Genomic DNA, 115,343 nt, shown 5'->3' on the forward strand with positions numbered 1-115,343 from the left:
TAGTGACATCAGCGACTATAGATGCAGCATATAATTCCAGTAATCAATCTGGAAAGTGGATTGATTTAGATGTTCCTAAATACCCTGAATAAGTGGGTTCTTCAGAGAATTTCACGGGCAATTATGCTTTGCTAATTAGAGGCAGCTAGATTTAATCGAAATTTACAAAAATACAATTCTAGATTGAATGGGAGAGCTTGTAATGTCAATAAAATCAGGTCAGCGAATTAATTCAGAAGCGTCACGATCTTGGCTGGCACTTTTCCTGCTTTGCTTACCAACTGCAGTGCTCGCTCTTGATATGAGTGCGCTATATTTGGCTCTAGCTCACATCGCTGCCTCTCTTGACACCACATCAGTAGAAGAGTTATGGATTCTAGACATCTACCCCCTTATGATTGCTGGATTCTTGATGCCGATGGGAGGAATGAGTGATCGCTGGGGAAATCGCCGCGTCTTGTTAATCGGTTCTGCTGTTTTCGCAGTACTTTCGACAATAGCCACCATGGCACCGACGGCTTTTACGTTGATTATCATAAGGGCAGCACTTGGGGTTGCTGGGGCAGCACTTATGCCCGCTACCCTCGGATTGATAAGTGAACTATTCCAAAATCCGCAACAGCGGAGACAAGCGATTTCGATATGGACTTCTGCATTCATGGCAGGATTCGCTCTTGGGCCGGTAATTGGTGGAGCTTTACTAGAGTTTTTTGGGTGGGGGGCGATTTTTTTCTTGGCTGTTCCTGTCATGCTCCCTCTGCTAATGGCTGGTCCGATAGTTTTCCCGAAAGGTTTCAAGCCTGAAGGTCAAAAACAATACGATTGGATTAGTAGCATACTTTTTCTTGCGGCTATACTTCCCCTTGTTTATGGGCTTAAAGAACTTGTCAGCGCTGAAACAAAGCTAAGCGCTGTGTTGGTATTATCTTGGGGATTCCTCGTCGGAGGAGTGTTCATTGTGCGGCAACTTAAAGTTAGCAATCCTCTCTTGGATTTCAACATGATTCTATCCAATTCTGGACTAGCAACTGCCTTGACGATACTCTTATTGGGGCCCGCCATTGTCGGCGGCTTAACACTTTTTGTGCCTCAATACCTTCAGCTTACTTATGGATTAAGTCCTGTTGCTGCGGGCGCGTCAATCGCACCGGCATCTCTTGGGCTAATTATCGGAGCACTTATATCTCCCGCTCTTTCAAGAAAAATGAGAAGTAGTGGAGCAGTTATTGGAACGGGTTTTCTCGTGATGTCAGTAGGTCTCGTTACGATAGCGTTTGGAGTTCAATTAGGTCCAATGTGGGTGGTAGCTGGCATTGTCGTAGTGTATTTGGGATCTGGTCCTTTCGATGCACTCGGTACTGACATTGTGATTTCCTCGGCCCCTGAAGGCAAAAGTGCTTCAGCTGGTGCGGCGGCAGAGACAGCAACTGAACTCGGAGTGGGACTGGGCATAGCTTTTTTTGGTACGCTAGGAACAGCTGTTTACCAGCGAATTTTGACAGGCGATCTTATTGGTGGCGATATTAATAGTTATGCTGTAGAACATGCTTCGAGTTCGTTTTCGATCGCCATAGCAGAAGCCTCCTCATTGGGGGGAACTGAAGGTGCATATCTCCGAGAACAAGCAAGTGAAGCATTCGCGTCGGGCTTTGCTGCAGTGGCCGGTTCTACCGTAATACTTGCCATATTTTTATCTATACTATCTTTTGTTTTTCTTCGAAAAACTGCTTGAAGCAGTTTGGGATAAGCGATTGGATGCCGCCGCGTTAAGAACCTGTGCGCGATTTTCAAAAACTGGTTGATTATACATAACTCTCCGTCCTAGCTGGACTGGGCGACATGAGAAAAGGTTATTGTTGGTCACAGTGGTTTCCCGCTTGCATGAGCGGTTTCTAGCAGGCTTACACTACAGTTTGGCAAACAAAGAAGTCTATGTATGTGGGAAGAGGCAAAGTGTGGAACTTGCCTCTATCCCGACTGAAATAAAAGCTTTGTAAAATAGAAGTAAATATCAAGTCGGCGGTTACCATTTAAGCAACCGTTGGGCAAACCTCTCCAACCAGTGTGCTATCTCAGCATCATGGAAATAAAGGAATACCGTGAGGCTGAGGATAGCAAGACCGAGTATTACCAGAACAAAAATATTATTCATAGAATAATCGCCCATTTTCATCTGGTTAAATTATAGCAAAATGTAAATTTTAGTTAAGTTATCTTCAATCGGTTATTTTTCGAAATGCCACTAATTCTGGCATTGCACCAGAAATACAGTGAGCCGATTCAGAACCTGCTTTTGGGTTTACCCGAAATGTCCGGCTTCCGCCTATTTTTTCCGGCTTACATCGGTAATTATTGATTTTGGTCAAATTTACTGGGTTAGATAAGTGTCACATTGTCATTTAATTTATGACATCGAGATTTGGAATACTTCAGTAAAAACTAAGGAGTTTCAAATGGCAGCATCAACTTTCTTTATCCCGCCAGTGAATAAAATCGGCATGGGGTGCATGGCTGAAGCCGTTGAGTTAATGAAAGATTATGGTTACAGACAGGCTTTGATTGTCACTGATCGCGTGTTAAACGAGATTGGTGTTGTTGGGCAAGTTCAGGCTTTGCTGGCGGATGTTGGGATAAAAAGTGCCATTTATGATGGCACAAACCCAAACCCAACGACGGTGAATGTTGAAGAAGGTTTAACTATTTTGCGCCAGCATCATTGTGACTGTGTGATCTCCTTGGGTGGTGGTTCACCGCATGATTGCGCAAAAGGTATTGCGCTGGTGGCTGCCAATGGCGGGGATATTCGTGATTATGAAGGCGTTGACCGTTCAGCCAAGCCACAGCTTCCTTTGATTGCCATCAATACTACGGCGGGAACGGCTTCTGAAATGACACGCTTCTGTATTATTACGGATATTGAACGTCATATCAAAATGGCCATTGTGGATAAAAATGTGACGCCTATTTTGTCAGTCAATGACTCTGCTTTGATGGCCGGGATGCCAAAAGGATTGACTGCTGCAACAGGGATGGATGCACTGACTCATGCTATCGAGGCTTATGTTTCCACGGCGGCAAACCCGATTACTGATGCCTGTGCGCTGAAAGCCGTAACCATGATTAGCCATTATTTACGCCGTGCGGTTGAAGATGGCAATGATATGGAAGCGCGTGAGAATATGGCTTACGCCCAGTTCCTGGCCGGGATGGCATTCAATAACGCATCGTTGGGGTATGTCCATGCGATGGCACACCAGTTAGGCGGATTCTATGATTTGCCACACGGTGTCTGCAATGCGGTGTTACTGCCACATGTACAGCGGTTCAATGCAAAAGTTGCTGCTGCGCGCCTGAAAGAGATCGCGGCGGCGATGGGCGTTGAGGTGGGAACCTTAAATGATGTGCAAGGGGCTGAAGCCTGTATTCAGGCAATCAGTAAATTGGCAAAAGATGTCAATATTCCGGCTGGGTTGTCTGAATTGAAGGTCAAAGAGGAAGATTTACCAATATTAGCGACCAATGCGTTGAAAGATGCCTGTGGATTCACCAATCCGATTCAGGCATCGCATGAAGAAATCGTTGCTATCTTTGAAGAGGCAATGTAACTCTTGATATAGTAATAGCATATTTTCAAAAGGGTACAGATAGGCTCCTCTTTTTTATATTAGCGGTGAGCTTATTCTGTACACTTAATGATAATAGTATTTTCTGCTATCCCTATTCTGTTTTATGTCATCTGCATGATTGTCTGGTGACAGGTTATTCGGTTGCAGATTGCCCGCTGCAATTAGCAACCGAAACCCCCACACAACACTCTTCTTGCAAGAAGTTGATCAAATTTTCCAAGTGCTGATATTCAGGTATACACACGATAGTACGGCTGTGCTTATCTTGACGAATTAACCCAACTCTCACCATGCGGCTGAGATGATGTGATAGCGTGGAAGCCGGAATACCTAAGGCTTTCTGAATTTCCCCGACAGAAACCCCTTGATGACCTGCCTTAATTAAAAACCGAAATATCGATAATCGATGAATATTCCCCAACTCAGCCAGGCTTGCAGCGACTTCTTCATGTTTCATATGTCTTTCTCAGCAAAAAATATCTATATTTCCAGAAATATTAAAATACTCTTGACAGGAATTGCAATGGCAATCTAATATCCCTCTATATTTCCATATTACTAGAATTATAGATTATTGGAGGATTGATATGTCTTCTCAACTACAAGAAACCTTTAATATGTTTATTTTCCTCGCCGTAGAGTTATCAGCTTTGTTTATTGGCATTAGCTTACTGGTAGGTATTCTCCAGCGACACATACCTCTATCCAAAGTAGAAGCCTTACTGAGTGCTAACCGGAAAAGAGGTTATTTTCTGGCGGCCGCCCTCGGAGCTATCACGCCTTTTTGCAGTTGTTCGACTATCCCCATGTTGAAAGGACTAATTCGTGCCAGAGCCGGTTTTGGTCCAATGATGGTATTTTTATTTTCTTCCCCTCTATTGAACCCCATCATTGTTGTTTTGCTGGTCGTTACTTTTGGCTCAACGTTGACCGCAATTTATGTCCTGTCGGCTCTTTTAGTCTCACTGGGTGCCGGATGGTTACTGCAAGTTTTGGGATTTGAGCGTTATATACGTCGCGAAAAAGTGCCTAATTGTGGAACCGTTGAGAGTTGTTGTGACTCTAATCCAGCTATGTCAAACAATTGTGAATTAACAACAACTACCAGTTGTTCGACTAATCAAAAAACTTCACAACCGACAAGTTGTTGCGATAGCCAATCCGCCAACGTTGACCGTCCAACAAGCAGGTATAACGGTCTGTGGCAGGAAGTGTGGTCAGATTTTAAGGGGGTACTGCCTTATTTACTGATCGGTATTGCGATCGGCAGTGTGATCTATGGCTATGTACCAACGAACCTGCTCGAGCGATATGCCGGTTCAGATAATCCTTTGGCTATTCCGCTTGCTGCTGTTATTGGTGTCCCACTCTATATTCGCGCTGAAGCCTTGATACCGCTTGCTGCGGCCTTGATGGCGAAAGGGGTCAGCGCCGGGGCGATTCTGGCGTTAATTATTGGCAGTGCGGGTGCCAGCCTGACTGAACTAATTTTATTGCGTTCCCTGTTTACAACTAAGCTCTTAGTGGCCTTTGTCACTGTTATTTTTGTTATGGCAATAATCGCAGGTTACGCGGCTTTCCTGTTTTTCTAAATGCTGCTCAATACCGCGTTATGTTTGGTCTAAGGCAGTGGATTTTATTAGAGTTGGAGTAATAAAGTGATGAAAATCAAAACACAAAAATCGGCTCAGCGAATTGAAGAGATACAGCATTACTACGGTAAAACGCTTTCAAATAAGGACGATTTACTCACCAATATTTGTACTGTAGATGAGGCACCTTCTGCTGAGATTAAAGCCATACTAAAAACAGTCCATCCCGATGTGCAGCAACGCTTTTATGGTTGTGGTACTCCTTTTCCACCTTTACTGTCTGGCTTAACGGTATTGGATTTAGGCTGTGGTAGCGGGCGAGATTGTTTCATTTTATCTAAACTGGTCGGACGGGAAGGGCGCGTTATTGGCGTGGATACTACGTTTGAGCAAATTGAATTTGCCAAAAATTATCTCGATTATCACCGAGAAGCCTATAGCTATAGCGAAAGTAATGTACAGTTTATTCAGGGCAATATTGAGTCCTTAGATCGACTCAAGCTACCGTCAAATAGTGTTGATGTCATCGTTTCCAATTGTGTCATTAACTTAGCTACGGCAAAGTCTGATGTACTTGCGGGAATGTATCAGTTACTCAAACCTGGAGGAGAAATTTACTTTGCCGATATTTTCTCTGATCGCAGGTTGTCACAAGAGTTGAAAAATGATCCATTGTTGGTTGGGGAATGTATTGGTGATGCCTTGTATTATGGCGATTTCGTACAGGCAGCACGTGAGGCGGGTTTTCGGGATATCCGTATTGCTGAGAGCAGATTAAAGGCTATTGGTAACCAATCGATCGAAGAAAAATTGGCGGGCGCGAAGCTGTATTCAATGACGCTCCGATTATTTAAGATTGATCTGGAAGATAGCTGTGAAGATTATGGTCAAGTCGCCATATATCAAGGGAATCTCCTTAGTTCTCCTGTTCGTTTTCTTCTTGATAAAGACCATATATTTGATACAGGAAAAGCGGTGCCGGTGTGCCGAAATACGGCCGATATCATTCGCAAAAGCCGGTATCATCGCTTGTTTAGTGTGATTGGTGAAGGGCATATACATTATGGAACTTTTAATTGTAAAACAGCCGTAAATCATTTTATGGTTCCGGCTGGAGCGACGACGACGGGGGAATCAGGTGGTTGTCGTTGCTAAAAGAGCGTTGCAGCCCGCAAGATGAGGGCTGCTTGTTATTTGCTCTATGTCATGGGGTAATAAATGTATCTTTAAGTTTCACGTTGAGTGCCGTTCCCGTAATTGTTGAATGATACGACTTAAATCGAGGTCTTGATCTTGCAATAAGACCAGCAGGTGATAGATCAAGTCCGCAGCTTCGTTGGTCAACTCTTTCCGGTCATTGACTGTTGCAGCTAACGCAGTTTCTACACCTTCTTCGCCCACTTTTTGGGCAATACGTTTTGTTCCACTGGCATATAAGCGGGCGGTATAGGAACTGTCCGGCGAGGCATTTTTCCGGCTTGCCAGTAATTGTTCCAATTCATAGAGAAACCCCCACTCAGTTTGTGCAGGGGCAAAACAGCTATCGGTACCTTTATGGCAGGTCGGGCCAATCGGCTCCACTAAGGCCAGCAACGTATCGTTATCACAGTCGGGATAGAGGCCGACCAGATTCAGAAAGTGGCCTGAGCTTTCGCCTTTTGTCCATAACCGCTGTTGAGTGCGGGAGAAAAAGGTCACTTTGCCGGAATTGAGCGTGATATTCAGTGCTTCCTGATCCATGTAACCCAGCATTAACACGCTGCCGGAGGTCGCATGTTGGACGATAACAGGCATCAGGTTAGCCACTTTTTCCCAATCCAGTTGCTCAATTTCTTGAGGGGTTAATTTTTGTGCTGTTAACATTTTCTCACCTCGACACCCTGTGTAGCCAGATATTGTTTGAGCTCACTGATATTAATGATCTGTTTGTGGAATACAGAGGCTGCCAAGGCACCATCAACATTGGCAACCTGAAAAGCGTCCAAGAAATGTTCTGGTGCCCCGGCTCCGCCAGACGCAATCAGTGGTACAGAACAGATATCACGCACTAGTTTCAGTTGAGTCAAATCATAACCATTACGCACACCATCCTGATTCATCATATTTAGGACGATCTCACCCGCGCCGCGTTGCTGGACTTCTTTGATCCACTCCAGTGTTTGCCAATGAGTTGCAGTTGTACGTTTTTCATCCCCGGTAAATTGGTAAACCTGATAACTGTTGGTGCTTTTATCAAACCACGTATCAACACCGACGACGACACATTGGACACCGTAGTGATCCGCCAGACGGTTAATTAAATCGGGATCCGCCAAGGCCGGAGAGTTGATGGAAATTTTATCTGCCCCGAAGGCTAAAATTTGTCCGGCTTCTTCGGCCGTTTTAATCCCACCCGCCACGCAGAAAGGGATATTGATAACTTCTGCCACTTTTGCCACCCAACTTTTATCGACGACGCGGCCGTCGGAAGAGGCAGTAATATCATAGAACACTAACTCATCCGCACCTTCTTGGGCATAGCGCTGCGCGAGAGGAACGATATCACCAATAATTTCGTGGTGACGGAATTGTACGCCTTTGACCACTTGCCCATCACGGACATCCAGACAGGGGATTATGCGTTTTGCCAACATTGGATGGCCTCCGTCAGGGTAAATTTTCCTTCCAGTAATGCCCGCCCGACAATAACACCAGCTACACCGGATGCCGGCAGGGGAGAGATATCGGCAAGGCTGCCAATACCGCCGGAGGCCTGAAATTGGATTTGCGGATAGCGTTGGCTGATTTCCCGATAGAGGGCAATATTTGTGCCGCTTAATGTGCCATCACGGGAAATATCGGTACATAAAACATGTTTTAGTCCAACGGGGAGGTATTGTTCGATGATATCTTCAAGGGTAGCGCGGCTGTTTTCCTGCCAACCGCTTATCGCGACGTGTTTCACCCCATCTGCATTGATGCGGACGTCCAGTGCCAGCACAATGGCCTCTGCCCCGTAACGCTGAAACCCTTGTTTGACTAATTCCGGCTGGGTAATTGCCGCAGAACCAATAACAACCCGGCTGGCACCTGCTGCAAGCAAGGCTGTTATATCTGCTTCTGAACGAATTCCTCCGCCGATCTGAACGGGAATAGTCACGCTTGCCAGTAGCGCTTGCAGAAGGGCAATTTGGCGTTTGGCCGGATCTTTTGCCCCGGTCAAATCCACTAAATGCAGTAACTTAGCGCCTGCCTGCTCATATTGCTGCAAGCGAGCAAGTGGCGAACGGCCATAATCCCGCTGCTGGGCATAATCGCCTTGATGCAAACGCACCACATTGCCATCAATTAAATCTAATGCAGGGATAATCATGCGCTTACATCTCCAGAAAGTTTTTGAGTAATTGTGCACCTGCGGCACCTGAGCGCTCAGGGTGGAATTGCACACCAAAGAAATTGCCCTTTGCGATAGCACTGCTAAATGGATGGCCATACTCTGTTTGGGCAATCGTGTATTCACCCACCGGCAGCGCATAACTATGGACGAAATAGAAACGGGAATTGTCTGCAATATGGCGAAACAGGGGATTGCCTGCCTGCGCTTTCACTTGATTCCAGCCCATATGAGGCAATGGCAGACCCGCGGTCACCATCTTTTCGACAGGCGCGTCAATGAATTTCAGTAGTGGGATGTTATCCCCTTCCGCACTGACACGCGCCAGTAATTGCATACCGAGGCAAATACCCAATACAGGTTGTGTCAGAGAATGAATCAGGGGAATTAATTGCCGTTGTTCGAGCTGTTTCATTGCGGCGGTCGCCGTACCTACGCCCGGTAGAAAGAGTTTATCGGCGGCTTGCACAACCTCCGCGTCCAAACTCACGGTGGGTTCATAGCCTAACCGACGGATGGCATAAGTCACAGAAGCAAGGTTGGCGCAGCCTGTATCTAAAATAACAACGTTCATCATGACTTCCTTTATGCCTTTATAAAACACCTTTGGAACTCGGTAAGGTATCGCCTTCAACGCGAATGGCTTGGCGCAATATCCGGCCAAAGACTTTAAACAGGCTTTCTGCCCGATGGTGATCGTTTTTGCCTTTGGTTTTCAGGTGTAAAGTGCATCCCATGGTGTAAGAGAGCGAACGGAAAAAGTGTTCGATCATCTCAGTACTTAAATCGCCAACACGCTGATGTTTGAATTCAGCTTTATATTCGAGATGTGGACGACCGGAAATATCCAGAGCACAGCGGGCAAGGCATTCATCCATTGGCAGCATAAAGCCAAACCGGGCAATCCCGCGTTTATCCCCCAAGGCCTGTTTTAAGGCTTCCCCCAGCGCGAGCCCGGTATCTTCAACGGTGTGATGATCGTCAATATGGAGGTCACCCTTGACTTGTATATTCATGCGGAAGCCACCGTGAGTCGCGATTTGATCCAGCATATGGTCGAAGAAACCGACACCCGTATTGATGCGACTTTCTCCTTCACGATCCAGCCAGATTTCAATATCAATTGTGGTTTCTTTGGTTTTTCGTTCAACGTGAGCATGGCGATCGTTACGGGTCAACTTCTTGCGGATCAATTGGGCACAAATGGCTAGCCATCCCCGTGATTCGGGTTGGTAGCGAATGCCCTTGATCCCCATGTTTTGGGCTAATTGCAGATCGGTTTCCCGATCACCGATGACGTAGCTGTTTTCCGTATCGATAATATTTTCTGCCAGATATTTTTGTACCAATCCCAGTTTGGGCTTACGGCAGTGGCAGTTATCTTCTGGTTTGTGTGGGCAGATCAGCACTTCTTCAAAATGAATACCCTGTGAGGTGAAAACTTGCATCATCAAGGCATGGGGTGGCTCAAAATCCGCTTGTGGAAAACTGGGCGTACCTAACCCGTCCTGATTCGTGATCATCACGAATTTATAGCCGGCTTGTTGCAGGGCGAGCAAGGCTGGGATAACACCTGCCTCAAACGCCAATTTATCAAGGCGATCAACTTGATAATCACTGGGCGGCTCGGTGACCAATGTGCCATCGCGGTCAATAAAAAGCATTTTCTGGCTCATGGGTTCTCAGTTTCCTTGGTTTGCTGCGGTTGGTCGGTAAGTGCGCTAATGGCACGCACCAACTGTTCACATTCACTCCGGCTGCCGATGGTAATACGCAGGCAATTCTCTAATCCCGGCTGTTTACGCTGATCACGCAGGATAATCCCTTGTTGCCATAGCGTCTTAAATACCAGCTCTGCATGGGTAAATTTCACCAAAATATAGTTGGTTTCACTTGGAAACACCTTTTTAACCCACGTCAATTGGCTGAGTGCTTGTTGGAGATAAGCCCGATTGCGGGCGTTTTCTGCCACCCGGTTTCGCATGGTTTGAATACCCATTGCCGTGAGCGCTTGTGCTGCGATATCCGCAACTGGTGTCGCCAGTGGATAAGGCGCAATCACTTTCAGCATCAGCGTGATGATATCGGCAGAAGCCAGCGTAAATCCACAACGTAATCCAGCCAAAGCAAAAGCTTTCGAGAGGGTTCGCAAAATCACTAAGTGAGGATAGTCTGACAGCCAACGGGTGGTATCATGGGTCGCGGCATGTTGTGGGCAAAATTCGATATAGGCTTCATCAATGGCAACAATGGCGCGGTTGCGGGCCAATTCAAGGATCTGGCGTAATGCCGCCGGATCAATGAGGTTACCGGTCGGGTTGTTGGGACTACAGATATAGATCAGCTTGACGCGATCTAGATTATTTTTGATGGCGGTGATATCGGGTTGCCAGTCGGCGCTGACGGGGATTTTTTTCTGCTCTACGCCAAAGGTTTCGGCACTCACGCCGTACATCCCATAGGTGGGTGGGCAAAACAGCACAGCGTCGCGTCCCGGCTCGCAAAAAACGCGGATCAGTAATTCGATAGATTCATCAGCGCCACGGCTGACAAGGACTTGCTCTGGTTGCAGGCCCGCGTAATCGGCATAACGTTGAATGACGGTGGCGGGTTGGCATTCAGGATAGCGATTGAGCGTGTTTTCGCTGAGTTGGAAATCGGGTGCGATGGGGTATTCATTCGCATTTAACCAAACATCACCACAACCGCCCAGACGGCGGGCAGACAAATAAGGGACTAATTTGCGAACGTTTTCTCTTGCCAATAAATTGATATCAAAAACCGTACTCATGATTGTTCCTTGTTCAAAGCAGTCATACGTAACGTGACGGCATTTTTATGCGCGATAAGTTGTTCTGCCTGTGCCAGTGTTTCGATAGTGGGTGCGAGGTTTTTTAATCCTTGGGGAGTGAGCCGCTGGACGGTCATTCTTTTCAGGAAATCAGCCAGACCGAGGCTGGAATAGGTTGAAGTATAGCCATAGGTAGGCAGAACGTGATTGGTGCCGGAAGCGTAATCACCGGCGGATTCAGGCGACCAGTCACCGAGAAAAATGGAACCGGCGCTGGTAATCTGCTCGACCAGTTGTTCAGGCTGACGAGTTTGAATGATCAAATGCTCCGGGCCATATTGATTGCTGATTGCCACACACTGGGCGAGATCTTCGGTGACAATAATCCGGCTGGCTTGCAGGGCTTGAATTGCGATGGGCTGGCGTGGCAAAACGGCGAGCTGGGTTTCAATTTCACGGATCACTTTTCCGGCCAGATTTTCATCAGGAGTGACCAATATTACTTGGGAATCAGGGCCGTGCTCTGCTTGTGAAAGTAAGTCTGCTGCCGTAAATGCGGGATTGGCTCCACTGTCAGCGATCACCAGCACTTCGGATGGGCCTGCGGGCATATCGATCGCGGCGCCGTTGATCTGTTGGCTTACCTGACGTTTGGCTTCGGTCACCCACGCATTGCCGGGGCCAAAAATTTTGTCTACTTTGGGAACGGATTCTGTCCCGAATGCCATTGCGGCAATGGCTTGAGCCCCGCCGATTTGAAATATCTCGCTGATCCCACAGAGTTGGGCGGCATAGAGTATTTCATCAGCAATCGGGGGAGGAGAACACAGGATGACTTTACGGCAACCTGCAATATTGGCGGGTGTACCCAGCATTAATACTGTGGAAGGCAGGGGAGCAGAGCCGCTGGGGATATAAAGCCCAACGGAATCGATTGGGCGCGTAATCTGTTGGCAACGAACGCCTGGCACTGTTTCAATATCAACCTCTGCGGGTTTTTGCGCCTCGTGGAATCGGCGGATATTGTTCATGGCCAGTTGCATGGCCTGTTTGATTTCTGGACTTAGGCGGGCGACCGCTGCGTTGACTTTATCGGCAGAGAGCTGGATGGTTTCAACGGTCGTTTTGTCGAAGCGTTGGCAGAACTCCTGTAATGCTTGATCACCCCCTGTTTTTACGGTTTCCAGAATCTGTTTAACCGTTGCGGCAATATCGCCGGATGCGGCGATAGCCGGACGTGTCAGTAATATTTTTTGTTGTTCCGGCGTACATGCTTGCCAGCGAATGAGAGTGTTAAAATTAGGGTTCATCAACGGTCACTCCATCATTTTTTCAATGGGCAGAACCAGAATGGAACTGGCACCTAATACCTTGAGTTTTTCCATGGTTTCCCAGAACAGCGTCTCACTACTGACCATGTGCATGGCGACGCGGTTTTGTGCCCCCGCCAGTGGCAAGATAGTGGGGCGTTCTGCGCCCGGCAGCAGGGATATAATCTCTTCCAGTTTGTCGCTGGGAGCATGTAGCATGATGTATTTGGATTCCCGCGCCTGAATAACGCCTTGGATGCGGAGCATCAATTTGTCAATAAGCTGTTGCTTGGCTTCCGGCATTTCGCCATCGCGTTGGATCAAACAGGCCTTTGAGCGATAAATCACTTCAACTTCCCGCAAGCCATTGGCTTCCAACGTGGCGCCGGTTGAAACTAAATCACAGATAGCGTCTGCAAGCCCAGCACGGGGAGCAACTTCAACTGAACCATTGAGAAGACAAGATTTGAAGTGGATGCCTTTTTGATCGAAATAACGTTTCAATAAATGCGGATATGAGGTTGCGATGCGGGAATCTTGCAGGCATTCCACGCCGGTATAATCGCAATCTAAAGGCGTTGCCAGGGAAAGCCGGCAATCACCAAAATCGAGGCGGCGCAATGTCAGATAGCGAGGATCTTCTCCCTGTGCCCGACGGGTCAGTAATTCTTCCTCAAGGACGTTTTCCCCAATAATGCCCAGATCGACCACACCATCCATCACAAGGCCCGGAATATCATCGTCGCGGACACGCAGAATATCGATAGGCATATTTTCAGCAAATGCGATCAGGCGCTGTTGCTGTAAATTAATTTTGATACCGCAACGGGCCAGTAACGTTCTGGAGTCATCACTCAGACGGCCTGATTTTTGAATAGCGATGCGTAAGCGTGTCTTATCTAGCATGTTGTGTTTTACCTTATCTTAAGATTTAGTCAGTAACTCATTCGTAGAAATCAGAAACAAAAAACCCTCGGAAAATCTTCCGAGGGTTTTTTATCGTATTCATGCCACCGGAAGACGGGTTAAATGTCTTCCAGCACACAGCAGCCTGAAAGACTAGTCAGGATGATGGTGATGATGATGGTTAAATTGAATACGGTTCATATGCGCGTTCTCTATCTGTATTTCAGGCTGTTTTATACAAGGATGTATGTACTGAATAATGACTATACGTAACTTTATAATAAACGATATATTTATGACTAAGGATTGGCTGCTTGTTGTTTAACCTATACTATTTTGTGTATAAAAAGCAAACTCTTTTTTAAAAAAAGATGTTTATTTTATATTAATGTATTGTTTTTAAGTCGCATCGTGCTTAAGGGGATCATGGTGAAAAAAGTTTCCATTATTGGACTGGGTTGGTTAGGAATGCCATTGGCACAAGTATTACAACGCGGAGGAATGCAGGTTGTTGGCAGTAAAACAACATCCGATGGTGTTGAAGCGGCTTGTCTGTGCGGGGTGGATTGTTACCTATTGAACCTGGTGCCTCAGATTATTTGCGATGCAGATGATCTTGATCAACTGATGTTGGTTGATGTGCTGGTTTTGGCATTGCCTGTGAGTGGGGTTGCTGGGGGTGGGAAGGAATATGTCAAAGCAGTGCAACTACTTGTTGACACCGCACTTTCGTATTCGGTTCCGCGGATTATTTTTACCAGTTCGACTTCAGTTTATGGTTCGTCTGTTGGCTGTCTCAATGAAGATGATCCACTGTACCCCGATACTGAATCGGCCAAGGCGCTGGTTGAGTTGGAAAACTGGCTGCATCAACTGCCCAATACGTCGGTCGATGTATTACGTTTGGCTGGCTTGGTCGGTAATGGGCGTCATGCGGGGCGTTTTCTCGCAGGAAAAAAGGCGCTTAAGGGGGGAGAAAGTGCGGTTAATTTAGTCCATCAAGATGATGTCATTTCGGCCATTAAATTGCTTATTCAACAACCGGAAGGGGGGCATCTTTTTAATTTGTGTGCACCAATCCATCCGAAAAAAGCGGCGTTTTATCCGTCAGCCAGTCACCAGCTTGATCTGACCCCGCCAGAATTTTTGCTGTCAGAAAGCGCAGAAATTGAAAGTAAGCTGAAAATTGACGGCAAAGACGGCAAAGTAGTGGATGGCAGTCGTATCTGTCGGGAACTGGGATTTGAGTATCAGTTCCCCGATCCCGGCAGAATGCCAATGAGTTAATAAACTCACAAGTCAAAGGCTCAATTGATTTCTATCATAACAATTTTTTGGAAAGCCGGTCTTTCGGTCAATAATTGATACCAGCGCTCCAGGTTTGGCAGAGACGGGCGCTCTATCTCTACGCCTAACCATAAATAGGCCAGCGGAGCCAGGGCGATATCGGCCATACCCAATTTGTCGCCGGAGAGATATTGTTGATTGCTTAGGGTGCTATCGACAATTTTCAGCAACTTTTCAATCTCTGCTAAAGATTGGGCAATAACTTGAGGGTCACGCTGATCTTCCGGTGTTCTGACAAAACTAATCATAAATTGTTTAATCGGCGGGAAGAGGTTGCAACCGACCCAATCCATCCACTTTTCAACGCTGGCTCTTTCTTGGAGATCAGCCGGGTAAAGGCTGTCTTTGCCAAATTTCGCCGCAAGATAACGAACAATGGTGTTGGATTCCCATAAAATAAAATCGTCTTCTTGCAAACAAGGAATGACAGCATTGGGGTTCATGCGCAGGTATTCAGGATCGTTGAGTTGGCCAAATTTGCCACCGATATCAACTTGTTGATAGGGCACATTGAGCTCTTCCAGACACCAAAGCACTTTTTTCACGTTTGATGAATTTTTACGGCCCCAGATTGTTAACATCATTTTCTCCTTAATTCAGAACACATCTAAAATAGTGTTTCAAGATGACAAACGTTCACCATTATGAAAATTTATTCATTGATAATATGACAATAAAGTGGGCTGAATAACAGAAAAATCTTTACGTTATGGGGTTGGAGTCTTCTCTCATAACATCCTATATTAATAAAGTTTTTATTGAGAAAGGGCGAGCGAAGATGAAAAACAGACGGCAGATAGCAATAATTAAATCTTTTACTTTTGGCTTGAGTGTTTTCTGGTTGGCGAGCGTCAGTGTATATGCAATGGAGCAACCCGCGGCACCTGAAATTGATGCAAGAGCCTATGTATTGATGGATTATGCCAGTGGAAAAATTCTGGCCTCAAATAACGCAGATGAGCGGTTAGACCCTGCCAGCTTGACGAAAATGATGACCAGTTATGTCATTGGGCAGGCGATCAAGTCAGGGAAAATATCCACAGAAGATATGGTCACCGTTGGCAAAGATGCCTGGGCTACCGGGAATCCCGTACTTAAGGGGTCATCTCTGATGTTTTTGAAACCCGGCGACAGAGTTAAGGTGATTGATCTGAACCGCGGTATTGTCATTCAATCCGGTAATGACGCCAGTATCGCACTGGCAGATTATGTTGCAGGCAGTCAGGATGCCTTCGTTGATTTGATGAACAAGTATTCGGAAACGCTAAAATTAACCAACACTCATTTCAAAACCGTGCATGGTTTGGATGCGGCAGGGCAGTACAGTACCGCCTATGATATGGCTCTTTTGAGTCAGGCCATGATCCGTGATGTGCCGGAAGAATATGCGCTGAATAAAGAAAAAGAATTCACCTTTAACAACATCCGCCAGCCTAATCGCAACCGCTTGTTATGGAATCAAAACATGAATGTGGATGGTGTCAAAACCGGACATACCAGTGGTGCCGGCTACAACCTTGTTGCATCAGCAACTGAGGGACCAATGCGTCTGATTTCCGTGGTATTGGGCGCTCCCAGTGATCGTGTACGTTTTTCTGACAGTGAAAAACTGTTGTCATGGGGATTTCGTTTTTATGAATCGGCGACACCATTGAAGGCCAGTGATACGTTGGTGACGGAAAAAGTCTGGTACGGAACGCGTCCAGAAGTCGCATTGGGGGTAGAAAAAGATGCTGCAGTGATCGTTCCCCGTGGGCAAGCAGGAAATTTGAAAGCGAGCTTTACGCTGGATAATACCTCACTTGAGGCACCATTGACTCAGAACCAAGTGGTGGGCACGGTGAATTTTCTGCTGAATGATAAAATTATTGATCAGCGCCCATTGGTTGTTAAAGAAGCAGTAGAAGAAAGTGGCTTCTTTGGGCGTACATGGGATTTCGTTGTAAAGACGGTTATCGGTTGGTTTAACGCGATTTTTGGTTAGTCTATAAACAGAAAATGCCAGTCGACCTTTTGGGGACTGGCATTTTTTTATGGGCTACTGCCGGAGAAAGCTGCTGATTACATGACGGAGTAAATCGCCGCTGAAATAGCAATTGATCCGGTTATCACAACAAAAATATTGCTTGGTTTACCTGCATATTTGCGCATAGCCGGCACTTTTTTGATGGCGTACATTGGCATGATAAACAAGATCATCGCAATAATTGGTCCGCCCAGTGACTCAATGATATTCAGGATACTTGGGTTAAGCGTCGCAACGATCCAGGCACTGATCAGCATAAAGAGGCTAGTGATACGATTCAGCGTTTTGTGCTGAATGGTTTTTCCCTTGGTGTTCATCATTGCCTTGTTGATAATGCCGTTGAAGCCTTCACGGGCGCCAAGATAGTGGCCGAGGAAAGATTTGGTGATCGCAATGAAAGCGATGAAGGGAGCAATATACTCAATAGTGGGTACACGAAAGTGGTTAGCCAGATAGGACAGAATAGTGATGTTCTGCGCTTTGGCTTCTGCCAGGTTTTCCGGTGACAAGCTCAGTACACAACTGAAAACAAAGAACATTACTGTCAGCACCATCATAATGTGGGCATAAGCCAAAATGCGTGAACATTTTTTCTCTGCGTGCTCACCGTATTCTTCACGTTTTGCAACGGCAAAGGCTGAGATGATTGGAGAATGGTTAAAAGAGAAAACCATCACAGGGATCGCCAGCCACAGGGTAAATAGCAGGCCGCTATTGCTTGTAGAAGATAGGGTACTGTCCTGCGACAGGCTATCAAAAATGGTGGTGTTCCAGTGAGGGATTAAATACAGAGCCAACAGCATCAAAACGGTGACGAATGGGAACACCAATACACTCATGGCCTTAACAATGGCTTTCTCGCCGAAACGGATAATGCTCATCACACCAAGCAGCAATACCAGCGCCAGCAATGCGCGTGGTGGGGCATCTATTTGTAGCTGGTGGACAATAAAACTCTCTACCGTATTGGTCAGTGCAACGCTGTACACGAGCAGGATAGGATAAATGGCAAAGAAGTAGAGGATGGTGATCAGGAAACCTGCAAATTTACCAAAATGTTCTTCTACCACGCCGGTGATATCTTCACCGTTGCCTTTACCGGATAAAACAAAACGGCACATTCCACGATGGGCAAAAAATGTCATCGGAAGAGCAAGGATTGCCATGATAATCAGTGGAATTAAACCACCAATACCGGCATTGATGGGAAGAAATAAAACACCGGCCCCAATCGCTGTGCCGTATAACCCCAGCATCCATACAGTGTCTGATTTACGCCAGGTAGTGTAATCGCTTTTGCTGGAAGCAGAGGATGCGATCGAACCTGCTTGAGATGTGTCCATAGGTATCTCCGAAATAACGCGGTAAAGTAAAATTTAAAGACTACTAAACCCGCACATTAATTAAATGCGCGAGTTGGATTTTTATATGAATAATAAGTTGTCAGATATTGCGTTGGTGTTTATCTAAACGTTTTTATTACTACATTATCGCTACATTATTTACTACATTAATAAGTTGCCTGAAATATGTTCACTTAAAGCTGTTCACTTAAAACCATTCACCTAAAACCATTCACTTAAAACCCATTCATTTAAAGCAAAGGATCTTCAACTCACCTGTTTTGTCTAAATCCAAAAACTTAACCCCAGATTTTTGATGGGGGAAATATAGTTATTTTCAGTGAAATGTACCGTGATCACTCTCGCAATTGCAAGATTTATATAGAAAATGAAAACTGTTACAAATGTTTATCGATATGTTAATTAAATATTAAATAAAATAAAATGCGAGTTTTGTTAAAAATATATCATTATTTTTATTTTAAATTCCAATATCTATCTGGTTTATTACTTAATGATATTTACATATTAATGATTTTTTCTTACTTGGTATTGGAATAGCTTGAAATTGTATTATAAGGGCTAAGATTTTTGTCTTGATGTATTTTTGCCTATAAGTTAAATCAGTATAACACATTGATAAATTGTAAAAAATAAACATCCTTCTCCATTGGCAGTGATATTTATTCTTTGAATGAATATGTGTTTTGTATTGATTATGAATTAATGAGGATTTTAAGGATAGTCAATTTGTGTGTGTGAAGTTTGTTCGTTAGCGCTGTGTTTATGAATAAATGCTAATCATTTTAGGGTGATGTATTGTTAAATATAACGAATGATTTTACTCCGATATTTATACTCGTCGTACTTCAAGGTGCATTTATTATCTCCCCGTGGCGCGGGGAGATAATAAGTGGATTTCGTCTTGCGAGCGGCAATTTGGCGTTGTTTGGTTAATTTTTTACCCACCCTTTTTTGATAAAAAACGCACAGCAGAATTGGTAAAGCCGGGTTAGTTTGTTTTGCAAATACTCTCCATATTGGCTCCAAAATATTTGGGAAAAAGCACATGCTAACAGGCTTACTAAAAATGCACCAACCATATCGATTGGCCAGTGAACGCCCACATAGACACGGGACCAGGCAATGGCACAGGCGATAGCCATTAGGCATAAACCTGACCAAATCCGGTGCCAAAATATAAATGCCAGAGCGAAAGTAAAGACTGCTGTACCGTGGTTACTGGGAAAAGATTCCGTGGGAGCGTGATAAAGAAAGTTATGGCCAAAACCTTCAACAAATGGTCGGGCATGTGGAACAATGACGCCGATGATATAGGATGTCGCTATGCCAAAGGCAAAAGCAATGCAAGATTTACTGACAACCCTGCGTTGTGATGTGATGGCTTTTTCCCTTCCCCAAAGCCAGCAGATAGCCAGAGTAACAGGGTAAATCAGTACGCAATATTTCGCTATAAAGATGGCAAGCGAGATCATTGCTGGCGGGGAATCTGGGGTTGCATTGATAAAGGTAAACAGATTGTGGTTAAGTTGTTCTAGCAAGGTGAGCCTCACAAGCGAGATATTTACGTAAACAGGGTGATTTTATTTTATCAACTTGTTGTTAACAATAATAATTTCACATAAAAAAGAGAATTACATTGATTAATAATTTTATTTAATGCCTGTTGATGTTGCATGAGTAAATAATATAGGCAATGTGATAGTAATGAAAGATAACCTCTATCTTGCAAATAATTCGTAACTGGTGTCATGACTAACAAAAAACCCGATAGTCTTTAACCAAAGTGGGTGACTATCGGGCTCCTCAATATGGGGACATCAAAGAAAAGCAGTGGCAATAATTAAGACTGCATGATGATGTGAAAGTTCTCATTCTTGGGAAAAAAATTGCAAAATTTTTTCAAGAGGGTGGAATTTTTACCGAAGGGCAGTATGGTTAAAGCACTTGCTATCCAGCAAAGAGAAGGTTTCTGGCCGGATAGCGATTTTTTTGACGACTGATTTTCTGGCTAATTATTGAGTTCGATTATTTGTAGAGTCCCAGATTTTCTTTAGCATAAGCTTCAAAATCTGTGCAGCCACCGATATGTTTCTCGTCAATGAAGATTTGAGGAACGGTTTCAACAGGCTTGCCCACCGTTTTTGATAAGTCGTTTTTGGTGATGTTTTCAGCCCAGATATCGACATAACGATAGTCAAAATCGTCGCGCTCTGCTTTTAATTTTTCAGCGAGTTCTTTGGCGCGAACGCAGTATGGGCAACCTGGGCGACCAAAAATGACAGTGTACATACAAACTCCTTAGTGGTAATGATCATGAACTTCATGGAATGTCATCTGGGGTTACTATGCCTGTAAGTATTAATAAAAAAAAGCAGGAATTACCTTTTATTGTAATTAGTCCTGCCAATAAGCGGGATTCAGGTATGATAGGCTACCATCAGTAACGGAAAGCCTGTTTTTCAGGCTGGAGCGGGTTAAAGAATGAAAATGAAACCATCAAAAGAGATGCGCTCATTGGCTGACATGCCTAAGTTAGTTATTTTATTGGAAATATTGGGAATAGGTCTGTTGATTCTGGCTTATCTGTCGATAACCGATAGCATAATTCTATCACCTTTACTAATGACGGCAGAAGCACACATTGCTATGATTTTATTGGGCATAGGTTGCTTGATACCGGCAGCTATCCATATTATCTGGCGTGCGGTCTATAATCTTTCCTTTTTGGGTATTGATCATAAGAAAGCGGATAAAAACCATCAGATTGTCACTGATGATGAAAAAAACAAAATAGGTTAATTATTGTACATGAGGCTACTCGCTGGGGAAGTTCCCTTAGGTAGCATGTGTAACTTCTCGGTCATATGAGGTTAATTCGATGGATTCTATGGTTATTCCCGATTTGTCAATTTTGTGCACGTGGCTTGAACGGCTTAAGATCTCTTATTTTGAGAATGATTCAGGCTCAGTCTTGCATTTGCCTCATATGCAGAATATTGATGGCCTGTTTGATGCCAAGATTGATCTATTGGGTGATGTAGTCTTGTTTTCTGCTTTAGCCGAAGTCAGGCCAACAGCAATAATTCCATTAGTTGCTAATTTGAGTCAGATTAATGCCTGTTCCCTTACTGTGAAGGCATTTCTTGATGTTCAGGATGAAAACTTGCCTAAGTTGATTGTTTGTCAGGCATTCCCTGTCGCTGCTGGAATGACTTTCGAACAATTTTCCAATTTTATGCAGCAGGGTGAAGAACAAATTGCCAATGTGATTTTTGAAATTCACAGCAATAATCTTCTCTATGTCAATCATGATATGGAAAGTGAGATGGAAGTGGACGTTGAGGATGAAGAATCATTGGCTTCGACGAAAACATCAACATTTACCTTGCACTAATATTTTTTGATACGGTTTTTTTACGATGCAATGTGCGCAGTATACCGCGGGGCATTGTCACTCCTGTCAGTGGCTCGATAAGTCCTATTCACAGCAATTATCTGATAAACAACAACATTTAAAGCAACTTTTACAGGAAGAATCAGTAGTACATTGGCTGTCGCCAGTTACCAGCGAAACAAGTGAGTTTCGTAATAAAGCCAAGATGGTCGTCAGTGGCAGTGTTGAGCGCCCATTGCTTGGTATGTTGCATCGTGATGGCAGAACGGTGGATCTTTGCGATTGTCCGCTGTATCCAGAATATTTTCAGGCCGTATTTGCCGTCATCAAAACATTTATCGCCAAAGCTGGCTTGGTTCCGTACAACGTGGAACGCAAGAGAGGAGAATTAAAACATATTCTTCTGACAGAAAGTCGTGCTAATGGTGAAATCATGCTGCGCTTTGTCTTGCGTTCAGAAACAAAACTGGCTCAACTGGAGCGGGCTTTGCCTTGGTTAAAGGAACAGTTACCACAAGCAACCGTGATTTCCGCTAATATTCAACCAATCCATATGGCGATTCTGGAAGGTGAGAAGGAAATTATTTTTACTGACCGTCTGATGTTGAAGGAAATTTTTAACGGCATTCCACTGTATATTCGTCCGCGTAGTTTTTTCCAGACGAATCCGAATGTTGCCTCAGCGTTGTATGCAACCGCAGGGCGTTGGGTCAGGGAATTGAATATTAGCAGTATGTGGGATCTGTTTTGTGGTGCGGGTGGTTTTGGTCTGCATTGTGCCGATAAAAAGACCCGATTAACAGGGATTGAGATCTGTGCAGAAGCGATTAGCTGTGCGAAAAATTCTGCCAAAAGCCTTGGGTTGGAGCAGGTAGACTTTCAGGCGCTGGATTCTACCCATTTTGCTCTTGATAAATCACAAATACCGGAGTTAGTCTTGGTCAATCCTCCTCGTAGAGGGATTGGTAAAGCGCTTTGTGAATACCTTAGCCGGATGGCGCCTAAATTTGTTCTCTATTCGAGTTGCAATGCTCAGACGATGGCGAAAGATATCACGATGCTTAAACAATATCGAATAGAAAAAGTGCAGTTATTCGATATGTTCCCTCATACCGAACATTATGAAACATTAGCACTGTTAGTTCTTGACGTAAATTAATAACCCGGTTTTATACAATTATCCTGTGTACCCCGTGATAACGATAAGCTAGCACGGGGTTGGGTGATATAAAGTCAGGTCATTAATTGCGATGTTCAAATAATAAGGCTCGTCGTTCAATTATACGCATCAGCAGTGTCAACAGGCCATTGATGCAGAGATAAATAATACCTGCGGCAACAAATACGGTGACATCATAACTGCGCCCGAATTGGAGTTGGCTATATCCCATGATGTCTAATAAGGTGATGGTACTGGCCAGTGACGTACTCTTGAAAATCAGCACAACTTCATTGGAGTAGGAAGAGAGTGCTCGCTTAAAAGCGTAAGGTAGCAGAATGCGCATAGAATGCGCGTTGGACATCCCGAGAGCCTGGCAGGATTGCCATTGCCCCGCCGGAATGGCTTTGACAGCCCCGAAAAATAGCTGGGTTGAGTAAGCGGCACTATTCAATGCCAATGTCACCATTGCACATAGCCACGGCTCTGACATCAGTTGCCAAATCCACGGATATTCTTTGAGCGACGGAAATTGACCCGGCCCATAGTAAATTAAAAAAAACTGGACAAGGAGCGGGGTTCCGGTAAATAGCGTGATATAGCCTCTTACTAACTGAGAAAGCACCGGTAATCTCATTGCCAGGATCATGGTCAAGACAATGGATAGTAAGAATGCAATCAGCAGTGCTGAGAAAGTCAAACTAAGGCTGGTTTGCAAGCCGGGTAAAATTTCCTTGATATATTCAAACATCATGAAGCACTCCGTTCAAAATGGGTGGTGCGCATTTCAAGCTGTTTGAGAATAAACTGGCTGATCAGGGTAATGATCAAATAGATTACAGCAACAATCATATACCATGTGAACGGTTCCTGAGTTCGGGTTGCGATACTTTTTGTTTGTAACATCAGATCATTCACGCTGATTAATGAAACCAAGGCAGTATCTTTCAGTAAAACCAGCCATTGATTACCAAGCCCCGGCAGGGCATGGCGCCACATTTGCGGCATGATCAGGCGAAAAAAGATGCGGCGTTGACTTAACCCCAGCGCCTGACCCGCTTCCCACTGCCCGATTGGAACCGCTTTTAATGCTCCCCGCAGCGTTTGTGAAGCATAAGCAGAATAGAGCAAAGACAAGGCAATCACGCCACACAGAAAAGGGCTGACATCAAAGTTGTCAATTTCCATCTGTATCCTAAGATGCCAGACGATAAGATTGATATCAAAACCTTCTGACAGCGTAATCAGCAGTTGTGAACTGCCAAAATAGATGAAGAGAACCACTAAAATTTCAGGTAATCCTCGGATCAAGGTAACCCAGCAGGAGCCTAAAAAAGCGATGGGTTTCCAGCGAATAGATTCCCAGGCAGCAAAAAGCATTGCCAAAACTAAACCGATGACAAGCGAAGAGATGGCAAGGCCGACGGTCATTCCGGCGGCACTGATTAAAGATTGAAGTTCATTCATTAGGATTGAATTTATTGTTTAAACCATTTTTTGTAGATGGTGTCGTAAGTGCCGTCTTGTTTAATTTCCGCCAGTGTTTTGTTTAATTTATCCAGTAACTCACTATTGCCTTTGCGAACGGCAATGCCTAAACCGATGCCAAAGTAGTTTTTGTCTGTCACCTTATCACCCACCGTGCTTAATTCTTTATTCTTTTTCAGCCATTCATTGACAACGGCAGTATCACCAAACACCGCATCAATACGACCATTTTTTAAATCAAGGATGGCATTTTGGTAGCTGTCATAAGGTACGGTTTTAAGCTCTTTATGTTGCTCCATCAAATACTTCTGGTGTGTTGTGCCATTCTGGATACCCACTTGTTTACCTTTGAGATCGGCAATGTGAGCAAATTTCCCTTTGATGGCAATGAAAATAGCCGAGTTATCATAATAGGCTTGGGTAAAATCAACTTGTTTTTGGCGGTCTGGCGTAATGTCAATGCCTGCCATCAGAGCATCAAAACGGCGAAATTTTAGGCTGGGAATGAGGCTGTCGAAAGCCTGATTGGCAAATGTACACTCTGTGTTGAGTTTTGCACATATCGCATCTGCTAAATCGACGTCGAATCCTTGAATCTTATTGTTTGCATCAATAAATTCAAATGGCGGATAAGTTGCTTCTGTCGCGAAACGGAGAGCGGCTTTCTCTGCTGCGGTTGCGGATAAGGTCACGGCACTTAACAAGGCTGCAAACAATAATTTTTTCATAGCAATATCCTGTTGTTTATGAGTTTTATGCTTGATAACTGCGTTAATGTTTGGATTCAGTGTGACAAATAATGCGCAAAGGCTTCTGTTTGAGGAGACATAAAATGAGTGATGTCACCTTTTTCGATAATGTGTCCTTGTTCCATGTATACAACCTGGCTTGCTGTTTTGCGCGCTAATTCCACTTCATGCGTCACTATAACCTGAGTGATACCGGTTTCAGCCAGTTCTTTGATAATGCCAATGACTTGAGAAGTGATTTCAGGATCGAGTGCAGCCGTGGGTTCATCAAACAATAAAACCTGAGGCTCCATCATTAATGCACGTGCAATGGCAACCCGCTGTTGCTGCCCACCGGAAAGGTGCAGCGGAAAACGGTTGGCGAATTCGCCTAAGCGGAGTCGGGAAAGTAGTTTTGCTGCTTTTTCTCGCGCTTGTTGTTTCGATTGCTTCAATACCCGGCAAGGTGCCTCAATCAAATTATCCATCACGGTTAGGTGGGGCCACAGGTTGTATTGTTGGAAGACCATGCCAACGTTTTGGCGCAACGCCAGAATTTCTTTGTGGTTAGGCTGTTGTTTGAAATCAAATTGGTGCATAGCCACATGGAGTAGCCCAGCACGCGGCATCTCCAATAAATTCAAGACACGCAGCAAAGAACTCTTGCCGGCCCCGCTGGGTCCCAGTAACACGACAGTTTCGCCCGATGTACATTCAAAATTGATATCGAACAGAGCTTGTTGTGAACCATAGAAACAATTTATGTTTTTTAATTGAATGCTCATGCGAAAAATATGAATAGTTAATTGATTGATGCGATATTAATCCCATAAGCATAACTATGCAATGCTGTCTGCATAAAATTATTATTTTAATCAAATTAATAAGCTAACTAATCAAATTGCCGGCATTTTTTAGATTGTTTTTTATTGAGTAAAAAATGCGATGAACAAAGGGGTCAATATGCTCAATATAAAACCATGAACGATAGCGACTGGCACAATACTTACACCGCCACAGCGTTGTAAGATGGGTAAAGAAAAGTCCATTGAAGTTGCACCTGTTAAACCTATTGAGGTTGAGCGGTAGCGATTTATTAACAGGGGAATGAGCATGATTGATGCTAATTCACGGGCTAAATCATTGAAAAACGCGGCACTACCGAGCACAGACCCGTAAGCATCGGAAATTAAGATGCCGGAAAGGGAATACCAGCCGTATCCTGATGCAATGGCAAGGCCTGTTTTGGTCGGTAATCCCAATAAAAATGCTGCCAACATACCGCCCAGCAGAGAACTTATGGCAACGATTATGGCGATGATCATACCACGGCGATTCAATAGTATTTGCTTTAAGTTCATACCGTTATTGCGCAGTTGAATTCCAACGAGAAAGAGCAAAACAATCAAGGCAATTTCGCTGGCACGGTTGGAGAAATGAAACCATGACCAGTCTGTTAACCTAAGCAAAACTCCCAATACTAATGCGCCGCATAATTTGACGGAGTCTAATGCCATGTGTAATCGTGAGGGCGGTTTTTCTGGCCTATGTGCGGTAATAATCCGCGGTTCTCGTTTATCCAAAAGGAAAAGCGCGATAATATTAACCACAAAAATACACAGAAAAAACGTTGCCGCATACAGAAAAATAGAAAGTAAATTACTGCCCAGATTTTCCAGAGTGGCGAGGCTGATGCCCATCAAAATGAGAATGATATAAACCATGACACTGAGTAGCTGATGCACGAGGGTCAGTATCGTTTTATTATTCAGATGAATAAGGTAGCCCAGAGTTAAAGGCAGGAGAATAATTAATAATCCTGAATACATGATCCATATCCTTATTTAATAAAAAACGTCTTCTTTATCTGGTTCCAATAACAAAAACCAGTCAAATAGGCCAACAAGCGCACAAAAACAAATATTTTACATTAAAACAACAAAAGGGTAAAAGTAAACATACTGAAATGCAAAGAATTTTCAATCTCTATAGGATTTTACTCGCTTCTGTTTGGTTCTTTTCAGGATAAAAGGAAGATATATCAGAAAGTTTTCTTATCAAAAATATCCCGTTGATAGGATTTGTTTATGTCTTCTACAGTAAAGTGCGAGTGAAGTAATTTAGATGGCATATTCATGGTGGGTATTTATTAATGAATCTTCTTTCTATCAAATATCGTTGGCTTGCAACAGGGATGATTTTCATAGCTATTGCTTCTGCATTGCTCTATTTCTTTTATCGCCCAAAACCCATTACCTATCAGACAAGCCCCGTGGTAAGAGGGGATTTCGCAAGAAGTGTCTCAGCGGTAGGTCAGTTGGATGCAGTCAGTAAAGTTGATGTGGGCGCTCAGGTGAGTGGTCAGTTAAAAGAGCTTTATGTGAAATTGGGGGATAAGGTTAAGCAGGGACAATTGCTGGCATTGATTGATCCACAAACAGCAAAAAATACGGTGGAAGAAATTCAGGAAACAGCAAAATCACTGGAGGCCAATCTCCGTGGGGCGCAGGCTGAATTAAAACTTGCGCAGCTTAAAGTGAAGCGTCAGAAGTATTTGTTTAAATCACATTTAATTTCCCATCAAGACTTGGATTCCGACATCACAGATATGCAGGCGAAGACTGCTAAAATTGATGACTTAATGGCGCAAATTAAACAAAACAAGGCCAAACTGGATTCGGCAAAAACGAATTTGCAATACACCAGAATTACTGCCCCAATTGAGGGTATTGTGGCAGATATTAAAACATTCCAGGGGCAAACTGTGATTGCGGCACAGCAAGCGCCCACTATCCTGACACTTGCTAATCTCGATACCATGATTGTTAACACCCAAATATCGGAGGCGGATGTTGTCAGTCTAAAACCCGGGCAGAAAGTCTCATTTACCATCTTAGGGGCACCAGGGAAACAATTTCACAGCATTTTGAAAGATATTCTACCCACACCGCAAGTTGTGAATAATGTTAATTTCTACTCTGCCCGCTTTGAAGTCCCTAATCCCCAACATATTTTGCGTTTACAGATGACTGCGCAAGTAAAAATAGAGCTTCAGACCCTGCATAATGTATTGATGATCCCGATTTCATCCTTAGAGGTATCTTCCAATCAGTCTTCAACTTCTCAGTCTTCAACTTCAATTTCACCTTCATCTTCACCGCAATATGAAGTCAGTGTCTTGCGTAATGGCAAAGCAGAGAAACGTAAGGTCACGATAGGCGCCTTTGATAATACTAATGTTCAGGTACTCTCTGGGTTGAAGGAAAACGAACGTGTGGTCACCAGTCGCAGTGATAGTAGCGTAGAGGAAGAATAATGAGTACGTTACTGGAATTAAAAGGAGTTAGTCGTTGTTATCAGGCCGGGGAAGGGCAAGTGACTGTTCTGGAAGATATCTCATTATCCATACAGGCTGGAGAAATGGTGGCGATTGTTGGTGCTTCCGGTTCTGGTAAATCGACTTTAATGAATATACTGGGCTGTTTGGATAAACCCAGTAGTGGAGAGTATTGGGTTGCAGGGAGAAATATTGCTGACTTGGATAGTGATCAATTGGCCGAGCTGCGCAGAGAGTATTTTGGCTTCATTTTTCAGCGTTATCATTTATTGACGCATTTAACCGCCGAACAAAATGTTGAGATCCCGGCAATTTATTCCGGTGCTTCCAAAATACAACGTCGTGAGCGGGCGGTTGAATTATTGGGGCGTCTTGGATTGGAAAACCGGATTAACTATCGGCCAAGCCAGCTCTCAGGCGGACAGCAACAGCGGGTCAGCATTGCCAGGGCACTGATGAATGGTGGGCAAGTCATTCTTGCGGATGAACCGACGGGAGCATTGGATAGTACTTCCGGTCAGGAAATGATGGAGATCTTGAAGGAACTCTGTCAGCGGGGGCATACCGTCGTTATTGTGACTCATGATCCCCATATTGCGGCACAGGCTCAAAGAGTGATTGAAATTAAAGATGGGCGTATTATGAGTGACTCACGCACTTCTGAACATCATACTTTGCCTCGTACTTCCTCTGTAAATGCAAAAACCGTCAATGTAAAAACGTCTTTCGTTCAACAAGCCTGGGGACGTTTTAATGAAGCCTTATTGATGGCATGGCGTGCCATGAATGTGAATAAGCTACGCACGCTGCTGACAATGCTTGGGATTATCATAGGCATTGCTTCTGTCGTCACCATTATCGTGATTGGTGATGCGGCAAAATCAATGGTGTTATCACATATTAAATCGATTGCCACTAACTCCATATCAATTTATCCAGGAAGAGACTTTGGCAGTGATAATTCTTTGGATACGCAGGCAATGAAACTGGCCGATATTCCGGCAATACAGTCTCAACCCTATATTCAGGCTGTTTCCCCCCAATTTATGGGCGGTGGACGTTTACGTCAAGGCAATATAGATGCTAATGCACAGGTATCTGGCGTTGGAAGTGATTTTTTTCAGGTATATGCCATGAAATTTGCTCAAGGTATTCCTTTTACTTCAGAAATGGTTGAGCGCCAGTCTCAAGTGGTCATCATTGATGATAATACACGCAAGAAGTTCTTTCCTTACCAGAATAATGTGATAGGCAAAGAGTTGCTGTTGGCAAATATTCCTTTGACCGTGATTGGTGTGATTGCCCACGGGCAAAGTTTTTATGGTGGTGATTCATTACAAATTTGGCTGCCCTACAGTACGATGAATAATCGTTTGATAAAACAAAGCTACTTGAGTTCGATTGTTGTCAGGCTGAGAGATGGCTATGATTCCAATGAAGCCGAAGAAAAATTGAGCAATTTGTTAATATTCCGTCATGGTAAAAAGAATTTTCACATTTATAGTATTAATAAGACCATTGAAATCATGGATAAAACCACACAGACAATGCAAATATTCTTAACATTAGTTGCGGTCATATCCTTGGTTGTCGGGGGAATTGGCGTTATGAATATCATGCTGGTATCCGTTACTGAACGGACTCGGGAGATTGGTATTCGTATGGCAGTAGGTGCCAGAACCAGTGACATTTTACAGCAATTTCTTATCGAAGCCGTTTTGGTTTGTTTGATTGGGGGGATACTAGGGATTACCCTGTCGTACAGCCTTTCTCTAATGGCACAGTGGATGCTGCCGAAATGGGATTTCGCTTATAGCCCGATTGCATTTATCATCGCGTTTGGTTGCTCAACGGCAATAGGAGTCATCTTTGGTTTCCTGCCCGCGAGAAATGCAGCTCGCCTCGATCCTATAGAGGCTTTGGCAAGAGAATAAAATAACACGCCACAAATAAACGGATTATCTATTTGTGGCGTGGAAATTACGCGTTTATCGAGTTACTATTTTTTGATTTTAAGCCATCTTCCAGAGGCACAATAAGGCTGGCGTGGTTACCCTTAGGGCCTTGATTAACGCTAAAATTCACCTTTTGCCCCGCTTTCAGCGTCCTATAACCATCCATCTGAATGGTTGAATAGTGAGCAAATATATCCTCGCCCCCACTGGCCGGGCAAATAAATCCAAAGCCCTTTGCATTATTGAACCATTTCACAGTACCTGTTTCCATACTTCTCTATCCCTCGTATCACGATTTCGGGTTTAGGAGTCACTAAAAATGTTGAAATATGAACAAACGCCCAGATAGGAAGCGGTGTTCATAAAATATACTGTAGTGAAATTCATTAGATCGTCAAGCACATAAACAACGTCAAGCTGTCTCAAATGACTAAAGTTTGATATAGATAACGATATCTGATTTTTAAACAAAATCCTGATCCGTTAATCATCAAGGAGGGTAAGCAGAGTGCTTTATGAAGTGATAAAATATATAGCAGTACAATGAATTAGTTCATACTAAAATCCAGCGGAAAGTGAATACCCAGCGGAAAAATAATGACTGAGTTTTATAACAATTTGAAAGTTGAAGAATTTATTGAGGATGATGCAAAACAAAAACTACAACCACCATCAATGTATAAGGTTATTCTTAACAATGACGATTATACCCCTATGGAGTTTGTGGTTGACGTATTGCAAAAGTTCTTTTCTTATGATGTTGAACAAGCAACGCAACTAATGCTGGATGTCCATTACAAAGGGAAGGCAGTTTGCGGAATTTACACGGCAGAGGTCGCAGAAACTAAAGCTGCGCAAGTGAACATGTATGCTAAGGAGCACGAGCATCCGTTACTTTGCACGCTGGAAAAGGTCTGATCTGGCTTACTAAAATGAGGAGGAGGTGCTTATGCTCAATCAAGAACTGGAGCTTAGTCTCAACATTGCTTTTGCCAAAGCAAGGGATAACAGGCATGAATTTATGACTGTAGAGCACCTGTTGCTGGCGTTGTTAAGTAACACATCAGCGCGAGAAGCACTGGAGGCTTGTAAAGTCGATTTGGCGATGTTACGCCAGGAATTGGAAAGTTTTATTGCACAAACCACCCCCTTGTTATCTGAGAATGATGACAGGGATACCCAACCAACATTAAGTTTTCAGCGTGTTTTGCAACGTGCGGTATTTCACGTTCAATCTTCGGGACGTTCAGAAGTCTCTGGGGCGAATGTCTTAGTTGCCATTTTTAGTGAACAGGAATCTCAGGCAGCTTATTTACTGCGCAAGCACGACGTCAGTCGTTTGGATGTGGTGAATTTTATCTCTCATGGCACGCGCAAAGATGAGCCAGACACTGATTCCCACCACAGTATCAATCCGGTTCCGGAAGAGCAGGTCATGGGTGAAGATCGATTGGAAAATTTCACTACCAACCTGAATCAATTGGCGCAGAAAGGGCAGATTGATCCACTTGTCGGCCGTCAGGATGAATTGGAAAGAACGATTCAGGTACTGTGCCGTCGCCGCAAGAATAATCCTCTGTTTGTTGGGGAATCCGGTGTGGGTAAGACAGCCATTGCTGAGGGGCTTGCCTGGCGGATTGTCCAAAGGAATGTGCCCGAAGTGATGCAGGATTGTACCATCTATTCTCTGGATATTGGTTCATTGTTGGCCGGTACAAAGTATCGTGGTGATTTTGAGAAGCGCTTCAAGTCTTTGTTAAAAACGTTGGAGCAGGACAGTAAAAGTATTCTCTTTATTGATGAGATCCATACAATTATTGGTGCCGGTGCTGCTTCAGGCGGGCAGGTGGACGCAGCGAATCTCATTAAACCGCTGTTATCCAGTGGGCGTATACGGGTCATTGGTTCAACGACTTATCACGAATTTAGCAATATTTTTGAAAAAGACCGCGCTCTAGCGCGTCGGTTCCAAAAAATTGACATTCTTGAACCTTCTTCTGAAGAAACGGTGCAGATTATCAATGGGTTGCGTGCTAAATATGAAGCTCACCATGATGTCCGTTATACCGCGAAGGCGATTCGTGCCGCCGTTGAGTTATCGGTGAAGTATATTACCGATCGGCATTTGCCGGATAAGGCGATTGATGTCATTGATGAAGCGGGTGCGAGGACAAGGTTAGTGCCAGTGAGTCGCCGCAAGAAAACAATCAATGTCACCGATATTGAGAGCGTTGTTGCTCGTATCGCCCGTATTCCAGAAAAAACCGTGTCAGCCAGTGATAAAGATGTTTTGAGGACACTGGATAATCGTTTGAAGATGTTGGTTTTTGGTCAGGACAAAGCGATTGCTGCCTTGACGGAAGCCATCAAGATGAGCCGTGCTGGATTGGGGCAAGATCATAAGCCGGTAGGATCTTTCTTGTTTGCCGGGCCTACAGGAGTAGGGAAAACCGAAGTAACCGTCCAACTAGCCAAGGTATTGAATGTCAAGTTATTGCGATTCGATATGTCAGAATATATGGAACGCCATACTGTCAGTCGCTTAATTGGTGCTCCGCCGGGTTATATTGGGTATGATCAGGGCGGTTTGTTAACCGATGCCATCATCAAACATCCTCATTCTGTACTGTTGTTGGATGAGATTGAAAAAGCCCATCCCGATGTATTCAATCTTTTGTTGCAGGTGATGGATAACGGTACATTGACCGACAATAATGGACGTAAGGCGGATTTCCGTAATGTTATTTTGGTGATGACAACCAATGCCGGAGTACGTGAAATACAGCGTAAATCTATTGGGTTCGCTGAACAGGATAATAGTACGGATGGAATGGAAGAGATAAAACGGATTTTCACCCCTGAATTTCGTAATCGTCTTGATGGCACTATCTGGTTTGATGCACTCTCTTCTGAAGTTATTCAACAAGTTGTTGATAAATTTATTGTTGAATTACAAGCGCAATTGGATGAAAAAGGTGTCTCTCTGGAAGTCAGTGCAGATGCCCGTCAGTGGTTATGTGACAAAGGTTATGATAAAGCGATGGGCGCACGTCCTATGGCTCGTGTCATTCAGGACAATCTCAAAAAACCGCTGGCGAATGAATTGTTATTTGGCTCTTTGGTGCATGGCGGCTCAGTCAAGATTAAACTTGATAAAGCGAAACAGGCATTGATATACGATTTTAAGAGTGCGCAAAAATCGAGTAAAAAGAGATCAGAAGATGCCGTGTTATAACGTTATGGGTAAACGGTATAAAACGGGATAATCATAAACGGTACCAGTGATAGAAACTGGTAACTCGTGGTAAAACCAATAGCCACACCACAGGTGAATGCTGGAAAATACGATCACCTGTGGTGCTAAGGTCTCTTAATCAGCGGCTACGGAAGGTGATGCGTCCTTTTTCTGGATCATATGTAGTTAGCTCAACTGTAACCTTGTCTCCAGTCAGGATGCGGATATAGTTCTTACGCATTTTTCCTGAGATGTGAGCAGTGACAACGTGCCCGTTGTCTAATTCAACGCGAAACACAGTATTTGGCAGTGTTTCTAACACAGTACCTTGCATTTCAAAATTAGTGTCTTCTTTGGCCATCTAATCCTCTAAGTGTAACAACCATCGTTTTTAACCGGCAAGATAATGCCGAAAAACCATCATTATGTAAAGGAATGTCGTATTTTAAGCCATCATTTTACATACGATAATATGATGGCTAATGACATTCCCGCCATGAACAGCATTTATTTCTAAGAGATGATTATAAATCCAGCTTTTGTACAGACCAGCAGCCCGATTGCAATGACTGCTTTCTTAATTGATAAAGGTGCTGGAGAAACTTTTCTCTCGGAATATTTTTAGCGCCCAATGATTCTGTATGGTGATTTAATACCTGACAGTCAAATAATTGGCCGCTATGACGTAAAAAATGGTGGTAGAATGCGACAAAAGCACATTTGGATGCATTCTCCATTTTGCTAAACATCGATTCACCGCAAAATAGTGTGCCGACACAAACGCCATATAAGCCACCCACAAGTTGATGGTCATGCCAGACTTCAATGGAATGAGCCAAACCTTCTTTATGCAAAGTTTGATAACCTTTTTGAACATCTGACCCAATCCAGGTGCCTTCTTGTCGTTGGGCGCAATGATATATCACTTCATCGAAAGCATAGTTTACCGTAATTTGGTAAATATGTTTGCGAATAAAACGACGTAGTGTTCGGCCAATATGTAATTCTCCTGGAATCAACACAGCCCGAGGGTCGGGAGACCACCATAACGGCGGCTCATCCGGCGAATACCACGGAAAAATACCCTCATGATACGCTACTCGTAAACGTTCTGCACTTAGATCTCCGCCAAATGCCAATAAACCATTCGGTTCAGCGAGCGCATTAGTGGGGTGGGGGAATTCATATGAGTTATCCAGCTGAGCTATCGACATAAATTGAATCACCCTTGCTCGGGATAGCTCTGTTGCTGATGAAATTGTTGTCGTTGATAAAATTGATAGTAACGCCCCTGTTGAGCGAGTAGCGCAGTATGCTTGCCTTGCTCGATAATACGTCCACCATCCATAACACAGATTCTATCCATATATTGCAAGCCTGTCAGCCGATGGGTAACGATAATCAGGGTCTTATGCTGACAACGATGGTGTAGCAGTGACAGAATTTGCTGCTCTGTATCTGCATCGAGTCCTTCAGTGGGTTCATCCAGAAGCATCAAAGGGGCATTATGTAACAATGCTCTGGCAATACCTAAACGTCGCTGTTCTCCGCCAGAAAGTTGGCGCCCACCTTCACCCATCCAACAGTTTAGCTTTTTTTCAGTGTCTAGCAAGTAGCCTAAACCGACTTGTTGCAATAGGGTTGTTAATTCATCGTCATGCGCATCTGGTTTTGCCAATAAAAGATTTTCACGCAAAGTCTGGCTAAATACATGTATCCGTTGCGGGACGACAGACATCATTGAACGCAGTGTTGCCTCATCATAGTGGGAGATGGGGTGTTGATTGAGTTGGATCTCACCACTATTGATATCCCACGCGCGGGTTAATAATTGCAATAATGTTGATTTACCACATCCTGTTTTTCCCAATAGAGCAATATGCTCGCCTGATGTCAAAGATAGAGAAATATTTTTCAATACTGGCAAGGGTTGGCCGGGATAGGTGAAATCGACATTTTTTATTTCCAGACTGAGTTCGCCATTTGCCTGAGGCCCATGCGCAGGAAAAGTGACTTCCGGTTTTTGGTGCATCAACTGGGAAACACGCGTCGCAGATGAAATGACCTGCCCCATATGCTGGAAGGCAACTGTGACTGGCCCAAGGGCTTCAAACGCAGCAAGGGTACAGAATACAAACAGTGCTATCAATGCACCCGCCTGACTATGTCCTCCCACGCCTGCGGCCGCTAACCACAGTATCAGCGTGACTGTCATACCCGTGGAAAAAATCATGATGGCTTGTGAGAGTCCGGTTAAGCCAGCTTGTTTTTGCTGGCTTTTCAACCAATTGTTTTCGATCTCTGTCATGGCTTGACGAAAGCGTTTGAGTGCGCCGAACACGCTTAATTCAGCTTGCCCCTGCAAGGTGCTGGTCAGTAATGTACGATACTGACTACGTTGCAGGGTGATGTTTCTGCCGTAAGGTTTTCCCGCGTGGTAAAACACGCAAGGTAATATTAGCAGCAGCCCTAACATAATACCGCCAATCATGTAGGCGAGGGTAATATCAAGGAAGCCTAAGCCAAATGTCAGAACCAGAATAATGACGAATGCGGCGAGGACAGGGGAAATCACTCGTAAATACAGGTGATCCAGTGTCTCGACATCCGCAACAAGCCGGTTTAATAACTCACCTTGACGAAAACGGGCAATGCCGCCAGGAGAGAGCGGCAATATTTTTTGAAAGGCAAAAACACGTAAATGAGCCAGTACACGGAACGTTGCATCATGGCTGACAAGCCGCTCCCCATAACGACCAGCCGTACGAAAAATGGCAGCGCCACGGACACCAGCGGCAGGCAGCATATAATTGAATGTATATAATCCTGCAAATCCAGCCAGCGCGGTGCCAGCAAGAAACCAACCAGATAGGGTTAACAGCCCGATACTGGCTAGTAGTGTCACAATCGCCAATACCAGGCTTAAGCTAATAAGAAACCAATGGCGGCGATAAAGTGCGAGAAATGGAAGTAATACACGCATGATTAAAGCTCCACACTACGGTGAGACAACAAACGGGAAAAGACACCCTGGGACTGGTTTAAAGTTTGATAATCACCTTGCTCAATGAGTAATCCATTCTCCATTACCCAAATCTGGTCATATAACACTGTTTCTTCCAGCAAGTGAGTCACCAGTAATGTGGTTTGTTGATGAGAGGCCTGATTTAAGGCCATCATCACACGCTGTTCGCTATGAGCATCAAGGCTGGCGGCGGGTTCATCCAATAGTAATAATTGGCAAGGGTTTAATAACGCTCGTGCCACCGCAATACGTTGAGCCTGTCCGACAGACAGACGAGCCGCGTTGTCACCGACTACCGTATTGATGCCATCTGGAAGGTCGTTAATAAACTCACTGACATAAGCCCGCTCCATCACATCATTGATTTGCTCTTGCGGTGCGTCATATTGACCAAGACGAATATTATCGAGCAGTGTTTGTTCTGGCAGATGTGGGTTTTGCCCGACCCAACTCAAACATTCGCGCCATTGCGTGAGATTGAGTTCTCGCAACTCAATGCCATTAATTTTTAAGGAGCCATGATAAGGCAGGAATCCCAGTAATACATTGATTAATGAGCTTTTACCCGCGCCACTTTTTCCAACCAACGCAATTCGCTGGCGCTTATTCAGCGTAAAATTCAAGGGACCGGCAAGGCGATGCCCATCGTGGGACATAATCTCCAGCTCGTGAGCCTCAATGGTGACGGGTTCTTTACCGGATAGTTTTTTTTCACCGCTATTTGCGGCCTGTTCTCCATCACTACCAAGTAAGGTAAAAAGCGTTTCTGCCGCGCCGACTGCTTGAGCTTTGGCATGATAAAATGTCCCTAAATCACGCAGAGGTTGAAAAAATTCAGGTGCGAGGATTAAAGCGAGGAAACCTGCAAACAGCGTAACACCGATGCCATAGCTACCAAAGTGCAATTCTCCCAAATAGGAAAAGCCAAAATAGACCGCAACAACGGCAATGGAAATTGCGGCAAAAAACTCTAAAACGGCTGAAGATAAAAATGCCATGCGCAGAACCTCCATCGTCCTGCGGCGAAAGTTCTCAGTTGACTGCGTGATTTGTGCAACTTCTGCTTCCCCTCTATGGAACAGGCGCAAAGTTTCCAACCCGCGTAATCGATCGAGGAAATTACCGCTTAATCGACTGAGAGCCACAAAATTGCGTCGGTTGGCATCTGCGGCGCCTAATCCAACCAAGGCCATAAACAGCGGAATTAATGGTGCGGTGACAAATAAAATCAACCCGGCGGCCCAATTAACGGGAAACACGGCAATCAGGATTAAGACAGGGATCATCGCCGCAAGAGCAATTTGAGGCAGATAGCGAGAGTAAAAATCCTGCATGTCTTCTATCTGCTCTAGGATAATGGTTGCCCAGCTTCCGGCGGGTTTTCCCTTCACCCACACAGGGCCTAGCTGTTCGAGTTTATCCAGTACCATCTTGCGGATTTGTTGGCGGACAACTTTGCCACAAATAAACCCGACACGCTCCCGGACGGCATTGACAATCGCCCTTACTGTGAAGGTGGCGGCCAACATTAAAAACGGGTTGATAAGATTTTCGCGGGGAACATTATCCATAATCAGGGCTTGCAGAATTGTCGCCAGGAGCCAAGCCTGAGAGATGATCAGCAATCCACTGATTAGGCCAAGTAGCATTGATAAACGAAGCCACCGACGAGCAGGCGCTGTTTGTTGTTTCAGCCATCGAACAAGTTCAGATTGTCTTGCTTTGTCCATAAGAAAAATTTCTGGTTAGCGGGTGATGATACGGGATATCAAAATAAGCTGTATGTTACCTGTTAAAAAGCGCTACCGAAATAGCGCTTTGGGGAAAGAGAGATTATTGGGTTGCCAACCCGTCAAGGAAACGTTCAGCATCCAGGGCAGCCATACAGCCTGTACCGGCGGAGGTAATGGCTTGACGGTATACATGATCCATAACATCTCCAGCGGCAAAAATACCCGAAATAGACGTTTGGGTAGCATTACCATGCAATCCAGATTGGACTTTGATATATCCGTTTTCCAGTTCCAGTTGACCGTCAAAGATACCCGTGTTCGGACTATGACCGATGGCAATGAAAACGCCAGTCACATCCAACTCTTCGGTAGCGTCACTTTTCGTATCACGAATGCGGACGCCCGTAACCCCCATATCATCACCCAGCACTTCATCCAAAGTACGATCAGTATGCAGAATGATATTGCCGTTCTTCACTTTCTCCATCAAACGGTCAATCAGAATTTTCTCTGAACGAAAAGTATCACGGCGGTGAATCAAATGGACTTCAGAAGCAATATTTGCCAAATACAGCGCTTCTTCAACAGCAGTGTTTCCACCACCAACGACTGCAACCTTTTGTTTACGATAGAAAAAACCATCACATGTTGCACAGGCAGATACCCCCCGACCTTTGAAAGCTTCCTCGGAAGGCAATCCGAGATAACGGGCAGAAGCACCTGTCGCGATGATTAAAGCATCGCAGGTATATTCCTGTTCATCACCAAATAAACGGAAAGGTTTGTTTGAGAAATTAACTTTCTGAATATGATCAGAAATAATTTCTGTTTGAAATTTTTCAGCGTGTTGGAACATGCGCTCCATCAAACCTGGGCCAGTCAGCCCTTCAGGATCACCAGGCCAGTTTTCAACCTCAGTCGTAGTGGTCAATTGGCCGCCTTTTTCAACCCCAGTAATGAGAACGGGATTTAGATTAGCGCGGGCTGCGTACACAGCAGCGGTATAACCAGCAGGGCCTGAGCCAAGAATGATAAGTTTACTGTGTTTGGCTGTGCTCATGAATACCTCATTTCCATTATCGCATATTGCGGATTTAGGGATTGTAGGAGAAATAATAAGTTAAAAAAAGCGATTATCAGATAAAATATTCATGTTATTAACGATTTTACCGATAGATAGTAACTATGATGTAATCGGATTGTAAGAGAAGATTGTTTAACTTTCTGAATTGAACATCATTTATACATATCAGGCATCAAACAGCTATTAAGGCGAATAACTGAAAATTTGTTTGGTAGGTTGTTCTGATTTTTGTTCATTTACTTTGACAATCGGCTGTGCATTTGCGAAAACATCTGTGTAAGAGATAATTATCTATCTCGCTAATCAATTGTTTCTATAAAATAGACCAATTAGTGTGGATGATTTTCTCGTAGAATATTAAAAATTGCCGTTAAGTTCTTTTCTGAAAGAGCGGGTAGTTTGGGTACTCGTGTTTTGGGAAATCAAGTTCTGGAAAACGATATTCTGGTAAATCGTATAATATGTCTAATAGATCCAAATTGTAGTGCGGCGGTAAGGAAACGAAGCCTCAAGTACATAGAAACCCGATGAGTGATGAGTGGCTGATATAGGGAGACTGAGTCATTGAGGTGGGTGAGCACAGCTAACATAGCAACAATTTGGAAAGTAAAAGAGATAATTAATCGAATTCTGGGAGATTGTATTTTAGGAAATGGTATTTTAGGAAATGGTATTTTAGGAAATGGTAGTAGGCCTCAAACCTTGGTTACAGATTAAGATTTAACCTTTGAAGACATCTTTTCCAGCTCAACCGCTTGAAAGAGATAGGGAAAATGTTATAGGTGTAGGAATATAAAGAGAGAGCAATAAGATGATAGATAATAAGAAGCGTCCAGGAAAAGATCTTGATCGTATAGATCGCAATATCCTTAACGAGTTGCAAAAAGACGGCCGTATTTCTAACGTAGAGTTATCCAAGAGAGTGGGTTTGTCACCAACACCCTGTCTGGAACGAGTACGTCGCTTAGAGCGTCAGGGCTTTATCTCTGGCTACACAGCTTTGCTAAATCCTCATTATTTGGATGCATCATTGCTGGTATTTGTTGAAATTACCTTGAACCGCGGCGCAGCAGATGTATTTGAACAATTCAATACAGCTGTCCAGAAACTGGAAGAAATCCAGGAATGCCATTTAGTTTCGGGTGATTTTGATTATTTGCTGAAAACACGTGTGCCAGATATGTCTGCCTATCGTAAATTGCTCGGCGAAACACTGTTACGTCTTCCTGGGGTTAACGACACCCGTACTTATGTTGTAATGGAAGAAGTAAAACAGAGTAACCGTTTGGTGATCAAGACTCGTTAAACTTTTGTCTAAAATGTACAGATGCAAAACAGGAAAAACTTAGGTACACTCCTGTTTATGCATACAGTTTCAACGCTGAGCTATCCTCAGCGTTGTTCCGTTTAATCAACAAGAAAACCTGGAGAGCCTTTCTTGAACCAGGAATATACAGAAGACAAACGTGTTAAGTTAAAGAAAATAAGCAGTAGCCGTCGGCTTTTGGAAGCCATTTTGTTGGTTATTGCTATTTGTGCTGTGTACTTGATGGTCGCACTTATCAGCTTCAATCCATCTGACCCCAGCTGGTCTCAGACGTCATGGCATGAACCTATCCACAATTGGGGCGGCAGTGTTGGTGCCTGGCTATCTGACACGCTGTTCTCAGCATTTGGTATTCTTGCCTATGCAGTCCCGCCGTCTATGTTGTCAGGTTGTTGGAATGCTTTCCGTCAAAGAGATAGGCAAGAGTACATTGATTTCTTCACACTCGCATTACGCGTCATTGGTGCTTTGGCCTTGGTGCTGACTTCATGTGGCCTGGCTGCACTCAATATTGATGATTTAAATGATTTTGCTGCTGGTGGCATCATTGGTAATTTATTCAGCAATGCGATTTTGCCTTGGTTCAACATCCTTGGAGCAACATTGGCGTTGTTGGGTGTTTGGGCTGTTGGATTCACCCTGTTTACCGGATGGTCATGGCTCACGATTGCAGAAAAAATAGGTGCAGTTATTCTCGATTTACTGAGTTTTGTGGTTAATCGTGGCCGCAATGATGCTGAATATAACGAAGAAGATTCAGAGGATGCATTAGTTTCCGAAAGCCCAGTCAGTGAACAGAAACGCGTGGAGCATGCAGATAAGCATGAAATGGTTAACTCCGAGGTGGCGATTGAAACCCCCGACGCTGATGAGGATGATGTATTACTAACAACTCCGACGGTAGTTGAGTTGGCTAACACTGATCCAGCGTTGCAGCCAGAATCGGCTTCTCCGGTTATGGAAGAAAATGGATCATCCGAAACCACCGAACATCCACTTGAGCGTGAACATATACCGCAGCCAGTCATATCGACGACTGCAACCTCCTCGCCAGCATTTGATCAACCTGAATTTGATCAACTGCAATTACAGCATCAGGAAGAGGTGAAGAGGGATGATGTAGATGTAACGGATACAATGACTTCTCCTGAAACTCATCATGCCAATGTGAAAAATGTGGCAGCGAGTGTCACTGACTCTGTTGCTGTGGTGAGGAATCCACAGGTTAAACAAGGCATAGGCCCTGAAATGCCCCGGCCTAATCCTGTCAGGATCCCAACCCGCCGTGAATTGTATGGTATCAAAGTGCCTTCTCACCGTTTGGCAGAACACATGCAACGGAAAGAAAAAGAGAGGCAGGATGAGCTGATTGCAGAAGCTAATGAACAGCAAATGGATGTCCAACAGCAAGATATATTGCGTCAGCAATTCCTCGAACAGCAGCGTGAACGCTACGGTGCTGATTTTGAAGCAGAGAATAGAGGAACTCACGGAGAAGGCACGTTGCTACATAAGCAACCAACGATAGCCGAACTTACGAAAAATAGCGTAGTAGATGAACAGCCAGATGACCAGAAAGCGCAGGAAGAAGCGTTACGGATAGCATTTGAACAGCAACAACGTGAACGTTATCAGATAAATCAACCTGCCTCTCCGGAACCCGTTTCAGCACCGGATGAAAAGCCAGCATCTAATCATATCCCTCAGGCGAGTGATCTTAATCAACCTGATCTTGCTAAATTTGTGTCAACAGAACCACCGATTCAACAAGCTATTCCTGTGCAGCAGCCGCAGCAAGACAGCCTGTTTCACCCATTTTTGATACGCAATGATCAACCCTTGCCAAAACCAACGACGCCGATGCCTTCGCTGGATCTTTTGGCTGCGCCACCGGCAGAAGAAGAGCCGGTTGATATGCTTGCGCTTGAGCAAATTTCTCGTTTAATTGAAGCGCGTTTAAATGATTATCGCGTCAAAGCGGATGTGGTAGGGTTCTCTCCGGGGCCTGTCATCACACGATTTGAATTGGACTTAGCGCCGGGGGTGAAAGCCTCACGTATTTCTAATTTATCGCGGGACCTCGCTCGCTCGCTTTCAGCGGTAGCCGTCCGTATCGTGGAAGTGATTCCGGGGAAACCGTATGTGGGTTTGGAATTACCCAATAAAAAACGCCAAACCGTTTATCTGCGGGAAGTTCTGGATTGTGAGAAATTCCGTGATAATCCTTCACCACTCACTATCGTGTTAGGGAAAGACATTGCAGGGCAGCCGGTTGTGGCTGATTTGGGTAAAATGCCTCACTTACTGGTAGCCGGGACGACGGGTTCGGGTAAATCGGTCGGGGTCAATGCGATGATCCTCAGTATCCTGTATAAAGCGAAACCAGAAGATGTTCGCTTTATTATGATTGACCCGAAAATGCTGGAATTATCGGTTTATGAGGGCATTCCTCACTTATTGACTGAAGTCGTCACCGATATGAAAGATGCAGCCAACGCATTGCGTTGGTGTGTAAATGAAATGGAACGGCGTTATAAACTGATGTCCGCGTTGGGTGTGCGTAACCTTGCAGGCTATAACGACAAGATCAAACAAGCAGAAAATATGGGTCGCCCGATCCCTGATCCGTTCTGGAAACCGGGTGACAGCATGGATGCAACGCATCCTATGTTGAAAAAAGAGCCTTATATTGTGGTTATGGTGGATGAATTTGCCGACTTAATGATGACAGTCGGCAAAAAGGTGGAAGAACTCATTGCGCGCTTGGCTCAGAAGGCACGGGCAGCAGGAATCCACTTAGTATTGGCCACCCAGCGGCCTTCGGTTGATATTATCACCGGGTTGATCAAGGCAAATATTCCGACACGTATTGCATTTACGGTATCCAGTAAAATAGATTCCCGTACCATTCTTGACCAAGGCGGTGCAGAATCATTGCTTGGCATGGGAGATATGCTTTATTTGGCACCAAACTCTTCCATTCCTGTCCGTGTTCATGGTGCATTTGTGCGCGATCAAGAAGTTCATGAAGTCGTGAATGACTGGAAAGCCCGTGGCCGCCCTCAATATATAGACAGTATTGTCAAAGGGGGAGAAGATGGCGAAGGCAGCATGGGATTTGACAGCGATGAAGAGCTGGACCCCCTGTTTGATCAAGCGGTTGAATTTGTAGTCGAAAAACGCCGTGTTTCTATTTCGGGTGTGCAACGTCAATTCCGTATTGGATATAACCGGGCAGCCCGAATTGTCGAACAAATGGAGGCACAACAGATAGTCAGTGCGCCTGGGCATAATGGCAATCGTGAAGTTTTGGCACCTCCGCCGCATGAACATTAATGATGAAGGTATCTCGCACATGAAAAAACTGATGTTGATTGGTTGTCTGATAATGGGTGTGAGCATAGGTTCTGCCTGGGCTGATGCGACGCAGGATCTACAAGGGCGCCTGGGAAAGGTGAATAGCTTTCATGCCAGTTTTACGCAAACAGTGACGAGTAATGATGGTTCGACGATCCAAAAAGGAGCAGGGGAACTTTGGATCAAACGTCCTAATTTGTTTAACTGGCACATGACCTCACCTGATGAGAGTGTTTTGGTTTCTGATGGTAAAACGTTGTGGTTTTATAATCCTTTTGTTGAACAGGTGACTGCAAATTGGTTAAAAGAAGCCACAGGAAATACGCCATTTATGCTTATTGCGCGTAACGATCCTGCCGACTGGAAACAGTACAAGGTTGTGCAAAACGGCAATCACTTTGAACTCATGCCACATAATACCAATGGCAATTTAAAACATTTTTCAATTACCGTGACACCAGAAGGCACAATCCAAAAATTTACTGCCGTTGAACAGGATGGGCAAAAAAGTGCTTATCAATTGCAAGGGCAACAAAATACCCACGTGGATGCGGCGAAATTCAAATTTATCGTGCCAGAAGGTGTCACGCTGGATGATCAACGCCAGTGAGGTCTTAAGTGAACAATCTTTCTCTCGATTTTTCACAGAATGAATTTCAGCCACTGGCCGCAAGAATGCGGCCAGTCACATTAGAAAATTATATCGGCCAGCAACACTTGTTGGCGGAAGGAAAACCGCTGCCACGGGCAATCCGAGCGGGCCTCCTCCACTCCATGATCTTATGGGGACCGCCCGGAACAGGGAAAACGACACTGGCTGAAATTATGGGTTATTACGCGCAAGCGGATATTGAACGTATTTCGGCCGTCACTTCTGGCATAAAAGAGATCCGTGAATCGATAGAAAAAGCCCGGCAAAACCGTCATGCAGGGCGCAGAACCATCTTATTTGTCGATGAGGTTCACCGATTTAACAAAAGCCAGCAGGATGCGTTCTTACCCCATATCGAAGACGGTACGATCACATTTATTGGTGCAACGACCGAAAATCCTTCCTTTGAATTAAATTCAGCCTTGTTGTCACGAGCGCGTGTTTATTTATTGAAATCACTTTCAACGGCAGAAATTGAACAGGTGCTGATTCAGGCCATGAACGATGCAGAGCGAGGTATTGGTGGGCAAGATATTGTATTACCAGACAATACTCGCCAGATGATAGCAGAGCTGGTGGCGGGAGATGCTCGTCGCTCACTGAATTTGCTCGAAATGATGTCGGATATGGTGGAAACCAATGCGCAAGGGCAACGGGTTTTGACACCGGAATTGTTAAAAGAAGTGAGCGGGGAACGGAGTGCCCGGTTTGATAATCAAGGTGATCGATATTACGATCTAATTTCTGCCCTGCATAAATCCATCCGTGGTTCAGCGCCTGACGCGGCACTTTACTGGTATGCCCGCATTATCACCGCCGGTGGTGATCCCCTTTATGTTGCCCGCCGGTTACTGGCCATTGCTTCTGAAGATGTGGGCAATGCTGATCCACGCGGAATGCAGATAGCTATTGCGGCGTGGGATTGTTTTACGCGTGTAGGGGCGGCCGAAGGGGAAAGAGCGATTGCACAGGCCATTGTCTATCTTGCTTGTGCACCGAAAAGTAATGCGGTTTATACCGCATTCAAAGCCGCGATGGCGGATGCGCAGAACAAACCCGATTATGACGTGCCTGCCCATTTGCGTAATGCCCCGACTAAGCTGATGAAAGACATTGGGTTTGGGGAAGAGTACCGTTACGCTCATGATGAAGCGAATGCCTATGCGGCTGGCGAAGTCTATTTTCCACCAGAAATGCAGCAAACCCGTTATTATCACCCGACGGCCAGAGGGCTGGAAGGTAAGATTGGTGAGAAATTAAACTGGTTAATGGAACAGGATCAAAATAGCCCGATAAAACGCTATCGTTAATTTTCTTGATACGGTAAGGTTCATACCTAACACTTTTTCAATAACAACAAGCACAGGACTAGCATGCTCGATCCAAATATACTGCGTAATGAGCTAGACGCAGTCGCCGAAAAACTGGCTCGCAGGGGTTATACCCTTGATGTGGAGACGCTGCGCCAACTCGAAGAGCGCCGCAAAGTTTTACAAGTTGAAACTGAAACCCTGCAAGCAGAACGTAATTCCCGATCGAAGGCTATTGGTGCAGCGAAAGCCCGTGGTGAAGATATTGAACCACTGCGTCAGGAAGTGAATCAGTTGGGAGAAAAACTGGATTCAGCAAAAGCTGAACTGGAGACCTTGCAGGCTGAGATCCGTCATATCGCATTAAGTATGCCAAATATCCCAGACGATTCTTCTCCGGATGGAAAAGATGACAGTGATAATCTGGAAATCAGTCGTTGGGGTGAACCACGTCAATATGATTTTGAAATCAAAGATCATGTCTCACTGGGTGAGTTGACCGGCGGCCTTGATTTTGCGGCAGCGGTTAAATTAACAGGTTCACGTTTCGTCGTCATGAAAGGTCAGATTGCTCGTCTGCACCGTGCCATCGCGCAGTTTATGCTGGATCTGCATACTGAACAGCATGGTTATCTGGAAACTTATGTGCCTTACTTGGTTAACCATGACTCTCTGTATGGTACGGGGCAGTTACCTAAATTTGGTGAAGATCTGTTCCACACCCGGCCATTGGAAGAGGAAACTGGCAGCCATTATGCCCTGATCCCAACGGCGGAAGTGCCCGTGACTAACTTAGTTCGTGATGAAATTCTGGATGAAAGTATGTTGCCGCTGAAGATGACGGCGCATACTCCTTGCTTCCGTTCTGAAGCTGGCTCTTATGGCCGTGATACCCGTGGCCTTATTCGTATGCATCAGTTTGATAAAGTTGAACTGGTTCAGGTTGTTCATCCTGAGAAATCCATGGAAGCACTGGAAGAACTGACAGGGCATGCGGAAAAGGTATTGCAGTTACTGAATCTTCCTTACCGTAAGATGCTGTTGTGCACGGGTGATATGGGTGCGAGCGCAAGAAAAACTTACGATCTGGAAGTTTGGTTACCGGCGCAAAATACTTATCGTGAAATCTCCTCTTGTTCCAATATGTGGGATTTTCAGGCTCGTCGTATGCAGGCGCGTTTCCGTGGTAAAGAGGACAAGAAAACGCAGTTGGTGCATACACTGAACGGTTCTGGTCTGGCGGTAGGTCGTACTCTGGTTGCTGTGATGGAAAACTATCAGCAGGCCGATGGTCGTATTGAAATCCCGGAAGCATTGCGTCCTTATATGAATGGATTGGAATATATTGGTTAATGCCATTTTATTCATAATCAAAAAGCGCCGAATATGGCGCTTTTTTTACGAGTCCTATCATGAATTAATTTTTTATCGCTATCTCATCTTTTTGAGATTCTTGTTTATAAAAAACACGACGATAAGAGGAGTAAGAGGTGACCAGAGTCAATGGAGTTATGAATAGAACCCCTAAAAAAAGAGGGATCATAGAAATAACGAACAAAAGATAGAGAAAAATAATAAATAGTATTACACCCAAGAAGTTTTTCCAGAAAGCATTAAGACTCATTGAAAGCGCTTTTCCTACATTAAAATCTTTTAATATAATTAATGCAGGCGAAAACCAAGAGTATGCAGTGGAGAAAAACAAGGAAATTAGGAGAGCACAAAACGATAAAAATGATGTTTCTGAATTATCGTGAATGGCTATTAGGTCATAATTGAAATATGAGTAGAGATCTTCGAAAACAACCTGATAGATATTATTACCGTCCAGCAGAGCAGAAACAACATTCCCCAGTATCTTTATTCCACAAACAATGAGACCCACCGTCAATAGAGTGCCAAATTTATAACGGAAACCAAAAAGTAGCTTTCCTAATTTAAATTTACCTGTCGTTCTTTGTGTTTCACAAATGGCAATAATTCCGGCAAAGAATAGTGGCTCCAGTAAATCAGGCAGGAGAAAACCAAATTTAGGAATGAATAAAATACCTAAACTGATAACACCATAGATAATTCCCATTAAGATCCACATACCAAGTTTGGGAGAGATAAAATGCCAGGCATCACCTATCCAGGCAATAGCCGCGCTTGCTCCAATGGCTTGACCATTGGGAATGAAAATAGTGTTCTCATTAACTGAGTTATTATGTGATTTTTCTGAATCAGGAGAAAGATTTTTATTATCCATTATTTTTCCTTATGTTAATAATGGTTCCAACTCAACTTTAATGTTTTCATTCCAACATGCAATGTCAGAAAAATAGTAATAAAAAAGCGCTAAAAACAGCGCTTTTTACATATCAATATCTATTGGAAATATTTAGCTAATCAAGCGAGATTTTGTCTCTTGAGATTCTGGCGAATAAAAGATACTGCGATAGGAAGTATAATAAGTTGCCATATAAAGAGGGAGAGTAACAATTAAACCTAACCCAATTGGAATAGCAGAAATTCCCATCAGAATGCCTATCAGCAAGAAGAAGAGAAAACCAGCGAAGAGGTTTTTCTTGACTGCGCTCAGGCTCATCGATACTGCTTCACCAAATTTTAAATCATTAATGATAATCAGGGCAGGCGCAAACCAGCTAAATGCAGCGGCAACGATGCTAAAGAGTAATATAACCAATATTGCCAGCATGAGAGTAGACAAGCCTCCCATTAATAACATTGGATCAGGATCTTGCCCAGTTAAAATGATTTGTATTAGGCTTGTGCCGCCAAGCATGACAGCAGCAATACCACCCAGTATATATATACCGATAACAAGTCCACCGACGGCCACTAATGAACCAAGTTTATTCTTAAACCCGTGGAAAAGTAATTCTATTTCAAAATCACCGGTTGTTCTTTGCTTTTCACTGGCAGCAATAAATCCAGCAATAAATACCGGACCAAACAGGGCACCGACGATACCGCCAGCAGGCACGAACTGTAAAGCCATTATAATGATAAAATAGATAAAGGTTAGCAATATCCATTTCACTGGCTTTGCCTTAAACATTTCCCACGCATTACCAATCCATTCTGTCGCAGCTCCAGCCCCCACGGCACGGCCATCTGGAATAAATGTATCTTTCTCTTTGCTCAAAGAGACGTTGTTCTCTCCTGAGTTGAAATTCATATCATGAGTATCCATATCTTTTCCGATTTATTTTACTGAATGGCAATTGTTGAATTGACTTTTCTCTATGCCTGTTTTATTGGCACAAGTTGTTATAGAAGGCGGCGGGATTATCATATAAAAATTATTAATCAACAAGTGTTAATTTTAATCTTTATCAATGGAATAGAGATGTTTTTATAGGTAATAATGAATATAGGCAGGATTTTTTATTAATTATTTGAATATCATTTTAGCTTAATTTTCTAATTTATCTCTACATAAAGTAAATGATTTCATTTTGCTGTCATATATTGTCTGTTTTTAGAATAAAATATTTTTCTCCTTATTGTTAGATTATTCTGATCTATGCTTTATTTTGACCATAGCAAACTGACCTCAAATGATTGAGAATCAGTTTTTATGCAGAATGACAGATTACTCTATTAATTAGAGGGTTAGAGGATAAGGAGGGGGAATCTAATAGATTACATGATGACCATAACGGCTCAAAATGTCTTTTACTCGTTCCATTGTCTCTTTTGAGGGCGGTTTAATACCTTCCAGTTGATATTCCTCACCCATGGCAATCCATTTATGTTTACCCAGTTCGTGGTAGGGCAAGAGTTCTATTTTTTCAATATTTTTCATTTCCTTGGTGAATTCACCCAGTAAATGAACGGATTGATCATCATCCGACCAACCGGGAACGACAACATAACGGACCCAAGTTTTTTGATTACGTTTTGCCAGATAACGGGCGAATTCAAGCGTCCGGTGATTGGATACACCCACTAATTTTTGGTGAATATCATCGTTAAGCTGTTTTAGATCCAGCATAACCAAATCGGTAACATCCAATAGTTCATCGATCACCGGATCATAACGGCGCACAAAGCCATTGGTATCCAGACAGGTATGAATGCCTTCTTCATGGCACGCCCTGAACCAGTCACGTACAAATTCCGCCTGAAGAATGGCTTCACCACCGGAAGCGGTGACGCCGCCGCCCGAAGCATTCATAAAATGGCGATAGGTCGTTGCTTCTTTTATTAATTCTTCAACCGTGACGGTTTTTCCGCCGTGGGTATCCCAAGTATCGCGGTTATGGCAATAGAGGCAGCGCATAAGGCAGCCTTGGAAAAACGCGATAAAGCGGATACCGGGGCCATCGACGGTGCCGCAAGATTCAAAAGAGTGGATACGGCCAAGTACGGACATGAAGGGATTTCTCCAAAACTGACAAGCGAATAAAGGCCCCAAGTATTAAGGAGCCTTTAGTGTATGTCATTTTATTTCAATGGAACATAATGACATGCTGAGGTAACGCGATTTTAATTCACTCTATTTCAAGTCATTATCAAATAGATTGAGTAAATGTACGGGTGATAACGTCCCGTTGTTGTTCTTTCGTCAAAGAGTTAAACCGCACCGCGTAGCCCGATACGCGAATAGTCAACTGAGGGTATTTCTCAGGATTTTCCATGGCATCCAACAGCATTTCGCGGTTCATCACGTTGACGTTCAGATGCTGGCCCCCTTCGATATCCGCTTCGTGATGGAAATAACCATCCATCAGACCCGCCAGATTGGCTTTACGCACTTCATCATCTTTACCCAACGCATTAGGTACGATAGAGAACGTGTATGAAATACCATCTTTGGCATAGGCAAACGGCAGTTTAGCCACTGAAGTCAATGACGCCACGGCACCTTTCTGATCGCGCCCGTGCATTGGGTTAGCTCCGGGTCCAAATGGTGCGCCGGCACGACGTCCATCAGGTGTATTACCCGTTTTCTTACCATAAACCACGTTTGAGGTAATGGTCAGCACCGACTGTGTTGGAACGGCATTGCGGTAGGTTTGCAGCTTCTGAATTTTCTTCATGAAACGTTCAACCAGATCACACGCGATATCATCGACACGGGGATCGTTGTTACCGAATTGTGGGTATTCACCTTCAATGTTGAAATCAACTGCCAGCCCATCTTCATCGCGGATTGGGGAAACTTTCGCATATTTAATCGCAGACAGTGAGTCAGCAGCAACAGATAGGCCGGCGATGCCACACGCCATGGTACGGACCACATCACGATCATGCAGTGCCATCAATGAAGCTTCATAGCTATATTTATCATGCATGTAGTGGATGATGTTCAGCGCCGTGACATACTGTTTTGCCAGCCAATCCATGAAGTGATCCATGCGATCCATCACTTTATCGTAATCCAGCACGGCGTCTTTCATGGGTTCGGCTTTCGGGCCAACCTGCATTTTCATTTTTTCATCCACACCGCCGTTGATGGCATACAGCATGGTTTTTGCAAGGTTTGCGCGGGCGCCGAAGAACTGCATTTGCTTACCCACCACCATTGGGCTGACACAACACGCGATAGCATAATCATCGCTGTTGAAGTCAGGGCGCATCAGGTCATCATTTTCATATTGCAGGGATGACGTATCGATCGAGACTTTTGCGGCAAACTTTTTAAAGTTAATGGGCAGTTTTTCAGACCACAGGATGGTCATGTTAGGTTCCGGGGACGGCCCCATGGTATAGAGCGTATTCAGGAAACGGAAACTGTTTTTGGTTACCAGAGTACGCCCATCCAAGCCCATACCCGCCAGTGATTCGGTTGCCCAAATAGGGTCGCCGGAGAACAGCTCATCATATTCTGGTGTACGCAGGAAACGTACCATGCGCAATTTCATGACCAAATGATCGATCAGCTCTTGAGCTTGTTGTTCGGTCAATTTACCTGCCCGAATATCACGTTCGATGTAGATGTCCAGGAAGGTGGAAACACGGCCAAAGGACATCGCCGCCCCGTTTTGGGATTTAACGGCGGCCAGATAAGCGAAATAAGTCCATTGCACGGCTTCTTTGGCATTGGTGGCAGGATTGGAAATATCATAGCCATGTTTAGCCGCCATCTCTTTGATTTGACCCAGGGCACGATGCTGTTCGGCAAGCTCTTCCCGCAGGCGAATGGTCGCTTCTAAATCTTCGCCGTTTTCCAATTTTTCCTGCAAGGAGGTGAATTGAGCAAATTTCTCATCGCGCAGGACGTCGATACCGTATAACGCAACGCGACGGTAATCGCCGATAATGCGACCACGGCCGTAAGCATCAGGCAGGCCGGTCAAGACACCCGATTTACGGCATTTCAGGATATCTGGGGTGTAAACATCGAATACCCCTTGGTTATGCGTCTTACGATATTCAGTGAAAATTTGTTTCAGTTTTGGGTCGAGTTCGCGATCGTAAGCTTTACAGGAACTTTCAACCATTTTAATGCCACCAAAGGGAATAATGGCACGTTTCAGTGGCGCTTCGGTTTGTAGGCCAACGATTTGTTCCAACTCTTTCTCAATATAACCGGCATCATGAGAGGTAATGGTAGACGCAACGTCAGTATCAAAATTTACCGGTGCATGGGTGCGGTTTTCGATTTTGATACCTTCCATGACTTTTTCCCACAAAACGTTTGTCGCTTCTGTGGCACCCTCAAGGAATGATTCATCCCCTTCATATGGGAGATAATTCTTCTGGATGAAATCACGAACATTGACTTCATTCTGCCAGCTACCCTCGTTAAAGCCTTGCCATGCTACAGAAAATTTTTTGTTTAACTCGGACATGATACTTCTACCTTTTGACAGTGGAAATTTTAAGAAATCTGATAGAGAGGCAACTTACTGTTTTTTGTCGCCACGTAAATACATCAACCAATAAGCCAACCCGACCAATACCGCACCGCCAATAATGTTACCTATCGTGACAGGGATCAGGTTATCAGTAATAAAACTGGAAACGTTCAGTTGGGGAAATTTTTCAGGGGTTGTCCCTGCTTGCTGCCAAAATGCTTCTGGGGCGAAGTTTTTGATTATGATCCCGAACGGAATTAAAAACATGTTAGCGATACTGTGTTCAAAACCACTCGCAACAAACATGCCAATGGGCAGGATTAATGCAAATAGCTTATCGATCAAACTGCGTCCGGCATAGCTCATCCAGACAGCCAGGCATACCATCAAGTTGGCTAAAATCCCCAGGCATACGGCCTCGACAAAAGAGTGGTGCATTTTGTGATCTGCGGTCTGTAAGACATTCAAACCCCAAGCCCCATTGTCGACGGCATATTGGCCGGAATACCAAATCAAGGCGACGAAAAACAGGGCACCAATCAGATTACCGATATACACGTTAATCCAGTTTTTGAACATTTGAGACCAAGTGATACGTCCTGTCGCTTTTGAAATGATCGTCAATACGGTGGAAGTGAAGAGATCGACACCACATATCACCACTAACATCAGGCCAAGGGAGAAACAGATCCCGCCGGTTAATTTCGCTAATCCATAAGGAACAGAAGAGGTTCCGGTTGTTGCCGTAATATAAAAAACAAAAGCAATGGAAATAAACACACCTGCCATGATTGCCGATAAGTAAGTCACTGCGGGATGTTTATGGACTTTATAGACACCACTATCATCAGCGATTTGTGCCATTACAGCAGGCGGAAATAAATTAAAAGGGTTGTCAGTTTTCATACTAACACGCTTTTTATCCTTGATTAATTATAGCACGCCTTGATAGTAACAAACGGGCATTGGCCTGAATTTGATATGGATCATATTAAGCTGAAAATCTAATGAAGTATGGCAGGATAAACGAGATGATTTTATGATAACTTAATGATTTATAATGATAAATATTTTTTAATTTTTATAGAAATATTTTATATTGGTGCTTTTGGTCTTTTGGAGGTTAAAAGTAAAATAACAGGTTAAATTGTCATTTATTTGTTATTTAAAAATAAATTGTATTTAACCTGAAATTTACTTTTTATCGTTAATAAGCGTTAATACAACAGTTTATTTATTGAACCAAAATTCACGTTTGGCTTTTTGCAGTTTCTCATAAGCATTCAGTAATGCTTGATGAGCGGGCAATGCTTTTAATTCTGAATCAATAGCCCATAGGCCATGGAAGCAGTTTTCTCCGGCAAGCGCAGCAGAAGCCGCATCGACCGTGTCTTGGCCGTACATTTTGACAAATGCCTGATAATATTGCTCTGGTTCGCGATCGTCTTCTTGGGTCAACAGCAACAGCGTTTGCAGACAGCGATAGTAGTTAGCGCGTTCCGCCGTGAAAACAGAAGCATTAAAATCTTGTGTCCACTCAACCCAAATCAGTGCTTGCTCCAAATCGTTGCCAGCCAGTGCCAGCATGGATTTCAATTCACCAATACGCAGGTTGCTCCAGCCGTTATCTTTACCCGCCGCAATGCCCAATAACTCACGGACACGGGTGAAGTCATCCAAACCTTCATCATCTAACTGTTCGAGGAAAGCCAAATATTCTTCTGGCTGCCATTGGCTTTCCGGCAATGCCAGAATGGTGTCGCGCAGATGAGTTCCCATGGTGTTATTGGCAATGTGCAGATCTTCGACCGGATAAATATCGGACATGCCGGGCACCAGAATCCGGCAGGCGTAAACGCCAAGATGCTCATAATCAGCAACATAAACTTCTGCATCCAGTTGATTGAAGATCCCCATCAGGGTGGTGAACTCTTCCTCTGTCGTTCCGCTGAAATTCCAGTCGGCAAACTCATAATCGGCATCTTGCTTAAACAGATCCCAACTGATTGCACCGCTGGAATCGATAAAATGAGTTTCCAGATTAGTATGCTCAGAAACTTCCTCATCATCAAAACTTGGCGGAGTGAAGACATCCAAATCTTTCAGGCTACGGCCTTGCAGCAGTTCTGTGACTGTGCGCTCCAGTGCAACACCAAAATCAGGATGGGCGCCAAAGGAGGCAAAACAAGTGCCATTATTAGGATTGAACAGGACGACGCAAATGACGGGAAATTGCCCACCCAGTGAAGCATCGTAACAATAGAGCGGGAAGCCTTCTTCCTGCAATTTATTGACCGATGCCACCACACTTGGGTAGCGATCCATTATCTCTTGTGGAATTTCAGGCAAACTGATGCATTCTGCGATAATGCGGTTTTTCACATAGCGCTCGAAGACTTCCGATAATCCCTGAACACGTGCTTCATTCATGGTATTGCCGGCTGACATGCCGTTTGAAACGTACAGGTTTCCGACAATATTCATTGGAATATAAATCGTTTGATGATCTGACAGGCGAGTGAATGGCAGGGCACAGATCCCACGCTCTTCATTACCCGATTGCAGATCAACTAACTGGCTGGCGCAAAGCGCGTTATCTGGATTGTAAAAACGATGCAGGCGTTCGTCTAAAATCCCCTCTGGCAGAGCGTCATCTTCCGGCAACGGGAACCATTTTTCATTTGGATAATGAACAAATTCGCCATTGGCAACGGTATCGCCCAGATAAAAATCAGCAAAGAAATAGTTTGTCGATAGACGCTCAAAATATTCTCCCAATGCAGAGGCCAAGGCCGCTTTTTTGCTGGCACCCTTACCATTTGTAAAGCACAGTGGGCAGTCACGATCGCGGATATGTACTGACCAAACATTCGGGACAGGATTCAGCCATGAGGCCTCTTCAATATTAAAACCAAGAGACTCCAGTTTGTGCTGAAAGCGGCTAATGGAGTCTTCCAACGCGGCATCTTTGCCTGGGATATAGGTCTGCGTCATCGTGATTCACTTCAATGTATGTTAAAGGCGCATATCATACGGCGTTTTTTTTATCCGCTCTATCAATTCCCAAAAATTATTGTTAATTAGAGTTTATTTATTGTGAGTTTACATAATAAAATGGCTTTTTTTACAAGAGGTTGAATAATGAAAAAGACTAAAATAACAGCAATCGCCGGTTTTCTGGCTTTAGTTAGTGGTTCTGCTTTCGCTCTGCCAAACATTACGGTTTTGGCAACAGGTGGCACGATTGCCGGGGGTGGTGAATCTGCAACTCAATCGAATTATACCGCGGGTAAAGTAGGCATTGATGCCCTGCTGAATGCGGTACCGGCAATTAAAAATATTGCGGATTTGAAAGGCGAGCAGGTTGTCAGCATCGGTTCTCAGGACATGAACGATCAGGTGTGGCTGACTCTGGCGAAAAAAATCAACGCAGATTGTGACAAAACCGATGGTTTTGTTATCACCCATGGTACTGACACCATGGAAGAAACGGCATATTTCCTCGATCTGACCACACAATGTCAGAAGCCTGTCGTGATGGTGGGGGCAATGCGTCCATCGACTGCGCTGGGTGCTGATGGTCCGTTAAACCTGTACAACGCAGTGGTGGTTGCGGCTGATAAAAACTCAGCAAACCGTGGTGTTTTGCTGGCGATGAATGATTCCGTTATTCATGGCCGTGACATTGGTAAACTGAGCACAACTGAAGTTCAAGCGTTCCAGCCTGTGAATGCGGGTGCACAGGGTTTCATTCACAATGGTAACGTACACTACTATTCTGCGGCATCAGTCAAGGCCGGCAAAGCTGCTTTCGATGTGAGCAAGCTGGATAAATTGCCAAAAGTTGGCATCGTTTATAACCATTCCAACGCCTCTGATCTGCCGGCCAAAGCATTTGTTGAAAATGGCTATCAGGGTATTGTCAGTGCCGGCGTCGGTAACGGTAATATCTATAAGTCCATTCTTGACACACTGGCGACAGCCGCTAAAGAGGGCGTAGTTGTTGTTCGCTCCAGCCGTATTCCTTTCGGTTATACCACTCAGAATGCGGAAGTTAACGACAGCAAATATGGTTTTGTCGCATCAGAGCGTCTGAACCCACAGAAAGCGCGCGTTCTTCTGCAATTGGCTCTGACGCAAACTGCTGATGCTGCAGAAATTCAGGAAATGTTTAATAAATATTAATTCCTGATTGAAGTCTATAAAAAGGCGCATTTGATGCGCCTTTTTATATTCCAATTATTTCTTACATTCATCAATAATTTTCTTTTTTAAATAAAAACCAATATTACTCAGACTATTTTCTTTGACGTTTTCTTATTTTGGTTATAACTCATTGTATTATTTATCATAAGATGATTCATCAACGAGTTATGCTATAGGTTTCAACAAATGTTTAATAACCGTTGCAGCGCCACGGCGGGAGTGATAAAACCAATACGTCCGATTTTATTGTATCCATTGATAGGGTGAAGTTAATAATGAGTCAGGTATATAATTTCAGCGCTGGTCCAGCTATGTTGCCAGCAGAAGTATTACGACGTGCAGAGCAGGAACTTTGCAACTGGCACGGCTTGGGGACATCGGTAATGGAAATCAGCCACCGCAGCAAAGAGTTTGTGGCTGTTGCAGCCGAGGCAGAAAAAGATCTCCGAGATTTATTAGCAATACCTGAGAATTACAAGGTGCTGTTTTGTCACGGTGGTGCCCGTGGGCAATTCTCAGCGTTACCACAAAACTTTTTGGGTAGTAAATCGACAGCAGATTATATTGTGAGTGGCTACTGGTCTGAATGTGCAGCGAAAGAAGCAGAAAAATATTGCACGCCAAATATCATTGATATCAGGGCAGAAACGGATGGTGTCAAAAGTGTGAAGTCGATGAGTGAATGGGCCTTGAGCAGCGATGCGGCCTATATCCATTATTGTCCGAATGAAACGATTGACGGCATTGCCATTTTTGAAGAGCCTGATTTTGGTGACGATAAAATTGTCATTGCCGATTACTCTTCAACCATTCTCTCTAATCCCATTGATGTTAGCCGTTATGGGGTTATCTATGCCGGGGCACAAAAAAATATTGGGCCAGCAGGCATAACTGTTGTCATTATCCGTGAAGATCTATTGGGTAAAGCCCACCCGCATACGCCATCTATCTTGGATTATACGGTACTGGCCCAATATGACTCTATGTATAACACGCCACCGACATTTGCATGGTATCTGTCCGGCATGGTCTTCAAATGGTTAAAAGAGCAAGGCGGGTTACAAGAAATCAGCAAACGTAACCATGCAAAAGCCGAACACCTCTATCGCGCGGTTGATAACAGCAAGCTGTATATCAACCGCGTTGCCCCGGAAAACCGTTCTATCATGAATGTCCCATTCCAACTGGCTAACCCCGCGCTGGATAGCCAGTTTCTGGAAGAAGCCTATGCGCACGGGCTACATGCGTTGAAAGGGCACAAAGTTGCAGGGGGCGCTCGTGCTTCCATTTATAACGCCATGCCTTATGAAGGTGTAAAAACATTGGTTGAATTTATGGCTGATTTTGAACGCCGCAACGCATAATGTTTTATCGTCGGGAGGGATAACGCCTCCCGCTCTCGATTATCCCAATGAAAAAACCGGAGATTCCCCGTTATTATGCAATCCCTGACGTTACAACCCATTTCCCGTATTAATGGAACAATTAATTTGCCCGGTTCTAAGAGTGTGTCTAACCGCGCTTTGCTACTGGCTGCGTTTGCCAAGGGGACAACCCGGCTCACCAATTTATTGGACAGCGATGATATCCGTTACATGCTTAATGCTTTGACTACATTGGGTATTTCCTACCGCCTATCCGCTGACCGTACTGTCTGTGAAGTCGAGGGGATTGGCGGTCGCATTACGGGCAAAAGCGGTATTGAATTGTTCCTCGGTAATGCCGGCACCGCAATGCGTCCATTGGCTGCGGCGCTATGTTTGGGAGAGGAATGTCTGGGTGAAAACATAAGCGTGGTATTGACCGGCGAACCTCGGATGAAAGAGCGTCCCATCGGTCATTTGGTCGATGCACTGCGCCAAGGCGGGGCAAAAATTGATTATCTTGAACAGGAAAATTATCCTCCCTTGCATATCAAGGGGGGATTTTCGGGCGGCAAAATTACCGTTAACGGCAGTGTCTCCAGCCAATTCCTGACCTCTTTGCTGATGGCTGCGCCATTGGCGAAAAACGACACGGAGATCCGCATACAAGGTGATTTGGTGTCGAAACCTTATATTGATATTACGCTGGCACTCATGAAAAGTTTTGGTGTAACAGTGGCCAATGAACACTATCAGGTTTTTCACATTCAAGGTCAGCAGCAATATTGGTCTCCGGGGCAGTATTTGGTGGAAGGTGATGCTTCATCAGCATCTTATTTTCTGGCCGCAGCCGCCATTAAAGGTGGCACCGTTCGTGTTACGGGCATTGGCAAAAATAGCCTGCAAGGGGATACCCAATTTGCCAATGTGCTGGAACAGATGGGGGCGACTGTTCGTTGGGGGGATGATTTTGTCGAATGCGAACGTGGCACATTGATCGGTATTGATATGGATATGAATGCCATTCCTGATGCGGCAATGACGATTGCGACAACCGCATTGTTTGCACAGGGAGACACCGTTATCCGCAATATCTATAATTGGCGGGTAAAGGAAACGGATCGGCTGAATGCGATGGCAACGGAATTACGAAAAATAGGTGCCGAAGTGGAAGAAGGGCATGATTATCTTCGAGTTTCTCCACCAGAAAAACTCAATCATGCTGAAATTGAAACCTATAATGATCACCGAATTGCAATGTGTTTTTCGCTGGTGGCCCTATCGGACACCCCAGTCACCATCCTTGATCCAGGCTGTACAGCAAAAACATTCCCAGATTATTTCAATCGGCTTGAAAAGCTCAGTCAATACACAAAATAAATAGAGATGGAAATAAATGGGCTTTGCCTGTTTTTCTCACCTGTTGAGCACCGTATAATAAGGCCGATTTTTATTGCTTGCTAATTAAGCAATTTTTTGCATTCGGTAGATGACCTGTCTGTTATACGAATGTTATGCGAAAAGGAGGATAATAATGGTGGCAATAGCCCCAGTAATAACCGTTGATGGGCCAAGTGGTGCTGGCAAGGGAACGCTATGTCAGGCATTGGCTGAAGCGTTAGATTGGCAATTACTTGATTCAGGTGCCATTTATCGTGTATTGGCACTGGCAGCCATCCATCATCAGGTGGATATCCAGTCTGAAGACGCTCTGGTTCCTCTGGCAGCAAACCTGGACGTTCGTTTTGTGCCTGAAAATGGTAAGCTCCGGGTGATTCTGGAAGGCGAAGATGTCAGCAATGAAATTCGTACCGAAACCGTTGGAAACACAGCTTCACAGGCGGCGACATTCCCACGTGTCCGTGAAGCGCTCTTGCGTCGGCAGAGAGCTTTCCGTATTGCGCCTGGGCTGATAGCCGACGGCCGTGACATGGGAACCATCGTGTTTCCTGACGCACCAGTGAAAATATTTCTTGATGCAAGCGCGCAAGAACGAGCTCGCAGACGCATGTTACAGTTGCAGGAGAAAGGTTTTAGTGTTAATTTTGAAAACCTTTTGTCCGAAATACAGGAGCGGGATTTCCGCGACCGCAATCGGGCAGTTGCGCCTTTAGTGCCTGCACAAGATGCATTGATCTTGGATTCGACCAGCATGTCTATCGAAGAAGTGATTGATAAAGCACTGACTTATGCGAGAAACGCGCTGGAAATACCCGCATAATCGTTAATTTTCGTAAATACACGCTTGCAGTCGTGTATCAAGAAGATGTATATAGAATTCTGGTGTATTGGTAGTGAAATATGCTGGTACACTAAAAACACCTTGTAACAGGGAAAAGTTGCGAGGCATGTAAAACAACCCCATTCGGCTGGAAGCTAAATGGACGTTAATTAAAAAACTTGAAGATCATTAACATGACAGAATCTTTTGCTCAACTCTTTGAAGAATCCCTACAGGTTATCGAAACTCGCCCAGGTGCCATCGTTCGTGGCGTCGTAGTTGCTATCGATAAAGACGTTGTATTGGTTGACGCAGGTCTGAAATCAGAATCTGCAATTCCTGTAGAACAATTCAAAAATGCTCAGGGTGAGCTGGAAATCCAAGTTGGCGATGAAATCGACGTAGCTCTGGATGCGGTAGAAGATGGTTTCGGTGAAACTATCCTGTCCCGTGAGAAAGCGAAACGTCACGAAGCATGGCTGATGCTGGAAAAAGCATACGAAGAAGCTGAAACTGTCACTGGTATTATCAATGGCAAAGTAAAAGGCGGCTTCACTGTAGAACTGAACGGTATCCGTGCATTCCTGCCAGGTTCACTGGTTGATGTTCGCCCTGTCCGTGACACGGCTCACCTTGAAGGCAAAGAGCTTGAGTTCAAAGTCATCAAGCTGGATCAGAAACGCAACAACGTCGTTGTTTCTCGTCGTGCAGTTATCGAATCTGAAAACAGCGCAGAACGTGATCAGCTGCTGGAAAACCTGCAAGAAGGCATGGAAGTTAAAGGTATCGTTAAGAACCTGACTGACTACGGTGCGTTCGTTGATCTGGGCGGCGTTGATGGCCTGCTGCACATTACTGATATGGCTTGGAAACGTGTTAAACATCCAAGCGAAATCGTCAATGTGGGCGATGAAATCACAGTTAAAGTACTGAAATTCGACCGTGAGCGTACTCGTGTATCTCTGGGTCTGAAACAACTGGGTGAAGATCCATGGGTAGCAATCGCTAAACGTTATCCAGAAAGTACTAAACTGACTGGTCGCGTAACTAACCTGACTGACTACGGCTGCTTCGTTGAAATCGAAGAAGGCGTTGAAGGTCTGGTACACGTTTCAGAAATGGATTGGACCAACAAAAACATCCACCCATCCAAAGTTGTTAACGTTGGTGACGTTGTGGAAGTTATGGTTCTGGATATCGATGAAGAACGTCGTCGTATCTCCCTGGGTCTGAAACAGTGTAAAGCTAACCCTTGGCAGCAATTTGCTGAGACTCACAACAAAAATGACCGTGTTGAAGGCAAAATCAAGTCTATCACTGACTTCGGTATCTTCATCGGTCTGGACGGCGGCATCGACGGTCTGGTTCACCTGTCTGATATCTCCTGGAACGTTGCAGGTGAAGAAGCAGTTCGTGAATACAAGAAAGGCGACGAAATCGCTGCTGTAGTTCTGCAAGTCGATGCAGAGCGTGAGCGTATCTCTCTGGGCATCAAGCAACTGGCAGAAGATCCATTCAACAATTACCTGTCTGTAAACAAGAAAGGTGTAATTGTGACTGGTAAAGTCACTGCAGTTGACGCAAAAGGTGCTACAGTTGAATTAGCTGACGGCGTTGAAGGTTACCTGCGTGCATCAGAAGCTTCTCGTGACCGCGTTGAAGATGCAACTCAAGTTCTGAACGTTGGCGATGAAGTTGAAGCTAAATATGTTGGCGTTGATCGCAAAAACCGCGTAATCAACCTGTCTGTTCGTGCAAAAGACGAAGCTGATGAAAAAGACGCTATCGCTTCTGTGAACAAACAAGAAGATACAAACTTCGCTAACAACGCAATGGCTGAAGCTTTCAAAGCAGCTAAAGGCGAATAATCTAAGTCAATAACGGCGGGTAATATTTTCGAACGGGAGTATTACCCGAATACGGTAGTTTAGGGAGGTACCATGACCAAGTCTGAATTAATCGAAAGACTTGCGGAGCAACAATCTCACATGCCGGCCAAAGCCGTTGAAGATGCAGTGAAAGAAATGCTTGATCATATGGCAGAAACATTAGCCGCAGGTGAACGTATTGAAGTTCGCGGATTCGGCAGCTTTTCTCTTCACTACCGGGCTCCGCGTGTGGGTCGTAACCCGAAAACAGGTGATAAAGTGGAATTGGACGGTAAATATGTTCCCCACTTTAAACCGGGTAAAGAGTTACGTGACCGCGTGAATATCTATAGCGATAGCTAAGATATCAGTTATTACTTAATTAAACTAACGGCACCTTAGGGTGCCGTTTTTTGTTATGGGAAAAATAGTTAACAAAATAAAGAATACAAAATATACTTGCCAGGATATTACCCAACATCATAAATTTGATAATGTTTGCAACTGGATCATCATCAATTGAAAAAATGAATGATAATGGAACCCCAATAAATATTAATGATAGCCTGAATAATGGAGGGATCTGTGATATACCATATACTCTAAGAGTCGAAATGAAGACTTGAGCTATACCGTCAAATGCAATTACACCAATAGATAAAATAAAATACTGAATTAGTAATTGATTCTTGTAACCTAAATAAGCATAAGACAATAATGGTGTGATGAAATAAAATAAAAATGAAAAAGCTAAAATGTAAATAAAAGCTTGTTTAAGATAGCTAACGGTAACAACTCTAATATTATCATTCTCTTTTGACAATGAGATTGTCAATGATATTGTCAATCCAATAAAAATAACAGATATTGTATTCATGAAATTCAGAGTTAAACCGAAAAATGCCGAAAATTCTGTTTTCATGTTGTTTGAAATATATATTATCAGAAGTGATAATCCACTTGTAAAACAGAGGCTGGTTATAGCATTACTTCTTCCTAATATTAAAAGCTCCTGATTTAATCCTTTAATTTTTTTTGGTGATAATTTGATTTTTTCCTTTAAAAGTAAATGAAGTAAAGGAATTAATATTAATAACCTGATAAAACAGGTTGATGTTGAAACGGCTATCGCACTATTATCAATCCACTGAATAAACACATAATTTAAGAACAGATTTCCAATTGAGCTATATAGTGTGATTACAAGAACTTTTTTTTCCAGCTTAATAGTTTCTAATATATTAGAAAAACAGATTGATATGCATAATGGAAAAATACTAATACTTAGAATAAGGTATGTTTTAAGCGCTTCAATATCATGATGAAGAATAGGAGCTATGAGCAGGCTAATAATGAAAAGGCTAATGGCAAGGTAAATTGAATATCTTAAAATACCTTGTATATATTTTTCTCTTTCTTGGTGATTGGTTCTGCCAATGATTATATTAATTCCAATGCTGAGCATGATTGATAAAATAATAAAAATTTGGCTCAATTGAGCAGCGACAGAAAAATTTTTCACATATTCATTTCCTTGATGTCCTAACATAACCATATCGCAGAAAGGCAATGACAAAGCAATAAAACGAGTTGATGAGATGATGAGTGCCCTCGAAATGAAATCAGTTTTCATTTTTATTCTCCATTAATTTCGGAATGTCATCATCTTCGCTTAACTCCCAAAAGAAGAAGCTATGGCTATCAATAGGATAGTTATTTTTATCTACTTCTATATAAAAAACTTCACGAAATTGATCTGCCAGAGTTGATTTTTGAGCACCGAATAATTTATCATTTAATTCACCATATAAAATTAAGATTGTTATATTTCTTGATTTGTTCATGTATGTCCATTGTGAACAAGAAAGAAACAATAGTTCTTCTTTGATTTTTATCTCTACAGAAATATAATTTATATTAAGATATTTAATCAATGAAATACCTATCCGCCAATCTGTAGGTTCATTATTTTTATAACACCACGAAATAAAACCATAATAAATATGATTATCATTAATATTAAAGTGAGAAATAATATCAGGAAATACACTTTTTATCAGAGACCTGGAAGCATCAATGATTAAATCTCTGTATTGTATTTCCAATAAGCTCATGAAATTATTGCCATTTGGGTGAATAATCGATTTATAAAATATTTCATTCATAAAATCACCTACTAACTGATTGTATGTCTTGAGACCAATCTGATATATTGAAATTATCATCACGTTCTACAGAAATTGTTTCAATATTATTAGATCATATAATCTTTTCTAGAAATTTTTTAGATTCTAAATTAATACAGGTATTATGTGTATCTCTGAATAAGTTCCCTATAGTACATGGCTCGAAACCTGCAATGTGATAATGCTGTGTATTAGAAAATAGAGAAAACCAGTTTTCTTTTAATTCGTTCCCATTTTTTTCAGCAACTACAGCATTCGAGATATCAAAGAGTAATTGGCAATCGGTTTTATTTATTAAACGATGATAAAATGATGACTGTGAACGTTCTTGAGGGATCACTGATGGATAATTTTCTAATAACAATGAAACACCTAACATTGATTGCCACAAAGCTATTTTATTACTCACCCAATCAAAATGACGTTCATAATTAATATCCTAGTTAATATGGCTTTAAATATATTTGGTTAAAATAACCACTACAGAAAGTACCCCAACTTTAGATAACATTCAATTGACATGCATCACATTTTTGAACTTTTATTAACAAGTATGTAATATTTATTTAACATCTTGTTGTTTTTATTGTGGTTGTGAAAATATTAATCCGGCTGCGATTTTGAGCAGGCCTTAAGTCCAGTAATCATGCGGCTTTCAGGACTGATGGAGCAGATGTGAATAACCAGGTACTTATTGGGCGGTAAAGTGAAACTGATTTGCGAAGCGCCTCTAAGATCAGCCTAATTTAGTTGGCAGTGAATCGGCGTCTGGAATAAATTCTATTGCGTGAATGGAATATCAATATAGAGACAAACGGATGCAGTCTACGATTTTTGGTTATTTTTTCTCTGGTTGGCGCAGGCCTCTACCCATTATCAGTTTAAATAAAGCTGCTGTGGCTATTATTTTGGGAACAATCCCTCTTTTATTATTTGGCGAATTACCTCAATGGAGTGATCTCCTTATCTTAGCGAGTGTGGCATTTGTTTTATGGTTTATTCCCTATAAATCGAGTCGCCTGATTTCGCTGGTATTATGGATGTTGATTTTGGGATGTTGGCATGCTCATCAAATTTTATCGGAAATGACTTATTTCAGCGAAACTTCCCGCACTGCAACCGTTATGGTTGATAGTGTATCGTTGGAAAATATCACAGCGAAAAAAGAGGAGAATGGTAAAACGGCGCGTTATCGTATCCGGCTGATTGAGAGCAATGGGAAATATATTTTTCCTGCCTTATACGCATCAGTATCATGGGACTCTCAGGAGTTGCTGTGTGCGGGTCAGAAATGGCAGGTGACAATGAAACTCAGACCTGTTCATGCTCAATTAAATCAGGGTAGTTATGATAGCCAACGCTATTTACTTTCTATTCGGCAGCCGTTGAATGGAAAAGTTATTAAGGCAAAACCCCTCAATAGAGACTGTAACCTTCGGCAAAATTTCATTAATAAATTGCTACCAGAAATTCAGCCTCTAAAACAGTCTGGTATTACGTTAGCACTGGCGTTTGGTGAAAGGGCGTGGTTGGATAAATCGACTCGTTTGCTATTACAGCAGACAGGCATTGCTCATCTGATGGCAATTTCAGGGCTGCATATTGCAATGGCCAGTTTATTTGGCTGGAGTTTTGCGAGAATAATACAATTTTTCTTTCCTGCAAAATGGATTGGATTTCGTTTTCCATTAATCATGGGTTGGTTAATGGCAATATTGTATGGATGGCTGTCTGGCTGGGGAATTCCAGCCGTTCGGGCAATATTGGGGCTAACCTTGTGGATTTATTTACGCTGTAAAAGCCAGCTTTGTTTTTCATGGCAATGGGCTTTATGGGGTGCCGCACTGATTTTACTTTCCGATCCCTTAGCCATTCTTTCTGACAGCTTCTGGCTCTCATTTACTGCGGTGATGGCACTGTTATTTTGGTTTCACTGGATGCCTTTGCCAGAAAGAATTCGTCGCGGTTGGCAGTGGGCATGGTTGCGTGGATTGCATATGCAGTTGGGCCTGATGTTAATGTTGTTACCGTTGCAGCTTTTGTTATTTCAGGGCGTTAATATTGCATCATTGGTGGCTAATTTATGGTCTGTCCCGATTATCTCTTTTGTCTCTGTGCCATTAATTATGTTGGGGATAGTGGGTATTTTTCTTCCGTTTATCCAACCATTCTTATGGCAACTTGTTGATTACAGTATTTTATTTTCCCTGATACCTTTACCTGCCTTGATGCATTCATGGTTTGAAACAGGGCACTATCCTGTTGTGATGACGCTTGCTGGCTGGTTTTTCGTTGTGATTTGGCGGTTAAGTTGGTGGCGATCTTATAAATGGTTATTGGGGATTTGCATTGGAATTATTGCGTGCTATTCCAAACGTTCCAATGATTATCAATGGCGCTTCTCAATGCTGGATGTGGGGCATGGATTAGCTGTGGTGATTGATAAGGGAGGAGAAGCGATCATTTTCGATACGGGCAATCGTTGGGAAACGGGCAGTATGGCAGAAAAAGTCATTGAACCTTATTTGCGTTGGCATCGGTTAACACCAGGGCAAATCATCCTTAGTCATGATCATTTGGATCATACGGGAGGAATGGAATATCTGATCAAAAAATATCCTGATGTCCAAATCAGAAGTCCTTCGTTAAATCAGGCTCATTTGCCTTGTGTCCGCGGTGAACAGTGGACATGGCAGGGATTAAATTTTGCCGTCCTCTGGCCACCAGAAAAGACAGCGATTGTGGGCAATAATCAATCTTGTGTGATCCACATTGATGATGGTAAGCACAGTCTATTATTAACCGGAGATCTGGAAAAGCAGGGAGAATACCGTTTATCGGCGCTTGAGAAAAATCATCTGCATGCAACCGTACTACAAGTGCCTCACCATGGGAGCAACACTTCTTCTACCCCCGTATTTATACGTAGAGTGATGCCCCAATATGCTTTGGCTTCAGTTGCACGCTATAGCCCGTGGAGACTGCCTTCCGTGAAAGTGAAACAACGTTATAAAAATGCCGAAATTGAGTGGCATAGTACAGCCGTTTCTGGTCAGATAACTGGCTATTTTCATCGTGACCACATTAAATTAAAAGGTTATCGACAACAAATAGTATCACGGTGGTATCATCAGTGGTTTGGTAATCGTGGCGATCATGAGTAGAATGACCCGCTATTTCTTTTGGTTTTGGTAACTCAATAATGAATGATAAAGACCTTTCTACTTGGCAGACCTTTCGCCGATTGTGGCCGATCATCACTCCTTTCAAGGTCGGTTTGTTAGTTGCGGCGGTTGCGCTGGTTATGAATGCTGCCGGTGATACATTGATGCTTTCTTTGTTGAAGCCTTTGCTTGATGAGGGTTTTGGCAAGGCAGACATGAGTGTATTGAAGTGGATGCCACTGGTTGTGATCGGGTTGATGTTGTTGCGTGGCATATCTGGTTTTGTATCGAGTTATTGTATCTCTTGGGTATCAGGCAAAGTCGTCATGCAGATGCGTCGCCGCCTGTTTAATCATATGATGGGAATGCCTGTTTCTTTTTTTGACCAGCAATCCACGGGAACGTTGCTTTCCCGTATTACCTATGATTCAGAACAAGTTGCTTCCTCTTCCTCCGGCGCATTAGTGACGGTTGTCAGGGAAGGGGCATCAATTATTGGCCTGTTTATCCTGATGTTCTATTACAGTTGGGAACTCTCCCTGATCCTGATCGTCATTGCGCCGATAGTGGCGGGTGTGATTCGCCTGGTTTCTGTGCGTTTTCGTAATATCAGTAAAAGTATGCAAAACAGCATGGGAATGGTGACAACCAGTGCCGAACAGATGCTGAAAGGGCATAAAGAAGTTTTGATTTTTGGTGGTCAAAAAGTTGAAACTGAACGTTTCAACAAAGTCAGCAATCATATGCGTCAACAGGGTATGAAGATGGTCTCTGCTGATTCTGTTTCAGATCCGATTATTCAGCTTATTGCGTCTTTTGCACTGGCATTTATCCTGTATGCGGCCAGTTTTCCTGAAATTATGGGGGCTTTAACCGCAGGGAAAATCACTGTTGTGTTTTCATCCATGATTGCCCTGATGCGTCCATTGAAATCCCTGACTAACGTTAATTCTCAATTTCAACGTGGTATGGCGGCGTGTCAGACGTTATTTACTATTTTGGATATGGAGCAGGAAAAAGACGACGGTAAATTAGAAATCAAAAAGGCAAAAGGCAATATTGAATTCCGTGATGTCACTTTCTGTTATCCAACCAAGGATCATCCTGCCCTGAACCATATTTCAATGACTATCCCAGCGGGAAAAACCATTGCATTAGTCGGGCGTTCAGGATCAGGTAAATCGACAATTGCTAATCTCCTTACGCGTTTTTATGACGTGAATAAGGGGGGCATTATATTGGATGGTCATGACCTGCGCGAATATACACTGGCCTCACTGCGTAACCAAATTGCGCTAGTGTCGCAAAACGTACATCTATTCAATGACACCGTTGCCAATAATATTGCTTACGCCAGCGAAGGACAATTTAGTCGTGAAGAGATCGAGCGAGCGGCAGAAATGGCTTATGCAATGGACTTTATCAAAAAGTTGGATAACGGCCTTGATACCATGATTGGTGAAAATGGGGTTTTGCTTTCCGGCGGACAGCGTCAGCGTATTGCCATTGCTCGTGCTTTATTACGTGATTCTCCGATTTTAATTTTGGATGAAGCCACCTCTGCATTGGATACCGAATCTGAACGTGCAATTCAGGCGGCATTAGATGAATTGCAGAAAAACAGAACTTCATTGGTCATTGCTCACCGTCTTTCTACCATTGAAAATGCCGATGAAATTATCGTCATTGAAGATGGTAATATTATAGAGAAGGGAAATCATGCCACTTTGTTGGGGCGAGAAGGTGCCTATGCACAGTTATATAAGATGCAATTTGGCCAATGATTGAACGCATATGGTCAGGCCGCTCATGGCTTTACATCGCATTACTCCCATTATCAGCCCTTTATGGGCTGGTAAGCGGTTTACGCCGTTTAAGCTATAAACTAAGGTTGAGCCGCTCTTGGCAAGCACCAGTGCCTGTTGTGGTTGTCGGTAATTTGACAGCAGGCGGAAATGGTAAAACACCGGTTGTCATTTGGCTGGTTGAACAGTTGCAACAAAAAGGCTATCGAGTTGGCGTTGTTTCGCGTGGTTATGGTGGGAAGTCGAAACATTACCCGCTACTGGTGACCGATGAAGTGACAACGGCACAAGCCGGTGATGAACCGGTTTTAATTCGCCGTCGTACTGGTGCACCTGTTGCGGTAGCTCCAAAGAGAGCTGAAGCTATTCAAGCATTATTGACACACGCGCCGGTTGATATCGTCATTACCGATGATGGCCTTCAACATTATGCCTTGCGGCGTGATTATGAAATTGTGGTGATTGATGGTGTTCGTCGTTTTGGTAATGGCTGTTGGTTGCCGGCCGGCCCCATGCGAGAATTGGCAGGGCGCTTGAATAGCGTTAACACGATCATTGTTAATGGCGGAACAGCAGAAGCAGGTGAATTACCCATGACTCTAAAGGGAGATTTGGCGGTTAACTTGCTGACGGGCGAAACACGAAAAGTCGCAGATATTCCCAATCGCATTGCGATGGCAGGCATTGGTCATCCACCGCGTTTTTTTGCAACATTACAGCAATTAGGCGCTAGCTTGCAGAAAACATACGCTTTTGCTGATCATAAGCTTTACGAAAAATCTCAATTGTTAGCTTTGGCCAATAGCAAGCAAAATTTGTTGATGACAGAAAAGGATGCGGTTAAATGCTTCCAGTTTGCACAACCTAACTGGTGGTATTTGCCTGTATATGCTGACTTGCCAGAGGAAAAAGGGCAAAAAGTATTGAACGATATTTGTGCTTTACTGCCAGCATTAAATATTGCCAATAATAACTGACATGCCAAAATTGTCGATCATTTCCTTATTCCTCGCATTGCAGGAGTAAGGGATTTTCATAATGTTACTTGGGGGATATATGGATCACCGTTTACTCGAAATCATTGCTTGTCCGATATGTCATGGCAAACTCAGTTATGATAAAGAAAACCTTGAACTGATTTGCAAACTTGATCGCCTCGCTTTTCCTTTCCGTGATGACATTCCTGTGTTGCTAGAGAATGAAGCACGTGTCTTGCCGACAGAGGAAAACAAATAACCTATGTTTACCGTTATCATTCCAGCACGTTTTGCCTCAACACGTTTACCGGGAAAACCATTGGCCGATATTCATGGCAAGCCAATGGTTGTGCGTGTGATGGAACGGGCAGCCCGTTCAGGTGCTTATCGGGTTATTGTGGCAACAGACAATCAAGAGGTTTTTGATGCAGTGATTGCTGCGGGCGGTGAGGCTTGCATGACAAGCGAAAATCACCATTCAGGTACAGAACGTTTGGCTGAGGTTATTGATAAATATCAATTTGCTGATGATGACATTATTGTCAATGTGCAGGGTGATGAACCCCTTATTCCAGAACAGATCATTAAGCAGGTAGCGGATAATTTGGCCGGCAGTGATGCTGGGATGGCAACGCTTGCCGTGCAGATTCAGAATGCGGAAGAAGCATTCAATCCTAATGCTGTCAAAGTGGTTATGGATTCAAAAGGTTATGCGCTCTATTTTTCTCGCGCCACGATCCCGTGGGAACGTGATCGTTTTATGCAATCAAAAGAGACGATTGGGGATCATTTCTTGCGCCATATTGGTATTTATGCGTATCGGGCAGGGTTTATCCGGCGCTATGTTCAGTGGGCTCCTGGTCCGCTGGAAGGTATCGAAATGCTCGAACAATTAAGAGTGCTTTGGTACGGTGAAAAAATTCATGTCGCAAAAGCGCTACAAGCACCCGGCGCAGGTGTTGATACACCAGAAGATCTGGATGCTGTCAGAAAAATTTTTGCCGCGATCTGATTTCTTGTTTGATATGACGACATTCGTCGTACCCCAAGATGCCTTTATTATCTCCCCCGTGTTGCGGGGAGATAATAATATGAACATTACCTATCTGAGGCTATTTCTTATCACCTTTTTATTGGGTGTTCTCTGACTTCTCAATGCCGATATCTTGGTTTGCCGGTTTAATGGCTTGCCAGATTTGCCCTAATGTTTCATACCAGGCACGCTCTGTATGTGATAAGTAATAGGAAGAAGGCATATATTTTTCCCACGGATATAAAGGGGTTGTGACCGCCAATTGATTAGCAGGGCCAGCAATGGGATGCAGGCGGCGTTGTGCAAAAAACTGGAGAGATCTTTTCATATGATTGGCCGAAGTCACCAGAATAAAAGATTGTTGCCCGACGACTTTTTCAACCTCAGCCGCTTCTTCTTCGGTATCCAAGGGTTTTTTTAAGGCTATCGTGTCTTCTACAGGAATTCCCAGCGATTGTGCTACCATAGCGGCAACTTCAGCACTGCTGACTGCATTTACGCCTTTACCGCCCGTGAAAATCATTTTGGCACCGGGGTTAAGGTGATACAAGCGAATGCCTTCGGTCACTCTGGGCAAGCTGTTACTGATCAGGTTAGCACTGGGAGCCCACTGAGGGTTATAAGTAAAACCGCCGCCGAGAACCACAATATATTTTACCGGCACCGCCGAATGAGAGGTGATAGAGGTTGCATCGGGTTCATAGCGCTGAACATATTTTCCCTCGACAGGGAGTAAGAATTTATCTGCGATAGGCTGTAAACTCAATAACAGCAATGCCAGCCAACTGAGTGATAAAATGGTTTTCCCGGTCCTTTGCCAGCGGCTGAACCACAGTAATAGCAGGGCGGCAAAAGAGACGATAATCATCAACGGCAAAGGCATTAATAGCGAGCCGATATATTTTTTTAGCAGAAATAACATTGATTGGCCTTGGGTTGGTTAAACTGTAATCTCGCAGGGGCAAATTTTAAGGCTAAAAGTAGTTAATTAAATGATTACTGTGCCAAAATAGAGAGTAGTAAAAATAGTAGTAGTAAAAAATTGATAGCAGTAAAAAATAACGGCAGTAAAAATAGCAGTAGATAGCATAACGACTCAATAGATAAATTAAACTTAGCTGATAAGTGGGGCAGTTTTTCATGCGGGATCGCAATTTCGATGATATTGCAGACAAATTTTCACGTAATATTTACGGCACAACCAAAGGTAAAATCAGGCAGGCCGTTGTCTGGCAGGATATTAACGAATTGCTGAATCACTTGCCTCAACGCCCATTGCGTATTTTGGATGCCGGGGGCGGTGAAGGGAATATGGCTTGCCAATTAGCTGAATTGGGGCATCAGGTCATACTTTGTGATCTGTCACAAGAGATGATCCAACGAGCAAAACATAACGCTGGAGAGCGTGATGTTCTCAACCAGATGCAATTTATCCAAAGCTCGGTACAGGAAATTCGCCAGCATATTGAACAGCCCGTTGATCTGATTTTATTTCATGCGGTATTGGAGTGGATCACTGACCAAAAAGAGGCGATAGAAACATTGAGCGATATAATCACACCCGGTGGTGCACTTTCATTAATGTTTTATAATGCTAATGGGCTGGTCATGCGTAATGCTATCTTGGGTAATTTTCATTTGGCGACACCCAATATCCGGCGTCGCCGAAAACGTTCTCTATCACCGCAAAATCCATTAATACCTGGACAGGTATATCAATGGCTGACCGAACTTAAGATGGAAATAACAGGTAAAACAGGCGTGAGGGTTTTTCACGATTACCTGCAAAGTCGTCAATTACAAGACGCAGATTTCCCCGCGTTGCTTGAACTTGAACAGCGTTATTGCAGGCAGGAGCCCTATATCAGCCTGGGGCGTTACATTCATGTGATGGCACGCAAGCCTACCTTAAAGAGCGAATTATGAGTGAATATTCCCAGACTGTTCCTGAACTTGTCTCCTGGGCCAGAAAAAATGATTTTTCAATTTCGTTGCCACCAGAGCGATTGGCTTTTTTGCTGGCGATTGCCGTATTAAACAGTGAACGGTTTGACGGTGAAATGAGTGAAGCGGAGCTGGTGGATGCTTTCCGTGAAGTGTGCAAAGGTTTTGAGCAGACGTCGGAAGCGGTATCCGTCAGGGCGAATAATGCCATAAACGATATGGTTCGCCAGAAATTACTTAACCGTTTTACCAGTGAATTAGCGGATGGCAATGCCATTTATCGCCTGACCCCACTGGGCATTGGCATCAGCGATTATTATATTCGTCAGCGTGAATTCTCCACGTTGCGTCTTTCCATGCAGTTATCCATCGTCGCCAACGAATTGCATCGCGCGGCAGAAGCGGCCGAAGAAGGGGGCGATGAACTCCATTGGCATCGCAATGTGTTTGCCCCGCTCAAATATTCCGTGGCTGAAATTTTTGACAGCATCGATATGTCCCAGCGCTTGATGGATGAACAGCAAAATAGCGTAAAAACCGATATCGCCGCCTTGCTCAATCAGGATTGGCAGGCCGCTATCGCAAACTGCGAACAACTGCTGTCTGAAACCTCCGGCACCCTGCGGGAGCTTCAGGATACTTTGGAAGCGGCGGGTGATAAATTGCAGGCCAATCTGTTGCGCATTCAAGCCGCGAATATGGACAGCGGTGGTTCTGAGCTGGTGGATAAACTGGTTTTTGACTTACAAAGCAAACTGGATCGCATCATTAGCTGGGGGCAACAAGCCATCGACCTGTGGATAGGCTATGACCGCCACGTTCACAAATTTATCCGCACCGCCATTGACATGGATAAAAACCGCATTTTTGCCCAGCGCCTCCGCCAATCTATTCAACACTATGATGACAGCCCGTGGGCATTGACCATCGCGAATGCAGAACGTTTTCTGGATATGCGTGATGAAGGACTGACTCTGCGCAATGAAGAGGTAATGGGAGAATTACCGCCGGAAATGGAATACGAAGAGTTTAGTGAACTCAATGAACAATTGGCTGAACTGGTAGAGCAGGCGCTGGCGGTTTACCAACAGGCAAAACTTCCGCTGGATTTGGGGGCTGTCCTGCGTGACTACCTTGCTCAGTATCCACGTAAACGTCATTTTGATGTGGCACGTATTTTAGTGGATCAAGCCGTCAGGCTGGGCGTTGCAGAAGCCGATTTCTCTGGGTTACCGGCGGAATGGTTAGCGATTAATGATTACGGAGCCAAGGTACAGGCACATGTCATCGACACATATTGAACAACTTATGCCAGTGAAGCTGGCTCAGGCACTATCCAATACACTTTTTCCTGAATTAGACAGCCAGCTACGCGCCGGGCGTCATATCAGTCTGGATGACCTTGATAATCACGCTTTTTTGATGGATTTTCAGGAAGAGCTGGAAATGTTTTATGCGCGTTATCACGTCGAGTTAATCCGCGCACCAGAAGGTTTCTTCTACCTGCGTCCCCGTTCAACGACGCTGATCCCGCGATCGGTGCTGTCTGAATTGGATATGATGGTGGGTAAGATCTTGTGTTACCTCTACCTTAGCCCAGAGCGTTTATCCAATCAGGGGATATTTACTTTTCAGGAACTGTACGAAGAATTACTGTCATTGGCCGATGAAAATAAGCTGATGAAATTCGTCAATCAACGCTCGACAGGTTCCGATCTGGACAAACAGAAATTGCAGGAAAAAGCCCGCACGGCCTTAAACCGGTTACGCCGTTTGGGGATGGTTTATTTTCTGCAAAACGACAGTAACAAATTTACGATTACCGAAGCGGTATTCCGCTTCGGTGCAGATGTACGCAGCGGTGATGACCCACGTGAAGCACAATTGCGGATGATCCGTGATGGTGAAGCCATGCTGGTAGAAGGGGCAACATCGCAGGAAGATAATGAACATGAAGAAGCATCAGGGCATTCAGCAGACGGTGCGGAGGATGAGCAGTCATGATTGAACGCGGTAAATTTCGCTCACTGACATTGGTTAATTGGAACGGTTTTTTTGCCAGAACGTTTGATCTTGACGAACTTGTCACGACCTTATCCGGCGGTAACGGTGCCGGTAAGTCCACCACGATGGCGGCCTTTGTCACCGCCTTGATCCCGGATTTAACCTTGCTCCATTTCCGCAATACGACAGAAGCCGGCGCAACGTCGGGTTCGCGCGATAAAGGCTTGCACGGTAAGCTGCGTGCCGGTGTCTGCTATTCTACGTTGGATGTGGTTAACTCCCGCCATCAACGGATCATCACCGGCGTTCGCTTACAACAAGTGGCTGGGCGTGATCGCAAAGTGGATATCAAACCCTTTATGATCCAGGGCGTTCCGGCATCGGTTCAGCCAACGCAGTTACTGACGGAAAATATCAATGAACGTCAGGCCCGCGTTCTGCCACTGAACGAGCTAAAAGAACGTCTTGATGAGATGGAAGGCGTTCAGTTTAAACAATTTAACTCGATTACCGATTATCACTCCCTGATGTTTGATTTGGGCGTGATCCCCAAACGCCTGCGTTCAGCCAGTGATCGCAGCAAGTTTTATCGCCTGATCGAAGCTTCGCTGTACGGCGGGATTTCCAGTGCGATCACCCGCTCACTGCGGGATTATTTGCTGCCGGAAAACAGCGGTGTCAGAAAAGCGTTTCAGGACATGGAAGCGGCACTGCGTGAGAACCGCATAACCCTCGAAGCTATCCGGGTCACCCAATCTGATCGTGATCTTTTCAAGCACCTGATCACCGAGGCGACGGCTTACGTCTCTGCTGACTATATGCGCCATGCCAACGAACGCCGTGTTCATCTGGATGAAGCCTTGGCCTTGCGCAGTGAATTATTTGGCAGCCGTCGCCAATTGGTGGCTGAACAATATCGCCATGTGGAAATGGCGAGGGAACTGGCAGAACAGAGCGGGACATCTTCTGATTTAGAAATGGATTATCAGGCGGCCAGTGATCACCTGAATCTGGTTCAAACGGCGATGCGCCAGCAGGAAAAAATTGACCGCTACCAATCTGATGTTGAAGAACTGACTTATCGGCTGGAAGAACAGAGCGAAGTTGTTGAAGAAGCAAAAGAACTTCAGGCGGAATATGACGCTATGTCTGAAGCAGCCGAACAAGAAGTCGATGAGCTGAAAAGCCAGCTTGCTGACTACCAACAGGCGTTGGATGTGCAGCAAACCAGGGCGATTCAATATCAGCAAGCGCTGCAAGCGTTAGCGCGTGCCCGTGAAATTTGCCAGCTTCCCGATCTGGCGATAGAAAATGCTGACGAATGGCAGGAAACCTATCAGGCCAAAGCGCAGCAGGCGACTGAAACCTTGCTGGCACTGGAACAAAAATTAAGCGTGGCGGATGCGGCTCATAGTCAGTTTGAGCAGGCCTACCAACGGGTAAAAAACATCGTGGGTGAAGTGAGCCGCAGTGAAGCATGGCAGGCTGCCCGTGAAGCATTGCGTGAATGGCCATCCCAGCGCCATTTGGCCGAGCGCGTCCAGCCTTTGCGTATTCAGTTGGCCGAATTGGAGCAACGTCTGGGCAGTCAGCAAAATGCCGAGCGTTTGTTGGCAGAGTTTTGTCAGCGTCATAACCAGCAGTATCAGGCGGAAGAGCTGGAGGCGTTGCAGGGCGAATTAGAAGCCCAGTTGGAAGAACTGAGCGTGAGTGCCAATGAAAGCGGCGAACGCCGTATTCAAATCCGTCAGGAGTTTGAGCAGCTCAAGCAAAAAATTCAGGAACTGACCGCGCGGGCGCCGGTATGGTTGGCGGCACAGGAAGCCCTGAACCAACTGGGTGAACAGAACCATGAAACGTTCGAAAGCAGCCACGATGTGACGGAATACATGCAGCAATTGCTGGAAAAAGAGCGCGAAATTACCGTCGAGCGTGATGAGGTTGCGGCACAGAAACGCGAGCTGGAAAAACAGATTGAGCGCCTAAGCCAGCCAAGTGGTGCCGAAGATAACCGCTTGCTTGCATTGGCGGAGCGTTTTGGCGGCGTGTTGTTATCTGAAATTTATGACGACATTACTATTGATGATGCGCCGTATTTCTCCGCCCTGTATGGCCCTGCGCGTCATGCCATCGTCGTGCCCGATCTTTCACTGGTGCGCCCACATCTGGAAGCACTGGAAGATTGTCCGGAAGATCTCTATTTAATCGAAGGCGATCCGCAATCTTTCGACGACAGTGTGTTCTCTTTTGAAGAGCAGGAAAACGCCGTTCTGGTGAAATCATCCGATCGCCAATGGCGTTATTCCCGCTATCCTGAAATGCCGTTATTCGGGCGGGCAGCAAGAGAAAATCGTCTGGAAGCACTCAGCCTTGAGCGCGATACGCTGGCAGAGCGCTATGCAACACTGTCATTTGATGTGCAGAAAATTCAGCGTGCGCATCAGGCTTTCAGTCGTTTTGTGGGCAAACACCTTTCTGTTGCGTTTGATGATGATCCCGAAGTCGAAATTCGCCGCCTGAACCAGCGCCGTACTGAACTGGAACGTGAGCTATCTCAATCTGAAACTCAGGCTCAGCAACATCAGCAGAAACGAGGTCAGGTGAAAGAGAGCCTGTCACTATTAAATCGTTTGATCCCACAAGTTGCGATTTTGCTGGATGAAACCCTGCTTGATCGCGTGGAAACCGTCCGTGAAGAAATGAGTGAGGCTCAGGAAGCGGCGCGTTTCCTGCAACAACACGGCAATGCGCTGGCAAAACTTGAGCCTGTGGTATCGGTTTTGCAAAGTGATCCACAGCAACATGAACAGTTGCAGAAAGATTATGAGGCCGTGAAACACAGCCAGAATAAGGCGAAACAACAAGCCTTTGCCTTAACGGAAGTAGTGCAACGCCGTGCGCATTTCAGCTACAGTGACTCTGCGGGTATGCTCAATGAAAATGCTGACCTGAACGATAAATTGCGTCAGCGCCTTGAACATGCAGAATCTGATCGCAGCCGTGCGCGTGAACAATTGCGTCAACAACAAGCACAATGTGCCCAGTTCAGCCAAGTATTGGCATCACTGAAAAGTTCTTACGACACTAAGCGAGATATGTTGAAAGAACTTGAACAGGAGATGAAAGATATCGGCGTTCAGGCGGATGCCAACGCAGAAATCCGTGCCCGTGAACGTCGTGATCAGCTCCATGCCGCTGTGAATACCAACCGTTCCCGCATCAACCAACTTGAGAAACAGATCGCATTTTGTGAAGCGGAAATGGAAAACCTCCAGAAGAAACTGCGCAAATCTGAGCGTGACTATTACCAGAAGCGTGAGCAGGTGGTGGCGTCTAAAGCCGGCTGGTGTGCCGTGATGCGCATGGTGAAAGATAACGGCGTTGAACGTCGTTTGCATCGTCGCGAACTGGCCTATATGGAAGGTGATGATCTGCGTTCAATGTCGGATAAAGCGCTGGGGGCATTGCGTCTGGCGGTGGCCGATAATGAGCATTTGCGTGATGCGCTGCGTTTGTCCGAAGATCCGAAACGCCCTGAACGCAAGATCCAATTCTTCGTTGCGGTTTACCAACACCTGCGCGAACGCATTCGTCAGGATATTATCCGTACCGATGATCCCGTCGATGCCATTGAGCAGATGGAAATTGAATTGGCGCGTTTGACCGAAGAATTGACCGCCCGTGAGCAGAAACTGGCGATCAGTGCCAAAAGCGTGGCGAATATCATCCGCAAGACCATTCAACGTGAACAGAACCGCATTCGTATGCTGAACCAAGGATTACAGGCGGTTGCTTTTGGACAGGTTGGGGGGGTTCGCCTGAATGTTAATGTCCGTGAAAGTCATTCCCTCCTGCTGGATGTGCTTTGTGAACAACAGGAACAACATCAGGATCTGTTTAATAGCCAACGGCTGACCTTCTCAGAAGCGATGGCGAAACTTTACCAGCGCTTAAACCCGCAAATCGATATGGGACAGCGCCTGCCCCAGACCATTGGTGAGGAGTTATTGGATTACCGTAATTACCTTGAGCTGGATGTTGAAGTTAACCGAGGTTCAGATGGCTGGCTAAAAGCGGAAAGCGGCGCATTGTCTACGGGAGAAGCGATTGGTACGGGGATGTCCATTCTGGTTATGGTCGTCCAGAGCTGGGAAGAGGAATCACGTCGCCTGCGGGGTAAAGATATTTCCCCCTGCCGCTTGTTGTTCCTTGATGAAGCGGCTCGACTGGATGCGAAATCCATTGCCACCCTGTTTGAGCTATGTGAACGCTTACATATGCAGTTAATTATCGCGGCACCAGAGAATATCAGTCCAGAAAAAGGGACAACCTATAAACTGGTCCGTAAGATTTTTAATCATCAAGAACATGTCCACGTCGTTGGGCTGCGCGGTTTTGGACAGGAAATTCCGGCGACTGAGCAATCACAAACACAGGTACAGCCTATATTGCAAGAATAACGCCGCCATTGCGTTATTTTTCTATCCAAGAAAGGGGCATATACGCCCCTTTCTTATCTGGAGTAATTGTGCAGTATCTCTCGTTTTGATGTAATAATAAAGTTTACTATTTCTCACCGTTACTACCAAAATAAAAAAGGAATAACGATGCGTAAAGTCACCCTGGCATTCAGTGCGATTGTGCTCGCTTTGAGCTTAAACAGCATGGCGCAGGCGAAAATGTTTATGCCTGAGCAAGTGGATTCGGGAGTCACTGCGGCAGGTTTGGCTCAACGTCAGGCGGTGCATTGGGTATCCGTAGGGCAGATTGAGCGAAGCCTGAAAGACCAACCCGCAATGGCAGTAGGTTTTGACATTGATGATACTGTCCTGTTTTCAAGTCCGGGTTTTTATCGGGGTAAATTGGAATACTCGCCTAATGACAATAGTTATCTGAAAAATCCCGCATTTTGGCAAAAAATGAATAACGAATGGGATAAATTCAGTCTGCCAAAACAAGTCGGCATTGACTTGGTTCAGATGCACTTGAAGCGGGGAGATGATATTTATTTTATTACAGGCCGTGCAAAAACTAAGACAGAAGCGGTGACCCAGTATTTACAGGAAGCGTTGCATATTCCAGCTAATAAAATGAATGCCGTTATTTTTGCAGGGGATGAGCCGGGTAAAAATAATAAAGTCAGTTGGATGAAAGAGCACCAATTGCAGATTTACTATGGTGATGCAGATACTGATATTGCCGCAGCCCGTGAACTGAATATCCGTGGCATTCGTATCCTCCGGGCATCAAACTCTTCTTATCAACCGCTGCCTAAAGCTGGTCGGTTTGGGGAAGAAGTCGTCATTAATTCTGAGTATTAATCCTAAAATTCAAGACAAAACATTCTGCACAAAGGCACTTAAGGTGCCTTTTGCTTTTTTTAAGTCAGTGTAATTAAAATTATTAGGGGGATATTTTATTCTCCTTGGCATTTATTTTGCCTGGCGAGATAAAATCTGACAGGGCAGGCTCGCTATCTTAAGTGGTAATTAGGTATATAATTACTGGTATTCTTTTCTGATAAAATAGGTCTGTGGATACATATAATAAGTCATTGAATTAGCTGCATACATAATAAGGTGAGGTGAGCTATTATGGCAAAGAACACGGTCAGGTTGCTGAAAGTTTCTTTTATCTGTAGCGCATGGGTGGTATCACAGGGAGCCTTTGCAAATCAACAAAATGGACTGGCATCAGGTGGTATGCAACCATGGCCAGTGGAACAAAAAAAAGAAAATCCGGTTATTTCATCTGATAAGACTATTCCTATTCCTCCAGCCAGTTCTATTGATGACAATCGAAAAAAGTTACAAACTTGGTTGCCACAACAAGTAAAACCGATATTCTTTGAACGTCTGGTAACTTTATATTCTGACAATAAAATGAGACTGTTATGGTCAGATAAACAAGCTATTCAAGAATTTGAAGATCAACTGCTTGAGATATCATTGGCGGGTTTTCAACCTCAATTTGAAAAATGGTTAATACAACTGCATTCTCCTGAATTAAGCGAGATGGCGCGTGATGTTATTTTATCTGATGCGATGTTAGGTTATCTGCATTTTATTAATGATGTTGATAAAAAAGGCAGCTCGTGGTTATACAGTAAATCTCCCTATAAGATTGAGTTGCCTCATTCCCATTTAATCGATACCTGGCAACAGCATATCAATAATAATAATACTTTCTCTTATATTACCCGTTTATCTCCGAGTCATTCTGGTTATAAAAATATGCGTAAGGAGATGCTGAATCAATTGGCTGATAAAAGAACATGGGTGGAATTTTCGTTTAAAGGTACGCTAAGGCCGGGACAAAGTAATGAAGCAGTGGTTGCATTAAGGAAAATATTGATTCGCTCCGGTATGTTGGATTCATCAGCGGTCAAAATTGATAATAAGGTTTATGGCAAAGAATTAATAGCGGCCGTGAAGCGTTTTCAAACTCTGCATGGGTTGTCAGCTGATGGCGTTATTGGTAAATCCACCAAGGCATGGTTAAATACCACGCCACAGACGCGTGCTCGTATTATGGCTCTGAATATCCAGCGATTACGAATTATTCCCAGAGATATCCCTACCGGTATTTTGGTGAATATTCCTGACTATTCACTTTTTTACTATTTAGATGGCGAAGAAGTATTAAGTTCCAAAGTTGTCGTTGGCCGTCCTGGCCGAAAAACACCTATCATGAGTAGTGAATTAAATAATGTTGTGATCAACCCGCCGTGGAACGTACCAACCAGCATGACGCGCAAAGATATTGCACCAAGGGCAATGCGTGACCCCAGTTATTTTCGTACGCGGGATTATACCGTTTTTTCCAGTTGGAGTAATAATGCTAAGATTATTGAACCTTCTTCAATAAACTGGAGTGTGACAACCCCAAGTAATTTCCCCTATCGGATAAGGCAGGCTCCAGGCCCAACGAATTCATTGGGGCGGTTTAAATTCAATATGCCAAATTCAGAAGCCATTTATTTGCATGATACCCCCAATCAGGCTTCTTTCAGCCGAGAAATGAGAGCTGTCAGTTCTGGTTGTGTACGTGTCAATAAAGCATCTGAATTGGCTAATATGCTGTTGGGAGATGCCGGCTGGGATCAAACTAAAGTGAATAATTCACTGAAAACATGGTCAACGAAATATGTCAATATTCCCCAAAAAATTCCTGTATTCCTCTATTACCAAACCGCTTGGGTTGATGAGGGAGGAAAGCCACAATATCGCGATGATATTTATGATTATGATATTAATGCAAGGCAGCATTCAGCGCTTTTTTCTAAGCTCGTGGTAGCCAGAAATGATTTATAATTTCTTTCGCTACTTATGACTTCTCTAAAATTATAGTTCACTGCCTTACCCCTCGCGGTGGGAGGGGTAAGGCATTCTCATCAATTTCGTGTATCACTATTTTATTATCTTGAAGTACGACGATTATATCTCACCATTTTTGATAAGCTATTTTCTTATTGAGATGAATTTGCGATCAGATAAAACCTATTTTTTAATGAAACAGCCTCGTTAAAATTTAATCTATATTTAATGTGATTTGAATTATGTTATCTTGATCACACTAATGGCATGGTGAATTTACAGTAACATACAAAAATAACTGAAACTAATTCTTATTTGCTGATGTCTTATTATTCGGTTAAGCTAAATTATTAATGAATTTAGACAATGTTAATACATTAGAGAATAGCAGGGCATATTATCCATGAATATTATTGACCACGATCGCCGAAAGTGGCTCGGCATAAGTGTGGCTGCATTGGGATTAAGTTTATTACCTCAATCTGCTTTGGCCGCATTGACAACGCCACGTCCCAGAATTTTACGTTTTGATAATCTGCATACCGGAGAAACGCTCAAAGCTGAGTTCTTTGATGGTCACCGGTATAATAAATCAGAATTAGCTCGCCTGGATTATTTATTCCGTGATTTTCGTCAAAATAAGATCAAAGCTATTGACCCAGAATTATTTGACCAAATTTATTTATTGCAAATGACGATGGGCATAGATAAACCTGTTCAATTAATTTCGGGTTATCGTTCTTTGACGACGAATAATAGGTTGCGTCAGGCGAGTGGAGGGGTAGCAAAACAGAGTTACCATACCCGTGGAAAAGCAATGGATTTCCATATTGAGGGTGTTCAACTCGCCGATGTTCGCAAGGCTGCATTAAAAATGCGGGCAGGGGGAGTGGGTTTTTATCCAAAGAGTAATTTTATTCATATTGATACAGGCCCGGTCAGGACGTGGTAATCTTATTACCTATTACGAGTCTTGATTGTGGAGTGAAGCGAGAGAATGAAATACCACATTATCCCCGTCACGATGGCGAGGCAAAATTGTACTTTGATTTGGTGTGAAGATACTCAGGAAGCGGCAATTGTTGATCCCGGCGGTAATGCTGAACAACTTATTGCCGAGATAGAAAGCCGTGAACTGAAACTTACCCAAATTTTGCTGACCCATGGTCACTATGATCATGTTGGCGCGACGGTTGACGTTGCAAAACATTTTGGTGTCCCTGTTTACGGACCACATCAGGGGGATGCTTTTTGGATCGAAAACTTGGAAATTCAATGCCAAATGTTCGGGGTTGAACCCTGCCCTTCTTTTACGCCAGAGCGTTGGTTAGATGAAGGTGATAGATTGCAAATTGGCAATATTGAACTGTCTGTTTTGCATTGTCCAGGGCATACCCCAGGGCATATCGTCCTTGCTAACCATGCTGATAAATTAATCTCAATGGGGGATGTACTGTTTAAGGGCAGTATTGGTCGCACGGATTTTCCCGGCGGAAATTATGATGAACTGATTCAATCCATCAAGGAAAAAGTGCTGCCGTTAGGTGATGACTATCAGTTTATTCCCGGTCATGGGCCAATGTCGACATTGGGACATGAACGGAAAACTAATCCATTTTTGCAGGATTGATTGAACACGTTTTTGTTGAATAAAAATTCGAGCAAGAAGGATAAAAGCCGCTTTGTCAGCGGCTTTTAGGCAAAGATTTCAACGAGTTAGCTTACAGCACCGCAACGATAGCTTCACACAGAGGAACCATATTTTCCAGTGTCAGCCCCGCGACGTTGATGCGGCCAGAGCTAACCGCATAAACACCATACTCTTCACGCAGGCGATCAACTTGTTCTTTAGTCAAGCCGCTGAATGAGAACATGCCATTTTGCGCAATAATAAAGCTAAAGTCTTGCTTTGCCCCTTTTTCTTGCAGGGTGTTGACAAACAGTTGGCGCATACGCTGAATGCGCTCACGCATGGTTGCCAATTCCTGAATCCACTCTGCTTTCAGCTCATCATTGGACAGAATGGTTGTCACAACAGAAGCCCCGTGTGCCGGTGGGTTGGAGTAGTTAGTACGCACAATGGATTTGGCTTGGCTGAACGCTTTTTCTGCGGTATCGCTGTCCGTTGCAACGATGGTACAAGCACCAACACGCTCATTATACAGGCCAAAGTTCTTGGAATAAGAGCTGGCAACGATCAGTTCATTGTGGTTTCTGGTGAAAATACGCAGACCTTCTGCATCTTCATCCAGCCCCTTGGCAAAACCTTGGTAAGCAAAGTCGAACACCGGCAACCAGCCATTGGCAGCAGACAGATCCGCCAGTTTCTGCCACTGTTCAGTGGTTGGATCGATACCGGTTGGGTTATGGCAGCAACCGTGCAGCAAAACAACATCGCCGGCTTGGGCTTCAGACAGGCTTGCCAGCATGCTATCGAAATCCAGGGCATGATTTTCTGCATCGTAATAGTGGTATTCTCGGATCTCTAAACCTGCGCTGGAGAAAACACCTTTATGGTTTGGCCATGTTGGATTGCTGATCCAGACACGTTTTGCATTGGTCTGTTTAGCAATAAAGTCAGCGGCAATGCGCAGTGCGCCGGTTCCGCCTGGGCTTTGTACCGTACGGGCGCGTTGATCAGTGACGATAGAATTGGTTTTGCCGAAGAGCAGTTCCTGAGTGACACGGCCAAATTCAGGTAATCCACTAATGGCCAGATAATTCTTGGTGGTTTCGTTTTCCAGCAGGAATTTCTCTGCTTTTTTAACGGTGGTCAGGACTGGCGTTTTGCCGGTTTCATCTTTGTAAACGCCAATACCCAAGTTAATTTTATTTTCACGGGGATCGGCTTTAAAGCTATCCGCTAAACCAAGAATAGGGTCGGCAGGCGCTGCTGTGATTTTTTCAAACATTTTTTTGATTCCAAGACTTGGAGAGTTAAGCCCAAAAATAAGTGATACGCGCTCAGGGTAACCTTAAGGAATCCATTTGCCAACCACTTGTAGCAAAAAGAATAAAATCTTGTGAAGTCGTTTACGAAGTGAAAAAAAGAACCTGAAAAAACAAAGAAATAAAACGCAAAAAGCAGCGCCGAAGCGCTGCTTTTTCTGAGATAAATAGGCTTAACTTTTTGTTAAACCGTTTATCAGCAGTGATTAGAACTGATAAGTCAGACCAACACCGAATACGTTGCGAGCGTTTGCATCGCCACCTTCGTGTTTGTCCAGCAGGTTGATTTTGTAATCAACGTAAGTAGACAGGTTTTTGTTAAAGTAGTAGTAAGTACCTACAGAAACGTATTTAACCAGATCTGCGCTGTAGCGTTTTTCGCCTTCACCCAGCTCTTTACCTTTAGACTGAACATAAGCCAGAGATGGTTTCAGACCTAAGTCAGAGAACAGGTATTGTGCAACAGCTTCAAAGTTCTGAGTTTTGTTAGCAATACCTTTTATTTTTTTACCTTCAAACAATGCTGAACCAGGAGTCATATTACGGGTTTCACCGTACATTGCGGCCAGGTATACGTTGTTGGCATCGTATTTAGCACCAAAGTTCCATGCTTCAGCACGTTTACCGTGAGCTTGGCCGTTAACCCAGTCACCGTTTGCGCGAGTAGAGTTAGCGTAAGAAGCACCTAAAGTGATACCGTAACCGACGACATAGGAAGTAGACAAGCCGTAACCGTCACCGTTTGCAGTTGCTCCGCTACGGCCATTTTTGGTGCGCTCGCTGTTTTGGCCTTGGTATTGCAGAGCAAAATTCAGACCATCAACCAGACCAAAGAAGTCAGTATTACGGTAAGTCAACAGACCCGTCGCACGGCCAGTCATGTAGTTATCAGTTTTAGACATGGAGTCGCCACCGAAGATTGGCAGTACGTCAGTCCATGCGCTGATATCATAGTTTACGCCGTAGTTACGGCCGTAATTCAGTGAACCGTAGTTAGCAAATTTCAGACCAGCGAAAGCCAGACGAGTTTTAGTGGTTTGCTCACCTTCTACATCGTTAGCGTTCAGGTTGTATTCCCAATTACCGAAACCAGTCAGTTGGTCAGAGATCTGAGTTTCACCTTTGATACCGATACGTGCGTAAGAGGCATCACCATCTTCGCCACTTCTTTTATCTGCGATTTGGTGACGAACGTCGACTTTACCATACAGATCCAGTTTATTGCCGTCTTTGTTAAAAATTTCAGCTGCGTTTGCTGTACCAGCAACCAGCAGAGCTGGGATGACCACTGCAAGAATATTGCGCTTCATTATTATTACCCTCATTGGTGTTATTCAGACACCTGCCACTGCCAGAAATAGAACACTGAAAAATTTTGGAACTATTTATGGGTATTGAGTGTCTTATTAGTCGGCGACCAGTGTTCCATTGGTCATGAATTTTATCTACCTTCAAAATGCTACAAAAGCGCAAAATCAGTAACAAAATGAAAATAGATATTTCAAAATGTAAATATCAGGGAACTTTTTTATGTGCTTTTCGCCATAGAATAAAAAAAGCCAACTTTCGTCGGCTTTTTAACGGATTGATTTTTAGCTTATTTATTAATCTGATTCATTAGAAACTTGCGTTTCTTGGTGTCCGTGGGAAGGGGATAACGTCACGAACGTTGGATACGCCGGTAACATAAGCGACCAAACGTTCGAAGCCCAAACCAAAACCGGCATGAGGAACGGTGCCGTAACGACGCAGGTCACGATACCACCAGTAATCTTCTTTATTCAGCCCCATTTCTTCCATGCGCTGATCCAGCCTGTCCAGACGCTCTTCACGCTGAGAACCCCCGATGATTTCACCGATGCCCGGCGCCAGCACATCCATCGCCGCAACGGTTTTGCCATCTTCGTTCATGCGCATATAGAAGGCTTTAATGTCTTTTGGATAGTTTTTCATGATCACCGGCGCGTTGAAATGTTTCTCTGCCAGATAACGTTCATGTTCTGATGCCAAATCCACACCCCAGAAAACTGGGTTTTCAAATTTCTGGCCGCAGTTTTCCAAAATTGCGATGGCATCGGTGTAATCCAACTGCACGAAATCGGAATCAACAAATTTCTCCAGACGGGTGATCACTTCACTATCAACACGTTCTGCAAAGAAAGCCAGATCATCAGCGCGCTCTTCCAATGCCGCCTTGAAAACATATTTCAGCATCTCTTCGGAGAGCTTGGCGATATCATTCAGGTCGGCAAAAGCGACTTCCGGTTCAACCATCCAAAACTCGGCCAAGTGGCGGCTGGTATTGGAGTTTTCTGCCCGGAAAGTGGGGCCGAAGGTGTAAACTTTGCTTAATGCGCAAGCATAGGCTTCACCGTTTAACTGGCCGGATACCGTCAGGAAGGCTTCACGGCCAAAGAAATCTTGGCTGAAATCCACTTCGCCTTTATCTGTGCGTGGCAGGTTTTGCAGATCCAACGTGGAAACGCGGAACATTTCGCCGGCGCCTTCTGTATCTGATGCGGTGATCAGTGGGGAAGAGACCCAGAAGAAGCCTTTTTCATGGAAGAAACGGTGCAGTGCTTGGGCCAGTGTATGACGAACACGAGCCACTGCGCCGATCAAATTGGTGCGCGGGCGAAGATGGGCGACTTCACGCAGGTATTCAATGCTATGGCGTTTGGCCGCCATTGGGTAAGTATCAGGATCATCAACCATGCCAACGACAACAACGTGAGTTGCTTGCAATTCAAACGATTGGCCTTTACCTTGCGATTCCACCACGATACCCGTGACTTCAACAGAACAGCCCGTGGTTAAATGTAATACTTCATCCTGATAATTGGGTAAATTATTATTAACGACGGCCTGTAATGGATTAAAGCAGGAACCGTCATAGACGGCTAGGAATGAGATACCAGCTTTAGAATCTCTCCTTGTACGTACCCAACCGCGAACGGTGACTTCGTTGCCAACCGGAACACGACCTTGCAGCACATCGACTACAGGCGCTACGCTCATAAATTTCTCTCTTTTTATATAGTGGATTAATAACTTGATAGATTGACTCAATACTCCCTTGATTAGGGAGCAGATCCTCTATCTTACTTGTCATCTCCCAGGAAACAAGAGGAAATTGCGGGTGTTAAGGCGAAAACAGAGGGAAAAGTGGCTTTTTTATTGGCGTAACCAGCACAAGGCTGGTTACGCAAGGGAATAATTAGCCAGATTATACCGTTTTTTCTATATTGCTTGCTCTAGACGGCCTTTTCTATATAAGGAAGGTCAAACGCCCGGCGTAACCTATCGACAAACTCATCATCTTCACAAATCGTTTTTCCGGGACTGTCCGAAAGTTTTGCTACGGGTCTGCCGTTGCATTCAACGAGCTTGATAACAATATTCAGCGGTTTTATGCCCGGAATATTACAGGTCAGCCGTGTACCAATACCGAAAATAACATTAATTCTCTTATGGAAATGGCGATACAGCGCCAGTGCTTTTTGTAAATCCAAGCTGTCAGAAAATATCAATGTTTTCGTCATGGGATCGATACCCAGTGATTGGTAGTGTGCGATGGCTTTTTCACCCCACTCAATCGGATCACCCGAATCATGGCGCAGCCCTTGGTAAGCCGTTGCCAGGGGTTTATCAAAATCCCGCAGGAAAGCATCCATCGTGATACAGTCAGTCAGGGCAATGCCCAACTGGTTTGGATACTCATTCAGCCAGGTTTTCAGCGCAGCCCGCTGACTATTAGCGAGTTCCGGGCTAATCTGCTGGTGAGCTTGAAACCATTCATGGGCTTGTGTACCGAGGGGGGGAAGATCGAGCTGTTTCGCCAGTTGGTAATTACTGGTGCCAATCAGATAAGGAAAGTTATTTTTTAGCTCATTGATAATGGCATATTGTACTCCGTGTGAAAAACGACGGCGAGTCCCAAAGTCCATCAACTTAAAACCGGACAGATCGATATTTGCTTCCGCCGCGTCTTTATAAAACAGTTCAATCAGTTTCCTTAGCTGGATAACGGCGTCTTCTGGTGTTATTTCAGGTGAACGATGACGATGAACCAATTCGCTGATCAGGGCAAGCAGAGGCACTTCCCACAAGATAACTTCGTGCCATAAACCCGCAATACGGATGGCTAATTGCCCTTCATGGGTAACAGAAATTTCGACTTGTTTAGGATTAAAGCGGAATGTTTTGCACCAGTTCAGGTAATCCTCTTTAAAGAACGGGAGGTGAGAAAGATAATCGACTTCGCGTTCTGTCAATGTTAAGTCTGCCATCATGTCAATTTGATGACGTAATGCTTCGGCGTATTCTCCAAGCAGCTCATCACCACGACAACGAAATTCGGCAACAACAGGAATCGTGCTGTAATGGTGGTACACTGCTTGCTGCATATGAAACTTATAAGCATCTGTATCAAGCAGTGATTTGATAATTGGGGTAGCGTCTAAAGTCATGGCGCGTCAGGCATCCTCGCGGAGCGTATTCGTGTCAGCTAAATCGATAAAGTCGGGAGAGTATAGCGTGATTATTGGGTTATTAAAGCCTATAACTGCATATATTTTCCCAAACTTAAAGATTAAGGTTAATCCATTTATAGATAATATCATGTTAAATAAGATATGAGATGACAATTCGCACGAAAGTACTAATATGCTGACTACATCATTTATACCTTTATTTCATAAGTTATTAACATCCAAAAAGAGAGACTTAGTGATTGAAAGAAGGGTTTCTCTGTGACCGCGTCAGCGATTTGAATGTTTCTATGGAAACACAATATGCCAGGCGCCTTGTCGATAAGGTTATACAGATGTTATCAACGAAATCGGTCAAAACACATCCCGTTAAAGCACGCCTTTAAAAAATAATGGAAAAGGTTCCCTATGACACAACAGCGACTCGTTAAACACCGTCTGGATTATAAAGCACCAGATTACACAATAACTCACATTGACCTCGATTTTGAGCTGAATGCTGAGAAAACAACGGTGACCGCAATCAGTCAGGTAAAACGTCAGGTTAATGACATTACCCCACTGGTTCTGGATGGAGAAAATCTCACGTTAAAAAGTCTCTATATCGATGATAAAGCGTGGGAATATTATCAAGAACAGGAGGGAAAGTTACAGATTGAACAACTTCCAGCCCAGTTTACCCTAAAAATTGTGAATGAAATTAACCCAGTAGCCAATACCGCACTTGAAGGGCTGTATGTGTCTGGCGATGCCTTGTGTACCCAATGTGAGGCAGAAGGGTTCCGTCACATCACGTATTATTTGGATCGCCCGGATGTTCTGGCGTGTTTTACCACTCGCATAACCGCGGATAAATCCAAATATCCCTTCCTGCTTTCCAATGGTAACCGTATCGAGCAAGGCGTGCTGGAAGATGGCCGCCATTGGGTGAAATGGCAGGACCCATTCCCCAAACCGGCGTATTTGTTTGCCTTGGTGGCGGGGGATTTTGATGTCCTGCGTGACACGTTCGTGACCCGCAGTGGCCGTGAGGTGGCACTGGAACTGTTTGTTGATCGGGGCAATCTGGATCGTGCTGACTGGGCCATGACATCGTTGAAAAACTCGATGAAATGGGATGAAACCCGCTTTGGTTTGGAGTATGACCTTGATATCTATATGATCGTCGCGGTTGATTTCTTCAATATGGGGGCGATGGAAAACAAGGGGCTGAACGTCTTCAATTCCAAATATGTTCTGGCAAAAACAGAAACCGCGACTGACAAAGACTATCTTGCCATTGAAGCGGTGATCGGGCATGAATATTTCCATAACTGGACAGGAAACCGCATTACCTGCCGTGACTGGTTCCAGTTAAGCCTGAAAGAGGGGCTGACCGTCTTCCGTGATCAGGAATTCAGTTCTGATTTAGGTTCCCGTTCGGTTAACCGCATTAATAACGTGCGGGTGATGCGTGCGGCACAGTTCGCTGAAGATGCCAGCCCGATGGCCCATCCAATCCGTCCCGATCAGGTGATGGAAATGAATAACTTCTATACGTTGACCGTCTATGAAAAAGGCGCGGAAGTGATTCGGATGATCCATACCTTATTGGGTGAAGAACAATTTCAGGCGGGTATGCAGCTTTATATCCACCGTCATGATGGCAGTGCTGCAACCTGTGATGATTTTGTTCAGGCGATGGAAGACGCTTCAAACGTCGATTTGACCCTCTTCCGTCGTTGGTATAGCCAATCTGGCACACCGGTGCTGACTGTCCGTGACGAATACGATGCAGGAAAACAGCAATATATTCTGCATGTCAGCCAAATGACGCCACCCACGGCAGATCAGAAAGAGAAACAGCCACTGCATATTCCTCTGGACATTGAGCTTTACGATGAGCAAGGCAGGGTTATCCCGCTGCGTCGTGATGGCCAGCCTGTGCATCATGTCCTGAATGTGATTAATGCCGAACAATCATTTGTCTTTGATGATGTTCCATCACAGCCCGTGTCTTCTTTACTGCGTGAATTTTCTGCACCCGTGAAATTGGATTATCCCTACAGCGATGAACAGCTTTCATTTTTAATGAAACATGCACGTAATGAGTTCTCCCGTTGGGATGCGGCACAAGCATTGTTGGCTAACTATGTGAAGTTAAATGTGGTTCGCAACCAAAAATCCCTGCCACTGGAATTGCCAATGCACGTCATTGATGCTTTCCGCGCGGTATTGCTGGATAAAGATATCGATCCGGCATTGGCGGCACTGATCCTGACGCTGCCGTCTGAAAACGAAATGGCAGAACTGTTTACCGTCGTCGATCCTAAAGCGATTCATGATGTCATCCAGGCAATGACCAAAGCACTGGCCAATGAAATGGCAGATGAATTTGCGGCGGTTTATCACAGCCTCCAGACCGGTGCATACCGTGTCGCGCATAGCGATATTGCGAAACGCGATTTGCGTAATACCTGTCTTTACTATTTAGCCTTTATTAATGACAACGCGCTGGCGGATAAATTAGTGGCGGCACAATATTATCAGGCGGATAACATGACTGACTGTATCGCTGCTTTGTCTGCGGCGGTATTTGCTGAATTGCCTTGCAGTTATCAATTAATGGATGAATTTGATCAGCGCTGGCATCAGGATGGTCTGGTCATGGATAAATGGTTCAGGCTGCAAGCCACCAATCCAGCCTTTGATGCACTGGATAAAGTCCGTGACTTGATGCAGCACCGTTCTTTCAGCCTGAGCAATCCAAACCGCGTTTATTCACTACTGAGAACGTTCTTTAGCAATAATGCGGTGGCTTTCCATGCGGAAGACGGTAGCGGTTATCAATTCTTGGTGGAAGTGCTGACCGATCTGAATAGCCGCAATCCGCAAGTCGCATCACATTTGATTGATCCATTGCTTCGTCTGAAACGTTACGATGAGAAACGTCAGGTTTTGATGCGTGCGGCACTGGAACAGTTGAAAAAATTAGAGAACCTGTCGGGTGATCTGTTCGAAAAGATTACCAAGGCACTTGAAAGTTAATCTGTCACCTGTCCTCCGGTTATCGCCGGAGGATATCAGGCCACCGACCGTCAAGAGTGCTTTTTTGTTTACACAGATAATGGTAAATTAACGCTCTCTTCCTGTTACGACAACACAGCCATTATAAAAGCAATAGGTCAATTTAAATGTATTATTCTCTAGTACGGAAGGCATTGTTCCAGCTTGATCCTGAACAGGCACATGAGCTGACTTTCCGCCAGCTTAAACGTGTCGCCGGTACGCCTTTCGAATTCCTTATCCGCCAGTCAGTTGCCACTAAGCCCGTTACCTGCATGGGTTTGTCTTTCAAAAATCCCCTTGGTTTAGCTGCGGGTCTTGATAAAAACGGTGATTGTATTGATGCGTTTGGCGCGATGGGCTTTGGATTTGTTGAAATTGGCACGGTGACGCCGCGCCCACAAGCCGGAAATGATAAGCCAAGATTATTCCGGGTGGTTGAAGCGGAAGGGATCATCAACCGGATGGGATTTAATAACCTTGGGGTGGATAATCTCGTAGAGAATGTTAAGCGCGCGAAATATGACGGGATTATCGGGATCAATATTGGGAAAAATAAAGATACGCCGGTTGAAAATGGTAAAGAGGATTATTTAATTTGCATGGATAAAATTTATCCGCATGCAGGTTATATTGCTATCAATATTTCTTCTCCTAATACGCCGGGTTTGAGGACATTACAGTACGGTGATGCACTGGATGATCTCTTATCTGCGATTAAAAATAAGCAAAGTGAACTTGCGCAAAAATTCCAAAAATATGTTCCGGTTGCTGTTAAAATCTCTCCCGATCTGTCAGAAGAAGAATTAATAAAAATTGCTGATAGTTTAATGCGTCATCATATTGATGGGGTCATTGCAACAAATACCACCTTGGATAGAAAGATTGTGGAAGGTTTGCATCACTGCCAGCAGGCAGGAGGATTGAGTGGACGCCCTGTGCAATTGCGCAGCACGGAGATTATCCGTCGCCTTTCCCAAGAATTAAAAGGTGAAATACCGATTATTGGTGTCGGTGGAATTGATTCACTGGTTGCCGCCAGAGAAAAAATGGAAGCAGGCACTTCATTAATTCAGATATATTCTGGTTTTATCTATAAAGGGCCAAAACTCATCAAAGATATTATTAATCATATCTGAATATTTGTTGCAATTTGGGGGCAGGGGTTTATTTCTGCCCTCAACTCGTCTATATTTTGTCTTATAGATTAAATTTAATCATTTATTTTTTAACTTCTCATTTCGGTGATAATGTTTATTTTTAACCAAAAAAGCTATTTTGAGCATAAAAGGGTAATCAATGAAAATTAGACCTGATGATCAGTGGCGCTGGTATTTTGATCCTGAGCATAGCCGTGTCATGCTCGATCTTGCTAATGGCATGGTTTTTCGTTCTCGTTTCCCGGCCAAAATGTTGACTAACTATGCCATGACAATGAAAGAAATGGCATTTTCAGTCGATGATGCCGCACTTTTTTATACTTTTGAAGAACATTCACGTCGTGTCAATATCGCCCCTGCATTGAGAGCTGAATTAGCTTTAAATGGAGTGGTGGCGTTACGTTTCATGAAACCACAAATGCCTAAGAGCTGGTATTTTTCCCATTTTTCTTTGATAACAAAACCAGAACACGGTGAAATTGTTCAGCTTCAATTACAGGATAATGGTATTGAAGCACTGTTTATGGCAGTAGAAGTGGGTGACAATGCCAGTTTATGTCTATTGGCACAGCAAACATTAGCATTGAATGATCGAGTGATGAATTTTTGTGATCCCATTAAGGTCATGAATGACCGCATTATGCCTTATATTGAGCCAACTCAGTCATCGATATATGATAGGGCAATATAGGGCCACCAGACGCTGTATTCAGCATTTTATTAACTTTATTACTCCTATTAACATTATCAATTGCATTTGTGATGCAAATTCACCAATTAAAATTAATAAGATAGATGTAGAAATATAAAAATCAGACAGATGGCTGACTTATTACTGCCTGATTTAATCGAAAATGCTGTCGTCTTATATTATTAATGTTTAGCCTAATTCAATGACTAAATCATTTTGCGGTATACAGCTACATACCAGAATTTTTCCATCATTCTTGATAGACGTTGATTTTAAGGGCAATACCTTCCCTTTAATCAGAGACACCTGACAAGAACCACAAATTCCGGCTCGACATGAATAAGGAACGCGAATACCTTGATCTTCGAGTTGCTCTAAAATAGTTTGCTGATTATTTCCGATAAAACGTTGTCCGTTAAATTCAATAGCGATCGTCTGTTGAGCAACTTCCTTGATCGTCAAATCGGTCGCTTGCTCACCGCTGCCATATTCGCGTGGTGTTCTCTTTTCTAAAATGGTAACCGGATCGCCTACACGGATAATACCACTGTTACGGGCAATGGCATTCTGGCCAAAATCAACCGCACCATCTTCTTTGGCGGTTCTAAAAGACTGTAGTGTCGCCAGTGGTTCACCTTGCGGATTTTTACGCCCTTTTTCCGGGCTGACGGTAGTCAAAATACAGCGGCTGCATGGTTTTGGCAGATCGAAAACAATATCGCCGATTTGGATGACCTGCCAGCTATCCTCTGCAAACGGTGCGGCACCTGTGACAATAATATTGGCACGGAACTGCTCTATTTTAATGCCGGCAGGACAACGTTGTTGCAAGGCATGAAAAGAGGCTTCATGGATAATTAAATAGGGGAAACCATCTGCGAATGATAAAGAGACATCGGGGAATTTTTTGACCCGCCGTGTCAACTCTTCACTGAGCCAGCGTAATTGTACAGGGGTATTAAAAAAACCACTAAGCCAACTATTCACCCTTTCAGGGGCGACTAAAGCGGTAAAATGATTGCCCCAAACTTCGGTGGGGAAACGTTCCTCCTGAAAATCATCGTAAAGTACCGTTGCGCTTTCTCCGTTGGGTGCCTGCAAATACAGGCCGTTATGCAGCATGGTTGGCGTAAATAGCAGCATCTGCGGATATTGGCGGGCAGTCATAAAAGTACCGTCTGTTGTGGTGATCATAAAATTGCGGTCAAACATCAGGCCACTTTCATTGACAAGGGAATGAGAGAGTTGCAATCCACGCATGGACTTGACGGGATAGGTATAGAGGCGCGACAGAGTTAACATCCATTATCTCCAAAATATTTTTATCTTTGCCGACATGTTTTCATCATTGATCGTGTCAGCAACTTTAGGATATGTCGAAGGTATTGGCTATAATGTGCAGCAATTTTTTTAGTGGTGAATTTTTTGTGATGATTAATAAGATGAACTCTCTGTTTGCCAGCACCGCACGTGGGCTGGAAGAACTGTTAAAAAACGAACTAGAAATGCTGGGAGCGCAATCCTGTAAGATTGCCCAAGGTGGGGTTCATTTTCAGGGCGATGATCGGGTGATGTATAAGAGCCTGCTGTGGAGCCGGCTGGCATCCCGCATCATGATGCCGCTTAACCAATTTAAAGTTTATAGTGACTTGGATCTGTATCTTGGTGTCCAGTCCATTGACTGGAGTGAAATTTTCTCAGTGGATAGCACGTTCTCGGTGCATTTCAGCGGCACTAATGAGGAGATCAGGAATACCCAATATGGCGCATTGAAAGTCAAGGATGCCATTGTCGACAGTTTTATGCGCAAAATAAAGCAACGTCCAGATGTGGCCAAACAACAACCTGATGTCCGTGTCCACGTCTTCCTGCATAAAGAAAATGCCACCGTGTCACTCGATTTGAGCGGCGATAGTCTGCATATCCGTGGCTATCGTGATCTGGCCGGACAAGCCCCACTGAAAGAGAACCTGGCGGCAGCGATTATTTTGCGTTCTGGTTGGCAGGTCGGAACGCCAATGGTTGATCCCATGTGTGGTTCAGGGACGTTGCTGATAGAAGCGGCCATGCTGGCAGCCGATTGCGCGCCCGGCTTGCATCGCAAACATTGGGGATTCACTTCGTGGTTGAAATTCAATGAAACAATCTGGCGTGAAGTGATGACAGAAGCACAGGTGCGTTTCCGTAAGGGGTTACAGGAAACCACTTCCCGCTTTTTTGGCATGGATATTGATCGTCGTGTCATGGATATGGCACGTTCAAATGCGCGCAGGGCAGGGGTGGCTCAATTGATCCAGTTCCAGCAGGGAGATGCCAGCAAACTGGAAAATCCTCTGCCGGAAGCGGAGGGGATCGTATTAAGTAACCCGCCTTATGGTGAACGTCTTGAAAGTGAACCTGCGTTAATTGCGCTACACAGCGTATTTGGCCGTGTAGTGAAAGCGCGTTTCGCCGGCTGGCGTTTGTCATTGTTCAGTGCTTCACCTGAATTATTGAGTTGTTTGCAATTACGCGCAGAGCGTGAATTTAAGGCGAAAAATGGCCCGCTGGATTGTATCCAGAAAAATTATTCTATCCAGAAGCGTGAGCAGGGAGCGGATAAACCTCAGCCATTGGATATCGGTATTGCTGAGGATTATGCTAACCGTCTGCGTAAGAATGAGAAAAAACTCAGCAAGTGGGCGAAACAGCAAGGCATTGATTGCTATCGTTTATATGATGCGGACTTACCCGAATATAACGTGGCTGTTGATCGCTATGCCGATAAAATTGTTGTGCAGGAATATGCCCCGCCGAAATCCGTGGATGCCAACAAAGCGCGCCAGCGCCTGTTTGATGTGATCAGTGCCACCATGAATGTGCTTGGCTTATCATCCAGCCAACTGATTTTGAAAACCCGCCAACGCCAGAAAGGCAAAAGTCAGTATGAAAAAGTGGCCGAGAAGCAAGAATTCTTTTTGGTTAACGAATATGATGCGAAATTCTGGGTTAACCTGACCGATTATTTGGATACCGGGTTATTCCTTGATCACCGCATTGCCCGCAAAACCTTGGGCGAAATGAGCTGCGGCAAGGATTTCCTTAACTTGTTTGCCTATACCGGTTCAGCGACCGTTCACGCAGGATTAGGCGGTGCGCGTTCGACAACCACGGTAGACATGTCCCGTACTTACCTTGAATGGGCAGAGAAGAACTTACAGGCAAATGGCTTAACCGGACGCCAGCACCGTTTGATTCAGGCTGATTGCCTGGGGTGGTTAGCGGAGTCCCGTGAACAATTTGATCTCATCTTTATTGATCCTCCGACCTTCTCTAACTCTAAGCGCATGGAAAACACGTTTGATGTTCAGCGTGATCACATCACATTATTGAAACAACTCAAACGCTTGTTACGTCCGGGTGGAACCCTGATGTTCTCCAATAATAAGCGCGGTTTTAAAATGGATTTTGCGGAATTGAATCAGTTAGGGCTGGTTGCCAATGAAATAACAGAAAAAACGTTGTCTCAGGATTTTGCCCGTAACCGTCAGATCCATAACTGTTGGTTGCTGCGTCACGCTGGCGAGGAAAAATAACATTATGTCATTAATCAATTTATCGGGTGCTTGGTTATCATTCAGTGACGCGCCGTTGTTGGATAATGCTGAACTGCACATCGAAGAAAACGAAAGAGTGTGTTTGGTTGGGCGAAATGGTGCGGGGAAATCCACCTTGTTGCGCGTGCTGGCAAAAGAGCAGCCATTGGATGACGGTCAGGTGATTTATGAACAAGATCTGATTGTTGCGCGCTTACAGCAAGATCCTCCCCGTGACGTAGAAGGCACGGTATTTGATTTTGTTGCCGAAGGGGTAAAAGAGCAGGCTGAATACCTTAAAGCGTTCCACCATGCTTCGCATCTGGTCGAAACCGATCCCAGTGAGAAGAACCTCAACCGTTTGGCCGAGTTGCAGGAAGTGCTGGATATCCGCGGCCTCTGGTCACTGGATAGCCGGATTAGCGATGTGTTGAAACAGCTCTCCTTGCCGGCCGAAGCGAAACTCTCTTCATTGTCGGGAGGCTGGTTACGTAAGGCCGCATTGGGCAGGGCGCTGGTTTGCGCGCCAAAAGTGCTGTTTCTTGATGAACCGACCAACCATCTTGATATTGATACCATCGAATGGCTGGAGAATTTCCTGAAAGACTTTAATGGCAGTCTGGTGTTTATTTCCCATGACCGCTCATTCATTCGCACTATGGCGACGCGGATTGTTGATCTGGATCGCGGAAAGCTGACTTCATGGCCGGGAAATTACGATAAGTATCTGGAAGGAAAAGAAGAGGCTCTGCGGGTTGAAGAGCTGCAAAATGCTGAGTTTGACAAAAAACTGGCGCAGGAAGAAGTTTGGATCCGTCAGGGCATTAAAGCACGCCGTACCCGAAATGAAGGCAGGGTCAGGGCATTGAAAGCACTCCGTGTAGAACGCTCTGAACGCCGCAATGTGATGGGAACCGCGAAAATGCAGGTCGGGGAAGCGACCCGTTCCGGTAAGATTGTCTTTGAAATGGAAAATGTCAATTACCAGATTGGCGATAAAACATTGGTCAAAAATTTCTCGGCTCAAATTCAACGCGGTGACAAAATTGCGTTGGTGGGGCCAAATGGCTGCGGTAAAACGACATTATTGAAGTTAATGTTGGGCGATTTGTCAGCAGACAGCGGGCGCATTCATTGTGGCACAAAACTTGAAGTAGCTTACTTTGATCAGCATCGTGCCGCACTGGACCCGGATAAAACTGTCATGGATAACCTCGCCGAAGGTAAACAGGAAGTGATGGTTAATGGACGTTCCCGCCATGTACTGGGTTATTTACAAGATTTCCTTTTCCATCCCAAACGCGCAATGACCCCGGTGCGGGCACTGTCCGGTGGTGAACGCAATCGCCTGTTGCTGGCGCGTCTATTCTTGAAACCCAGCAACTTGCTTATTCTGGATGAACCGACTAATGACCTTGATGTTGAAACATTAGAATTACTTGAAGAATTGGTTGACGGTTATACCGGAACGGTGATTCTGGTGAGCCATGACCGTCAATTTGTGGATAATTCCGTCACGGAATGCTGGATTTTTGAAGGTAACGGCGAAATAAACCCTTATGTCGGGGGATATTACGATGCGCAACAGCAACGGGCGCAAACTGTTTCCCTGCGTCAAGCCCCGGAGAAGAAGGCCAATATTGAGAATAAGGCAGTAAAACCGAAAGAATCGCCTAAACGGACAAACAATAAGATAAGTTACCATTTACGGCGTGAATTAGAACAACTACCATTATTGTTGGAGAAATTAGAAGCAGAGATAAATCAACTGCAATCTCAGGTCAGTGACCCGGAATTCTTCAACCAATCACATGAAATTACGCAACATGTTCTGAATGAATTGGCAAATAAAGAACAAGCATTGGAAACGGCTTTTGATCGCTGGCAGGAATTGGAAACAATGAAAAATGGATGATCGCTGCCGCATAAAAGAAACTGGTGAGCTTTGCTAAAGGAGAAACACTTTGTGTTCCAACAATCACCAGCATGACAAGCTGGTTCTTTGTCCCCAATGCGACATGCTGGTGGCTGTGCCTGATTTGGAACAAGGGAAAAAGGCGGTTTGCCCACGGTGTCACGCGTTACTGACAGCAAAGTGGAAAGAACCGCGTAATCAACCAACAGGCTATGCGTTAAGTGCACTCATCATGCTCTTTCTCGCTTGCCTGTTTCCTTTTGTCAGTATGAGTGTAGCGGGGATGGTGAGTGAAATAACGTTAACTCAGATCCCCAAGGTGATGTTCAGTGAAGACTATTCCAGTATGGCGGTGTTTTTCCTGATCTTTGTCCAGCTTGTACCGACATTTTGTATGATTGCCATCATCCTCTTATGTCAGAACGTCAAAATGGCGCGCCGCTTGAAAATAGAGCTGGCGCGTATTTTGTTTCAGATGAAAACGTGGTGTATGGCAGAAATCTTCCTCGCGGGCGTGCTGGTGAGCTTTGTTAAACTGATGGCGCATGGCGAAATCAGCATCGGCCTGAGTTTTTTCCCTTACTGCCTATTCTGCCTGTTTCAAGTCAGGGCATTTCAGTGTCTCGACAGACATTGGTTTTGGAATGAAATCGCACCGGCGCCTACAGTTTGCCAACCCTTGCAGGCGGGAAAACCTGGCCTGGTGCAAGGACTCAGGCTGTGCCAGTGCTGTACCGCAATCTTACCTGCCCAACAATCTCGCTGCCCTCGTTGCCACACAAGGGGGAATGCTCGCCGTCGCAATAGCCTTCAGTACACAATGGCTCTGCTAATAACATCAGCCATACTTTATATTCCGGCGAATGTTTTGCCGATTATGGTTACTCAGGCTTTGGGGCAACAAATTAATTCCACCATTCTGGAGGGGGTTATTTTACTTTGGAGTTCAGGCTCTTATCCGGTTGCTATGGTCATTTTTATTGCCAGCATCATGGTGCCGATCTTGAAAATGCTGGCAATTAGTTGGTTATGCTGGGATGCAACCAGTCAAACGAACCATGATTCCGAAAAGATGAACTTCATTTATGAAATGGTGGAATTTGTTGGGCGTTGGTCAATGATTGATGTATTCGTTATTGCTGTGCTGTCCGCGCTGGTTCGCATGGGGCAACTGATGAGCATCTATCCTGCCTTGGGAGCCGTACTGTTTGCTCTGGTGGTTATTTTGACGATGTTTGCATCAATCATGTTCGATCCGCGGTTAACTTGGGACAAAGCCAACCGAAAATTTGAGCGACATAGAAATGAGGAGTCGTAAGGTGACGGATAAAGAAGAAGATCTGACTCAGGCCAGAATTCGTAAACTTAAGAGTTGGTCACCTGTATGGATCGTACCCATTATCACGGTGCTTATTGGGGCTTGGATACTGTTTTATCATTTCAGTCATCAGGGGCCAGAAGTCACACTGATAACGTCTAATGCGGAAGGTATTGAGGCAGGTAAAACGAAGATTAAAAGCCGCAGCGTTGACGTTGGCGTCGTCGAAAGCGTGTCTTTGAGCGAAAACCTGGGGCAAGTTATCATTAAAGCCCGCCTCAATGATGGTATGGAGCGCTTACTGCATAAAGATACGGCTTTCTGGGTAGTGAAACCCCAGATTGGCCGTGAGGGTGTTTCTGGCCTGAGTACCTTACTGTCCGGGGTTTTTATCGAATTACAGCCCGGCACAGAAGACGGGGAAGAAAACCGCTTTTCATTGCTTGAAGCCCCACCGCTTGCTTCCCCTGACGCAAAAGGGATTCGCCTTATTCTGACCAGCGACAAAGCAGGGCGATTAACCCCCGGCGATCCGGTGTTATTTCGGGGGTATCGCGTAGGTTCCGTTGAGGCCGGCACTTTCGATCCCACCTCCCGATTAGTTCGCTATCAAATTTTCGTCAAAGCCCCTTATGACGCTTTGCTGACCACCAATGTCAGATTCTGGAAAGACAGCGGTGTCACGTTTGACATGTCATCACAAGGCATACGGGTTGAAATGGCTTCATTATCAACTCTGTTTGGTGCTGGTGTGAGTTTTGACGTGCCGAAAGGCTGGGAGCTGGGTAATCCCGTTAAAGAAAAGGAAATTTTCACACTCTATGATAGTGAGAAAAATATCCAAAACGCACTTTATACAGAGCATACCGATTTTTTATTATTTTTCTCTGATTCTGTGCGTGGTTTGCAGCCGGGAGCGCCGGTCGAATTCCGGGGTATTCGGGTAGGAACGGTCGCAAAAGTTCCTTTTTCTATCGAAGGTATTAAGCAGCGTATCGACAATGACTTCCGTATCCCTGTCCTGATTCATGTTGAGCCTGGGCGATTTGTCAAAGAGTTAGGTAATGGACTTAACACAGACAAAGAATTAAAAGAAACGATTGCACGAGGCTTAAGAGCCACGTTGAAGTCAGGCAATTTATTGACAGGTGCGTTGTTTATTGATCTGGACTTTTTCCCTGATGAGAAACCCTGGGAAGGCCCATATGAAATCGCGGGTTATAAAACCCTGCCTACGGTAAGTGGTGGTTTGGCGCAAATTCAACAAAAAGTCATCATGGCATTGGATAAGATCAATGGCATGCCGATAGAACCGGTTTTTGTTCAGGCAACGCAGACAATGGAAGAGAGCCGAAAAACCATTAAAACAGCCCAGAAAACAATGGATGAGTTAAACCGTATTCTTGCGAGTAAAGAAGCACAGGGGCTACCTAAAGATATACAAAATACATTACATGAGTTGAATCGCAGTATGCGGGGCATTCAGCCAGGCTCACCCGCTTATAGTCAATTGATGGATAATATGCAGCGGTTGGATCAGGTATTACGTGAATTGCAACCTATTTTGCAGACACTCAATAATAAGAGTAATGCCTTGGTATTTGAAGCAGAAGCGGTCAAAGATCCTGAACCTAAAAAGGCGCCTAACTGATGAAAAAATTGATGGCAAGATTGGCATTTTTTATCACTGCCAGTGTATTTATTGTTGGAAGTGGGCTTATTTCGGGGTGCAGCAGTCGTCAACCACAAAAAACCTATTATCAGTTACCGATCTTGACCCACTTAGCATCGGAAAAAGCGTCGGAAGGCAAGTTGGGGGCTAAACATGAACGGCAGCTATGGGTAAAAAGGGTTAACCTTTCTGACTATCTTGCTGCTCCCGGCATTGCGTATCAGACGGGAAAGGTGAGCTATATCAATGCGTCGAACCATTTATGGTCCAGCCCATTGCAACAACAATTACAACAAATATTGATCTCTGAACTGAGCGCGGCATTTCCACATCGTTTGGTGTCTGGGCAGGAATTAGAACCAGACGCAGATGCGTTGGATGTCACAATAACGGCTTTTCACGGGCGCTATGATGGTCAGGTATTGATTGAAGGTTACTGGCTATTGTCTAACCCAGATAAGGTAATTAAGCGGCCATTTAACCTTAAGCTGAAACAGGAAAAAGATGGCTATGCTGAATTAGTTCTTACTTTGGCAAAGGGTTATAGCCAGTTAGCCGAATCTATCGCCAGACAACTCTCTTTGCAACGTTAACAAGCCACCTCCGCCATCGCGGAGGTGCTCAGCATTGGCAACAGAGAAGTTGATAAACTTTTGGTTGCCAATGTGAATGGATTAAAAAGCACTGGTATCTTTAAACAAGCCTACTTTCAAATCAGTCGCAGTATAAATCAGTTTGCCATCGACCAGAACCTCACCATCAGCCAGTCCCATAATTAATTTGCGATTAATGACACGCTTAAAATTAATGCGATAGGTCACTTTCTTGGCCGTTGGTAATACTTGCCCGGTGAATTTGACTTCCCCAACACCGAGTGCGCGGCCTTTGCCTTCTCCGCCAACCCAGCCCAGGAAGAAACCCACAAGCTGCCACATGGCATCAAGGCCAAGGCAGCCCGGCATAACAGGATCATTGACAAAATGACAATCAAAAAACCACAACTCAGGGTTGATGTCGAGTTCAGCTTCGACATACCCCTTATCGTAAGTACCACCGGTTTCTGACATTTTCGTGATGCGATCCATCATCAGCATATTGCCAGAAGGCAGCGGTGGCCCATTCTCACCAAACAATTTACCTTGCCCGGAGGCGTGAAGTTCTTCTTTCGTGTAGGACTCTTGTTTTTTAAACATACTCTCAGGTTGCCTCATAATCGTGTAAGGCTAGAGAATAGCGTACACTTGTACGCTCAACAACTCCGATCAGATAACGATGGAGTTAACCTAGCCAGCGGAAAAACCATGGAAGTCGAGGTCGTTCTTGAATATTAGCCTGTGTAATGCGTTCACGTATCATGGCTAACAAGTGTTCTTTTTGTAGATCATTCTGTTGATCATGCTTTTGTAGGTCAGGATCATGCGGATCATAGTAGAGCATACCCGTTAACAGTGACGCAGCTTCAGAGACATGCTCAACCGCCCAAATATGAAATTGCCCATTTTTTACCGCATTAATAACATCTTGGTTCAGGCACAAATGTTGAATATTTGCGACTGGAATAATGACACCTTGATGGCCGGTTAGCTCGCGGTGGTGACATATGCGGAAGAAACCCTCAATTTTTTCATTAACGCCACCGATAGGCTGTACATAACCGAATTGATCCACCGCACCCGTCACGGCAATTTGCTGATCGATAGGCTGTTGTGACAAGGTGCTGATAAGGGCGCATAATTCGGCAAGTGACGCGCTGTCCCCATCTATTTCACCATAGGATTGTTCAAATACGATAGAAGCAGAGAACGGCTGTGGTTGATCTAATTTCAATTCAGAAATTAAATAAGCCTGCATAATCATCATGCCTTTTGCATGAATGTTGCCGCCTAACTCAACCTTACGTTCCACATCAACAAATTCCCCATCCCCTAAGTGCGCAACACAACTGATACGGGAAGGTTCTCCCAGTGGGGTAGGGTGCCCAGGATATTCGAGTACGGATAACCCATTGATTTGGCCGATAACTGAGCCTTGCGTATGAATCAATACCTGGCCTTTCAGAATTTCATCCATGCTGCGTTCAGCCAAATAGGCATGACGCCAGGTACGATTATCTTCTGCTTGTTGCAGAGAATGTTGAGTGATCCGTTGTTCCTGATGATAATGAGCCGCGGCTTCTAATTTTTGCTGTAACCATTGAATGTCCAGAGGCAACCGGCATTGATCTTCGGTGTAACGAACGGCGAGTTTAATTAATTCAGGCCAGGCATCGGCACTGAGTGGAGGTAAGTTTTGTTGTTGGATTATCCCATTAACGTACTGGCACCATACTGTCAAATCATCTTCTTCATGAAAAGGCATATCCAGCTCAAATTCGCCATACAATGCACTGCTTGCCAGTTCAGGCTCGATGGCCTGTAACTCTTCGAGACTGAGTCTGTCCCCGACCAAAACGAGACGCAGATCTAATTCCATTGAAGGGATCGGTAATGGGAGAGAACGGTTTTCATTGTGAGACAACCAATCAAAACGACGCTGAATCATCATCTGTTTGAGACGAACCCACATCAATGGCTGAGAAAGCAGGGTACGCAGAGGTAAAATCAAAACACCCCCATTTACCTGATGGATAAGACCCGGTTGCAGTTGAATGACCTCTTGATAGGTATAGAGATTGCCGAATAATTGCTCTGGTTCAATCCATTCACAGTAAGCAACGCGTTTGGTTGGCGCAAAAAGACCTTCTCCTGAAGAGTGCCAGGTAATGGTTTGATGCTCTGTCTGATAATAACCGCCAATATCTGGACAGTCTTTTGGCAACAAAGAGGAAATAGTATCGGATAAAAGAGACAGGTAAACATCACTCTCTTCTGCCTTTAACAGCATAAAAGGTTGACGCAGGGCGGTCTGGCAAAAAAGGGATAACCCACTGTGCAGCCTGGATTGAACCCTATCCACTGTGATAGGGGATAATTCCGCGGCAGAATTAAAGAGTGCCTGATAAGGCGCATTGTTTGGCTGTAATGCCTGCCAGTCTAGTTTTATATTCGTCAAAGTGATAGCTACGTCATAGTGTAAAAAAGGAAACATTTATTATACAAGATTAAGCCGTGAACCAACATGCCAGAATTTTGCAAGAAACGCCATTTGAGCCAGCGTTTTTATTACTTGTAAAATATGCCAATATTTGTGTTGCTATAGGCAAATTAAAGAAATAATTGCTATGCTTAATTTAAGTTACGCTGTCACTGAGAGATGAAATGAAATATCAACAATTGGAAAATCTGGAATGTGGCTGGAAATGGGCTTATTTGGCAAAGAAACATCGTGAAGGTGAGCTGATTACTAAATACATTGAAAAAAGTGCTGCACAAGATGCAGTCAATGAGTTAATGAATTTAGAAAGTGAGCCAGTCAAGGTACTAAAATGGATTTCCCGACATATGAATCCGGATTTATCCAACCGAATGAAGCAAACGATTCGGGCACGGCGTAAACGTCATTTTAATGCTGAACATCAACATTCACGTAAGAAATCTATTGATTTGGATTTTCATGTTTGGCAGCGGCTTTCAGCGCTCTCCCAGCGTCGCGGCAATACCCTGTCGGAAATGATCATCCAGCTATTGGAAGATGCTGAATATCGGGAAAAGTATACGCATCAAATGTCGAGTCTGAAACAGGATTTGGAAGCCATATTAGGGAAATAAGCTAACAAACAAATAGAAAAACAGCTAAAAAAAACCCCATTTAAAAATGGGGTTTTTGGTGGATCGATGATAGCAATATATCAGTGAGCTGCTTGTGGCTGAGTCACGACTTCAGTCGTACCCTGAATATTGATAATTACACGACGATCTGGCGCCAGACAGTCGATAAGTTTAGCGCGAACTTTAATGTTGTCACAGGTAGAGCCAGTGACGGGTTCTGTCTTACCGCGACCTTCTGCTTGAATGCTATTTTCTGGGATACCTTTAGCAACCAGATAATCTACAACAGATTGAGCACGTTTCTGAGACAGTGGCAGGTTATAGTTTTGGCTGCCGATGCGGTCAGTGTAACCGAGTACCACAACCTTGCCCTGAGTTGGGTCGATTTTAGCCAGCTGGTTATAAAGGTTGTCCAGTTCCTGTTGACCTTCTGCTTTCAGGGTAGATTTGTTGAAATTGAACAGAACATCAGAGCGTAGAGCAAAGCTCTTGCTTTCAACGATAGGAGCAGGGGCGACTGGAGGTGCGACTGGAGCCACCACTGGCACGGTTTCTTCATCTTGACCGAAACGGTAAGAAACACCCACACTCAGCAGACCATTATCTGGACGGGCGCCAACGGTAGTTGCATCACCGATATTGTTAACCCACTGATAGTCCACACGGGTCGCCAGATTTTTGGTCAGTGCATATTCAACACCAATTGCGGCCAGAGGAGAAACACCTGTGTCGTTGTTTTTCAGTCTGCGCTGGTCATTTGCACCTGTTCCAGCAACTGCATTGGCATTATAGGTTGCAGAGGAGTCCGCACGCCATACCATACCGCCAAGACGAGTATAAACATCCAGATTGTCCAGCACTGGGTAGCTCAGTTTAGTGGTCAGTTGAACGCCTTGAGCACGGAAAGCACCGTTATTAACGCTGCCCTTATAAGCGATACGGCCTAACCAATCGTAACCCAGTTCAAAGCCCAGGTATGGGTTTGCTTGATAACCGACATAAGCACCTGCACCCAATTGGTTTTTTTGGGCAGAGCCATTACCGATCTGGTCACTATAACCATTTCCGTAGAAATTTGCGTCATGGTATTGAGACCAACCCAGTTTAGCACCGGTATACCAGGTGTTGTCTTTTGGAGCTGCTTGAGCAGCAGTTGCGAAAGCTGCCACTGCCACTGCTATTGCGATAGCTGTCTTTTTCATTGTGTACGCCTCGTTATCATTCAAATAGGCAATTGGCTTTAAAAGCCTTATTGTTAGCCACTGGTTAAAATGTTCTGTTAGGTAACCATGCTTTAATCAGAAGATCTGTTCTGAAATATAAGCGCGGTAAGCACAACCCCCTAAACTGTGTAAAGTCTACAACGAAGTTAAAAAGTTACAAGTGCACTGTGACACATGACACAAAAATTTTAATTACCGGCTGACATAAAATAATTATTTTTGACGAACATTTACAATGCTTACAATATTAATATATTGATTTTCATTACAAACAATAATGATTGGCAATGGGTAGCTTATTTTTTATAAAAAATATTGGGATTAATCCTAATTTTAGTTAATGATGGTTTTAATCAATGATAGTAATTCGAGTGGATTTTTAGCCTATTTGTTTGTGGAGATTTTGTTTGTGAAAATTGAGGTAATAAATTTTGTGGGCGCATAATAAAGCCAAGAGTCATTCCTTTTTGTGCAGCGGCTTGTAGCGTATTTAATTGATATTCTGATAATTCGGGTAACCAGCCCAATACTACACTGTAATTACCACTCGCCAGCGCTTTTTCCATGGCACTCACCGAAGCGATAGGGCAAATTTGATTGAGTTGGACAACTTTATTTAGGGGCAGGTTGGCCTCCATTAACCACCGACGGCTTAATTTCTTATTAGGATTTACCCAAAGTAACCATCGCTCTTCTTTTCCTGATTGACGTAATAAAGGAAGAAGAATGTGATTAATGACAGCATGATGTTCACTGTAGATCAGCTCACTAACCACACCTTTTATCGGGTTTATCGGATGCGAAATGTATCGGGGTGGCTCTACAAAAGAGACTCTTTTCACGGTCATCCCAACCCTTGTTTTGTCTGTTTTATGTTCGTGCTCTGTTGTGCCGGCTGCTGTTGTTCTTTTCTCAGAGAGATATTTCCACGCTGTTCGGATGCTCATAATGTTCCTCGCCACAGGTCGCTGTTATGATATGCTGTATATTTATACAGTATAACGCTATTTGATTAAAAACAAGTCCCTTTTTTTCAAAGCGCTTCGCAAAAATTTACAGAAATTAGCATTTTCCTGACTTAACGATTGGCAGTTGGAAATAGATTGCGTATGGTTTTAATTAGTTGTTCTTGTTATCTATTTTATTAATAACAAGCATGATCAACCATTGCGTTGGAATGTGATTCATGGAGCGATAAAAATGTTGTTATCCGGAGATCGTTTTGCTCAATTGCAACATGGCGTATCTGCACTGGGCAAGATCAAGAAAAAATCTCAATTTGGGGGCATTGGGTTGCTAATCGATGGGATTTTATTTGCTATCAGTTCTGATGGAGAGTTTTATTTACGAGGTAATAGTCACGCCGAAGTATTATTTAAGGCCAGGGGAATGGAGAAATTTATTTACTCAAAAAGAGGAATACCTGTGACTTTACGGTATTATCGTGTTAGTGAATCACTTTGGCAGAATCAAAAACAGTTATCCGAATATGTAAATTTAGCCTATCAATACAGCATGAAAGAGATCATTGATAGACAGAAAATACCGATTAGGCTTAAAGATCTCCCTAATTTAGGGATCGCTTTAGAGAGGCAATTATGGAAAGTGGGTATCTCTAAAGTAGAAGAATTACGGATTGTGGGCGCAAAAGCGGCTTACCTCAAACTCCAGCAACAGAGGAAAAAAACCAACATCAATTTGTTATTTGCTTTGGCAGGGGCAATAGAAGGATGTCATGTTGCGGTATTACCCGAAAAATTGCGTGACGAATTAATTAGCTGGCACAGTGAATTGGTTTACCATAATTCAGATTCTTATTCATAATGATGACGTTTGGTGAATAGGGGCGTGGGCCCCTATTTTCTAATTTGATGCAATGGCTGAATGCTTTTGGGTAACTTGCTTTTCTACTATGGATTGAATGGTATGGCTTAATATTGCTGGGTCATGTGTAAAATCATGCAGGGAAATATGATGAACTTGAGCAATAACTGATAGCCCTTTTAGTAAATGGCTGGCAGCGTTATTAAACGGTTTTTCGGTGACCAATATAATTGGACGTCTTAAGGCAGAAGCCCAGCCTAATTCAATATGGGTGCCATCCGTCCTGATGAGTTGTTTCTGTTGTGGGCAGACGGGCAAAATGGCAACAAAAATATCACACTGTTCCATCCATTGGCGATCCCGTTGGGAAACTTCCTCTGGTGTATATAAGTGTGTTGTTCCGCCAAATTGCTCTGTACGATGGGCTGAAAAAACTTCTGCACCGAGTGATTCCAATTGGCAAATAGCAGATTTAATGTGAACTTGTAAATTATTGTCTAATACCCTGAGTCTTAATGCATGTTGAATAGGGCCGCCAATAAAAACTTTAAGATTAGAAAATAACATAGACATAGGGTTACCTCTTATGGAAATAAGATCTTGTGTTTATCAGAGTAAGTAATAATGATTTGTTTTTATACAAATATCATCAGGCTATTATTTGAATAAATTATACTTTTCATTATTGTGTTATATTTAGATTATGCTGTCATCTTTCAATTTTTGCTTGGAAAACCTATTTTCAATATAATCAACAATAATGTCATCTGCACTTTTTTGAATCATGTCATTTTCGGAAATGTCGCTTTGGAAAATATCGTGACAAAAATTGATGTTGTTTTTTTCTTTTGCAAGGAATTGGCTGATCATATCCATCGCTCGTTTTCTTTCTGTGGGGGTATTAATAAATAAGTCATTACATTTTTTAATTAACGCTAACCCCTCTTTCTCTGGCAAGTATAGAGGAATATCAGGGTAACCATATTCTGATTGCCATAAAAAACCGTGTTCATGACTATAATAATGTTGTAGATAAACGTCTAATTGTAATTGCTGACTATAATTTTGTGGTGGTAAGAAAAAAACATCTTTATTAAGAGCGACACACTCATAAAATGTGGTAAGACCAGGATTGGCTAATACTTTATGGGCACGGTGTAATTTTTGCAGAAAATCCTGCCTTGCAAAACAGCCAATATCAATATGAGGATGTGTTTTGGCAAACATTTCTGCCAGATTGACGATCGTTTTGCCTCCACCCGCAATAGTAATCTTGGTTTCCTGTTGCAAATAAGGAATAGACAATAGTTCTTTCAGAAAATGGTAATAAAAATCGGTGGTATCAGCATAGACGGTATCAATCCCCCCCAGTGTAATTAATACACCTTCTGGTGGATGGTCATCCGTCATACGTTCATCCATCATATATTGTTGCAGGGAGCTGTGAAGAATTGGGGGTATCACTTGATAAGTGCCGAGCTTATCTTGGAACCGTTCAATATTGCGTTCTATTCCGTGAAAATTCTGAATAAATGTTTTCTCGGTTTGGTGCAAATCGACCTGAAGATTATCCCACATCCAAAATAGCGTATCGATATAGATAATGGGAGTATCAAGTTTCGAGACGAAATTAATCGAATTAGGGTTAGTGTTGCTGATATACAAGTCTGCACCTGAAATAAGTTCAGCGTAGCGTGAAAGCTCGCTAACAGAAGTGGTATCACATTCATAAATGGCATCAAATAATCCGGATTTTTGGCCTAATTGCGAAGAAGTGAGTGTACCTAACAAAATAAATTTAGTACCTGATATGAATTTATTTCGACACTTTAATTTCTCCACCACATTTAACGTGGTGGAGATCGGGCCAAAACAGAATGGATCGGCGTCAAATATAATATAGGGAGAATTTTTCAACATGTTATGTTCTCATAAAGGAATATTTACATTTTCTATATCAAATTGTTTAGTATAAGGACAATATAAAAAAGTACTGCCATGAAGATGATTAAGATGCCATCGCCCGGAAAGATTGAGATCACTTGCCATTAAATGAGCCAGAAAAATATTATGCAAATTTTGATGGGAGACAATCACTCGCAGGGAAGACATTGAAATCTCATCACCCATTTGCATGATAAAACGATGGATTCTGTTGGCAGCATCCGTTACCTGTTCTGAGTCTTTGAAAGGCGAATCAAGGGGGGTATAGAGCAACCGATGGGCATAATCCTCACCATAACGACGTGGGATATCTGCCAGTTTCATGCCAATAAGCTCTTGCGGGAAGAATTCACAAAGTGCCTGCGTTTCTTGTAGTAAACAAGATTGATTGGCCGAACTGAGTGCGTGGGCAGTTTCCAGTGCCCGGCGTTGAGGTGAAGTGTAAATCGTTTGCCACGGTAGTTTCCCCAGTATTCGGATACCGATGTCTTTAGCCTGTTTGATGGAAGTCTCATCAAGGGCGATGACGTTATCTTCAGGGCAATAATCCAGATGATCCAATGGAATAATTTGTCCATGCCTGATCCACAGTATCTTTAGGGGAGGGATGGGGCCATTATAATGCATGCGTTCATCGACTTGATGGCTCGAAAGCCCAAAGGATTGCCAAAAACAATTGGCATTTTTGCCGACATCGGTTTCCAGATGAACCTGAGTGGCGCCGTGGCGACGCCCCCATTGCAACATGGCGTGCCATAATCCATGACCTAGCTTTTGGCGTTGGTACTCATCCCTGATATAAAATTCAGCAATATTCAGGGTGACTTTTTCTTCTCGTTCAAGTTCTTCCCGCTCAAGATATACATTGGCTAATCCCGCCAATTGCCCGGTATTCAGTAACAAAAACAGCCCCCTGTCACCTTGCAGGATGCGTTGCTCAAGGGCCATATGGTTCTCTTTTGCTATCTTCTCTTCTGACAGATCCCCAAAAACGTCCGGCCAATGGCGTTGAAAATATTCGCCATAAAGATGAAGAAATGAATCCCACAAGGGAGATTGAGGGATAACTTGTTTGAGTTCTAACATTTTACTGACTCCATTCAACTCTGGGTGAACTAAACATCAACATGACTTTCTCACACCATTGGTGATAATTTTCGCTGGAAAGCCCTTTTTCTTGCCGGGGTTCAGCGAGTAATGGCTGAACCAGTCCCTGATGTTGAAGTAATGTTTGCACAGAAGGAGAGCATTTCTCCCAATCCAATACCGTGCGGTAGGGACTTGATTGATAAGCCGCGTACAGTGAGGCATGGTGAATATTATCTTCAATGGCATGGCATTTTAGCTGATCTCTCAATACCGCAAATTTTTCTTCGGCGGCGGTATAAAAAGCCGTGAAAATATTTCTGACCGAGGAGGGAATCGTCTCCCTGTTTGTTAGGCGAAGGCGTAATGCCCCGCCAGTGCGGATAAGTTTATTGCCGTTGAAAGAATAATAGGCAGCATCAACATGCAGGATCTCCTGTAGGCAATCTTTCCTGCCATAGCCTTGGGAAAGATCCAGAAACACATGAGCATGGTGGCTGTTTTGCGTTTGCTGCAAAAATGCCAGGCATTGCGGATCGATATAACCTAAAGGGTGGGCGAGAAGTATGGCACAAGGTTGTGGCAGGGCATTTAGCATGTCCATCATAGCTTGGATATCCGCTTGCAAAACCACGCTGGCCTGTTTTGGCGGCAAAACAGGGTAAAAGTGCGGTTGCCAATGAGCGGCGTGAGCGGATTCAACCATACTCTGACATATCCACTCCGGCATCAGGCAGTCACCTTGGGGCGCTATAGCCTGTAGATCTGCACGGAAAAGATCCCGTACCGAGTCACCATAGTGAATGATATTTTCCGAAAACGGGTTATTGCGGTCAGCTATCATGGTGTGATCCTGAGATGAAGCCGTTCAATATACCGGTTGGCTAATTGGTCATAGAATTCACTGTTTCTGCCCCAGAGATCAATCTGAAGGCCAGTGTAAGGGCAGTAAAGCATCTCGAGATGATCCATCAGACAATGAATTCCCATCAGGCTTTCCCGGCCTTGATAACTGCAACCCCATTTAGCGGCATACCATTGACCCGCACCGTCATTTAGCATCAATGACCAGGCACCGGGCGTACCCGTTTCATCATAAGTGACAGCCAGATGGTATTGGTGACTTTTGGCTAACAGGCCGGGGAGATACTGGAGATCTTCACGGTTCAGGCTGCGCATATCACTTTGCTGAGTGGTTTTCCAGCTTCTGGCATCGACATATAAGGCATCTTGCCAGAGTTGCTCAATTTGCCCTGAGGTGCTGTAACGAGTGACGGTATTGTAGCTACGCGCTTTTTTCAGGCTGCGTTTTAATCGTGTCGAATGTTGGGGCAAAAAGTCAGCTACAGTTGTTTGCGGCGGGATGTTGACAACGGGAGCTAACCATTGGCTCTCTGCATGGCACTGTAATCCATGCTGCTGCGCTAAATGATGTAAATAGCGGTAGGCATGGGATTCAGCATTCAAATAGTTAAATACAATGGATTGGGATTGCTGCTGTAAAAAAGCGAGCAATTCTGTTTCTTCTTTCGCCGTAAAAGTAAAATCAAAGAAAGTATTGCTTTGCCACTGCTGGTGGCCTTCTTGCCAGACCAGATCAATATGCTTAAAACGCTTAAGTTCCGGGTAACGCAGCGCCGTTCCCAGACGCCATAAATGGGAAGCGGTTGGATTAGCGAAACCGTTAACTGGCGCAGATTGCTGCATAATCGCCTGGCTTATCCG

Annotated in this window: 96 protein-coding genes and 1 other annotated feature (1 of these 97 running past the window's edge); of the genes, 47 read left to right on the forward strand and 49 right to left on the reverse strand. The window is 44.2% G+C overall.

Annotated features, from left to right (window positions below; all coding sequences use genetic code 11):
• Nucleotides 1-202: 202 nt before the first annotated feature.
• Both PSI15_RS01255 and yiaY read left to right on the forward strand, forming a co-directional pair.
• Entirely contained in the window at nt 203-1,732 is a 1,530-nt protein-coding gene (locus PSI15_RS01255) for an MFS transporter (RefSeq protein WP_273581958.1), read from the forward strand.
• Between the two features lie 721 nt (nt 1,733-2,453).
• A complete protein-coding gene (gene yiaY / locus PSI15_RS01260; RefSeq protein ID WP_273581959.1) occupies nt 2,454-3,605 on the forward strand; it encodes an L-threonine dehydrogenase in 1,152 nt (383 codons plus the stop codon).
• Between the two features lie 154 nt (nt 3,606-3,759).
• Here yiaY and PSI15_RS01265 read toward each other — a convergent pair whose 3' ends face one another.
• Complete coding sequence (locus tag PSI15_RS01265) at nt 3,760-4,083, reverse strand: ArsR/SmtB family transcription factor (RefSeq protein WP_273581960.1); 324 nt, start codon at nt 4,081-4,083, stop codon at nt 3,760-3,762.
• Between the two features lie 130 nt (nt 4,084-4,213).
• Here PSI15_RS01265 and PSI15_RS01270 point away from each other — a divergent pair, with 130 nt between their 5' ends.
• Both PSI15_RS01270 and PSI15_RS01275 read left to right on the forward strand, forming a co-directional pair.
• Nucleotides 4,214-5,218 carry a permease gene (locus PSI15_RS01270; protein WP_273581961.1) on the forward strand — a complete coding sequence of 335 codons (1,005 nt, stop codon included), beginning with the start codon at nt 4,214-4,216 and terminating at the stop codon, nt 5,216-5,218.
• Between the two features lie 69 nt (nt 5,219-5,287).
• Nucleotides 5,288-6,373 (forward strand): methyltransferase domain-containing protein, encoded by a 1,086-nt coding sequence (locus PSI15_RS01275; protein ID WP_273581962.1) that lies wholly within the window; start codon nt 5,288-5,290, stop codon nt 6,371-6,373.
• A gap of 78 nt (nt 6,374-6,451) precedes the next feature.
• Here the strand turns inward: PSI15_RS01275 and hisIE are convergent, their stop codons facing one another.
• From hisIE to hisL, 9 genes are all read right to left on the reverse strand, one after another.
• Nucleotides 6,452-7,081: a bifunctional phosphoribosyl-AMP cyclohydrolase/phosphoribosyl-ATP diphosphatase HisIE gene (gene hisIE, locus PSI15_RS01280; protein ID WP_273581963.1), complete on the reverse strand. Its 630-nt coding sequence runs from the start codon at nt 7,079-7,081 to the stop codon at nt 6,452-6,454.
• Nucleotides 7,075-7,851, reverse strand: coding sequence for an imidazole glycerol phosphate synthase subunit HisF (gene hisF / locus PSI15_RS01285; RefSeq protein ID WP_273581964.1), 777 nt, complete (start codon nt 7,849-7,851; stop codon nt 7,075-7,077). The genes hisIE and hisF overlap by 7 nt, the downstream gene beginning before the upstream one ends.
• Nucleotides 7,833-8,570, reverse strand: coding sequence for a 1-(5-phosphoribosyl)-5-[(5-phosphoribosylamino)methylideneamino]imidazole-4-carboxamide isomerase (hisA, locus tag PSI15_RS01290; RefSeq protein ID WP_273581965.1), 738 nt, complete (start codon nt 8,568-8,570; stop codon nt 7,833-7,835). Before hisA ends, hisF begins: the two co-directional genes overlap by 19 nt.
• A 4-nt stretch (nt 8,571-8,574) precedes the next feature.
• Nucleotides 8,575-9,165, reverse strand: a complete 591-nt coding sequence (gene hisH / locus PSI15_RS01295; protein ID WP_273582049.1) for an imidazole glycerol phosphate synthase subunit HisH — start codon at nt 9,163-9,165, stop codon at nt 8,575-8,577.
• A 19-nt stretch (nt 9,166-9,184) separates the two neighbouring features.
• Complete coding sequence (hisB, locus tag PSI15_RS01300) at nt 9,185-10,267, reverse strand: bifunctional histidinol-phosphatase/imidazoleglycerol-phosphate dehydratase HisB (protein ID WP_273581966.1); 1,083 nt, start codon at nt 10,265-10,267, stop codon at nt 9,185-9,187.
• On the reverse strand, nt 10,264-11,382 hold the full coding sequence (gene hisC / locus PSI15_RS01305; RefSeq protein WP_273581967.1) for a histidinol-phosphate transaminase: 1,119 nt from the start codon (nt 11,380-11,382) through the stop codon (nt 10,264-10,266). The genes hisB and hisC overlap by 4 nt, the downstream gene beginning before the upstream one ends.
• Nucleotides 11,379-12,692 (reverse strand): histidinol dehydrogenase, encoded by a 1,314-nt coding sequence (gene hisD / locus PSI15_RS01310; RefSeq protein ID WP_273581968.1) that lies wholly within the window; start codon nt 12,690-12,692, stop codon nt 11,379-11,381. Before hisD ends, hisC begins: the two co-directional genes overlap by 4 nt.
• Nucleotides 12,693-12,698: 6 nt before the next feature.
• A complete protein-coding gene (hisG, locus tag PSI15_RS01315) occupies nt 12,699-13,598 on the reverse strand; it encodes an ATP phosphoribosyltransferase (RefSeq protein WP_273581969.1) in 900 nt (299 codons plus the stop codon).
• A gap of 55 nt (nt 13,599-13,653) precedes the next feature.
• Nucleotides 13,654-13,776 (reverse strand) — a sequence feature (His leader region).
• The gene (hisL, locus tag PSI15_RS01320) at nt 13,752-13,799 is read right to left on the reverse strand and encodes a his operon leader peptide (RefSeq protein WP_113967449.1); all 48 of its coding nucleotides are present in this window, start codon (nt 13,797-13,799) and stop codon (nt 13,752-13,754) included. (Overlaps the previous feature by 25 nt.)
• 228 nt (nt 13,800-14,027) lie before the next feature.
• On the opposite strand from hisL, the gene PSI15_RS01325 reads away from it, so the two are divergent.
• Entirely contained in the window at nt 14,028-14,885 is an 858-nt protein-coding gene (locus tag PSI15_RS01325; protein ID WP_273582050.1) for an SDR family oxidoreductase, read from the forward strand.
• 20 nt (nt 14,886-14,905) lie between these two features.
• On the opposite strand, the gene PSI15_RS01330 is transcribed toward PSI15_RS01325, so the two are convergent.
• Nucleotides 14,906-15,526 carry a glutathione S-transferase family protein gene (locus tag PSI15_RS01330; RefSeq protein ID WP_273581970.1) on the reverse strand — a complete coding sequence of 207 codons (621 nt, stop codon included), beginning with the start codon at nt 15,524-15,526 and terminating at the stop codon, nt 14,906-14,908.
• A 197-nt stretch (nt 15,527-15,723) separates the two neighbouring features.
• On the opposite strand from PSI15_RS01330, the gene PSI15_RS01335 reads away from it, so the two are divergent.
• The gene (locus tag PSI15_RS01335; protein ID WP_273581971.1) at nt 15,724-16,929 is read left to right on the forward strand and encodes a serine hydrolase; all 1,206 of its coding nucleotides are present in this window, start codon (nt 15,724-15,726) and stop codon (nt 16,927-16,929) included.
• Nucleotides 16,930-17,006: 77 nt separating this feature from the next.
• On the opposite strand, the gene PSI15_RS01340 is transcribed toward PSI15_RS01335, so the two are convergent.
• The 3 genes from PSI15_RS01340 to PSI15_RS01350 form a co-directional block, all read right to left on the reverse strand.
• The gene (locus PSI15_RS01340; RefSeq protein WP_273581972.1) at nt 17,007-18,314 is read right to left on the reverse strand and encodes an HAAAP family serine/threonine permease; all 1,308 of its coding nucleotides are present in this window, start codon (nt 18,312-18,314) and stop codon (nt 17,007-17,009) included.
• A gap of 953 nt (nt 18,315-19,267) precedes the next feature.
• Nucleotides 19,268-19,876 (reverse strand): undecaprenyl-diphosphate phosphatase, encoded by a 609-nt coding sequence (ybjG, locus tag PSI15_RS01345; RefSeq protein ID WP_273581973.1) that lies wholly within the window; start codon nt 19,874-19,876, stop codon nt 19,268-19,270.
• Between the two features lie 487 nt (nt 19,877-20,363).
• Entirely contained in the window at nt 20,364-20,627 is a 264-nt protein-coding gene (locus PSI15_RS01350; protein WP_045969913.1) for a GrxA family glutaredoxin, read from the reverse strand.
• Between the two features lie 192 nt (nt 20,628-20,819).
• Between PSI15_RS01350 and PSI15_RS01355 the strand changes: the two genes are divergently transcribed.
• The 3 genes from PSI15_RS01355 to rlmC all read left to right on the forward strand — a co-directional run bounded on the left by PSI15_RS01355 (nt 20,820) and on the right by rlmC (nt 22,891).
• Entirely contained in the window at nt 20,820-21,137 is a 318-nt protein-coding gene (locus PSI15_RS01355; RefSeq protein WP_273581974.1) for a YbjC family protein, read from the forward strand.
• A 79-nt stretch (nt 21,138-21,216) separates the two neighbouring features.
• On the forward strand, nt 21,217-21,732 hold the full coding sequence (locus PSI15_RS01360; protein ID WP_045969917.1) for a YbjN domain-containing protein: 516 nt from the start codon (nt 21,217-21,219) through the stop codon (nt 21,730-21,732).
• Nucleotides 21,733-21,757: 25 nt separating this feature from the next.
• On the forward strand, nt 21,758-22,891 hold the full coding sequence (gene rlmC / locus PSI15_RS01365; protein ID WP_045969919.1) for a 23S rRNA (uracil(747)-C(5))-methyltransferase RlmC: 1,134 nt from the start codon (nt 21,758-21,760) through the stop codon (nt 22,889-22,891).
• A gap of 82 nt (nt 22,892-22,973) precedes the next feature.
• Here rlmC and artM read toward each other — a convergent pair whose 3' ends face one another.
• From artM to PSI15_RS01390, 5 genes are all read right to left on the reverse strand, one after another.
• The gene (gene artM, locus PSI15_RS01370) at nt 22,974-23,642 is read right to left on the reverse strand and encodes an arginine ABC transporter permease ArtM (protein WP_273582051.1); all 669 of its coding nucleotides are present in this window, start codon (nt 23,640-23,642) and stop codon (nt 22,974-22,976) included.
• Nucleotides 23,642-24,358, reverse strand: a complete 717-nt coding sequence (artQ, locus tag PSI15_RS01375; protein ID WP_273581975.1) for an arginine ABC transporter permease ArtQ — start codon at nt 24,356-24,358, stop codon at nt 23,642-23,644. The genes artM and artQ overlap by 1 nt, the downstream gene beginning before the upstream one ends.
• Nucleotides 24,359-24,369: 11 nt before the next feature.
• Complete coding sequence (gene artJ / locus PSI15_RS01380) at nt 24,370-25,107, reverse strand: arginine ABC transporter substrate-binding protein (protein WP_273581976.1); 738 nt, start codon at nt 25,105-25,107, stop codon at nt 24,370-24,372.
• Nucleotides 25,108-25,163: 56 nt separating this feature from the next.
• The gene (gene artP / locus PSI15_RS01385; protein ID WP_273581977.1) at nt 25,164-25,892 is read right to left on the reverse strand and encodes an arginine ABC transporter ATP-binding protein ArtP; all 729 of its coding nucleotides are present in this window, start codon (nt 25,890-25,892) and stop codon (nt 25,164-25,166) included.
• 141 nt (nt 25,893-26,033) lie between these two features.
• The gene (locus PSI15_RS01390) at nt 26,034-26,936 is read right to left on the reverse strand and encodes a lysine exporter LysO family protein (protein WP_273581978.1); all 903 of its coding nucleotides are present in this window, start codon (nt 26,934-26,936) and stop codon (nt 26,034-26,036) included.
• A gap of 323 nt (nt 26,937-27,259) precedes the next feature.
• Between PSI15_RS01390 and macA the strand changes: the two genes are divergently transcribed.
• Together macA and macB are read left to right on the forward strand one after the other, a co-directional pair.
• Nucleotides 27,260-28,423, forward strand: a complete 1,164-nt coding sequence (gene macA, locus PSI15_RS01395; RefSeq protein WP_273581979.1) for a macrolide transporter subunit MacA — start codon at nt 27,260-27,262, stop codon at nt 28,421-28,423.
• Complete coding sequence (gene macB, locus PSI15_RS01400) at nt 28,423-30,378, forward strand: macrolide ABC transporter ATP-binding protein/permease MacB (RefSeq protein WP_273581980.1); 1,956 nt, start codon at nt 28,423-28,425, stop codon at nt 30,376-30,378. The genes macA and macB overlap by 1 nt, the downstream gene beginning before the upstream one ends.
• 46 nt (nt 30,379-30,424) lie before the next feature.
• On the opposite strand, the gene cspD is transcribed toward macB, so the two are convergent.
• Entirely contained in the window at nt 30,425-30,670 is a 246-nt protein-coding gene (gene cspD / locus PSI15_RS01405) for a cold shock-like protein CspD (RefSeq protein WP_273581981.1), read from the reverse strand.
• A 326-nt stretch (nt 30,671-30,996) separates the two neighbouring features.
• Here cspD and clpS point away from each other — a divergent pair, with 326 nt between their 5' ends.
• Nucleotides 30,997-31,317, forward strand: coding sequence for an ATP-dependent Clp protease adapter ClpS (gene clpS / locus PSI15_RS01410; protein ID WP_273581982.1), 321 nt, complete (start codon nt 30,997-30,999; stop codon nt 31,315-31,317).
• A 31-nt stretch (nt 31,318-31,348) separates the two neighbouring features.
• Nucleotides 31,349-33,634: an ATP-dependent Clp protease ATP-binding subunit ClpA gene (clpA, locus tag PSI15_RS01415; protein WP_273581983.1), complete on the forward strand. Its 2,286-nt coding sequence runs from the start codon at nt 31,349-31,351 to the stop codon at nt 33,632-33,634.
• A 139-nt stretch (nt 33,635-33,773) separates the two neighbouring features.
• Here clpA and infA read toward each other — a convergent pair whose 3' ends face one another.
• The 5 genes from infA to trxB form a co-directional block, all read right to left on the reverse strand.
• Entirely contained in the window at nt 33,774-33,995 is a 222-nt protein-coding gene (infA, locus tag PSI15_RS01420; RefSeq protein WP_045969938.1) for a translation initiation factor IF-1, read from the reverse strand.
• Between the two features lie 163 nt (nt 33,996-34,158).
• Entirely contained in the window at nt 34,159-34,848 is a 690-nt protein-coding gene (gene aat / locus PSI15_RS01425; RefSeq protein WP_273581984.1) for a leucyl/phenylalanyl-tRNA--protein transferase, read from the reverse strand.
• An 8-nt stretch (nt 34,849-34,856) separates the two neighbouring features.
• The gene (gene cydC / locus PSI15_RS01430; protein ID WP_273581985.1) at nt 34,857-36,617 is read right to left on the reverse strand and encodes a heme ABC transporter ATP-binding protein/permease CydC; all 1,761 of its coding nucleotides are present in this window, start codon (nt 36,615-36,617) and stop codon (nt 34,857-34,859) included.
• A 2-nt stretch (nt 36,618-36,619) separates the two neighbouring features.
• On the reverse strand, nt 36,620-38,389 hold the full coding sequence (cydD, locus tag PSI15_RS01435; RefSeq protein WP_273581986.1) for a heme ABC transporter permease/ATP-binding protein CydD: 1,770 nt from the start codon (nt 38,387-38,389) through the stop codon (nt 36,620-36,622).
• A 103-nt stretch (nt 38,390-38,492) separates the two neighbouring features.
• Complete coding sequence (gene trxB / locus PSI15_RS01440) at nt 38,493-39,452, reverse strand: thioredoxin-disulfide reductase (RefSeq protein ID WP_273581987.1); 960 nt, start codon at nt 39,450-39,452, stop codon at nt 38,493-38,495.
• Between the two features lie 835 nt (nt 39,453-40,287).
• Between trxB and lrp the strand changes: the two genes are divergently transcribed.
• The 5 genes from lrp to serS all read left to right on the forward strand — a co-directional run bounded on the left by lrp (nt 40,288) and on the right by serS (nt 47,475).
• The gene (gene lrp, locus PSI15_RS01445; protein ID WP_004256338.1) at nt 40,288-40,782 is read left to right on the forward strand and encodes a leucine-responsive transcriptional regulator Lrp; all 495 of its coding nucleotides are present in this window, start codon (nt 40,288-40,290) and stop codon (nt 40,780-40,782) included.
• 243 nt (nt 40,783-41,025) lie between these two features.
• Nucleotides 41,026-44,139 carry a DNA translocase FtsK 4TM domain-containing protein gene (locus tag PSI15_RS01450; RefSeq protein ID WP_443256061.1) on the forward strand — a complete coding sequence of 1,038 codons (3,114 nt, stop codon included), beginning with the start codon at nt 41,026-41,028 and terminating at the stop codon, nt 44,137-44,139.
• Between the two features lie 19 nt (nt 44,140-44,158).
• On the forward strand, nt 44,159-44,770 hold the full coding sequence (gene lolA, locus PSI15_RS01455; protein WP_045973379.1) for an outer membrane lipoprotein chaperone LolA: 612 nt from the start codon (nt 44,159-44,161) through the stop codon (nt 44,768-44,770).
• An 8-nt stretch (nt 44,771-44,778) separates the two neighbouring features.
• On the forward strand, nt 44,779-46,122 hold the full coding sequence (locus tag PSI15_RS01460) for a replication-associated recombination protein A (RefSeq protein ID WP_273581989.1): 1,344 nt from the start codon (nt 44,779-44,781) through the stop codon (nt 46,120-46,122).
• Nucleotides 46,123-46,185: 63 nt separating this feature from the next.
• Nucleotides 46,186-47,475, forward strand: coding sequence for a serine--tRNA ligase (gene serS, locus PSI15_RS01465; protein ID WP_273581990.1), 1,290 nt, complete (start codon nt 46,186-46,188; stop codon nt 47,473-47,475).
• Nucleotides 47,476-47,539: 64 nt separating this feature from the next.
• On the opposite strand, the gene PSI15_RS01470 is transcribed toward serS, so the two are convergent.
• The 6 genes from PSI15_RS01470 to ycaO form a co-directional block, all read right to left on the reverse strand.
• Nucleotides 47,540-48,370, reverse strand: coding sequence for a BPSS1780 family membrane protein (locus PSI15_RS01470; protein WP_273581991.1), 831 nt, complete (start codon nt 48,368-48,370; stop codon nt 47,540-47,542).
• 132 nt (nt 48,371-48,502) lie between these two features.
• Nucleotides 48,503-49,318 (reverse strand): BPSS1780 family membrane protein, encoded by an 816-nt coding sequence (locus PSI15_RS01475; protein WP_273581992.1) that lies wholly within the window; start codon nt 49,316-49,318, stop codon nt 48,503-48,505.
• Between the two features lie 444 nt (nt 49,319-49,762).
• Nucleotides 49,763-50,503 (reverse strand): pyruvate formate lyase 1-activating protein, encoded by a 741-nt coding sequence (gene pflA, locus PSI15_RS01480; RefSeq protein ID WP_273581993.1) that lies wholly within the window; start codon nt 50,501-50,503, stop codon nt 49,763-49,765.
• A 139-nt stretch (nt 50,504-50,642) separates the two neighbouring features.
• Nucleotides 50,643-52,925, reverse strand: a complete 2,283-nt coding sequence (pflB, locus tag PSI15_RS01485) for a formate C-acetyltransferase (protein WP_273581994.1) — start codon at nt 52,923-52,925, stop codon at nt 50,643-50,645.
• Nucleotides 52,926-52,979: 54 nt separating this feature from the next.
• The gene (gene focA, locus PSI15_RS01490; RefSeq protein WP_273581995.1) at nt 52,980-53,837 is read right to left on the reverse strand and encodes a formate transporter FocA; all 858 of its coding nucleotides are present in this window, start codon (nt 53,835-53,837) and stop codon (nt 52,980-52,982) included.
• Nucleotides 53,838-54,161: 324 nt separating this feature from the next.
• Nucleotides 54,162-55,925: a 30S ribosomal protein S12 methylthiotransferase accessory factor YcaO gene (gene ycaO, locus PSI15_RS01495; protein WP_273581996.1), complete on the reverse strand. Its 1,764-nt coding sequence runs from the start codon at nt 55,923-55,925 to the stop codon at nt 54,162-54,164.
• A 147-nt stretch (nt 55,926-56,072) separates the two neighbouring features.
• On the opposite strand from ycaO, the gene ansB reads away from it, so the two are divergent.
• The 6 genes from ansB to ihfB all read left to right on the forward strand — a co-directional run bounded on the left by ansB (nt 56,073) and on the right by ihfB (nt 62,953).
• Nucleotides 56,073-57,116 (forward strand): L-asparaginase 2, encoded by a 1,044-nt coding sequence (ansB, locus tag PSI15_RS01500; protein WP_273581997.1) that lies wholly within the window; start codon nt 56,073-56,075, stop codon nt 57,114-57,116.
• Between the two features lie 296 nt (nt 57,117-57,412).
• The gene (serC, locus tag PSI15_RS01505; protein ID WP_273581998.1) at nt 57,413-58,501 is read left to right on the forward strand and encodes a 3-phosphoserine/phosphohydroxythreonine transaminase; all 1,089 of its coding nucleotides are present in this window, start codon (nt 57,413-57,415) and stop codon (nt 58,499-58,501) included.
• A gap of 75 nt (nt 58,502-58,576) precedes the next feature.
• Nucleotides 58,577-59,881 carry a 3-phosphoshikimate 1-carboxyvinyltransferase gene (aroA, locus tag PSI15_RS01510; RefSeq protein WP_273581999.1) on the forward strand — a complete coding sequence of 435 codons (1,305 nt, stop codon included), beginning with the start codon at nt 58,577-58,579 and terminating at the stop codon, nt 59,879-59,881.
• 154 nt (nt 59,882-60,035) lie between these two features.
• Nucleotides 60,036-60,722 carry a (d)CMP kinase gene (gene cmk / locus PSI15_RS01515; RefSeq protein ID WP_273582000.1) on the forward strand — a complete coding sequence of 229 codons (687 nt, stop codon included), beginning with the start codon at nt 60,036-60,038 and terminating at the stop codon, nt 60,720-60,722.
• 194 nt (nt 60,723-60,916) lie between these two features.
• Nucleotides 60,917-62,590, forward strand: coding sequence for a 30S ribosomal protein S1 (gene rpsA, locus PSI15_RS01520; protein ID WP_045969972.1), 1,674 nt, complete (start codon nt 60,917-60,919; stop codon nt 62,588-62,590).
• 72 nt (nt 62,591-62,662) lie between these two features.
• Nucleotides 62,663-62,953, forward strand: coding sequence for an integration host factor subunit beta (ihfB, locus tag PSI15_RS01525; RefSeq protein WP_045969974.1), 291 nt, complete (start codon nt 62,663-62,665; stop codon nt 62,951-62,953).
• A gap of 19 nt (nt 62,954-62,972) precedes the next feature.
• Here the strand turns inward: ihfB and PSI15_RS01530 are convergent, their stop codons facing one another.
• The 3 genes from PSI15_RS01530 to PSI15_RS01540 form a co-directional block, all read right to left on the reverse strand.
• The gene (locus tag PSI15_RS01530) at nt 62,973-64,223 is read right to left on the reverse strand and encodes an MATE family efflux transporter (protein ID WP_273582001.1); all 1,251 of its coding nucleotides are present in this window, start codon (nt 64,221-64,223) and stop codon (nt 62,973-62,975) included.
• Nucleotides 64,213-64,755: a hypothetical protein gene (locus tag PSI15_RS01535; RefSeq protein ID WP_273582002.1), complete on the reverse strand. Its 543-nt coding sequence runs from the start codon at nt 64,753-64,755 to the stop codon at nt 64,213-64,215. The genes PSI15_RS01530 and PSI15_RS01535 overlap by 11 nt, the downstream gene beginning before the upstream one ends.
• Nucleotides 64,756-64,849: 94 nt before the next feature.
• Nucleotides 64,850-65,212 carry a multinuclear nonheme iron-dependent oxidase gene (locus tag PSI15_RS01540; RefSeq protein WP_337928435.1) on the reverse strand — a complete coding sequence of 121 codons (363 nt, stop codon included), beginning with the start codon at nt 65,210-65,212 and terminating at the stop codon, nt 64,850-64,852.
• 382 nt (nt 65,213-65,594) lie between these two features.
• On the opposite strand from PSI15_RS01540, the gene PSI15_RS01545 reads away from it, so the two are divergent.
• From PSI15_RS01545 to kdsB, 5 genes are all read left to right on the forward strand, one after another.
• On the forward strand, nt 65,595-67,940 hold the full coding sequence (locus PSI15_RS01545; protein ID WP_273582004.1) for a ComEC family protein: 2,346 nt from the start codon (nt 65,595-65,597) through the stop codon (nt 67,938-67,940).
• A 35-nt stretch (nt 67,941-67,975) separates the two neighbouring features.
• Nucleotides 67,976-69,724, forward strand: a complete 1,749-nt coding sequence (gene msbA, locus PSI15_RS01550) for a lipid A ABC transporter ATP-binding protein/permease MsbA (RefSeq protein WP_273582052.1) — start codon at nt 67,976-67,978, stop codon at nt 69,722-69,724.
• On the forward strand, nt 69,721-70,722 hold the full coding sequence (gene lpxK, locus PSI15_RS01555; RefSeq protein ID WP_273582005.1) for a tetraacyldisaccharide 4'-kinase: 1,002 nt from the start codon (nt 69,721-69,723) through the stop codon (nt 70,720-70,722). The genes msbA and lpxK overlap by 4 nt, the downstream gene beginning before the upstream one ends.
• Before the next feature lie 79 nt (nt 70,723-70,801).
• Nucleotides 70,802-70,981: a Trm112 family protein gene (locus PSI15_RS01560; RefSeq protein ID WP_273582006.1), complete on the forward strand. Its 180-nt coding sequence runs from the start codon at nt 70,802-70,804 to the stop codon at nt 70,979-70,981.
• Nucleotides 70,982-70,984: 3 nt separating this feature from the next.
• On the forward strand, nt 70,985-71,734 hold the full coding sequence (gene kdsB, locus PSI15_RS01565; protein ID WP_273582007.1) for a 3-deoxy-manno-octulosonate cytidylyltransferase: 750 nt from the start codon (nt 70,985-70,987) through the stop codon (nt 71,732-71,734).
• Nucleotides 71,735-71,852: 118 nt separating this feature from the next.
• Here the strand turns inward: kdsB and elyC are convergent, their stop codons facing one another.
• Nucleotides 71,853-72,677 carry an envelope biogenesis factor ElyC gene (elyC, locus tag PSI15_RS01570; RefSeq protein WP_273582008.1) on the reverse strand — a complete coding sequence of 275 codons (825 nt, stop codon included), beginning with the start codon at nt 72,675-72,677 and terminating at the stop codon, nt 71,853-71,855.
• Nucleotides 72,678-72,895: 218 nt separating this feature from the next.
• On the opposite strand from elyC, the gene cmoM reads away from it, so the two are divergent.
• The 8 genes from cmoM (at nt 72,896) to PSI15_RS01610 (ending at nt 84,649) form a co-directional block, all read left to right on the forward strand.
• Nucleotides 72,896-73,681 carry a tRNA uridine 5-oxyacetic acid(34) methyltransferase CmoM gene (gene cmoM / locus PSI15_RS01575; RefSeq protein ID WP_273582009.1) on the forward strand — a complete coding sequence of 262 codons (786 nt, stop codon included), beginning with the start codon at nt 72,896-72,898 and terminating at the stop codon, nt 73,679-73,681.
• Nucleotides 73,678-75,000, forward strand: coding sequence for a chromosome partition protein MukF (gene mukF, locus PSI15_RS01580; RefSeq protein ID WP_273582010.1), 1,323 nt, complete (start codon nt 73,678-73,680; stop codon nt 74,998-75,000). Before cmoM ends, mukF begins: the two co-directional genes overlap by 4 nt.
• Nucleotides 74,981-75,703, forward strand: coding sequence for a chromosome partition protein MukE (gene mukE, locus PSI15_RS01585; protein ID WP_045969990.1), 723 nt, complete (start codon nt 74,981-74,983; stop codon nt 75,701-75,703). The genes mukF and mukE overlap by 20 nt, the downstream gene beginning before the upstream one ends.
• On the forward strand, nt 75,700-80,163 hold the full coding sequence (gene mukB, locus PSI15_RS01590) for a chromosome partition protein MukB (RefSeq protein WP_273582011.1): 4,464 nt from the start codon (nt 75,700-75,702) through the stop codon (nt 80,161-80,163). Before mukE ends, mukB begins: the two co-directional genes overlap by 4 nt.
• Nucleotides 80,164-80,310: 147 nt before the next feature.
• Nucleotides 80,311-81,024 carry an acid phosphatase AphA gene (gene aphA, locus PSI15_RS01595; RefSeq protein WP_273582012.1) on the forward strand — a complete coding sequence of 238 codons (714 nt, stop codon included), beginning with the start codon at nt 80,311-80,313 and terminating at the stop codon, nt 81,022-81,024.
• A 273-nt stretch (nt 81,025-81,297) separates the two neighbouring features.
• Nucleotides 81,298-83,016: a L,D-transpeptidase gene (gene ldtD, locus PSI15_RS01600; protein ID WP_273582013.1), complete on the forward strand. Its 1,719-nt coding sequence runs from the start codon at nt 81,298-81,300 to the stop codon at nt 83,014-83,016.
• 406 nt (nt 83,017-83,422) lie between these two features.
• The gene (locus PSI15_RS01605; protein WP_273582014.1) at nt 83,423-83,971 is read left to right on the forward strand and encodes a YcbK family protein; all 549 of its coding nucleotides are present in this window, start codon (nt 83,423-83,425) and stop codon (nt 83,969-83,971) included.
• 45 nt (nt 83,972-84,016) lie between these two features.
• Entirely contained in the window at nt 84,017-84,649 is a 633-nt protein-coding gene (locus PSI15_RS01610; RefSeq protein ID WP_273582015.1) for an MBL fold metallo-hydrolase, read from the forward strand.
• A 91-nt stretch (nt 84,650-84,740) separates the two neighbouring features.
• On the opposite strand, the gene PSI15_RS01615 is transcribed toward PSI15_RS01610, so the two are convergent.
• From PSI15_RS01615 to pncB, 4 genes are all read right to left on the reverse strand, one after another.
• On the reverse strand, nt 84,741-85,931 hold the full coding sequence (locus tag PSI15_RS01615) for an amino acid aminotransferase (protein WP_045970002.1): 1,191 nt from the start codon (nt 85,929-85,931) through the stop codon (nt 84,741-84,743).
• A gap of 243 nt (nt 85,932-86,174) precedes the next feature.
• The gene (locus tag PSI15_RS01620; RefSeq protein WP_273582016.1) at nt 86,175-87,278 is read right to left on the reverse strand and encodes a porin; all 1,104 of its coding nucleotides are present in this window, start codon (nt 87,276-87,278) and stop codon (nt 86,175-86,177) included.
• A gap of 307 nt (nt 87,279-87,585) precedes the next feature.
• Nucleotides 87,586-88,986, reverse strand: coding sequence for an asparagine--tRNA ligase (gene asnS / locus PSI15_RS01625; protein WP_273582017.1), 1,401 nt, complete (start codon nt 88,984-88,986; stop codon nt 87,586-87,588).
• A 236-nt stretch (nt 88,987-89,222) separates the two neighbouring features.
• Nucleotides 89,223-90,437 (reverse strand): nicotinate phosphoribosyltransferase, encoded by a 1,215-nt coding sequence (gene pncB / locus PSI15_RS01630; RefSeq protein WP_273582018.1) that lies wholly within the window; start codon nt 90,435-90,437, stop codon nt 89,223-89,225.
• A 429-nt stretch (nt 90,438-90,866) separates the two neighbouring features.
• On the opposite strand from pncB, the gene pepN reads away from it, so the two are divergent.
• From pepN to PSI15_RS01645, 3 genes are all read left to right on the forward strand, one after another.
• Nucleotides 90,867-93,485 (forward strand): aminopeptidase N, encoded by a 2,619-nt coding sequence (pepN, locus tag PSI15_RS01635; protein ID WP_273582019.1) that lies wholly within the window; start codon nt 90,867-90,869, stop codon nt 93,483-93,485.
• A gap of 146 nt (nt 93,486-93,631) precedes the next feature.
• Nucleotides 93,632-94,642, forward strand: a complete 1,011-nt coding sequence (gene pyrD / locus PSI15_RS01640) for a quinone-dependent dihydroorotate dehydrogenase (protein ID WP_273582020.1) — start codon at nt 93,632-93,634, stop codon at nt 94,640-94,642.
• Between the two features lie 160 nt (nt 94,643-94,802).
• A complete protein-coding gene (locus tag PSI15_RS01645) occupies nt 94,803-95,354 on the forward strand; it encodes a cell division protein ZapC (protein WP_273582021.1) in 552 nt (183 codons plus the stop codon).
• 189 nt (nt 95,355-95,543) lie between these two features.
• Here PSI15_RS01645 and PSI15_RS01650 read toward each other — a convergent pair whose 3' ends face one another.
• Nucleotides 95,544-96,656, reverse strand: a complete 1,113-nt coding sequence (locus PSI15_RS01650; protein ID WP_273582022.1) for a YcbX family protein — start codon at nt 96,654-96,656, stop codon at nt 95,544-95,546.
• 140 nt (nt 96,657-96,796) lie between these two features.
• On the opposite strand from PSI15_RS01650, the gene rlmKL reads away from it, so the two are divergent.
• Genes rlmKL through pqiC form a run of 5 tightly spaced genes read left to right on the forward strand, consistent with a single transcriptional unit; the run spans nt 96,797 to nt 104,427 of the window.
• Complete coding sequence (gene rlmKL / locus PSI15_RS01655) at nt 96,797-98,929, forward strand: bifunctional 23S rRNA (guanine(2069)-N(7))-methyltransferase RlmK/23S rRNA (guanine(2445)-N(2))-methyltransferase RlmL (RefSeq protein ID WP_273582053.1); 2,133 nt, start codon at nt 96,797-96,799, stop codon at nt 98,927-98,929.
• Nucleotides 98,930-98,933: 4 nt separating this feature from the next.
• On the forward strand, nt 98,934-100,844 hold the full coding sequence (locus PSI15_RS01660; protein WP_273582023.1) for an ABC transporter ATP-binding protein: 1,911 nt from the start codon (nt 98,934-98,936) through the stop codon (nt 100,842-100,844).
• Between the two features lie 49 nt (nt 100,845-100,893).
• Nucleotides 100,894-102,162: a membrane integrity-associated transporter subunit PqiA gene (pqiA, locus tag PSI15_RS01665; RefSeq protein ID WP_273582024.1), complete on the forward strand. Its 1,269-nt coding sequence runs from the start codon at nt 100,894-100,896 to the stop codon at nt 102,160-102,162.
• 1 nt (nt 102,163) lies between these two features.
• The gene (gene pqiB, locus PSI15_RS01670; protein WP_443256060.1) at nt 102,164-103,813 is read left to right on the forward strand and encodes an intermembrane transport protein PqiB; all 1,650 of its coding nucleotides are present in this window, start codon (nt 102,164-102,166) and stop codon (nt 103,811-103,813) included.
• Between the two features lie 11 nt (nt 103,814-103,824).
• On the forward strand, nt 103,825-104,427 hold the full coding sequence (pqiC, locus tag PSI15_RS01675) for a membrane integrity-associated transporter subunit PqiC (protein ID WP_443256062.1): 603 nt from the start codon (nt 103,825-103,827) through the stop codon (nt 104,425-104,427).
• An 81-nt stretch (nt 104,428-104,508) separates the two neighbouring features.
• Here the strand turns inward: pqiC and fabA are convergent, their stop codons facing one another.
• Together fabA and PSI15_RS01685 are read right to left on the reverse strand one after the other, a co-directional pair.
• Nucleotides 104,509-105,027, reverse strand: a complete 519-nt coding sequence (gene fabA, locus PSI15_RS01680; RefSeq protein ID WP_045970023.1) for a bifunctional 3-hydroxydecanoyl-ACP dehydratase/trans-2-decenoyl-ACP isomerase — start codon at nt 105,025-105,027, stop codon at nt 104,509-104,511.
• Nucleotides 105,028-105,112: 85 nt separating this feature from the next.
• Complete coding sequence (locus tag PSI15_RS01685) at nt 105,113-106,885, reverse strand: Lon protease family protein (RefSeq protein ID WP_273582027.1); 1,773 nt, start codon at nt 106,883-106,885, stop codon at nt 105,113-105,115.
• A 206-nt stretch (nt 106,886-107,091) separates the two neighbouring features.
• Here PSI15_RS01685 and matP point away from each other — a divergent pair, with 206 nt between their 5' ends.
• Nucleotides 107,092-107,541 (forward strand): macrodomain Ter protein MatP, encoded by a 450-nt coding sequence (matP, locus tag PSI15_RS01690; protein WP_273582028.1) that lies wholly within the window; start codon nt 107,092-107,094, stop codon nt 107,539-107,541.
• Between the two features lie 80 nt (nt 107,542-107,621).
• Here matP and ompA read toward each other — a convergent pair whose 3' ends face one another.
• Nucleotides 107,622-108,743: a porin OmpA gene (ompA, locus tag PSI15_RS01695; protein ID WP_273582029.1), complete on the reverse strand. Its 1,122-nt coding sequence runs from the start codon at nt 108,741-108,743 to the stop codon at nt 107,622-107,624.
• A 374-nt stretch (nt 108,744-109,117) separates the two neighbouring features.
• Nucleotides 109,118-109,711 carry an SOS-induced cell division inhibitor SulA gene (gene sulA / locus PSI15_RS01700; protein WP_273582030.1) on the reverse strand — a complete coding sequence of 198 codons (594 nt, stop codon included), beginning with the start codon at nt 109,709-109,711 and terminating at the stop codon, nt 109,118-109,120.
• Nucleotides 109,712-109,964: 253 nt separating this feature from the next.
• On the opposite strand from sulA, the gene PSI15_RS01705 reads away from it, so the two are divergent.
• Nucleotides 109,965-110,588 carry a TfoX/Sxy family DNA transformation protein gene (locus PSI15_RS01705; protein WP_273582031.1) on the forward strand — a complete coding sequence of 208 codons (624 nt, stop codon included), beginning with the start codon at nt 109,965-109,967 and terminating at the stop codon, nt 110,586-110,588.
• Between the two features lie 39 nt (nt 110,589-110,627).
• Here PSI15_RS01705 and PSI15_RS01710 read toward each other — a convergent pair whose 3' ends face one another.
• The 5 genes from PSI15_RS01710 to PSI15_RS01730 all read right to left on the reverse strand — a co-directional run.
• Nucleotides 110,628-111,161, reverse strand: coding sequence for a nucleoside 2-deoxyribosyltransferase (locus PSI15_RS01710; protein ID WP_273582032.1), 534 nt, complete (start codon nt 111,159-111,161; stop codon nt 110,628-110,630).
• 123 nt (nt 111,162-111,284) lie between these two features.
• The gene (locus tag PSI15_RS01715) at nt 111,285-112,508 is read right to left on the reverse strand and encodes a hypothetical protein (RefSeq protein WP_273582033.1); all 1,224 of its coding nucleotides are present in this window, start codon (nt 112,506-112,508) and stop codon (nt 111,285-111,287) included.
• Nucleotides 112,509-112,517: 9 nt separating this feature from the next.
• On the reverse strand, nt 112,518-113,618 hold the full coding sequence (locus PSI15_RS01720; protein ID WP_273582034.1) for a GNAT family N-acetyltransferase: 1,101 nt from the start codon (nt 113,616-113,618) through the stop codon (nt 112,518-112,520).
• A gap of 1 nt (nt 113,619) precedes the next feature.
• The gene (locus tag PSI15_RS01725; protein WP_273582035.1) at nt 113,620-114,462 is read right to left on the reverse strand and encodes a hypothetical protein; all 843 of its coding nucleotides are present in this window, start codon (nt 114,460-114,462) and stop codon (nt 113,620-113,622) included.
• Nucleotides 114,459-115,343, reverse strand: the 3' portion of a protein-coding gene (locus tag PSI15_RS01730) for an AAA family ATPase (protein ID WP_273582036.1). Its footprint extends 501 nt past the window's final position; the window shows 885 of its 1,386 coding nt (coding positions 502-1,386); the start codon falls outside the window, past its right edge — the gene reads right to left on this strand; the stop codon is at nt 114,459-114,461. The genes PSI15_RS01725 and PSI15_RS01730 overlap by 4 nt, the downstream gene beginning before the upstream one ends.

Origin of the sequence: Xenorhabdus sp. PR6a, assembly GCF_028599065.1 — a bacterium.
GTDB lineage: Bacteria > Pseudomonadota > Gammaproteobacteria > Enterobacterales > Enterobacteriaceae > Xenorhabdus > Xenorhabdus doucetiae.

Coding starts and splice junctions, on each gene's coding strand:
- PSI15_RS01255 (WP_273581958.1), top strand. CDS start 203: ATGTCAATAAAATCAGGTCAGCGAATTAATTCAGAAGCGTCACGATCT.
- yiaY (WP_273581959.1), top strand. CDS start 2,454: ATGGCAGCATCAACTTTCTTTATCCCGCCAGTGAATAAAATCGGCATG.
- PSI15_RS01265 (WP_273581960.1), bottom strand. CDS start 4,083: ATGAAACATGAAGAAGTCGCTGCAAGCCTGGCTGAGTTGGGGAATATT.
- PSI15_RS01270 (WP_273581961.1), top strand. CDS start 4,214: ATGTCTTCTCAACTACAAGAAACCTTTAATATGTTTATTTTCCTCGCC.
- PSI15_RS01275 (WP_273581962.1), top strand. CDS start 5,288: ATGAAAATCAAAACACAAAAATCGGCTCAGCGAATTGAAGAGATACAG.
- hisIE (WP_273581963.1), bottom strand. CDS start 7,081: ATGTTAACAGCACAAAAATTAACCCCTCAAGAAATTGAGCAACTGGAT.
- hisF (WP_273581964.1), bottom strand. CDS start 7,851: ATGTTGGCAAAACGCATAATCCCCTGTCTGGATGTCCGTGATGGGCAA.
- hisA (WP_273581965.1), bottom strand. CDS start 8,570: ATGATTATCCCTGCATTAGATTTAATTGATGGCAATGTGGTGCGTTTG.
- hisH (WP_273582049.1), bottom strand. CDS start 9,165: ATGAACGTTGTTATTTTAGATACAGGCTGCGCCAACCTTGCTTCTGTG.
- hisB (WP_273581966.1), bottom strand. CDS start 10,267: ATGAGCCAGAAAATGCTTTTTATTGACCGCGATGGCACATTGGTCACC.
- hisC (WP_273581967.1), bottom strand. CDS start 11,382: ATGAGTACGGTTTTTGATATCAATTTATTGGCAAGAGAAAACGTTCGC.
- hisD (WP_273581968.1), bottom strand. CDS start 12,692: ATGAACCCTAATTTTAACACTCTCATTCGCTGGCAAGCATGTACGCCG.
- hisG (WP_273581969.1), bottom strand. CDS start 13,598: ATGCTAGATAAGACACGCTTACGCATCGCTATTCAAAAATCAGGCCGT.
- PSI15_RS01330 (WP_273581970.1), bottom strand. CDS start 15,526: ATGTTAACAATCTGGGGCCGTAAAAATTCATCAAACGTGAAAAAAGTG.
- PSI15_RS01335 (WP_273581971.1), top strand. CDS start 15,724: ATGAAAAACAGACGGCAGATAGCAATAATTAAATCTTTTACTTTTGGC.
- PSI15_RS01340 (WP_273581972.1), bottom strand. CDS start 18,314: ATGGACACATCTCAAGCAGGTTCGATCGCATCCTCTGCTTCCAGCAAA.
- PSI15_RS01350 (WP_045969913.1), bottom strand. CDS start 20,627: ATGTACACTGTCATTTTTGGTCGCCCAGGTTGCCCATACTGCGTTCGC.
- PSI15_RS01355 (WP_273581974.1), top strand. CDS start 20,820: ATGAAAATGAAACCATCAAAAGAGATGCGCTCATTGGCTGACATGCCT.
- PSI15_RS01360 (WP_045969917.1), top strand. CDS start 21,217: ATGGATTCTATGGTTATTCCCGATTTGTCAATTTTGTGCACGTGGCTT.
- rlmC (WP_045969919.1), top strand. CDS start 21,758: ATGCAATGTGCGCAGTATACCGCGGGGCATTGTCACTCCTGTCAGTGG.
- artM (WP_273582051.1), bottom strand. CDS start 23,642: ATGTTTGAATATATCAAGGAAATTTTACCCGGCTTGCAAACCAGCCTT.
- artQ (WP_273581975.1), bottom strand. CDS start 24,358: ATGAATGAACTTCAATCTTTAATCAGTGCCGCCGGAATGACCGTCGGC.
- artJ (WP_273581976.1), bottom strand. CDS start 25,107: ATGAAAAAATTATTGTTTGCAGCCTTGTTAAGTGCCGTGACCTTATCC.
- artP (WP_273581977.1), bottom strand. CDS start 25,892: ATGAGCATTCAATTAAAAAACATAAATTGTTTCTATGGTTCACAACAA.
- PSI15_RS01390 (WP_273581978.1), bottom strand. CDS start 26,936: ATGTATTCAGGATTATTAATTATTCTCCTGCCTTTAACTCTGGGCTAC.
- macA (WP_273581979.1), top strand. CDS start 27,260: ATGAATCTTCTTTCTATCAAATATCGTTGGCTTGCAACAGGGATGATT.
- macB (WP_273581980.1), top strand. CDS start 28,423: ATGAGTACGTTACTGGAATTAAAAGGAGTTAGTCGTTGTTATCAGGCC.
- cspD (WP_273581981.1), bottom strand. CDS start 30,670: ATGGAAACAGGTACTGTGAAATGGTTCAATAATGCAAAGGGCTTTGGA.
- clpS (WP_273581982.1), top strand. CDS start 30,997: ATGACTGAGTTTTATAACAATTTGAAAGTTGAAGAATTTATTGAGGAT.
- clpA (WP_273581983.1), top strand. CDS start 31,349: ATGCTCAATCAAGAACTGGAGCTTAGTCTCAACATTGCTTTTGCCAAA.
- infA (WP_045969938.1), bottom strand. CDS start 33,995: ATGGCCAAAGAAGACACTAATTTTGAAATGCAAGGTACTGTGTTAGAA.
- aat (WP_273581984.1), bottom strand. CDS start 34,848: ATGTCGATAGCTCAGCTGGATAACTCATATGAATTCCCCCACCCCACT.
- cydC (WP_273581985.1), bottom strand. CDS start 36,617: ATGCGTGTATTACTTCCATTTCTCGCACTTTATCGCCGCCATTGGTTT.
- cydD (WP_273581986.1), bottom strand. CDS start 38,389: ATGGACAAAGCAAGACAATCTGAACTTGTTCGATGGCTGAAACAACAA.
- trxB (WP_273581987.1), bottom strand. CDS start 39,452: ATGAGCACAGCCAAACACAGTAAACTTATCATTCTTGGCTCAGGCCCT.
- lrp (WP_004256338.1), top strand. CDS start 40,288: ATGATAGATAATAAGAAGCGTCCAGGAAAAGATCTTGATCGTATAGAT.
- PSI15_RS01450 (WP_443256061.1), top strand. CDS start 41,026: ATGGTCGCACTTATCAGCTTCAATCCATCTGACCCCAGCTGGTCTCAG.
- lolA (WP_045973379.1), top strand. CDS start 44,159: ATGAAAAAACTGATGTTGATTGGTTGTCTGATAATGGGTGTGAGCATA.
- serS (WP_273581990.1), top strand. CDS start 46,186: ATGCTCGATCCAAATATACTGCGTAATGAGCTAGACGCAGTCGCCGAA.
- PSI15_RS01470 (WP_273581991.1), bottom strand. CDS start 48,370: ATGGATAATAAAAATCTTTCTCCTGATTCAGAAAAATCACATAATAAC.
- PSI15_RS01475 (WP_273581992.1), bottom strand. CDS start 49,318: ATGGATACTCATGATATGAATTTCAACTCAGGAGAGAACAACGTCTCT.
- pflA (WP_273581993.1), bottom strand. CDS start 50,503: ATGTCCGTACTTGGCCGTATCCACTCTTTTGAATCTTGCGGCACCGTC.
- pflB (WP_273581994.1), bottom strand. CDS start 52,925: ATGTCCGAGTTAAACAAAAAATTTTCTGTAGCATGGCAAGGCTTTAAC.
- focA (WP_273581995.1), bottom strand. CDS start 53,837: ATGAAAACTGACAACCCTTTTAATTTATTTCCGCCTGCTGTAATGGCA.
- ycaO (WP_273581996.1), bottom strand. CDS start 55,925: ATGACGCAGACCTATATCCCAGGCAAAGATGCCGCGTTGGAAGACTCC.
- ansB (WP_273581997.1), top strand. CDS start 56,073: ATGAAAAAGACTAAAATAACAGCAATCGCCGGTTTTCTGGCTTTAGTT.
- serC (WP_273581998.1), top strand. CDS start 57,413: ATGAGTCAGGTATATAATTTCAGCGCTGGTCCAGCTATGTTGCCAGCA.
- aroA (WP_273581999.1), top strand. CDS start 58,577: ATGCAATCCCTGACGTTACAACCCATTTCCCGTATTAATGGAACAATT.
- cmk (WP_273582000.1), top strand. CDS start 60,036: ATGGTGGCAATAGCCCCAGTAATAACCGTTGATGGGCCAAGTGGTGCT.
- rpsA (WP_045969972.1), top strand. CDS start 60,917: ATGACAGAATCTTTTGCTCAACTCTTTGAAGAATCCCTACAGGTTATC.
- ihfB (WP_045969974.1), top strand. CDS start 62,663: ATGACCAAGTCTGAATTAATCGAAAGACTTGCGGAGCAACAATCTCAC.
- PSI15_RS01530 (WP_273582001.1), bottom strand. CDS start 64,223: ATGAAAACTGATTTCATTTCGAGGGCACTCATCATCTCATCAACTCGT.
- PSI15_RS01535 (WP_273582002.1), bottom strand. CDS start 64,755: ATGAATGAAATATTTTATAAATCGATTATTCACCCAAATGGCAATAAT.
- PSI15_RS01545 (WP_273582004.1), top strand. CDS start 65,595: ATGCAGTCTACGATTTTTGGTTATTTTTTCTCTGGTTGGCGCAGGCCT.
- lpxK (WP_273582005.1), top strand. CDS start 69,721: ATGATTGAACGCATATGGTCAGGCCGCTCATGGCTTTACATCGCATTA.
- PSI15_RS01560 (WP_273582006.1), top strand. CDS start 70,802: ATGGATCACCGTTTACTCGAAATCATTGCTTGTCCGATATGTCATGGC.
- kdsB (WP_273582007.1), top strand. CDS start 70,985: ATGTTTACCGTTATCATTCCAGCACGTTTTGCCTCAACACGTTTACCG.
- elyC (WP_273582008.1), bottom strand. CDS start 72,677: ATGTTATTTCTGCTAAAAAAATATATCGGCTCGCTATTAATGCCTTTG.
- cmoM (WP_273582009.1), top strand. CDS start 72,896: ATGCGGGATCGCAATTTCGATGATATTGCAGACAAATTTTCACGTAAT.
- mukF (WP_273582010.1), top strand. CDS start 73,678: ATGAGTGAATATTCCCAGACTGTTCCTGAACTTGTCTCCTGGGCCAGA.
- mukE (WP_045969990.1), top strand. CDS start 74,981: ATGTCATCGACACATATTGAACAACTTATGCCAGTGAAGCTGGCTCAG.
- mukB (WP_273582011.1), top strand. CDS start 75,700: ATGATTGAACGCGGTAAATTTCGCTCACTGACATTGGTTAATTGGAAC.
- aphA (WP_273582012.1), top strand. CDS start 80,311: ATGCGTAAAGTCACCCTGGCATTCAGTGCGATTGTGCTCGCTTTGAGC.
- ldtD (WP_273582013.1), top strand. CDS start 81,298: ATGGCAAAGAACACGGTCAGGTTGCTGAAAGTTTCTTTTATCTGTAGC.
- PSI15_RS01605 (WP_273582014.1), top strand. CDS start 83,423: ATGAATATTATTGACCACGATCGCCGAAAGTGGCTCGGCATAAGTGTG.
- PSI15_RS01610 (WP_273582015.1), top strand. CDS start 84,017: ATGAAATACCACATTATCCCCGTCACGATGGCGAGGCAAAATTGTACT.
- PSI15_RS01615 (WP_045970002.1), bottom strand. CDS start 85,931: ATGTTTGAAAAAATCACAGCAGCGCCTGCCGACCCTATTCTTGGTTTA.
- PSI15_RS01620 (WP_273582016.1), bottom strand. CDS start 87,278: ATGAAGCGCAATATTCTTGCAGTGGTCATCCCAGCTCTGCTGGTTGCT.
- asnS (WP_273582017.1), bottom strand. CDS start 88,986: ATGAGCGTAGCGCCTGTAGTCGATGTGCTGCAAGGTCGTGTTCCGGTT.
- pncB (WP_273582018.1), bottom strand. CDS start 90,437: ATGACTTTAGACGCTACCCCAATTATCAAATCACTGCTTGATACAGAT.
- pepN (WP_273582019.1), top strand. CDS start 90,867: ATGACACAACAGCGACTCGTTAAACACCGTCTGGATTATAAAGCACCA.
- pyrD (WP_273582020.1), top strand. CDS start 93,632: ATGTATTATTCTCTAGTACGGAAGGCATTGTTCCAGCTTGATCCTGAA.
- PSI15_RS01645 (WP_273582021.1), top strand. CDS start 94,803: ATGAAAATTAGACCTGATGATCAGTGGCGCTGGTATTTTGATCCTGAG.
- PSI15_RS01650 (WP_273582022.1), bottom strand. CDS start 96,656: ATGTTAACTCTGTCGCGCCTCTATACCTATCCCGTCAAGTCCATGCGT.
- rlmKL (WP_273582053.1), top strand. CDS start 96,797: ATGAACTCTCTGTTTGCCAGCACCGCACGTGGGCTGGAAGAACTGTTA.
- PSI15_RS01660 (WP_273582023.1), top strand. CDS start 98,934: ATGTCATTAATCAATTTATCGGGTGCTTGGTTATCATTCAGTGACGCG.
- pqiC (WP_443256062.1), top strand. CDS start 103,825: ATGGCAAGATTGGCATTTTTTATCACTGCCAGTGTATTTATTGTTGGA.
- fabA (WP_045970023.1), bottom strand. CDS start 105,027: ATGTTTAAAAAACAAGAGTCCTACACGAAAGAAGAACTTCACGCCTCC.
- matP (WP_273582028.1), top strand. CDS start 107,092: ATGAAATATCAACAATTGGAAAATCTGGAATGTGGCTGGAAATGGGCT.
- ompA (WP_273582029.1), bottom strand. CDS start 108,743: ATGAAAAAGACAGCTATCGCAATAGCAGTGGCAGTGGCAGCTTTCGCA.
- sulA (WP_273582030.1), bottom strand. CDS start 109,711: ATGAGCATCCGAACAGCGTGGAAATATCTCTCTGAGAAAAGAACAACA.
- PSI15_RS01705 (WP_273582031.1), top strand. CDS start 109,965: ATGTTGTTATCCGGAGATCGTTTTGCTCAATTGCAACATGGCGTATCT.
- PSI15_RS01710 (WP_273582032.1), bottom strand. CDS start 111,161: ATGTCTATGTTATTTTCTAATCTTAAAGTTTTTATTGGCGGCCCTATT.
- PSI15_RS01715 (WP_273582033.1), bottom strand. CDS start 112,508: ATGTTGAAAAATTCTCCCTATATTATATTTGACGCCGATCCATTCTGT.
- PSI15_RS01720 (WP_273582034.1), bottom strand. CDS start 113,618: ATGTTAGAACTCAAACAAGTTATCCCTCAATCTCCCTTGTGGGATTCA.
- PSI15_RS01725 (WP_273582035.1), bottom strand. CDS start 114,462: ATGATAGCTGACCGCAATAACCCGTTTTCGGAAAATATCATTCACTAT.